This is a genomic window from Bacillus sp. WMMC1349, from assembly GCF_013155385.1.
Taxonomy (GTDB): domain Bacteria; phylum Bacillota; class Bacilli; order Bacillales; family Bacillaceae; genus Bacillus.
Genome location: NZ_JABJUQ010000007.1, coordinates 413357 through 528699 on the forward strand (window position 1 = coordinate 413357; position 115343 = coordinate 528699).

116 protein-coding genes, 7 tRNA genes, 4 pseudogenes and 1 riboswitch (1 of these 128 cut by a window edge) are annotated in these 115343 nt (G+C 37.5%); of the genes and pseudogenes, 95 read left to right on the forward strand and 32 right to left on the reverse strand.

Features of this window, described 5'->3' with window-relative positions; translation table 11 throughout:
- Positions 1–84 precede the first annotated feature (84 nt).
- A complete protein-coding gene (locus HOO54_RS04610) occupies positions 85–1704 on the forward strand; it encodes an SLC13 family permease (protein WP_172292992.1) in 1620 nt (539 codons plus the stop codon).
- A 35-nt stretch (positions 1705–1739) separates the two neighbouring features.
- On the opposite strand, the gene HOO54_RS04615 is transcribed toward HOO54_RS04610, so the two are convergent.
- Complete coding sequence (locus HOO54_RS04615; protein WP_253907616.1) at positions 1740–2117, reverse strand: MerR family transcriptional regulator; 378 nt, start codon at positions 2115–2117, stop codon at positions 1740–1742.
- A gap of 67 nt (positions 2118–2184) precedes the next feature.
- Here HOO54_RS04615 and HOO54_RS04620 point away from each other — a divergent pair, with 67 nt between their 5' ends.
- Positions 2185–2568 carry a carboxymuconolactone decarboxylase family protein gene (locus HOO54_RS04620; protein ID WP_172292994.1) on the forward strand — a complete coding sequence of 128 codons (384 nt, stop codon included), beginning with the start codon at positions 2185–2187 and terminating at the stop codon, positions 2566–2568.
- A 208-nt stretch (positions 2569–2776) separates the two neighbouring features.
- On the opposite strand, the gene HOO54_RS04625 is transcribed toward HOO54_RS04620, so the two are convergent.
- The gene (locus tag HOO54_RS04625; protein ID WP_172292996.1) at positions 2777–3937 is read right to left on the reverse strand and encodes an ankyrin repeat domain-containing protein; all 1161 of its coding nucleotides are present in this window, start codon (positions 3935–3937) and stop codon (positions 2777–2779) included.
- Positions 3938–4355: 418 nt separating this feature from the next.
- Between HOO54_RS04625 and HOO54_RS04630 the strand changes: the two genes are divergently transcribed.
- The 4 genes from HOO54_RS04630 (at position 4356) to HOO54_RS04645 (ending at position 6910) form a co-directional block, all read left to right on the forward strand.
- Positions 4356–4679: a YwqH-like family protein gene (locus HOO54_RS04630; protein WP_172292998.1), complete on the forward strand. Its 324-nt coding sequence runs from the start codon at positions 4356–4358 to the stop codon at positions 4677–4679.
- A 163-nt stretch (positions 4680–4842) separates the two neighbouring features.
- Complete coding sequence (locus HOO54_RS04635; RefSeq protein WP_172293000.1) at positions 4843–5439, forward strand: hypothetical protein; 597 nt, start codon at positions 4843–4845, stop codon at positions 5437–5439.
- Positions 5440–5460: 21 nt separating this feature from the next.
- The gene (locus HOO54_RS04640) at positions 5461–6066 is read left to right on the forward strand and encodes a hypothetical protein (protein WP_172293002.1); all 606 of its coding nucleotides are present in this window, start codon (positions 5461–5463) and stop codon (positions 6064–6066) included.
- Between the two features lie 430 nt (positions 6067–6496).
- Entirely contained in the window at positions 6497–6910 is a 414-nt protein-coding gene (locus HOO54_RS04645) for a hypothetical protein (protein WP_172293004.1), read from the forward strand.
- Between the two features lie 202 nt (positions 6911–7112).
- Here HOO54_RS04645 and HOO54_RS04650 read toward each other — a convergent pair whose 3' ends face one another.
- Positions 7113–7364, reverse strand: a complete 252-nt coding sequence (locus HOO54_RS04650; protein ID WP_172293006.1) for a hypothetical protein — start codon at positions 7362–7364, stop codon at positions 7113–7115.
- 194 nt (positions 7365–7558) lie between these two features.
- Between HOO54_RS04650 and HOO54_RS04655 the strand changes: the two genes are divergently transcribed.
- The 4 genes from HOO54_RS04655 (at position 7559) to HOO54_RS04670 (ending at position 12102) form a co-directional block, all read left to right on the forward strand.
- A complete protein-coding gene (locus HOO54_RS04655) occupies positions 7559–9601 on the forward strand; it encodes a BglG family transcription antiterminator (protein WP_172293008.1) in 2043 nt (680 codons plus the stop codon).
- A gap of 11 nt (positions 9602–9612) precedes the next feature.
- On the forward strand, positions 9613–9894 hold the full coding sequence (locus HOO54_RS04660; protein ID WP_172293010.1) for a PTS sugar transporter subunit IIB: 282 nt from the start codon (positions 9613–9615) through the stop codon (positions 9892–9894).
- A gap of 20 nt (positions 9895–9914) precedes the next feature.
- Positions 9915–11270 (forward strand): PTS ascorbate transporter subunit IIC, encoded by a 1356-nt coding sequence (locus tag HOO54_RS04665; RefSeq protein ID WP_172293012.1) that lies wholly within the window; start codon positions 9915–9917, stop codon positions 11268–11270.
- Between the two features lie 82 nt (positions 11271–11352).
- A complete protein-coding gene (locus HOO54_RS04670; RefSeq protein WP_375335822.1) occupies positions 11353–12102 on the forward strand; it encodes a Cof-type HAD-IIB family hydrolase in 750 nt (249 codons plus the stop codon).
- Positions 12103–12990: 888 nt separating this feature from the next.
- On the opposite strand, the gene HOO54_RS04675 is transcribed toward HOO54_RS04670, so the two are convergent.
- Together HOO54_RS04675 and HOO54_RS04680 are read right to left on the reverse strand one after the other, a co-directional pair.
- The gene (locus HOO54_RS04675; protein ID WP_172293014.1) at positions 12991–13314 is read right to left on the reverse strand and encodes a hypothetical protein; all 324 of its coding nucleotides are present in this window, start codon (positions 13312–13314) and stop codon (positions 12991–12993) included.
- A gap of 11 nt (positions 13315–13325) precedes the next feature.
- Positions 13326–14714 (reverse strand): pre-toxin TG domain-containing protein, encoded by a 1389-nt coding sequence (locus HOO54_RS04680; RefSeq protein WP_172293016.1) that lies wholly within the window; start codon positions 14712–14714, stop codon positions 13326–13328.
- Between the two features lie 875 nt (positions 14715–15589).
- On the opposite strand from HOO54_RS04680, the gene pxpA reads away from it, so the two are divergent.
- From pxpA to HOO54_RS04725, 9 genes are all read left to right on the forward strand, one after another.
- The gene (gene pxpA / locus HOO54_RS04685; protein ID WP_172293018.1) at positions 15590–16351 is read left to right on the forward strand and encodes a 5-oxoprolinase subunit PxpA; all 762 of its coding nucleotides are present in this window, start codon (positions 15590–15592) and stop codon (positions 16349–16351) included.
- A 75-nt stretch (positions 16352–16426) separates the two neighbouring features.
- The gene (locus HOO54_RS04690; RefSeq protein WP_375335823.1) at positions 16427–17569 is read left to right on the forward strand and encodes an NRAMP family divalent metal transporter; all 1143 of its coding nucleotides are present in this window, start codon (positions 16427–16429) and stop codon (positions 17567–17569) included.
- 64 nt (positions 17570–17633) lie between these two features.
- The gene (gene pxpB, locus HOO54_RS04695; protein ID WP_172293022.1) at positions 17634–18365 is read left to right on the forward strand and encodes a 5-oxoprolinase subunit PxpB; all 732 of its coding nucleotides are present in this window, start codon (positions 17634–17636) and stop codon (positions 18363–18365) included.
- Entirely contained in the window at positions 18362–19375 is a 1014-nt protein-coding gene (locus HOO54_RS04700) for a 5-oxoprolinase subunit C family protein (RefSeq protein WP_172293024.1), read from the forward strand. The genes pxpB and HOO54_RS04700 overlap by 4 nt, the downstream gene beginning before the upstream one ends.
- A 22-nt stretch (positions 19376–19397) precedes the next feature.
- The gene (locus HOO54_RS04705) at positions 19398–20147 is read left to right on the forward strand and encodes an IclR family transcriptional regulator (protein WP_172293026.1); all 750 of its coding nucleotides are present in this window, start codon (positions 19398–19400) and stop codon (positions 20145–20147) included.
- A 90-nt stretch (positions 20148–20237) separates the two neighbouring features.
- Positions 20238–20876, forward strand: coding sequence for a GDSL-type esterase/lipase family protein (locus tag HOO54_RS04710; protein WP_172293028.1), 639 nt, complete (start codon positions 20238–20240; stop codon positions 20874–20876).
- Between the two features lie 362 nt (positions 20877–21238).
- Complete coding sequence (locus tag HOO54_RS04715; RefSeq protein WP_172293030.1) at positions 21239–22942, forward strand: methyl-accepting chemotaxis protein; 1704 nt, start codon at positions 21239–21241, stop codon at positions 22940–22942.
- Between the two features lie 309 nt (positions 22943–23251).
- Positions 23252–23677 (forward strand): pyridoxamine 5'-phosphate oxidase family protein, encoded by a 426-nt coding sequence (locus HOO54_RS04720; protein ID WP_172293032.1) that lies wholly within the window; start codon positions 23252–23254, stop codon positions 23675–23677.
- Positions 23678–24075: 398 nt separating this feature from the next.
- Positions 24076–24885, forward strand: a complete 810-nt coding sequence (locus HOO54_RS04725) for a lipid II flippase Amj (RefSeq protein WP_172293034.1) — start codon at positions 24076–24078, stop codon at positions 24883–24885.
- 169 nt (positions 24886–25054) lie between these two features.
- Here HOO54_RS04725 and HOO54_RS04730 read toward each other — a convergent pair whose 3' ends face one another.
- Positions 25055–25348: a DUF3817 domain-containing protein gene (locus tag HOO54_RS04730; RefSeq protein ID WP_172293036.1), complete on the reverse strand. Its 294-nt coding sequence runs from the start codon at positions 25346–25348 to the stop codon at positions 25055–25057.
- Between the two features lie 47 nt (positions 25349–25395).
- On the reverse strand, positions 25396–25806 hold the full coding sequence (locus HOO54_RS04735; RefSeq protein WP_172293038.1) for a carboxymuconolactone decarboxylase family protein: 411 nt from the start codon (positions 25804–25806) through the stop codon (positions 25396–25398).
- 117 nt (positions 25807–25923) lie between these two features.
- Here HOO54_RS04735 and lrpC point away from each other — a divergent pair, with 117 nt between their 5' ends.
- The 8 genes from lrpC (at position 25924) to HOO54_RS24670 (ending at position 33509) form a co-directional block, all read left to right on the forward strand.
- A complete protein-coding gene (gene lrpC, locus HOO54_RS04740) occupies positions 25924–26340 on the forward strand; it encodes a transcriptional regulator LrpC (RefSeq protein WP_172293040.1) in 417 nt (138 codons plus the stop codon).
- 101 nt (positions 26341–26441) lie between these two features.
- Complete coding sequence (locus HOO54_RS04745; protein WP_172293042.1) at positions 26442–26903, forward strand: 6-pyruvoyl trahydropterin synthase family protein; 462 nt, start codon at positions 26442–26444, stop codon at positions 26901–26903.
- A gap of 86 nt (positions 26904–26989) precedes the next feature.
- On the forward strand, positions 26990–29170 hold the full coding sequence (locus HOO54_RS04750; RefSeq protein ID WP_172299354.1) for a DNA topoisomerase III: 2181 nt from the start codon (positions 26990–26992) through the stop codon (positions 29168–29170).
- Between the two features lie 111 nt (positions 29171–29281).
- Positions 29282–29902 (forward strand): TetR/AcrR family transcriptional regulator, encoded by a 621-nt coding sequence (locus tag HOO54_RS04755; protein ID WP_172293044.1) that lies wholly within the window; start codon positions 29282–29284, stop codon positions 29900–29902.
- Positions 29877–30545 carry an MBL fold metallo-hydrolase gene (locus HOO54_RS04760; RefSeq protein WP_172293046.1) on the forward strand — a complete coding sequence of 223 codons (669 nt, stop codon included), beginning with the start codon at positions 29877–29879 and terminating at the stop codon, positions 30543–30545. Before HOO54_RS04755 ends, HOO54_RS04760 begins: the two co-directional genes overlap by 26 nt.
- Positions 30546–30913: 368 nt before the next feature.
- The gene (locus HOO54_RS04765) at positions 30914–32167 is read left to right on the forward strand and encodes an MFS transporter (protein WP_172293048.1); all 1254 of its coding nucleotides are present in this window, start codon (positions 30914–30916) and stop codon (positions 32165–32167) included.
- A 116-nt stretch (positions 32168–32283) separates the two neighbouring features.
- Positions 32284–33387, forward strand: coding sequence for a RapH N-terminal domain-containing protein (locus tag HOO54_RS04770; RefSeq protein ID WP_172293050.1), 1104 nt, complete (start codon positions 32284–32286; stop codon positions 33385–33387).
- A complete protein-coding gene (locus tag HOO54_RS24670) occupies positions 33384–33509 on the forward strand; it encodes a hypothetical protein (protein WP_301539272.1) in 126 nt (41 codons plus the stop codon). Before HOO54_RS04770 ends, HOO54_RS24670 begins: the two co-directional genes overlap by 4 nt.
- Positions 33510–33563: 54 nt before the next feature.
- Here the strand turns inward: HOO54_RS24670 and HOO54_RS04775 are convergent, their stop codons facing one another.
- The 3 genes and pseudogenes from HOO54_RS04775 to HOO54_RS04780 all read right to left on the reverse strand — a co-directional run bounded on the left by HOO54_RS04775 (position 33564) and on the right by HOO54_RS04780 (position 35662).
- Positions 33564–33815 (reverse strand): hypothetical protein, encoded by a 252-nt coding sequence (locus HOO54_RS04775; RefSeq protein ID WP_172293052.1) that lies wholly within the window; start codon positions 33813–33815, stop codon positions 33564–33566.
- A gap of 65 nt (positions 33816–33880) precedes the next feature.
- A pseudogene (locus tag HOO54_RS24085) lies at positions 33881–33994 on the reverse strand (GNAT family N-acetyltransferase); the annotation flags it as partial.
- A gap of 468 nt (positions 33995–34462) precedes the next feature.
- Entirely contained in the window at positions 34463–35662 is a 1200-nt protein-coding gene (locus tag HOO54_RS04780; protein WP_172293054.1) for an MFS transporter, read from the reverse strand.
- Between the two features lie 103 nt (positions 35663–35765).
- Between HOO54_RS04780 and HOO54_RS04785 the strand changes: the two genes are divergently transcribed.
- Positions 35766–36458, forward strand: coding sequence for an ArsR/SmtB family transcription factor (locus tag HOO54_RS04785; RefSeq protein ID WP_172293056.1), 693 nt, complete (start codon positions 35766–35768; stop codon positions 36456–36458).
- Between the two features lie 297 nt (positions 36459–36755).
- Here the strand turns inward: HOO54_RS04785 and HOO54_RS04790 are convergent, their stop codons facing one another.
- From HOO54_RS04790 to HOO54_RS04810, 5 genes are all read right to left on the reverse strand, one after another.
- Entirely contained in the window at positions 36756–38036 is a 1281-nt protein-coding gene (locus HOO54_RS04790) for an Nramp family divalent metal transporter (protein ID WP_172293058.1), read from the reverse strand.
- A 152-nt stretch (positions 38037–38188) separates the two neighbouring features.
- Positions 38189–38944, reverse strand: a complete 756-nt coding sequence (locus HOO54_RS04795; protein WP_172293060.1) for an ABC transporter permease — start codon at positions 38942–38944, stop codon at positions 38189–38191.
- Positions 38941–39882, reverse strand: coding sequence for an ABC transporter ATP-binding protein (locus HOO54_RS04800; protein ID WP_172293062.1), 942 nt, complete (start codon positions 39880–39882; stop codon positions 38941–38943). Before HOO54_RS04800 ends, HOO54_RS04795 begins: the two co-directional genes overlap by 4 nt.
- On the reverse strand, positions 39869–40336 hold the full coding sequence (locus HOO54_RS04805) for a GyrI-like domain-containing protein (protein WP_216664710.1): 468 nt from the start codon (positions 40334–40336) through the stop codon (positions 39869–39871). Before HOO54_RS04805 ends, HOO54_RS04800 begins: the two co-directional genes overlap by 14 nt.
- A 16-nt stretch (positions 40337–40352) precedes the next feature.
- Positions 40353–41210 carry an AraC family transcriptional regulator gene (locus HOO54_RS04810; RefSeq protein ID WP_172293064.1) on the reverse strand — a complete coding sequence of 286 codons (858 nt, stop codon included), beginning with the start codon at positions 41208–41210 and terminating at the stop codon, positions 40353–40355.
- 315 nt (positions 41211–41525) lie between these two features.
- Here HOO54_RS04810 and HOO54_RS04815 point away from each other — a divergent pair, with 315 nt between their 5' ends.
- Entirely contained in the window at positions 41526–42719 is a 1194-nt protein-coding gene (locus tag HOO54_RS04815) for a macrolide family glycosyltransferase (RefSeq protein WP_172293066.1), read from the forward strand.
- A 70-nt stretch (positions 42720–42789) separates the two neighbouring features.
- Entirely contained in the window at positions 42790–43620 is an 831-nt protein-coding gene (locus tag HOO54_RS04820; RefSeq protein ID WP_172293068.1) for an EcsC family protein, read from the forward strand.
- Between the two features lie 31 nt (positions 43621–43651).
- Here the strand turns inward: HOO54_RS04820 and HOO54_RS04825 are convergent, their stop codons facing one another.
- The gene (locus tag HOO54_RS04825) at positions 43652–44941 is read right to left on the reverse strand and encodes a Na+/H+ antiporter NhaC family protein (protein ID WP_172293070.1); all 1290 of its coding nucleotides are present in this window, start codon (positions 44939–44941) and stop codon (positions 43652–43654) included.
- Positions 44942–45339: 398 nt separating this feature from the next.
- Here HOO54_RS04825 and HOO54_RS04830 point away from each other — a divergent pair, with 398 nt between their 5' ends.
- The 5 genes from HOO54_RS04830 to HOO54_RS04850 all read left to right on the forward strand — a co-directional run bounded on the left by HOO54_RS04830 (position 45340) and on the right by HOO54_RS04850 (position 50913).
- Entirely contained in the window at positions 45340–46380 is a 1041-nt protein-coding gene (locus HOO54_RS04830; protein ID WP_172293072.1) for an AI-2E family transporter, read from the forward strand.
- 71 nt (positions 46381–46451) lie between these two features.
- A riboswitch (cyclic di-AMP (ydaO/yuaA leader) is annotated at positions 46452–46592 on the forward strand.
- Positions 46593–46665: 73 nt separating this feature from the next.
- Positions 46666–47910 (forward strand): dicarboxylate/amino acid:cation symporter, encoded by a 1245-nt coding sequence (locus HOO54_RS04835; RefSeq protein ID WP_172293074.1) that lies wholly within the window; start codon positions 46666–46668, stop codon positions 47908–47910.
- 68 nt (positions 47911–47978) lie between these two features.
- Positions 47979–48917: an ABC transporter ATP-binding protein gene (locus HOO54_RS04840; RefSeq protein ID WP_172293076.1), complete on the forward strand. Its 939-nt coding sequence runs from the start codon at positions 47979–47981 to the stop codon at positions 48915–48917.
- Positions 48895–49662 (forward strand): ABC transporter permease, encoded by a 768-nt coding sequence (locus HOO54_RS04845; RefSeq protein ID WP_172293078.1) that lies wholly within the window; start codon positions 48895–48897, stop codon positions 49660–49662. The genes HOO54_RS04840 and HOO54_RS04845 overlap by 23 nt, the downstream gene beginning before the upstream one ends.
- A gap of 99 nt (positions 49663–49761) precedes the next feature.
- Entirely contained in the window at positions 49762–50913 is a 1152-nt protein-coding gene (locus HOO54_RS04850) for an acyl-CoA dehydrogenase family protein (RefSeq protein ID WP_172293080.1), read from the forward strand.
- A 49-nt stretch (positions 50914–50962) separates the two neighbouring features.
- Here HOO54_RS04850 and HOO54_RS04855 read toward each other — a convergent pair whose 3' ends face one another.
- Together HOO54_RS04855 and HOO54_RS04860 are read right to left on the reverse strand one after the other, a co-directional pair.
- The gene (locus HOO54_RS04855; RefSeq protein ID WP_172293082.1) at positions 50963–51136 is read right to left on the reverse strand and encodes a Fur-regulated basic protein FbpA; all 174 of its coding nucleotides are present in this window, start codon (positions 51134–51136) and stop codon (positions 50963–50965) included.
- Positions 51137–51318: 182 nt separating this feature from the next.
- Positions 51319–51639 (reverse strand): thioredoxin family protein, encoded by a 321-nt coding sequence (locus HOO54_RS04860; RefSeq protein ID WP_172293084.1) that lies wholly within the window; start codon positions 51637–51639, stop codon positions 51319–51321.
- A gap of 146 nt (positions 51640–51785) precedes the next feature.
- Between HOO54_RS04860 and HOO54_RS04865 the strand changes: the two genes are divergently transcribed.
- The 6 genes from HOO54_RS04865 (at position 51786) to HOO54_RS04890 (ending at position 58977) form a co-directional block, all read left to right on the forward strand.
- A complete protein-coding gene (locus HOO54_RS04865) occupies positions 51786–52865 on the forward strand; it encodes a D-alanine--D-alanine ligase (protein WP_172293086.1) in 1080 nt (359 codons plus the stop codon).
- An 88-nt stretch (positions 52866–52953) separates the two neighbouring features.
- Complete coding sequence (locus tag HOO54_RS04870; protein ID WP_172293088.1) at positions 52954–54324, forward strand: UDP-N-acetylmuramoyl-tripeptide--D-alanyl-D-alanine ligase; 1371 nt, start codon at positions 52954–52956, stop codon at positions 54322–54324.
- Positions 54325–54387: 63 nt separating this feature from the next.
- Positions 54388–55098 (forward strand): alpha/beta hydrolase, encoded by a 711-nt coding sequence (locus HOO54_RS04875; RefSeq protein WP_172293090.1) that lies wholly within the window; start codon positions 54388–54390, stop codon positions 55096–55098.
- 324 nt (positions 55099–55422) lie between these two features.
- Positions 55423–56883, forward strand: a complete 1461-nt coding sequence (cshA, locus tag HOO54_RS04880; RefSeq protein ID WP_172293092.1) for a degradosome RNA helicase CshA — start codon at positions 55423–55425, stop codon at positions 56881–56883.
- 143 nt (positions 56884–57026) lie between these two features.
- Positions 57027–57506 carry a PH domain-containing protein gene (locus tag HOO54_RS04885; RefSeq protein WP_172293093.1) on the forward strand — a complete coding sequence of 160 codons (480 nt, stop codon included), beginning with the start codon at positions 57027–57029 and terminating at the stop codon, positions 57504–57506.
- The gene (locus HOO54_RS04890; protein ID WP_172293095.1) at positions 57496–58977 is read left to right on the forward strand and encodes a PH domain-containing protein; all 1482 of its coding nucleotides are present in this window, start codon (positions 57496–57498) and stop codon (positions 58975–58977) included. The genes HOO54_RS04885 and HOO54_RS04890 overlap by 11 nt, the downstream gene beginning before the upstream one ends.
- On the opposite strand, the gene HOO54_RS04895 is transcribed toward HOO54_RS04890, so the two are convergent.
- Complete coding sequence (locus HOO54_RS04895) at positions 58974–59573, reverse strand: rhomboid family intramembrane serine protease (RefSeq protein ID WP_172293097.1); 600 nt, start codon at positions 59571–59573, stop codon at positions 58974–58976. The two genes, HOO54_RS04890 and HOO54_RS04895, sit on opposite strands and share 4 nt — an antisense overlap.
- A 261-nt stretch (positions 59574–59834) precedes the next feature.
- Here HOO54_RS04895 and HOO54_RS04900 point away from each other — a divergent pair, with 261 nt between their 5' ends.
- The 13 genes from HOO54_RS04900 to HOO54_RS04960 all read left to right on the forward strand — a co-directional run bounded on the left by HOO54_RS04900 (position 59835) and on the right by HOO54_RS04960 (position 70349).
- Positions 59835–60851: a LolA family protein gene (locus HOO54_RS04900; protein WP_172293099.1), complete on the forward strand. Its 1017-nt coding sequence runs from the start codon at positions 59835–59837 to the stop codon at positions 60849–60851.
- Between the two features lie 426 nt (positions 60852–61277).
- Positions 61278–62450: an alanine racemase gene (gene alr, locus HOO54_RS04905; RefSeq protein WP_172291972.1), complete on the forward strand. Its 1173-nt coding sequence runs from the start codon at positions 61278–61280 to the stop codon at positions 62448–62450.
- A 94-nt stretch (positions 62451–62544) separates the two neighbouring features.
- Positions 62545–62826: a CopG family ribbon-helix-helix protein gene (locus HOO54_RS04910; RefSeq protein WP_172291970.1), complete on the forward strand. Its 282-nt coding sequence runs from the start codon at positions 62545–62547 to the stop codon at positions 62824–62826.
- A gap of 4 nt (positions 62827–62830) precedes the next feature.
- Positions 62831–63181, forward strand: a complete 351-nt coding sequence (gene ndoA, locus HOO54_RS04915; protein ID WP_172291968.1) for a type II toxin-antitoxin system endoribonuclease NdoA — start codon at positions 62831–62833, stop codon at positions 63179–63181.
- A 120-nt stretch (positions 63182–63301) separates the two neighbouring features.
- Complete coding sequence (locus tag HOO54_RS04920) at positions 63302–64114, forward strand: STAS domain-containing protein (RefSeq protein WP_309244850.1); 813 nt, start codon at positions 63302–63304, stop codon at positions 64112–64114.
- Between the two features lie 2 nt (positions 64115–64116).
- Positions 64117–64482 (forward strand): STAS domain-containing protein, encoded by a 366-nt coding sequence (locus HOO54_RS04925; protein WP_172291966.1) that lies wholly within the window; start codon positions 64117–64119, stop codon positions 64480–64482.
- Between the two features lie 2 nt (positions 64483–64484).
- A complete protein-coding gene (locus HOO54_RS04930) occupies positions 64485–64883 on the forward strand; it encodes an anti-sigma regulatory factor (RefSeq protein ID WP_172291964.1) in 399 nt (132 codons plus the stop codon).
- A 13-nt stretch (positions 64884–64896) separates the two neighbouring features.
- Positions 64897–65904, forward strand: coding sequence for a PP2C family protein-serine/threonine phosphatase (locus HOO54_RS04935; protein ID WP_172291962.1), 1008 nt, complete (start codon positions 64897–64899; stop codon positions 65902–65904).
- A 58-nt stretch (positions 65905–65962) separates the two neighbouring features.
- On the forward strand, positions 65963–66292 hold the full coding sequence (locus HOO54_RS04940) for an anti-sigma factor antagonist (RefSeq protein WP_172291960.1): 330 nt from the start codon (positions 65963–65965) through the stop codon (positions 66290–66292).
- Positions 66289–66771, forward strand: coding sequence for an anti-sigma B factor RsbW (rsbW, locus tag HOO54_RS04945; RefSeq protein WP_172291958.1), 483 nt, complete (start codon positions 66289–66291; stop codon positions 66769–66771). Before HOO54_RS04940 ends, rsbW begins: the two co-directional genes overlap by 4 nt.
- A complete protein-coding gene (gene sigB / locus HOO54_RS04950; protein ID WP_172291986.1) occupies positions 66737–67528 on the forward strand; it encodes an RNA polymerase sigma factor SigB in 792 nt (263 codons plus the stop codon). The genes rsbW and sigB overlap by 35 nt, the downstream gene beginning before the upstream one ends.
- Positions 67525–68124 (forward strand): PP2C family serine/threonine-protein phosphatase, encoded by a 600-nt coding sequence (locus tag HOO54_RS04955; protein ID WP_172291956.1) that lies wholly within the window; start codon positions 67525–67527, stop codon positions 68122–68124. Before sigB ends, HOO54_RS04955 begins: the two co-directional genes overlap by 4 nt.
- Positions 68125–68186: 62 nt before the next feature.
- Entirely contained in the window at positions 68187–70349 is a 2163-nt protein-coding gene (locus HOO54_RS04960; RefSeq protein ID WP_172291954.1) for a Tex family protein, read from the forward strand.
- A gap of 6 nt (positions 70350–70355) precedes the next feature.
- Here HOO54_RS04960 and cmpA read toward each other — a convergent pair whose 3' ends face one another.
- The gene (cmpA, locus tag HOO54_RS04965) at positions 70356–70469 is read right to left on the reverse strand and encodes a cortex morphogenetic protein CmpA (protein WP_172291952.1); all 114 of its coding nucleotides are present in this window, start codon (positions 70467–70469) and stop codon (positions 70356–70358) included.
- 93 nt (positions 70470–70562) lie between these two features.
- Between cmpA and HOO54_RS04970 the strand changes: the two genes are divergently transcribed.
- The 8 genes from HOO54_RS04970 to HOO54_RS05005 all read left to right on the forward strand — a co-directional run bounded on the left by HOO54_RS04970 (position 70563) and on the right by HOO54_RS05005 (position 72201).
- Positions 70563–71024 (forward strand): SprT family protein, encoded by a 462-nt coding sequence (locus HOO54_RS04970; RefSeq protein WP_172291950.1) that lies wholly within the window; start codon positions 70563–70565, stop codon positions 71022–71024.
- Between the two features lie 113 nt (positions 71025–71137).
- Positions 71138–71212 (forward strand) — tRNA-Asn (locus HOO54_RS04975).
- Positions 71213–71214: 2 nt separating this feature from the next.
- Positions 71215–71305, forward strand: a tRNA-Ser gene (locus HOO54_RS04980).
- 17 nt (positions 71306–71322) lie between these two features.
- Positions 71323–71394: transfer RNA gene (locus HOO54_RS04985), tRNA-Glu, on the forward strand.
- Positions 71395–71408: 14 nt separating this feature from the next.
- Positions 71409–71483, forward strand: a tRNA-Gln gene (locus HOO54_RS04990).
- A gap of 452 nt (positions 71484–71935) precedes the next feature.
- Positions 71936–72011: transfer RNA gene (locus HOO54_RS04995), tRNA-Lys, on the forward strand.
- An 8-nt stretch (positions 72012–72019) separates the two neighbouring features.
- Positions 72020–72101 (forward strand) — tRNA-Leu (locus HOO54_RS05000).
- 16 nt (positions 72102–72117) lie between these two features.
- Positions 72118–72201: transfer RNA gene (locus tag HOO54_RS05005), tRNA-Leu, on the forward strand.
- 84 nt (positions 72202–72285) lie between these two features.
- Here the strand turns inward: HOO54_RS05005 and HOO54_RS05010 are convergent.
- A complete protein-coding gene (locus HOO54_RS05010; RefSeq protein WP_172291984.1) occupies positions 72286–72930 on the reverse strand; it encodes a site-specific integrase in 645 nt (214 codons plus the stop codon).
- Positions 72931–73103: 173 nt separating this feature from the next.
- Positions 73104–73205, reverse strand: a pseudogene (locus HOO54_RS24090) (hypothetical protein); the annotation flags it as partial.
- A 309-nt stretch (positions 73206–73514) separates the two neighbouring features.
- On the opposite strand from HOO54_RS24090, the gene HOO54_RS05015 reads away from it, so the two are divergent.
- The 7 genes and pseudogenes from HOO54_RS05015 (at position 73515) to HOO54_RS05040 (ending at position 78502) form a co-directional block, all read left to right on the forward strand.
- Complete coding sequence (locus HOO54_RS05015) at positions 73515–73994, forward strand: DUF4944 domain-containing protein (protein ID WP_172291948.1); 480 nt, start codon at positions 73515–73517, stop codon at positions 73992–73994.
- Between the two features lie 567 nt (positions 73995–74561).
- Positions 74562–75467, forward strand: coding sequence for a S8 family peptidase (locus tag HOO54_RS05020; protein WP_172291946.1), 906 nt, complete (start codon positions 74562–74564; stop codon positions 75465–75467).
- 21 nt (positions 75468–75488) lie between these two features.
- Positions 75489–76340 carry an SAR2788 family putative toxin gene (locus tag HOO54_RS05025; RefSeq protein ID WP_172291944.1) on the forward strand — a complete coding sequence of 284 codons (852 nt, stop codon included), beginning with the start codon at positions 75489–75491 and terminating at the stop codon, positions 76338–76340.
- An 18-nt stretch (positions 76341–76358) separates the two neighbouring features.
- Entirely contained in the window at positions 76359–76712 is a 354-nt protein-coding gene (locus tag HOO54_RS05030; RefSeq protein ID WP_172291942.1) for a hypothetical protein, read from the forward strand.
- 514 nt (positions 76713–77226) lie between these two features.
- A pseudogene (locus HOO54_RS23820) lies at positions 77227–77490 on the forward strand (SAR2788 family putative toxin); the annotation flags it as partial.
- A gap of 32 nt (positions 77491–77522) precedes the next feature.
- Positions 77523–77885, forward strand: coding sequence for a hypothetical protein (locus tag HOO54_RS05035; protein ID WP_172291940.1), 363 nt, complete (start codon positions 77523–77525; stop codon positions 77883–77885).
- Between the two features lie 233 nt (positions 77886–78118).
- Positions 78119–78502, forward strand: coding sequence for a hypothetical protein (locus HOO54_RS05040; RefSeq protein ID WP_172291938.1), 384 nt, complete (start codon positions 78119–78121; stop codon positions 78500–78502).
- Positions 78503–78540: 38 nt separating this feature from the next.
- Here the strand turns inward: HOO54_RS05040 and HOO54_RS05045 are convergent, their stop codons facing one another.
- Positions 78541–78891: a lipoprotein gene (locus HOO54_RS05045; RefSeq protein ID WP_172291936.1), complete on the reverse strand. Its 351-nt coding sequence runs from the start codon at positions 78889–78891 to the stop codon at positions 78541–78543.
- A gap of 155 nt (positions 78892–79046) precedes the next feature.
- Here HOO54_RS05045 and HOO54_RS25105 point away from each other — a divergent pair, with 155 nt between their 5' ends.
- The gene (locus HOO54_RS25105) at positions 79047–79238 is read left to right on the forward strand and encodes a DUF4944 domain-containing protein (RefSeq protein WP_172291934.1); all 192 of its coding nucleotides are present in this window, start codon (positions 79047–79049) and stop codon (positions 79236–79238) included.
- Between the two features lie 507 nt (positions 79239–79745).
- Here the strand turns inward: HOO54_RS25105 and HOO54_RS05055 are convergent.
- Positions 79746–80657, reverse strand: coding sequence for an arginase family protein (locus HOO54_RS05055; RefSeq protein WP_172291932.1), 912 nt, complete (start codon positions 80655–80657; stop codon positions 79746–79748).
- 105 nt (positions 80658–80762) lie between these two features.
- Between HOO54_RS05055 and HOO54_RS05060 the strand changes: the two genes are divergently transcribed.
- Together HOO54_RS05060 and HOO54_RS05065 are read left to right on the forward strand one after the other, a co-directional pair.
- On the forward strand, positions 80763–81104 hold the full coding sequence (locus HOO54_RS05060) for a winged helix-turn-helix transcriptional regulator (protein ID WP_172291930.1): 342 nt from the start codon (positions 80763–80765) through the stop codon (positions 81102–81104).
- A gap of 414 nt (positions 81105–81518) precedes the next feature.
- Positions 81519–81995, forward strand: coding sequence for a DUF4944 domain-containing protein (locus HOO54_RS05065; RefSeq protein ID WP_172291928.1), 477 nt, complete (start codon positions 81519–81521; stop codon positions 81993–81995).
- A gap of 215 nt (positions 81996–82210) precedes the next feature.
- Here HOO54_RS05065 and desA read toward each other — a convergent pair whose 3' ends face one another.
- Positions 82211–83239, reverse strand: coding sequence for a Delta(5) desaturase DesA (desA, locus tag HOO54_RS05070; RefSeq protein ID WP_172291926.1), 1029 nt, complete (start codon positions 83237–83239; stop codon positions 82211–82213).
- 598 nt (positions 83240–83837) lie between these two features.
- Here desA and cspC point away from each other — a divergent pair.
- Complete coding sequence (gene cspC / locus HOO54_RS05075) at positions 83838–84041, forward strand: cold shock protein CspC (RefSeq protein WP_172291924.1); 204 nt, start codon at positions 83838–83840, stop codon at positions 84039–84041.
- Positions 84042–84922: 881 nt separating this feature from the next.
- Here cspC and HOO54_RS05080 read toward each other — a convergent pair.
- A complete protein-coding gene (locus tag HOO54_RS05080; RefSeq protein WP_172291982.1) occupies positions 84923–85384 on the reverse strand; it encodes a CarD family transcriptional regulator in 462 nt (153 codons plus the stop codon).
- A gap of 333 nt (positions 85385–85717) precedes the next feature.
- On the opposite strand from HOO54_RS05080, the gene HOO54_RS05085 reads away from it, so the two are divergent.
- The gene (locus HOO54_RS05085; RefSeq protein ID WP_172291922.1) at positions 85718–85939 is read left to right on the forward strand and encodes a hypothetical protein; all 222 of its coding nucleotides are present in this window, start codon (positions 85718–85720) and stop codon (positions 85937–85939) included.
- A gap of 171 nt (positions 85940–86110) precedes the next feature.
- Here HOO54_RS05085 and HOO54_RS05090 read toward each other — a convergent pair whose 3' ends face one another.
- Positions 86111–86776: a YczE/YyaS/YitT family protein gene (locus tag HOO54_RS05090; RefSeq protein ID WP_172291920.1), complete on the reverse strand. Its 666-nt coding sequence runs from the start codon at positions 86774–86776 to the stop codon at positions 86111–86113.
- Positions 86773–87198 carry a GNAT family N-acetyltransferase gene (locus HOO54_RS05095; RefSeq protein ID WP_172291918.1) on the reverse strand — a complete coding sequence of 142 codons (426 nt, stop codon included), beginning with the start codon at positions 87196–87198 and terminating at the stop codon, positions 86773–86775. The genes HOO54_RS05090 and HOO54_RS05095 overlap by 4 nt, the downstream gene beginning before the upstream one ends.
- Before the next feature lie 193 nt (positions 87199–87391).
- Here HOO54_RS05095 and HOO54_RS05100 point away from each other — a divergent pair, with 193 nt between their 5' ends.
- From HOO54_RS05100 to HOO54_RS05115, 4 genes and pseudogenes are all read left to right on the forward strand, one after another.
- Positions 87392–88099, forward strand: coding sequence for a B3/B4 domain-containing protein (locus HOO54_RS05100; RefSeq protein ID WP_172291916.1), 708 nt, complete (start codon positions 87392–87394; stop codon positions 88097–88099).
- Between the two features lie 260 nt (positions 88100–88359).
- A complete protein-coding gene (locus HOO54_RS05105; RefSeq protein ID WP_172291980.1) occupies positions 88360–88812 on the forward strand; it encodes a MarR family winged helix-turn-helix transcriptional regulator in 453 nt (150 codons plus the stop codon).
- 19 nt (positions 88813–88831) lie between these two features.
- Entirely contained in the window at positions 88832–89350 is a 519-nt protein-coding gene (gene paiA, locus HOO54_RS05110; RefSeq protein WP_172291914.1) for a spermidine/spermine N(1)-acetyltransferase, read from the forward strand.
- A 15-nt stretch (positions 89351–89365) separates the two neighbouring features.
- A pseudogene (locus HOO54_RS05115) lies at positions 89366–90003 on the forward strand (FMN-binding negative transcriptional regulator).
- Positions 90004–90378: 375 nt separating this feature from the next.
- Here HOO54_RS05115 and HOO54_RS05120 read toward each other — a convergent pair.
- Positions 90379–91158 (reverse strand): DUF4931 domain-containing protein, encoded by a 780-nt coding sequence (locus tag HOO54_RS05120; RefSeq protein WP_172291978.1) that lies wholly within the window; start codon positions 91156–91158, stop codon positions 90379–90381.
- Between the two features lie 266 nt (positions 91159–91424).
- Between HOO54_RS05120 and HOO54_RS05125 the strand changes: the two genes are divergently transcribed.
- The 3 genes from HOO54_RS05125 (at position 91425) to HOO54_RS05135 (ending at position 92858) form a co-directional block, all read left to right on the forward strand.
- Positions 91425–92003, forward strand: coding sequence for a sigma-70 family RNA polymerase sigma factor (locus HOO54_RS05125; protein WP_172291912.1), 579 nt, complete (start codon positions 91425–91427; stop codon positions 92001–92003).
- The gene (locus HOO54_RS05130) at positions 91996–92202 is read left to right on the forward strand and encodes a hypothetical protein (RefSeq protein WP_375335792.1); all 207 of its coding nucleotides are present in this window, start codon (positions 91996–91998) and stop codon (positions 92200–92202) included. The genes HOO54_RS05125 and HOO54_RS05130 overlap by 8 nt, the downstream gene beginning before the upstream one ends.
- Before the next feature lie 386 nt (positions 92203–92588).
- Positions 92589–92858: a CDI toxin immunity protein gene (locus HOO54_RS05135; protein WP_172291910.1), complete on the forward strand. Its 270-nt coding sequence runs from the start codon at positions 92589–92591 to the stop codon at positions 92856–92858.
- Positions 92859–93090: 232 nt separating this feature from the next.
- Here the strand turns inward: HOO54_RS05135 and HOO54_RS24880 are convergent, their stop codons facing one another.
- Positions 93091–93876, reverse strand: a complete 786-nt coding sequence (locus tag HOO54_RS24880; protein ID WP_172291908.1) for a phospholipase A2 family protein — start codon at positions 93874–93876, stop codon at positions 93091–93093.
- A 194-nt stretch (positions 93877–94070) separates the two neighbouring features.
- Here HOO54_RS24880 and HOO54_RS05145 point away from each other — a divergent pair, with 194 nt between their 5' ends.
- The 6 genes from HOO54_RS05145 to HOO54_RS05170 all read left to right on the forward strand — a co-directional run bounded on the left by HOO54_RS05145 (position 94071) and on the right by HOO54_RS05170 (position 99243).
- Positions 94071–94301, forward strand: a complete 231-nt coding sequence (locus HOO54_RS05145) for a hypothetical protein (protein WP_172291906.1) — start codon at positions 94071–94073, stop codon at positions 94299–94301.
- Positions 94302–94553: 252 nt separating this feature from the next.
- Positions 94554–94715 (forward strand): YvrJ family protein, encoded by a 162-nt coding sequence (locus HOO54_RS05150; RefSeq protein WP_172291904.1) that lies wholly within the window; start codon positions 94554–94556, stop codon positions 94713–94715.
- A 159-nt stretch (positions 94716–94874) separates the two neighbouring features.
- On the forward strand, positions 94875–96158 hold the full coding sequence (locus HOO54_RS05155; protein WP_172291902.1) for an IS110 family RNA-guided transposase: 1284 nt from the start codon (positions 94875–94877) through the stop codon (positions 96156–96158).
- Between the two features lie 491 nt (positions 96159–96649).
- Entirely contained in the window at positions 96650–97879 is a 1230-nt protein-coding gene (locus tag HOO54_RS05160) for an MFS transporter (protein WP_172293102.1), read from the forward strand.
- A gap of 4 nt (positions 97880–97883) precedes the next feature.
- A complete protein-coding gene (locus HOO54_RS05165) occupies positions 97884–98330 on the forward strand; it encodes a MarR family winged helix-turn-helix transcriptional regulator (protein ID WP_172293104.1) in 447 nt (148 codons plus the stop codon).
- Between the two features lie 133 nt (positions 98331–98463).
- Positions 98464–99243, forward strand: a complete 780-nt coding sequence (locus HOO54_RS05170) for a Cof-type HAD-IIB family hydrolase (protein WP_172293106.1) — start codon at positions 98464–98466, stop codon at positions 99241–99243.
- Positions 99244–99471: 228 nt separating this feature from the next.
- Here the strand turns inward: HOO54_RS05170 and HOO54_RS05175 are convergent, their stop codons facing one another.
- On the reverse strand, positions 99472–99636 hold the full coding sequence (locus HOO54_RS05175; protein ID WP_172293108.1) for a hypothetical protein: 165 nt from the start codon (positions 99634–99636) through the stop codon (positions 99472–99474).
- On the reverse strand, positions 99626–100750 hold the full coding sequence (locus HOO54_RS05180; protein ID WP_172293110.1) for a Rap family tetratricopeptide repeat protein: 1125 nt from the start codon (positions 100748–100750) through the stop codon (positions 99626–99628). Before HOO54_RS05180 ends, HOO54_RS05175 begins: the two co-directional genes overlap by 11 nt.
- 445 nt (positions 100751–101195) lie before the next feature.
- On the opposite strand from HOO54_RS05180, the gene HOO54_RS05185 reads away from it, so the two are divergent.
- The 8 genes in view from HOO54_RS05185 to HOO54_RS05220 are tightly spaced (at most 24 nt apart) and all read left to right on the forward strand, a layout consistent with a single transcriptional unit that may run on beyond the window.
- Positions 101196–102374 carry an aldehyde dehydrogenase family protein gene (locus tag HOO54_RS05185; protein WP_172293111.1) on the forward strand — a complete coding sequence of 393 codons (1179 nt, stop codon included), beginning with the start codon at positions 101196–101198 and terminating at the stop codon, positions 102372–102374.
- A 16-nt stretch (positions 102375–102390) separates the two neighbouring features.
- Positions 102391–104088: a thiamine pyrophosphate-binding protein gene (locus tag HOO54_RS05190; RefSeq protein WP_172293113.1), complete on the forward strand. Its 1698-nt coding sequence runs from the start codon at positions 102391–102393 to the stop codon at positions 104086–104088.
- The gene (locus HOO54_RS05195; protein ID WP_172293115.1) at positions 104051–105421 is read left to right on the forward strand and encodes a class I adenylate-forming enzyme family protein; all 1371 of its coding nucleotides are present in this window, start codon (positions 104051–104053) and stop codon (positions 105419–105421) included. Before HOO54_RS05190 ends, HOO54_RS05195 begins: the two co-directional genes overlap by 38 nt.
- Positions 105418–106125 (forward strand): hypothetical protein, encoded by a 708-nt coding sequence (locus HOO54_RS05200; protein ID WP_216664712.1) that lies wholly within the window; start codon positions 105418–105420, stop codon positions 106123–106125. The genes HOO54_RS05195 and HOO54_RS05200 overlap by 4 nt, the downstream gene beginning before the upstream one ends.
- A 21-nt stretch (positions 106126–106146) precedes the next feature.
- Positions 106147–107304, forward strand: a complete 1158-nt coding sequence (locus HOO54_RS05205) for a beta-ketoacyl synthase N-terminal-like domain-containing protein (protein WP_172293117.1) — start codon at positions 106147–106149, stop codon at positions 107302–107304.
- Complete coding sequence (locus HOO54_RS05210; RefSeq protein WP_172293119.1) at positions 107301–107717, forward strand: 3-hydroxyacyl-ACP dehydratase FabZ family protein; 417 nt, start codon at positions 107301–107303, stop codon at positions 107715–107717. Before HOO54_RS05205 ends, HOO54_RS05210 begins: the two co-directional genes overlap by 4 nt.
- 24 nt (positions 107718–107741) lie before the next feature.
- Positions 107742–109664, forward strand: a complete 1923-nt coding sequence (locus HOO54_RS05215) for a cyclic peptide export ABC transporter (protein ID WP_172293121.1) — start codon at positions 107742–107744, stop codon at positions 109662–109664.
- Between the two features lie 17 nt (positions 109665–109681).
- A protein-coding gene (locus HOO54_RS05220) for a non-ribosomal peptide synthetase (RefSeq protein WP_172293123.1) crosses the window boundary here: on the forward strand, positions 109682–115343 show its 5' portion. It continues 1928 nt past the right edge of the window; only the first 5662 of its 7590 coding nucleotides appear in the window; the start codon lies at positions 109682–109684; its stop codon lies beyond the right edge, outside the window.

The window sequence follows — 115343 nt, forward strand, 5'->3', positions numbered from 1 at the left end:
TAAAATCCCTCCAGAAAAATGACCAAATTGTGACAAAAAATAGAATTTTTCGCTATAATGAATTAAATGGGGGGAGGGGTTTTGATGAAATTAATGGTTTCCTCGGCATGGGATATGCTTTGGACAACACATTGGAAAGCAAAGGGGTTGCTGTTGTTTTCTGTGCCTACAAATACAGGTAAAGAGCTTGACTCTCAGAAGACAACAATTGGTCAAAAAAAAGACAGACCTCCTAGCTATCAAACTGCACAGAAAATCGGTTTAGTGCTTGGTCCAGCCTTGTTTTTGGCTATTTTGTTATTGTTTTTTCCTGAGGGTTTAAGTGATGGCGGACGAATGGTATTGGCAACCACTATATGGGTGGCTGTTTGGTGGATGACGGAGGCTGTCCCCATTCCTGTAGCTTCACTACTGCCAATCGTGTTGCTGCCGGTGACAGGCGCACTTGAGGGATCTGTTGTTACGGCAAGTTATGGTGACCCGATCGTATTTTTGTTTTTAGGAGGATTTATGATTGCGCTTGCGATGGAGCGCTGGAATCTTCATAAACGGATTGCACTCAACATTATTTCTGCAGTTGGGACAAGTACTTCAACAATTGTTCTTGGGTTTATGGCCGCCACTGGTTTTTTATCAATGTGGGTTTCGAACACAGCTGCGGTGATGATGATGCTGCCGATTGGCACAGCGATCATCCATCAAGTGTCTACTGTGATGAAGTCGGAACCTGAAGAAGAAGCGAAATTTTCAAAGGCATTAATTTTCAGTATTGGTTATGCAGGGACAATTGGTGGACTAGGTACATTGATTGGTACACCACCAAACATGATCCTAGCGGCAAATATTAAAAAGATATATGGCGTTGAAATTTCTTTTGCAGGATGGATGGCCTTTGCTGTTCCAATTGTGGTCATTTTGCTTTTTATTGTATGGTTGTACTTGACAAAAGTCGCGTATCCTTTAAAGGGCAAGCAACTTCCTACTGGAAAACAATTAATAGGAACAGAAAAGAAAAAGCTTGGAAAGATCAGCTTTGAAGAATTAATGGTGCTTCTCGTGTTTTGTTTTGCTGCATTTATGTGGGTAACGAGAACATTTTTATGGGAAGGTGTAATCACTGGTATTAATGATACAATGATTGCTATTTTTGCCGCTTCACTGCTTTTTTTAATTCCAGCAAGAAATAAAAACGGGCGAATTTTGGATTGGAACGTCTCAAAAGAGTTGCCATGGGGTATTCTCCTCCTGTTTGGTGGCGGTCTTGCATTGGCAGAAGGTTTTGGTAAGACAGGTTTGACAAAATGGATCGGCAGTCAATTAACAATATTGGAAGGTTTTCATTTTGTGGTCATCATTTTCGTGTCTGCTGGTTTAGTGTTGTTTCTTACCGAAGTAACCTCTAATACGGCAACAGCAACCATGATTCTTCCGGTCCTTTCGTCACTTGCCATCGCGCTTCATGTTCATCCATATGCATTGATGATACCTGCTGCAATGGCAGCAAACTGTGCGTTTATGCTTCCTGTTGGAACACCTCCAAATGCCATTATTTTCGCATCAGGAAAAATAAAGATTAGAGAAATGGTAAGTACCGGATTTATGATAAACATCTTTACCTTAATGATCATTGTTGGAGCTGTGTTTTATATTTTACCTCAGCTTTGGGGAGTGGATCTTACGGTTTTTCCCAATCAGTTGAAATAAACAAAAAAGCAAAGACGGCTTAGACCGTCTTTTTTTCATTTAAGTGATGAATAAAACGCTATTTTATCATTGATTTTTTCTAAATTGGTTTGTAGTTTGTTTATATCCTCCATGATTTTTGTGCGGTGAATCTTCAGCATGTTTTTTCGTTCTTCAACTGTTTGACTCCCTTGACTACGAAGGTTGGCGAATGTCTTCATGTTCTCAATTGACATTCCTGTATCTCGCAGGCGAAGTAAAAAATAGATCCAAGAAATGTCTGTTTCTGTATATTCCCGATAACCGTTTGAATCACGTTGAATCTCGGGAAGAAGACCGATTTTCTCATAATACCGTAATGTATGTGCCGAAAGATTTGTCAGTTTTGCGGTTTCTTTAATCGTAAATGTTTTGTCCATATATTGATTATACAAAAAAAGCTTGCCTTAGAGCGAACTCTAAAGTGTATGATTCATTTATTCACTAAAGGAGGAATACAATATGGACCAACAAAGATATCAACAAGGACTTGAAAATCTCAATGAAATTGATGGTGAAGGCGGTAGAAAGGTGATTGATTCTTTAAAAGATATTGCACCTGATTTGGGTAGGTATATTATTGAATTTGCTTTTGGTGATATTTATGCACGAGAGGGTTTAAGCTTGAAAGAACGGGAGCTCATTACAATCTCATCTTTAACGACCCAGGGTGATTGTGAACCCCAGTTGAAAGTACACATCAATGCCGGACTGAATGTCGGATTAACACCGTTAGAAATTGTAGAGACACTCATCCAGTGCATCCCTTATACAGGGTTTCCCCGCGTCTTAAATGCAGTCAACATTGCCAAAACTATTTTTCAAGAACGGGAATGTTCTGCTTAAGCTGCCATGATTTTGGCAGTTTTTTCGTTTTATAGAATTGAAAAAATTTCATCATTGCGTCTTAACCATGAATAGTGATGGACGAAGGATGGGAAATTTGCTCGCTTTCCGCGGGCGGTCCGCGAGCCTCCTCGGAGCTCGTTTCTTGCTCCTGGAGTGTCTCGCCATTCTCCCTGATTCATGTTGTGTCAGTGAGAATTGGGAATTATCATGTCATGCCAATGTTTTTCCTTTTTAAATCTAGTACATCGGTCATTCCCAATGCATTGAATGTTTCTATTAAATGATCATGCCCTTTTTGTAAAGCGAGCTCTCTTTCTTCTGCATAAATAGGTATGAGAGTATAAAAATTAATGGTTCTATTAAATTTTGAATCTATCAACTTTGTTTTAGCATCACTTATTAACATACATGATAATTCGGTATTAGAACCAAATGGCATTGGAGGTTCTCCATTTGGAAGAATGACCCCTTCATCTAACCAGCCATCATACTGGTGGGGAATATGAGCAACCAATCTCAGCCATTTTAAAGGCCAATCATGATCAATCTGCTGTATTTCCTTTTTGGTTGTTGGCCAATTAGCAGGTAACTTTAACACTAACTCAGCATACCGATATCCTGCTGTTTCATCCGAAGCATCCATTGCAACATCACTCATTCCGGTAGTGACAAGCGTTATGAAATCACATTCTTTTGACGGTAGTATCATTTGAATATCAACCGCTACCCGACTTCCAGGTATGATTTCACTTATCGTATGATGAATCGGACCGAATTTTCTCGTGATATAATTTACAATCTCAGTCTTTGTATCCTGATGAATAGTTTCTGAAATATTTGTTTTTGCTTGTTTGTTTGTATCCTGCTCGCCTTTAATAGACGCCAATAGTTCAACAATTTCTGTTTGCCCTTGTTCATGTGCAAATGCTAGGGCATCCATTTGTTTCATAGACTCTCCTGTGTATTTAACATGAATATCAATTCCACTTTCAATCAGAAGTTCTACAATATTTAAATGTCCATTTAAAATAGCGCCAAATAAAGGATTTCTTGCTGGATCACTTACATCTAATTCGGCCCCGTAAGATAACAAATATCGAACAATATCAATATGTCCTTTCCAAGCTGCATTGTTAATTGCTCCACCATCAAATACACCACCTCGCTTATTCATGTCAGCACCCAAGTTGATAAGATGTTTAACAATTTCTAGTTTTCCATGTGATGCTGCAACATGGAGCCAAGTTCCGAACGGTGTCATCACATTCAATCGGTCAATATCTGAACGAATGAGTTCAACCACTCTTTCCACATGATTCTGTTTAATCGCTGTGCGAATTTCTTTTAAAACTTGTTTATTATCCATATTATCACTACCTTTTTGCCCATTACTTCAAACTATTGTCCAAGTGACATTGATTGTATCTATGTCATTTATATATTTTCACATAAAATGAAGTGTTTCATCAAATTCAAGGTTGAAGGGTGGTTTTTGCCTTATTTGTTATAAATGACGGATAGAAGAAATAGGTCTATTGACTGATGATGAATTCGGGTCAGGGTTTCACCTGATAGTAGAGCGAAACGATTTACAGCAGCTGCTAATAAGAAGGTCATACCATTAATGTCCAAAAAAAGCCTTTCTACCTATTTACGAGGTTTTTGAAGTGCTATATTATGGATATTGTGACCTGAATCATTTTATTCATTTTTTTCGAGAAGAAAGTAACAGAATGAATGACATAGACAAATTGAAATGCTTAAATGATGAAAGAGGTGATCATATGTCTAGTCACGCAGCGAAGATTTCTTCCATAAAAAAAGACATTTCTTCTTTGTCTCATAAAATAAGTGATGCACAAAGTAAGATTGCTAAACTTAAAAAAGCGAAAACAGCTATTTCAAGTGACCTTAAAACTTTTTCAAACAACTCTTCAAAGATCGATCAGCCGGAAATTACATCAAGTGAATGGAATGGTCTTCATACGAAAAACTTCATTAACATAAGGCTAGGGATTACGAATAGCTACCAGAAAATTAAAACTGACATAGATGGTTTAATTACAGCTATTGAGTTGGAGATTAAAAACCTTGAAACACGAGTTTGAGATGGGCGAAGAAGCCTTAAAAAAACTGGCGGAAGATCCAAATGTAGATCCATTAGGTCAACGTCTTACAGTTGACTTTATAAAAAAACCACGCTGAGATTGATAATATCTCGTTTATAGAACGTGACGATGTTTCGATTGATAGAAGAAAGGACACGAATTGATGTTTTCTTTTAAAAAAAGCCGAAACTATTGGTTGAGAAGCAATGCTGTTCTTTTATTATTGGTGGGTTTACTCTTCACCAATCTACCGTACTGGAATAAAGACGACAGTGGTATATCTATGTTTCTTTTTATCTTTTTTGCGGAGTGTTTTATAATCTTAATTTCATTTGTTTATGGATTTAAAACTAGAAAAGGATACTCAAGTCCAAGAAAAAGAGTGTTTAATAAGTCAAACTGGGTGAAAGGTTTTTTAGCATTTCTTTTATTAAGTGTCTTTTTTAGTTATGCCTTGCATGGATTTATTCCTGTTCCAAGTGCATTACTATATATATCATTATCTGTTAATTTAGTAATGGCATTCTATTCATTAATTGCATCTTCTTGGGTCATAAAAATATATGAATATAATATATATGAAGCTCCAAAAGGATGGATAAACGATTTAATGCGATATTTATTATTTTTTGTATGGGGATTAAATTACGAAATACAAATTGTGTTAGCTCGTCTTTCATTTTTTCTTCAGCGTTTAATGGGGATCATCTTTATCGTTATATTGATCTGTTCAATCTTTATGATATCATCCTTGTTTTAGTAGAAGAAAGGATACGAATTGATGTTTTCTTTTAAAAAAAGCCGAAACTATTGGTTGAGAAGCAATCTAGTTCTGTTGTTTTTAGCTACTTTATTACTGATAAATAAGCCATACTTCAGTGAAAAATATGGTAATCCTTTATTTTTTTTGTTTGTTGTTACCACAGAGCTGTTTCTAATCTTGCTTTCTTTTGTGTATGGTTTTCAAACGAAAAAGGTAAGGTATAGTCCAAGAAAACGAGTCTTTAATAAGTCAAATTATACAAAAGGTGTTGCAGTTTTTCTTTGTTTAAGTATCTTTTTTGGTCTAGCTTTGGGACGGGATATCCCATACCCAAGTTCTTTAATTACTATCTCTCTGGCTATTAATACTCTTGCAGCGATCATTTCACTAATAGCCCCTTCTGCGGTAATCAACCATTATGAGTCTAGTATATATGAAGAGCCAAAAGGGTTGATTAATGATTTGATGCGATATTTTTTAGTTTTTACTTGGGGAATAAATTATGAAGTTCAAATTGTTTTGGCTCGTCTTCCCTTCATTTTTCAACGTCTTATTGGAGTTATCTTGGCAGTGTTACTTTTTTTCGGAACTTTTGCGGTAGGTGTAATATTTGAAAACTCTTAATGCGAAGTGATTGTCCTAAAAAGAGCAAAATTGTTAAAACTTTAAGTTTCAAGAGTGGTATATCAGAACGTGAAAAGGTTGTCCAGTAGTAAAAAATTCACTCTACTGGATAGCCTTTTTTTCTCATTTTAACTAAATGACATTGGAAAAGTGGTCTGAACCGAATCTTTCTTACAATCAAAACGAAAGGTACACTATATTCACCGTAAAACGAACTGATTGTCCAACAAATCGACCATCAAAATTACCGTTTTTCCATTTTAAAAAGTAGAGAACCGTTTTTACATCTATTGAAAAGTTTTTATGAATCATATTGCGATAAGAACATAGACGAGGCAACAAATTGGCGAAGAAGGATAAAAAAACTGGCGGAAGATCCAAATATAGAACGTGACGATGTTTCGATTGATAGAAGAAAGGATACGAATTGATGTTTTCTTTTAAAAAAAGCCGATACTATTGGTTGAGAAGCAATGCTGTTCTTATATTGTTGGTGGGTTTACTCTTCACTAATTTACCATACTGGAATAAAGACGACAGTGGTGTATCTATGTTTCTTTTTATCTTTTTTGCGGAGTGTTTTATAATCTTAATTTCATTTGTTTATGGATTTAAAACTAGAAAAGGATACTCAAGTCCAAGAAAACGAGTCTTTAATAAGTCAAACTGGGTGCAAGGGTTTTTAACATTTCTTTTATTAATTGTCTTTTTTAGTTATGCCTTGCATGGATTTATTCCTGTTCCAAGTGCATTACTATATATATCATTATCTGTTAATTTAGTAATGGCATTTTATTCATTATTAGCCCCTTCTGCGGTAGGTGTAATATTTGAAAACTATTAATATCAGTCATCCTCTAGTGGGGTTGAAAAAGTCCTTTACAACATGGAGTAGAGGGAATTGCGAGACTTTTGCGGAAAGCGAGCAAATTCCTCAATTTTGATTGATGCACACTACTTTCAGGACACTCCGGGCTCGTCTTCACATTTTCTCTCTCCCATCTTTCCTCAACCTTGCTTTTTGTCCCTTTCTATCTCTACGACTATTAAGATTCAATCGTTGTTCTCTCAACGAAATTGTTGTTTTCGTTCATAATCATCCTAGCCAATCTTCTCCCGGCTCTTTTAAAAAAGAAATCATCTTTATAATGTTCGGAATCAATTGGAGACAGTTGATGGATAACACCATTTTTTTTGTCATATTCAATTTGTCCCATTATGTCTTCATTTGGTCCATAACAGTAGATGACTCTTTGCTCGTCTTCAAATTTCTTCAGCATGATGATGAAAACAGCCACTAAATCTCACTCCTTCCAATTCTGTATCTTCTCTAATACTGATTTCATATTGAATGATTGTATATTAAAATCTTCGTAATTCCAAGATGATCCACCAGCCCATTTTTGTAAATCTAAAGTCCCATTATTTGTGCTCAATTCACCAACAAAATGTAAATGCTTTATTATATGATGGCATCAAGGGGGGCAGAGGCATGATAAATGAGAAACGTCCTGCCCGGTTACTTCAATATTTGGTCCGGGCCAGGGAAGTGACAATGTATCAGCTGATCGACCATTTTCAATTATCTAGACGGCAAATTTGCTATGATTTGGAGAAAATCAATCAATATCTGACTGACCATAAGCTGCCTGTCATCAATTATAAGAGAAAAAAGCAGCTTAAGATGTCGGATGAGGTACTTGAGTTTGTTTCTCATCAAGCACAATTAGAGATGGTCCGTTCTTTCGTTTTAACAAAAGAAGAACGAATAAAATTAATCTATTTGTTCCTGTTTGTTCGCAGGGAACCTGTTTCAAGTGCTCATTTGACACAGTTATTGCAAGTGAGTAAAAACACGGTGATAAAGGATGTGAAAAAAGCAAATCAAAAGTTACAGTCCTTTTTAGTAGCTATTCATTATACAAGGGAGAGAGGCTATCACTTGAAAGGAAGTGAATTTGATAAAAGAGTTCCGGTTATGCATGTTCTTGCTGCTTTTTTACAGAAACCAAATGGAACAGCATTGCTTCAACATATGTTGAAAATATCAGGTATAAACCATCGTCCGCAGGAAATTAAAATAGTCATTGAAAAGGTTGCCGAAGTTTACAATCTTCAATTTGTTGAAGAAAGGCTGAACGAATTCATCTATTTTTTAATGTTGTATTCCGAAAGAGTGAAAAGGGGCAAGGTTGTCCGTTTTCACTGGCAAGAAATTGAGCACCTAAAACAAAATCCATTAAGATGTTCAGCTAAAAAACTATTAAACGGTTTGGGTATTCCAGAAAGTGACAGCGAGTTGTGCTACATGATGATTCAATTGTTAGGTCTGTCTTTGGGAAAAACATCAGCATGTGATCCGCTTTTTCAACTCTGTAAGAAACTTGTCTTTGAATTTGAATCAAGAGCCTGTATCACATTTGCCGAGAAAAGCGATGTGGCTGAATCTCTGTACCGTCATTTGAAACCAGCATTTTTCCGAATGAAATATCGTATTCCGATTCACAATCCTTTACTAAGCAAAATTAAAAAAGAGCATTGGGAACTTTATACGATTGTCCAAAAATTAATCCATCCGCTGGAGTCTTTGCTTAATGTCCCAGTACCAGAAGAAGAGATTGGTTTTCTGACAATTCACTTTGCCGCAATGCTTGAGAAACCTTCCCAAACCCGATTAGCCAAAAAGACAGCAGTCGTTATTTGTCCGAGTGGTGTCAGCGCTTCTTTACTGTTGAAGCAGCAGCTCGAATCGTTATTTTCAGAAATATGTGTCGTGAAAACATTATCTCTACATGAATTTAAATCAGAGTTATTTCTGAAATATGATGCGGTTTTTTCGGCGATTGAACTTGATACAAACGAGCACTACTACCTGGTAAGCCCATTAATGACACCAGCAGAAAAAAGCCGGCTGGTCCATGATGTGTATCAACATTTGTTTGGTATCAAAAGTAGAGAATTGCTGACAGATGACTTTTTTCATATTCTTAAAAAATATGCCAAGATTATCGATGAAAAAGGGCTGAGAGAATCATTGAAAGAGGTCACAATTTTACAAAAGATGAAGGAAATAAAGGGGGAGCAACCAGTGTTGAAAGACTTGTTAACAGAGGAAACAATCCAACTGGCTGAGCAAATGGATAGCTGGGAAGCAGCGATCAAAACAGCTGCCAAACCTTTACTCGAACAAGGAGCAATCAGTGAAAAATATATAGACGCGATCATTACCAATCTGAAAACAATGGGACCTTACATGATTATCGGACCAGAGATCGCTGTTCCTCATGCAAGACCTGAAATGGGTGTGAAAAAGGTAGGGATGAGTTTTCTAAAATTGAATGAACCTGTCTACTTTTTAAATGATAAGCAATACCCTGTTAAGTTGTTATTTTGTATTGCAGCGATTGACCAAACCACTCATTTAAAAGCGCTTTCTCAACTCACACGTCTTCTCAGTCATAAAGAGAACCAAGACATGCTAAAGAAAGCAGAATCCATTAAATCTATTCAACACTTAATAGAAGTGTATTCATAGGAGGTAGTCACATGAAAATATTAGCGGTTTGCGGATCTGGGCTTGGAAGCAGTTTTATGCTGGAAATGAATATTCAAGATACGTTAAAGGAGCTTGGTGTAAATGATGTTGAGGTCAATCATTCAGATTTGAGCTCGGCATCTGTAGATCAGGCAGACTTGTTTGTTGTTGCTAAAGATATTGCTGAGGGAGCTTCACACTTAGGAGATTTAGTCGTACTTGAGAGCGTTATTGATCTTGATGAGCTAAAAACAAAATTAACAGTCAAATTGCAGGCGAAAGGTATGCTTTAAAAAGAAAGGAGAGACTGCAAATGATTGAAAGAGTGATTAAGCTGCTCATGGATATTTTAGGTCAGCCCGCTGTTTTAATTGCCATCATTTCTCTCATTGGACTGGTGCTTCAGAAAAAGCCCACTAATGAAATTGTCAAAGGGACGACGAAATCCTTTTTAGGTTTTATCATTATTTCAGCCGGTGCCGGTATTCTTGTGAACTCACTTGAACCATTCGGAAAAATGTTTCAAGCAGCGTTTCATGTGAATGGTGTTGTTCCAAATAATGAAGCCATTGTTGCTGTAGCATTGAATGAGTATGGAACAGTAACAGCTTTGATCATGTTTTTTGGAATGCTTGCCAATATTTTAATTGCCCGTTTTACGAACTTAAAATATATTTTCCTAACAGGACACCATACATTGTATATGGCATGTTTAATTGCTGTTATTTTAGCTGTAGCAGGTTTGAGAGGACCGCTTTTGATCGGTGCTGGAGCAGTCTCGCTCGGTTTAGTAATGAGTGTATTTCCCGCAGTTGTTCAACCTTTTATGAGAAAAGTAACTGGAAATGATAAAGTGGCTTTTGGACATTTTTCTTCAATTGGCAATGTCTTGTCTGCCTTAATTGGTAAGATTTGCGGCAAGGGATCACGTTCAACAGAAGAGCTTCGTTTTCCAAAAGGGTTGGGCTTTTTAAGGGATAGTTCTGTCAGTATTGCACTAACGATGACCTTATTATATGTTTTGATTGCGGTTTGTGCAGGACCAGCTTTTGTGGAAGATAAACTAAGTCATGGCACACACTATCTCGTGTTTTCTGTTATTCAGGCTGTTACTTTTGCTGCCGGGGTTTTTATAATCCTTGCAGGTGTGAGGCTTGTGCTGGCTGAGATTGTTCCAGCTTTTAAAGGGATTTCTGACAAACTTGTTCCAGATTCAAAACCGGCGCTCGATTGTCCGATTGTCTTCCCGTATGCTCCAAATGCGGTACTGCTTGGCTTTTTTTGCAGCTTCATCGGAGGGATTGTCGGCATGGCTATTCTCGGAGCTTTAGGTCTTGTGATTATTCTCCCGGGTGTGGTGCCTCACTTCTTTACCGGAGCTTCAGCTGGCGTATTTGGAAATGCGACAGGAGGTTTGCGGGGGGCTATCTTAGGTTCATTTGTTAATGGGCTGGTAATTACCTTTCTGCCTGTATGTTTACTGCCGGTTATTGGTGATTTAGGTTTCCATAATACGACATTTTCAGATACCGATTTTGCGGCTATAGGTATCATTCTTGGACATACTGTCAAGTTCCTCGGTTCTGTTGGCGTAGCGATCGGCTTAGCAATGGCTGTATTGACAGCGATTCTGTTTGGAATGAAGCAGAAAAGACAGAAAACGACTTGAAAAATTGCTTCTTTGTTTCTGGATCATTTTTATATTAGAATATATAGGAGCCTAAAAAGTGGAGGTATCTTATATCGTGCCAATCAATCAAGAATATCGTGAACAAGTAAAACTCGTTGCATTAGATATGGATGGGACATTATTGAATGCAGAGCATGCCATTTCAGAAGAAAATAAACAAGCGATTAAAGAGGCAGAAGAAAAAGGGGTTCATGTTGTGCTCAGTACGGGACGGACGCTGAGGACCGCTCGTGAATTCGCTGAGTCTTTGGGACTGACTTCTTATTTAATAACAGTAAATGGCAGTGAAATATGGGATTCTTCTTTTAATCTAGTAGAGCGACAAGTGCTTCATCCCGATCATGTTCAAATGATGTGGGGCTTGCGCAATCAGTACGAGACGAACTTTTGGGCGTGTAGTGTTGATAAGGTGTGGCGAGCAGACTTTCCTGAAGATATTTATGCTCATGAATGGCTAAAATTCGGGTTTGATATTCCTGATCATCATGTGAGAAATCAGGTATTAGAAGAACTGAAAAAAAACAAAGAATTAGAGATTACAAACTCAAGTCCGACCAATATTGAGGTTAATACCATTGGCATTAATAAAGGGGCAGCTTTAACAAAAGTATCTGAACGTCTCGGTTTTTCAATGAAGAACGTGATGGCAGTTGGTGACAGTTTAAATGACATTGCGATGATAAAACAGGCTGGTTTAGGTGTGGCGATGGGGAACGCTCAGGAAATCGTCAAAAAAACGGCTGATTGGGTAACAGAAACAAATATCAAAAATGGTGTTGCGAAAGCGATTAGACATTGGGTGTTATCATAATTGCTCACAATCTGATTAAAGGCTTCGAGAAAATCACAGTATTAAGAATATATAGTCGGGATTCACATAAAGACAACCTATAAAAACTAAACATCCAGCTATCAAAGAAAAGGAAGCAAGAGGTTAGAACGACTAGTAGAGGCCGAAGCAACAGGAGAACCTTATGAAGGCAACGTAGCCGGTGCAACTTCTATATTCCCGAATACTGTTATGGTGTGATGAAGGCAAATAACGGGTCGAGACGCCAATTTTCTCCTTGGGATGATGAGGATTCATAAAGTGTCTCCATCAAGTAAAACCAAAAAACCGTTTCCGAAGTTTTTGATAGTGGAGTAAGAAATTTAGTTAAAGAAGTTACGTATTTTGCTGTGAAACCATTAGTTTTGGTGATTGGATGGGGCAAAACAAGAAAACATATAGCTACTCTTGGTCATCACGCTTTCTTCTCACAATATGCCAAGTAATTAGAAAAACCCTCCATATAGGGTTTTTTTTTGTAAGCAGCGGGTGGATACACGCTTTCTGGTACGTCTTTTGTGTCACTATCAGCGGAGAGCCGAATGTTATCTCCCTGAGCAAGACGAAAAAATCTTGCCCACTTTACTCTATTTAATAAGTCACACCGTTGCTTTGGAGGAACAACTGGAAAATCTCAACCACTCAATCTACTTTTTTAGCACCTCGTAAACTTTGCACAAGCCCCTCGACTTTCTTATATATTGTGCAACGTCTTCTGCGCTTACTTTTTTACTATGTCTCTTGAAGTGTTCAATAACAACTCCGTTTTTATACAACGGCGATTTATTCGGAACCAGGTAGCCAACAAAAAGAACCTTGAGAAAGTATAAATATACCACCATCAAGGTTAATAAAACTATTTCTCATTAATCAGAAATCATCTGGGTGAGCCCATTCAAAATCACTCTCAGAAAATACTTCTCGTTGGTTTAGAAGTTCCATAAAGTTTTTTAAGGTATCTTCTAATGCCTCTGTTATGCTTCTTCCAAATCCAACACCACTTTCAGGAGAACCATCATCCAAGTTTTTTATTCTAATATTAGTAAACCCTGCATAAGAACCATCAATTCTTTCAAAAACTTTCACTTTAAACTTCCCATAAGGAGTTTTTTGTAACTCCCACACTTGAAATTCTCCGACGCATTTTTCAATCTTAGCTATTCCATTAATATTAATATTTTTCCACTCGTCCATTTTTTCATCTCCTACTGTTTACCAAATGAAATTATTGTACCATCTGGTGCTATATCAATATATTTACCATTCTTTTTGTATCGAATAACTCCTTCAACTTTACCATCTACTCTGCTTTTTTTCGCACCTCGTAAATTTTGTGCAAACCCCTCAGCTTTTCTTATATATTGTGCAACGTCTTCTGCGCCTACTTCTTTACCGTGTCTCTTGAAGTGGTCAATAGCAGAGTCACCTGCTGAATTATAACTTCCCTTATTCCATTTAGATAGGTTTGCTTTGCTTAAATCATAAGCATTACCTACACCCTTAGAAACGTCTTCAGCTGCTTCGCCAACTTTCGCCATCTTAGAAGTTTCCTCTGTAATCCTCACTGCTTTTCCTGCTATCTTAACAGCACCTGACGTTACTGCACTGATTCCAGCAAGAGCTTGTTGAAATTCTGATAGCTCCTCTTGTGTAACCAGGTCTTTTCCGGTTGTGGCCTCTATTCCTCCTTTAAAATTTGAGACTATTGGAATGAAATCAAGTAAAGTGGATAAAGCACGAGCTCCCTCTTTTAATTCCTTTTCTTTTGCTTTTAATTTTTCAGCTTTTCTTTGAGCTGCTTTTAGCTTTTCTCTTTGCTCTTTGAGTTTTTTTAAGTCTCTCTGTTTACTTTTCGTTTTTTTTGGTTTTTTATTGTATTCATTTATGCGTTTGTAATTTTTATCAATTGCAGTGTTCAGCTTGGTAGTAGATTTATTTAATTGCTTCATGCCTTTATTTGCCTTATTAATGCCCCTAACCATTTGATTCATACCAGCATTGGCACCATTGATTGCTTTAATCGATTCATTTGTGGCTTTTATTGAGACATCCAGCGCTTTATTACAATCATCCATAGCCTTACTGACTTCATTCATAGAAGATACGACATTATCTAGTGCTTTATTTGCTTCAGCCACATCTTTATTTAATGCATCTAAATCCTTAATTACTTGATTCTGGGCTTCAATACATTGTTGCATGATTTGATTTACTTCAGATATCCAGTCCATTACTTCCTTATAAATCCATATTGCTGTTTTAATTGCTGGAATTATTACTGTTTCTATCTCGTGTACTATTTCTTTTGTTTTTTTCTTAATTTTTTCATGTAATGCTTTAAGCTTGATTTCTACTTTAGCAGCAGCCATTTTCATTTTTTTCTTTAATAGATTCTTTTTTGTTTGATCCAGTGAATCATAGCCTTTTTTCATTAATTTTAAAAATGCTATATCTTTTTTAATTTTATTAATTTGAGCTTCACTAAGTTCAATCTTTGGAGCCGCCGCATTTGCAACTCCTGACATTGATAAATTTGTTGACATAGTAAAAGTTATAAACATTGCTAAAACCAAAATGCTAAGTATCTTTTTCATATCTCTTTCTCCCTTTAAAATAAATTTTATTGCAAAAATATACATGAGAATGTCGAAAAAAGCTTTATTTTACTGAATGTTGAAATAATTTTGATTACTTTCTTTCTCATTCCTTGAACTTATTACCATAAAAGTTCAAACTTTTTATACCTGTAACATTAAGTCGCTTATCTAAAAAGACGGATAAGCTGCTATATATAATGGATCAACCCACTCACCCCCTATTAAATATTTCAGAATAGTCTACCACTAGCCTATTCAAAGAATAGCTATTGTCTCCAATTCTGGTTGCTAGGACTATGATATAAAAAAGAGGTAAACCTATTTAAATGTATTTCAATTAAATGTATTTCAGTATAATTAAAGAAAAACCCTTTTAAATTTTGAAAAATAGTAAAAAAGTACCTATTATGGTTAGTTTCTAGTTTGTTCTTCGGTTAACAGGTCTGGAATTTGCAATAAAACTACATGTTGACATCTTTTTAAAAAATTCGAACATGCTGTCTTCTTTCTTTAACGTTTTTTTTAGAACTATGATCATCTAAGTGTTGTGTTTATAGTCTTAATGAATTGACAAAGTGAAACATTTCACTTTAAAACCCCAAGTTCTCTTTACAATTAGGGTTTGATTAAGGCTCTTTTTTTGTATGCAAAAAATTTTTTCGTTCAGATTGGTTTTAAAAAAACGTGATGTATGACCAATTGATAGCGCTTCACTAGATGTTAGGTTTTCTAACAAATAGGTGCTAAGAACATAAAACCCTGTTATAATTTAATTCAAGTTTGATTATTCGGAATTGTTGTTCCGATAATCGGAACAAATCAGACTTTACTATTTCTTAAAAAAATGCACATGAATATAAAGGAGGGATTTGATGGTTTGTGTTGATTTAAACTGTGATCTTGGAGAGAGTTTTGGTGCATATCAAATTGGATTAGACAAAGATATTTTGCAGTTTGTCACATCAGCCAATATCGCTTGCGGATTCCATGCGGGAGATCCGAGTGTCATGCGGAAAACCGTCACACTGGCAGCTGACAAAGGTGTTGCCATTGGTGCACATCCTGGACTTCCTGATTTAGCTGGATTTGGCCGCCGCAATATGGCGATTACGCCTGAAGAAGCCTATGACCTTGTCATTTATCAAATTGGTGCCCTTTCAGGTTTTCTAAAAGCAGAAGGTGTTCAAATGCAGCATGTTAAGCCGCATGGGGCACTCTATAATATGGCTGCAAAAAATAGACGATTATCAGATGCAATTGCCCGTGCCATATTTAAGATAGATTCTAATCTCATATTGTTCGGTTTGGCAGGAAGTGAACTTGTACTTGCTGGAGAAAGAGCCGGATTGAAGACAGCTTATGAAGTGTTTGCTGACCGTACATATCAAGAAGACGGTACACTTACTTCACGGGTTCATGATGATGCGCTGATTCAAGATGATGAAGTGGCTGTCAATCAAGTGGTCCGAATGGTTAAGGAAGGAAAAGTCCGAAGTCGTGAAGGGAAAGATATTTGTCTGAAAGCTGATACAGTCTGTATTCACGGAGACAGTGCTCATGCCCTTCAATTTGCAAAAAAAATTCGTGCAGAATTTGAAAAATCAAATATAAAAGTTCAAGCCTTTTCAACATGATCAACAAAAATGGAGGAATGCGATTTGAAGCAAAACAAAAGTAATTTGACATTATTATTGGGTGCAGCCTTTTTGATGGCTACATCTTCAATTGGACCAGGATTTTTAACACAAACTACAGTTTTCACACAAAAGTTAGCAGCTAGCTTCGGTTTTGTTATTTTAATTTCCATCATTTTGGATATTTTTGCGCAAACAAATGTGTGGAGAATAATTGCCGTCTCTGAAAAAAGGGGGCAAGAAATTGCAAACCTTGTTTTTCCGGGTCTTGGCTATTTAATCGCCTTCCTCGTTGTTCTAGGAGGACTAGTTTTTAACATTGGCAATATTGGTGGAGCTGGTTTGGGATTGCAAGTTTTATTCGGGATCACGCCTCAGACAGGGGCGATCATAAGCGCTGTTATAGCCATTCTTATTTTTATGATTAAAGAAGCGGGAAAAGCGATGGATCGTTTTACGCTAGTTGCCGGTTTTGTTATGATTCTTCTAACCGTATATGTTGCAATCACGACAGGTCCGCCGGTTGGAGAAGCTGTTACAAAAACAGTAGTACCTGATAAAATTGATATTCTTGCCATTGTCACACTTGTCGGCGGAACAGTCGGCGGCTATATTACGTTTGCTGGCGGACATCGTTTGCTTGATGCAGGTGTGAAAGGAAAAGACTCGATTTCTGAAGTGACAAAGAGTTCTGTATCCGGTATCTTAATTACATCTGTGATGAGAATCGCGCTTTTCCTTGCCGTTCTTGGTGTTGTTTCAAAGGGTTTGGCCATTAATCCTGATAATCCGCCGGCTTCTGTGTTCAAACTTGCTGCCGGAAATATCGGTTATAAAATGTTTGGTCTTGTCATGTGGGGGGCGGCCGTCACCTCTGTCGTTGGAGCCGCTTATACTTCGGTATCATTTTTTAAAACATTTTCACCTAAAATTGAAAAAAATTCTCGCGGTATTATCATCGGTTTTATTATCATCTCGACACTCTCTTTTGTATCGATTGGAAATCCTGTTAATCTTCTTGTACTTGCAGGAGCTTTAAACGGACTCATCCTCCCAATCGCTTTAGGGGCACTTTTAATTGGTGCCCATAAAAAGAAGATTGTTGGGGATTATCGTCATCCGATTTGGCTGACGATCGCAGGTATTCTTGTCGTGATTGTGATGGCCATCATGGGGTGGCATACACTTACTCATGCGCTTCCTAAGCTATGGGGATGATTGATCATATGAAAATCAATACAGAGCAAGTTTGTCTGTATTGATTTTTGATTTTAGGGGGGAGATGAAACCGTTGACCAATTTACATGTTGAAATAGCGCCGCTTGGGGACTCAGCGCTGATCATTAAGTTTGGAACGGATATTAATGAACAGACTCACCGGATAACAAGTGCATTGACAAAGCAAATTGAAAGTGCTCCGTTCCCCGGTTTAATAGAATGTGTACCAGCATTTACAAGTGTGACGGTTTTTTATGATCCGCTTGAAGTGTTTCAACATTCGAGTAAAGGCATGTCTCCTTTTGAAAAAGTAAAAGGGCTGATCAAGTCCACACTTTACAAGTTGACGATAGAGAAAGAAATCGACAGGCGGACGGTAGAAATTCCTGTTTGTTATGGCGGTGAATTTGGTCCTGATTTAGAGGAAGTCGCCCAGATCAACAACTTAACAACAGAAGAAGTGATTCATATTCATACAGCTGGAGAATATCTCGTTTATATGCTCGGGTTTGCGCCGGGTTTTCCTTATTTGGGGGGAATGTCAGAAAAAATCGCGGCTCCGCGCCGGTCTTCGCCGAGAACATCAATTCCCGCCGGTTCTGTTGGGATCGCTGGTATGCAGACAGGCGTCTATCCGCTATCAACACCAGGCGGCTGGCAGCTGATTGGTAATACGCCGCTTGATTTATTTCGTCCTTATGAAGAGCCGCCAAGCCTTTTAAGAGCAGGAGATATTGTTAAATTTGTTCGCGTGACAGAAGCAGAGTACGACAAGTTAAAGGAGGGAACATGTTGAGTTTAGAAGTGTTAAAGCCAGGTCTGATGACAACTGTGCAAGACTTGGGCCGCACTGGATTTCAAAAATATGGTGTTCTCGTGAGTGGGGCAATGGATTGTGATTCTTTACGAATTGCCAATCTTCTTGCCGGCAATAAGCTAGATGAAGCAGCGCTTGAAGTGACATTGTTAGGACCAGACCTGTCTCTCCGTTTTTCAAACACGACACTAATCGCTGTTACAGGGGCGGATTTTTCATTATCAATTGATCATCAAGAGGTTCCTTTATGGAGACCGATTTTAGTTCAAAAAGGAAGTGTTCTAAACTTTGGGATGTGCAAGCGGGGCAGTCGCGCTTATTTGGCTGTTGCTGGCGGATTTGATGTACCATCTGTGATGAATAGTAAAAGTACGTATGTAAGAGCCGGAATTGGCGGTTATCAGGGAAGACCGCTGCAAAAAAGAGACCTTTTAACAACCGGTGAGATATCATCCTTATCAGAAAAAATGTTGTGGGAGCTGAAAGAGCAAATGGATGAACGGGGCTTTGCTGCTCCAAATTGGGCGGTGAATCGTCACTATTTTCTCCCATTAAAGAAAAACCCGGTTATTCGTGTGATGAAAGGGGAACAGTTCGATCATTTCACACCGGCCTCACAGGAACAGCTTTTGGCTGAAGCTTTTCGAGTATCGGCAAAATCAGATCGGATGGGTTACCGACTTGAGGGACATCCACTTGAAATGGGAATGCCCCTTGAAATGATTTCTGAATCTGTCTCTTTTGGAACCATTCAAGTTCCGCCTGACGGCAATCCTATTGTGCTTCTCGCTGATCGTCAGACAGCTGGCGGATATCCGCGAATTGCCCATGTTATTTCAGCTGATTTATCTACTGTAGCGCAAATGATGCCTGGAGAACAGATGCGGTTTCAACTGGTTCAACTTGAACAAGCAGAGCGCCTCTTCATCGACAGGGAGACGAAAATTTGTGAACTAGCTGCCAGATTACGATTTGAATACGTGGTATGATGTATTTCAGGAGGGGAAGGGATTGGAATGCAAGAATAAAACGGTTGTCAAATCAATGGCATTGCTCAATCTGTTTTTAACGAAAGAACGGCTCTCACTCAATGAGATGATTGAACTTACGGGAATGCCAAAAACATCTGTTTATCGGATGGTTTGCTCTCTTTGTGAGATGGGGTTTCTCAATCGTGATGAAAGTGGAATGTATGGTTTAGGTCTATTATTTTTACAATATGGTCAGCTTGTTTCTGAACGGCTAGATATTCGAAAAATGGCATTGCCGGTGATGGAAAAGTTGCGTGATGAAGTAGATGAAGCTGTCCACCTGATTGTTAAACAAGGAAATGAAGCGATATACATTGAAAAATTAGAAGGGACACAAATGGTTCGTCTCTATACGGCGATTGGGCGACGATCACCGTTATATGCCGGGGCATGTGCAAGAAGCATTTTGACGTTTCTTCCAGAGGACGAACGGAAAGCCTATCTTGAGGAAACAGAACTGGTTCCGATTGCTTCAGGAACGATTTGTGATAAAGCTGAACTGATTCGTGTGTTGGATATGTCATATAAAAACGGCTATACAGTCAGTCATTCAGAACTTGAAGATTACACCTCAGCTGTCGCTGCCCCAATTTTTAACCATCAGAAACAAGCTGTTGCCGGTCTCAGTATTGCCGGATTTGAAGCGAGGTTTCAGAAAGATCGCTTGCCTTATTTAGCGAAAAAAGTAAAGACAGCAGCACTTGATATTTCGAAAAAACTAGGTTGCTAAAGAAAGTGTATCCTTTTGCCCGGTTGTCGAGTACGATATGGTAGCTGTCACGATCATGATGGAGTGACAAAAACCAAAGGGGGAAAGGATATGGCTTTTCATTATACAGCTCTTGGCGATTCCTTAACCGTCGGTGTTGGTTCTGGTATGTTTGAACCTGGATTTGTTCAGCGCTACAAACGGAAACTTGAGGAAGACTTACATGAGCCCGTTATGTTAATGGTTTTCGCTAAATCAGGTCTTGAAACAGCAGAAATTCTACAGCTGTTTGATCGACCGTTTGTTAAAGAACAACTTAAAAAAGCAAATGTGATCACGATCACAGGTTGCGGAAATGATTTGCTTGAATCTCTGGAAATCTATGAAAAAGAGAAAGATGATGACGTCTTTTTGGAAGCCTCATTACACTGTCAAAAAAACTACGCTGAAATGCTCCGCAAAATAAAAGATATTAAGGGAAAAGATCATCAGAATTACATGATCAGGTTACTTAACTTATACAATCCATTTCCGAAGATTAAATTAGCGGATCGATGGGTATCTGACTTTAATCAGCACCTCCAACAATTAGCAAATCCTCCACAAGTCAAAGTGATTGATGTTTATTCCATTTTTAAAGGGCATGAAACAGAATATTTATCAATAGATAAGGTTCACCCCAATGGCAAAGGGTATGAGGCGATTGCTGAAAGCCTTAGGGCGTCCGGGTGTAAACTAGTAGAGCATTAAATATATTGATGGAGGAGCTGTCTAAAAAGTCCTTTTTCAACATAAATCAGGGGGGATTGCGAGACTCCCGCGGAAAGCGAGCAAAATCCCCAATTTTTATTCATCCACACGACTTTCAGGACAGCCCCTTTTTTAGTCTCAATCAAAATAATGTTAGACCAAGCGACTGACCATCTCGAAACCCGTTAAATTTCAGGGATAATCTCACCATTGGAAAGAACACTTGCTGTCTCTTTTTATTTAAAAAAAGTCAATCATGTAATTCTTTTTAAAAAAACCGATATATGTCCTAGAGGGAGGAGATTATCATCGTCAAACAGAGAGGCAGTAAACTGAAAAAAGAAAGTCTTTTTATTAAATTAATGGTCGTTATCGTATTTATTACAGTTCTGACTGGATCAATCGTTGGAATTAGCGCTTACCAAATGGCAAAAAAAGAGTTGGTCAATTCAGGTAAGCAGGATTTAAAACATTTGGCTGATACGTCGACTGCTGTTTTGAATGTGTTAAATGCTAAAGTAGAGAAAAAGGAAATCACTCTTGAAGAAGCAAAAGCAGAAGCGCGGGAGATTTTGAGCGGTCCAAAACTGTCAGGTGATCAAGGGTACGATTTCCAAAAGTCGAAGTTTTTATATAAAGACAAAGGATATATTGTGGCATACCAATCAGACTACTCTACACAGGTCCATCCAAAAAATCAGATCGGACAAGTTCCATCTTCTACTGAAAACCGGCAAAAAATGGTCACTGCTGCTAAGGCATCCACAGCAGAAGAACATTTTGTCTCATATCCTGATCAAGACGATGAAACCGGCGAAGCTAAGGATAAAATGGCATATATGACTCATTTTGAACCTTGGGACTGGAGTGTGGGGATTGCCGTTTTTGAAGACGAGTTTTATAAAGGTTTAGAGTATGTGAAAGTATTTATAACCGTTACTGTCTCCGTTATCACTGTGTTGAGTCTAGTGTTATTTTATTTCTTAATTAGAAAGAAAGTAAAATTGCTGAGTGATGTAACAGCAGCTGCTTTAAAGATTTCTGAAGGGCATCTTGAAGAAACAAACTTACCGGAATCAAAAGATGAAGTCGGGCTATTGGGTGCGGCATTTAATAAAATGTCTTTTCAATTGAGAGGACTGATGCAAGGCTTGCAAAGTACAAGCATCCGATTGCTTGATTCTGCATCAGATTTGTCTGCTATCTCAGAAGAAACTTCAGCAAGCAGTGAAGAAATCGGCAAAGCCATTTCAGAAATTTCTGCTGGAACGGTTACACAGGCAAGTGATTTAGAAGGAACAAATGAACGTCTCGTATCATTTACAAAGTCTGTTGATAAGATGAATACACAAAGCGATTTTATTGAACAAATGGCTGATGATACCGAAACAGCTGCACGAGAAGGACAAAACATTGTTCAGAAACTCAAATCTTCTAATGAAGAATCATTGAAGGCATCGGGGCAAATCCGTAAGGGAATTACGAGTTTGAATGATAAAGTGCAGGATATTTCACAAATTACAGAAACGATTGAAAATATATCAAATGAGACGAATCTGCTAGCATTGAACGCAAGTATTGAAGCGGCAAGAGCTGGAGCGCACGGCAGCGGTTTTGCAGTCGTTGCTAGTGAAGTACGCAAACTTGCTGAACAATCAAAAATAGCTGTGAGTCAAATTCAAAACATGATTAATGGGATCAAACAAGAAACAGAAAACACAGTTTCTTTAATGTCAGAAACAATGGAACATACAAGTGAGTTGGATGATGCCGTCAAATTGACAGAACAAGAATTTAAAAAAATTGCAGTATCAATTGAGAAAACGATGACAGAAATCAGAGCTCTTAATAAAGAACTTCAAAATGTCAAAGGGCAAAATGATCAAATTACTGAATCAGTTCAAAGTGCTGCCGGCGTTTCACAGGAGACAGCTGCAGCAGTAGAAGAAATTACAGCTTCAGTGGATGAACAGGTATTAGCAATTACAAATGTGGCTCAAGCTGCAGAAGCCTTGACTGAACTTAGCAATCACTTGAACCAAGAAATTGAGAAATACAAACTTTAATCCAAAAGCATCAGCATTTTGCTGGTGCTTTTTGAAATGGTCAGGAGAACGGCCTTGCTCAAATCAAATACCCGAAAAGGGACAGCTCTGCTTTCAAAATTGTACTAGTCAAAGGAATGAACGGGAATCTTGTCACTATGAACAACTGACCCCTGCTGAGAAATTTAAGTGTCATCAGCTTGTCAAAGATAACAGTTTAAAGAGGTACCTAACAGGAAATTCTAATTTGTTGTACAGCAACCTTTGAAGTTGTCGTGTTTAATATATCGCAAAATGTGGAAAAGTAACAACAAAAAGGAGGGACTCTAAATGGACCAGCAGCAATTGAAACAAAAAGTGTTTGATATTCTTGATCATCATAAAGTTGGCTCGCTTGCAACAGTTGAAGGAGGTAAGCCACATTCACGCTTCATGACATTTTTCCATGATGGACTGACACTTTATACACCGACAAGCGATGAAACACATAAAGCGGAAGAGATTGATCATAATCCAAATGTCCATGTCCTATTAGGCTATAATGGTGATGGTTTCGGTGATGCCTATCTTGAAATTGAAGGGACGGCAACATTAAATCATTCGGAAGCATTAAAGGATCGAATTTGGAATGATCAGCTTAATCGCTGGTTTGATGGAAAAGATGACCCAAACTTATCTGTACTTGAAATCCATCCTTCACAAATCAAGTTAATGAATGAAGGAGAAATTACACCGGTGACACTTGATTTGTCATAGCCGGAAAAATGTAGTATGATAATAAGATGTGAAGAGCAAATGTATAAGTAAACTTCTTTTTTCTTTCTTAGAAGATGCTTATCTCTTCCTCTGACCCGCCCCTATAGGGATAGAAGGGAAAAAGACTTTTTGTTTCACAATTCGCACTGGCGCGGCTTCGGAGCCGTAAGGACGATTGAGAGGTAGGGCTTTCGTTGTCTTGTTTTCAGAAATTCCATGGTGTTTACTTTTATTCGGAACAATGTTTAAAAAATCCGGATTTTTAGCGGATTTTACGATAATATAAACATATTTGCTCAACCAAAAAACCGTTTTGGCATCTGTCAAAGCGGTTTTTTTAAATCCAGAAACATTTTTCTTTGCCCATCAGTCTAATGTTTAGATTGGAGGGGCGAATCATGGAGATTATCACAGGAAAAGTGCTTTTGGTTTTTTGCTTTTTATTACTGATTCACTCGATTGAAACTTTAGCCTATGCGGCAAGGCTTTCCGGTGCTAAAGTCGGATTTATTGCATCAGCCCTATCTTTATTCAATGTGATGGTGATTGTCTCGAGAATGTCTAATATGGTTCAACAGCCAGTGACAGGAAAACTTGTCGATGTGGCAGGAGTGGAGGCACTTTCCCTTATTGGGAAACAGTTTCGCTTTTTAATCTTTGGGTCAACAGTTGGAACCATTTTTGGTATGTTGCTCTTGCCAACATTTGTGGCTGTTTTTTCACGGGCGATTGTTCATTTGGCGGGAGAAAACGGCTCGGTTTTTCAAATGTTTCGAAAAGGGTTGTCAAAGAACAGTTTAAAATATCTTAAGAGTTATGTGAAAAAGCCTAAATTTCAATATGTAAAAGGTTTTCAATTTCGTCTCATTCCAAAACGGCTGTTTGTTTTAAATATGATGATCACATCAATTTATACGATCGGTGTCCTTGCTGCTCTGTATGCAGGTGTGCTTATTCCAGAAAGGCAGACGACTGCAGTCATGGCATCAGGGCTTGTCAATGGGATAGCGACAATGCTTTTGGTGCTGTTTGTTGATCCGAAGGTTTCTGTGTTAGCTGATGATGTGGCAAAAGGGAAACGAAACTATATTGATTTGAAATGGGCTTCAATTACAATGGTTGCATCAAGGGTAGCCGGCACTGTTTTTGCACAAGTTTTGTTTATCCCCGCCGCTTACTATATTGCCTGGATGACAAAATGGATATAGCTATAATAAACGGAGCTGTCTAAAAAGTCCTTTTTCAACATAAATCAGGGGGAATAATTGCGAGACTCCTGCGGAAACAGCTCCGAGGAGGCTTGCGGATCGCCCGCGGAAAGCGAGCAAATTCCCCAATTTTTATTCATCCACACGACTTTCAGGACAGCCCCATGACTTAATAATGATAAGTTTTTAACCTTCTATCATAAAGAAAATTTCCAAATGGAACAAAAGCGACGATAAGCCCTGTAGCAGGCCATTTCAGCGACCACCTTAACACAAGTGTCACATAGAAAAGAACAAGCAAATAGATAATGAACAACCCGCCGTGAACTGCACCGACAATCGTAACAGCCAGCGGATAGTCCGCAAAATATTTAAGTGGCATGGCAACAAACAGCAGAACAAGAAGTGACATCCCTTCAATAAAGCCCATTAATCGAAGGCGGCCAATGGGTGTTTGCAGCAATAAAATACCTCCTGTCGTTTATATTCTATCTTTATACTATAAACGATTTACGCATCTGCCGGAAGCTTCATTAATGCACCAAAATATTGCTGGGCGGTTGTAAAGCAAATAAATGCTGTTAACTCAACAATTTCTTCTTCAGAAAATAACTCTTTTAAAACAGCAAACTGCCTGTCTGATATGTGATCTCTCTGCGCCAAAAAGACCTCTGCAAAGCCCATGGCCAGGCTTGTTTTTTCATGATTAGAAGCTTCAGGTTTCCCTTTTGCTTTGCAATATTCACAGCCGTTTCCTTGAGCCAGCACTCTGCGTACTTGTTCCTTCAATTCTTTTGCGAGAAACCCGTCATTTGACAGTTCCTCTGCCAAAGCAGTCCAACTTGATAGCAGGTTCTCAGAATATCCTAGTAATTGTTGGAATGGGGTATCTCCTTTATCTGTTAGATTGATTCTTGTCATTTGTGATCACCTCCCCATTATCATATCTAATCGAATTGATTATATAAATTTCAATTGTAAAGAATTCTGTTAAAATATTAAATAAATAATACGGAATTGAAGGGGTTTATATAACAAATGAAATTAGATGACCTTGATTTGAAAATCATAACGGAATTGAAAAAAGACAGCCGTTTGTCGATGAGAGAACTGGGCCGAAAAATTAATCTGTCTGCACCGTCTGTAACCGAACGAGTTAGACGGCTCGAATCGTTTGGTGTCATCAAACAATATACATTGAATATTGATTACTCGAAAGTGGGTCTTCCCATCTCATGTATCATTGAAGCAACAGTGAAAAATGGCGAATATGAAAGATTTAAAACTTATATTAAACGACTCTCCAATATCGAATTTTGCTACCGGATCGCAGGGGCGGCATGTTACATGCTGAAAATCAATGCGGAAAACCTGGCCCAGATTGAAGTGTTCATCAATGAAACGTCAGCTTATGCCCACACTGTAACACATGTGATTTTTTCTGAAATTGAATGATTTGTATCTGTTATAATAAAAGGATGCTTGAACTAGGTATAACAAAGGGGTAATCATCCCGTTTAAGGATAAAAAATATTGGTAGGTAAGGTGAATAAATAATGGCAATGAATGATGTTACGGTGTGTAAAATATTTACGTTTGATAGTTCGCATCAGCTACTTCACCATAAAGGAAAATGTGCGAATGTTCATGGACATACTTATAAACTTGAAGTGCGTTTAAAAGGACAAACGAATAAGGAACCATTATCATCTGATGAAGGGTTTGTCATTGATTTTGCAGATATGAAAAGCGTCATTAAAAAAGAGTTACTTGCTGATTTAGATCATGCTTTTTTAGCTCAAGGAAATGAGCCAATCGTTAAGCAACTACTTGACTCAGGTTCAAAAGTTTATGAATTGGGGTTTAGAACCACTGTTGAGAATTTAGCGATCTTTATTTGTTGGAAGTTAAAAGAATTGAAATTACCTGTTTATTCTGTAAGGCTATGGGAAACACCAACAGGTTGGGCTGAGGTCCTGGCACATGAAATACCTGAGGAAGGACCGGCTTTTTTCTAATTGATGCTTGGTGTGTACATTAGAGTTGCATCTTCTCCATCTGTTATAATAAAAGGATGCATGAACAAGAAAGTGATGTGAGAGACTTGGCAAAAACAGTTGTTTTAGCTGAAAAACCTTCAGTTGGCCGGGATTTAGCCCGTGTTCTGAAGTGTCATAAAAAAGGAAATGGCTATCTTGAAGGAGACCGCTACATTGTGACGTGGGCGCTCGGTCATTTAGTCACGTTGGCTGATCCTGAAGGCTACGGAAAAGAATTTCAATCATGGCGGCTAGAAGATTTGCCGATCATTCCTGAACCTTTAAAATTGGTTGTCATCAAAAAAACAGGAAAACAGTTTCAAGCTGTCAAATCACAGCTCATCAGAAAAGATGTCAAAGATATTGTGATTGCGACAGATGCCGGACGTGAAGGTGAGCTTGTCGCCCGCTGGATTATTGAAAAGGCGAAAGTCAACAAACCATTGAAACGGCTATGGATTTCATCTGTTACAGATAAGGCGATCAAAGACGGTTTTAAAAACTTAAAGAACGGTAAGGAGTTTGAAAACTTATATGATTCTGCTGTCGCAAGAGCTGAAGCGGATTGGATTGTCGGGATTAATGCAACAAGGGCACTGACAACAAAATTCAATGCCCAACTTTCCTGTGGACGCGTGCAAACACCGACTTTGGCGATGATCGCCAAAAGAGAGGAAGATATTAAAAACTTTAAACCGGTTCCTTACTTTGGTTTGCGCGCTGCTGTTGATGGTATGACCTTAACTTGGCAGGATAAAAAAACGCAGCAAACCCGGACATTTAATGAATCTGTTACCTCTCAGCTCGTTAAAGCGCTGCAAGGCAAACCGGCGACGATTGCCGATTTGAAAAAAACAGCAAAAAAAAGTTTTGCACCTGGTCTTTATGATTTAACCGAGCTGCAAAGAGATGCTCATAAACGCTTTGGCTTCTCGGCAAAAGAAACGCTGTCCGTTTTGCAAAAACTTTATGAGCAGCATAAGCTAGTCACTTATCCGCGGACAGACTCGCGCTTTCTCTCAAGCGATATTGTTCCGACATTAAAAGATCGTTTGGAAGGGATGCAAGTTAAACCGTTTGCCCAGCATGTTACGCGGATTTTAAAGCGCGGCATTAAAGCTAGTAAAAGCTTTGTCAATGATGCGAAAGTTTCTGATCACCATGCTATTATTCCAACTGAGGAACCGCTGGTGCTCGGTGCTTTAAGTGAGAAAGAAAGAAAGCTTTACGAATTGATTGCCAAGCGTTTTCTTGCTGTTCTGATGCCGCCATGTGAATATGAAGAAACAAAAGTGGTTGCCCAAATCGGTGGAGAAACATTTATGGCAAAAGGAAAAGTCGTTCAATCTCAAGGATGGAAAGCTGTATATGATCATACTGAAGAAGATGATGACGAAGAAGACAAAGATCAAACTCTTCCAAAGCTCACCAAAGGTGATACACTTGCCGTTCACTCATTAACAGAGACAAAGGGAGAAACAAAACCGCCCGCCCGTTTTAATGAAGGAACACTGTTGTCGGCAATGGAAAACCCATCTGCATTTATGCAAGGTGAAGAAAAAAATCTTGTCAAAACACTTGGTGAAACAGGCGGTCTGGGAACGGTTGCCACCCGTGCAGATATAATAGAGAAACTTTTCAACACGTTCTTGATCGAGAAAAAAGGAAAAGATATTTTTATGACGTCAAAAGGAAAACAACTGCTTGAACTCGTTCCCGTCGATCTAAAATCACCGGCACTGACCGCTGAATGGGAACAAAAACTGTCAGGTATTGCAAAAGGGAAACTGAAGTCGTCGTTTTTCATTAAAGAAATGAAAAACTATACAAAGGAAACGATTAAAGAAATCAAAAGTAGTCAGCAAAAATTCAAGCATGACAACCTCACAGGCACACACTGCCCTGATTGCGGAAAACTAATGCTAAAAGTCAACGGTAAACGCGGGACAATGCTCGTCTGCCAAGACAGAGAATGCGGCCACCGAAAAGCGATTGCCAAACAAACAAATGCCCGCTGTCCGAACTGTCACAAACGTATGGAGCTGCGCGGTCATGGAGAAGGTCAAACTTTCGCATGTGTCTGCGGGCATCGAGAAAAACTTTCGGTATTTGAAAAACGCAGAGCAAAAGACAAACATTCAAAAGCAACAAAACGTGATGTTTCCTCTTACATGAAAAAGCAAAACAAAGATGAGCCTATTAACAATGCGCTTGCTGAACAGTTGAAGAAGTTGAAGTTTGATTAAACAAAAATGACCTGTCGAAAACGACAGGTCATTTTTGTGGAGAGAACCAAGAAAAAACTGTTATAATGTAACCAAAGGTTAATAACCATTGGTTATAAGGAGAGATAACAAATGACAAATGGAATGCAAGCTAAAGAAAGAATTTTAAAAGCTGCCCAGGATTTGTTTTACAAGAAAGGTTATGAACAAGTTACTGTAAGAGAAATTGCTAGGAAAGCAAACTGTTCCCACACTAGTATTTATGTATATTTTTATGACAAACGAAAACTATTAGAAGAACTAGCAAAGGAGCCTCTAGAATTATTGATCAAAGAAATGAATTCAACTTTAAAAAACAGCTCCTATTCATCAAAAAAACAACTCCTGAGAATTTCCAAAATATTTGTTCACTTTGGACTAAGTTATCGTAATTTATATCAGGCTTTTATGAATTTTGAAGCTACTAGAGTTGACATTCCAACGACTAAATGGGAATTGAATGAGACGAGATTAGTGCTATTTGACATCTTGAAAACAGCTGTTTCTAAAAATTTTCTGAATTGGAGTGATGAGAAAGTAACTGAATTTAGTCGAACCATTTACTATATGCTTCATGGAATGATTTTGACCTATATAGATGTAGATGAACGTATGATTCAAATTGAAAAAAGAGTTTTTCCTATTATTGAACAATCTATAAATTATTTAATGATGGGGGCGATGGTTGATGAAAATTCTCAAGGTATCTCCTAACATTTTTAAAATAGAGACTTGGTTTTTTTTGAAGATAAGTGCATGGATTGTGAAAGCTTCTGATGGAGTATACATGATTGATACAGGAATGCCATTTATGGGAAGGAGGATCTTTGAAGAGGCTGAAAAATTAGGAAATTTAAAAGCAATTCTTTTAACACATGGGCACTCAGATCACGTAGGCGGGTTAAAGAAAATTCTCAAATTGAGAAATATTCCTGTTTATGCTCATCAATCTGATATTCAATATATGGAAGGTAAAGAACCATTTCCCGGGAGGAGAAAAGAGGAATATCTTGTTCAACCGGGGATTGTCCAGCCACTTGAAATGATGACTGATGGGTCATTAAAAGATATACATGAGCTTACCCCTATTCATACACCTGGACATTCTCCAGGACATGTCGTTTACTATCATAAAGAAGATCATGTTTTAATTAGTGGTGATTTGTTCACATCAAAAAATGGGCAACTGAAAAAACCAATTGCCAGATATACTGCAGATATGGCGAAGGCTATAAAAAGCGGAGGAATTGTAAAAGAATTGAAGCCTGCTATTGTGAGCATTTGTCATGGCGGTGATATCATTGATCCCCACAAACAAATAGACCAATATTTAGAACACTTAAATGATATTGTTTAGAAAATCATTTTAAGTAAAGGGAAAATGGAGCTGTCTAAAAAGTCCTTTATCAACATGATTCAGGGGGAATTGCGAGACTCCTGCGGGAACAGCGAGCCAGGCGAGACCCCGCCGGAGCAAGGAACGAGCTCCGAGAAGGCTCGCGGATCGCCCGCGGAAAGCGAGCAAATTCCCCAATTTTTATTCAGCCACACGACTTTCAGGACAGCCCCGTTTTTTGCTCAATGAAGGTAACAAACAGATGAGCCTTGGACAATCTTATTTCACTTATTTTGCAAAAAAAATATTTTTGTGAAGATATTGACAATTATAATAAAAATAGGATAATATTTTACGGTAATATATGGTGGAAAGAAGGTGGAACAAAATTGAATAACAGTGTGTGGCAAAGAAATTTTACCTTTCTTTTTTATTCTAAATTGGTGAAAATAATTGCAGATAACTTTGCCTTTCATTCTATCCTTTGGTTTTTAATTTTTGATGGTAAAGGGGCTATTGGTACAGCTTTATTAATAGCAGTCACTTTTCTTCCACAGGCAATTTTAGGCCCAATCATTACCCCGTTTATGAACTCGGATTCTCTAAAAATCTGGATGTTTTTTTCTGATTTAACGAGAGCGATTCTCTTGCTGATCATTCCAATCTGCTATTTTAGCGGCTTTTCTCCATTATGGTTTATCATCTTTATGATGTTAATGCATTCAGCGACAGGCGCTTCTTATAAACCTGCCTCTGTTTCTTTAATTCCGAAAATTGTGAAAAACGATCTTATTCAAAAAGCAAATGCTATTATACAATCGTCTGAACATATTGTTAGGCTTGCAGCAGTTACACTTAGCGGGATGGTGATTGTTGTAATCGGTGCAGCGCAAACCATGTTAATGACTCTTCCGTTGTATATCATTTCTGGCTGTCTAGTTCTTTTCATTAAATATAAAGAGAAAAATGGTAGTGGTGAAAAAGATAAATTACGCTCAAAAAATACATATATAAAAAGATTAAAAAAAGGCTTTGTTCTTGTACGGCATCATCATATTTTATCTCCATTAGCTGTTTATTGTGTTTTTTCAAATTTGGCGTCAGCTCCTTGGGAAGCACTTTCAGCCATTTACATAGCAGAAGTGGTGAATGGAGGACCAGTTATTCATTCATTATTAAGAGTGACTACAGCTGGAGGTGCCTTTTTGGTAGGATTTGTGTTAGCAAAAATAAGGGTAAACCGCTTTGGATTATTGTTTATCACTGCTGGGATAATAGAGGGGATTGCTTATTTTATTACCGGAATCAATTCTCTACTGCCATTAGTGTTTTTAGCTGCGTTCGCACTAGGAGCTACAATTAGTGCCATTAATGTACCTGAGCATACCATTATTCAAATGTCAGTAGAAGATGAAGATCAACCACAAGTATCGGCAATTATTAGTACGATTTCTTTTATTATGATTCCATTAGGTGCTATCTTAGCAGGGTATGCAGCAACGATTTTCGGTGTTGGAAAAGTAATTGCTGTAGGTGGGGGAATTGAAATCATTGCTGGTATTGGAATGCTCATATTTACGAAGCTTGGAAAAGCTCAGCGCTCAGATTTAATAAAAGAAAAAGTGGAAAGGTTAGAAGTGTGAGAGTGCAAATTATCATAACACAATTATTGTAAATTAATGATTTATTTTGTAGAATGAGACGTGGTGCAGTTAATGGTTAGAAAATTCAAATATTAACATGAGAGGATGATCATTAGTTGGAAAAAACAAAAATAGCAACTGGAAAAGTTGCGAAGATATTGAATCAATGGTATGGAATGATTAAACGACACCAAAAGGCAGAGGCTGCTGCCTTGAAAGAAGAGATTCCTAGTTTATTACAACATATGGATGAAGATCAAGACTTGTTGATCTATTACAATCTGTTGGATTTTCGCTATAAAGTTTTGAACGAAGAATTTGAAGAAACAGATAAAGTGTTTCAAGGTATTAAGAAAATTGGGGAAGAAAACACCAATAACATGATTGTCTATTACTCTCTGTTTTTCTCGGGCGTATATGAATTTTACAAAAAAAATTATGTTGAAGCGATCCATTTTTATCAGCTTGCAGAAGTTAAACTTCGTAATATCCCTGATCAAATCGAACATGCAGAATTTCATTATAAACTATCACAGGCATATTATCAGATTGATCAACACCTTATTTCGATGAGTCATGTTTTAAAAGCAAGAAGTATTTTTCAAGAAAGTAAAGCATATAAACTGAGAACGATTCAATGCGAAATGGTTCTTGGAGCCAATATGTATGATATGTACAGATTTAGTTTGGCAGAGGATCATTACCATAAAGCTTTAAATGAAGCCATGAGTGGAAATTTTAAAAAGCAGGTTGGAATGATATATCATAATCTGGGGTTGATATATGATAGACAAAAGATCAAAGGGTTGGCTGAAGAATACTTTAAAAAGGCAATTCATATTACCGAACACATAGAATCAACAGATGGGGTTAGAAGTCTATATATGATGGCAAGCATTTTATACAGGGAAAATCGAACAACCGAAGCGAAAATTTGGTATGACCGAGGCATCAAACATGCCAATTTATCTGGTGAAGAGGAGTACAAAGCAAAATTAAAAGTCATTCACGCTTTATATGTTGATCACAATGATTCTGCAATAAGAGAATCTTTGCAATATCTTGAACAAAAAAATCTATGGCCAGATACGTCAGAACTGAATGAACAAATTGCGGAATATTATTTTAAAAAAGGGAATTTATCCAAATCTGTGGAATATTTTAAAAGAGCATTAAAAGCCAAAAACCAAATCATGAAAGTAACGGAGGTGATAGTATGAGAAAACTAAGAATAATCGGAATCTTAAGTGTTTTCACCATCACACTTACTTTTGGGACTTTAGATAAAGCAATCATTGACAAACAACCGGAATTTCAAATAGCTGAAAAAGCCATTGTCTGAAACAATAAATAAGACTATCGTTGTTAGACGATAGTCTCTACCTGTTTTACACGATTACCCCTTTTTCTTCATCCCCGCAGCCATAAACGGAAGAACAGTCCCAAACAGTATCGTTCCGCCAAAGAAATTGCCGAGATACGGCTGTCCCATTATGTAGCAGACAGCGAACACACAGACAGCCAATCCGATCATAACATAGGCTGGATAAAATCTTTTTGGAAAGCTCGTCCTTTGTGTAATTCGGAAAAATACAAGCCCGATAACCAGCGGGACAATCCATAAGTAAAATAAGATCAATATTTTCATAGCAAAAACTCCATCTTTTTTCTCTTATCATAACAAATGGAGAACGAAAAAGCGTCTCCTAAATCTTAACTGGGATATTCCTCGCGTAGCAGACCATAAACAAAGTGGTCAACATAACCGTGATGGATTCGTTCATATTGTCTGAGACATCCTTCTTTTGTAAACCCTAACCTTTCAGGCCGGATATTTTATTTTTAGCTCGAAACACAGCCGGATTAGAAATGGCTGTTAACCATAAAAAATTGGTGTTGAAAAATACTTTTACTTATCAAACGATATGCAAAATTTTATAGATAATAATCGAGAACATATTGCTGAGTTCGGACGATTTTTCTCTATAAGTAAAGACGCAGCGAAAACGTTATTGTATGCAATAATATCGTATTGTCAAAGCATCATAATGATACTTTCCTTCTGGCTTGGACAAACTCCCGTATGTTCACCCATGGTTCAAAAAATGTAGGAGTCTCCTTCTGGAATATGAATGATAAAGATTGGGTAACACCACCTATAGGTAAGATCCACCCCAGTTACTGGTAGGTGTAATTCCTTTTTGGACCTATGTTAACAAAGAATTAGCTAAAAGTTATGGTAAAGTGCTTGACCTATAATAAAAGGAAACAGCTACAAAGAACTGTTTCCTTTTATTAATGATTTTGTATAGCTTTATGACAAGTCATTTTCCATACAGTTGCCATTAATATAAAAATGATTGCTGTAACGATAGCAACGAAAATGGTAAAAACAACAATGGCATTAAATAAAGAAGTTTCTTGTGCAAGATATCCTATACCGAGTACTGGCACCCCTACACCCGTGTAAATCATAACATACATGCTGGACATAACATCCCCTTTTATCTTATCGGGTGTTATATCATTAACAAGGGCTAGACTACCCATAAAAGCAAATCCTTGTCCTATACCTGTAATGATTGTAGATAGTGTTAAAATAAAGATAGAATCCATAGGAACAGCCGTAACTAGTCCGAATAACCCTAAGCATAATAACACTAGTCCTAACCTCATGGATAAAGTGAATGGTGTTTTATTAAATAAAATTTGTGCAATAACCGAAACGATTAGCATAAGAAAAACCACACCGCCTGTAAATGCCAAATTATTGATTCCTAGCAAGTTTGAAACATAAGAAGGAATCAAGGACATATACAAAGCTGTAACAGACCAGGCTAAAAATGCAGTTATTCCACCCATAAAAAATGGAACTTTGATGTTACTTGGCACTTTAGGCTTTTTGATTTGAAAGTTTTCGCCACGGCTTTGAATGGTTTCCGGTATAAACCATAGACTAAAAAACAATGGAAGAACCACTATTAAATGAAAAACATATGGGAAAGTTGTTGGATAATTAGTATATTCTGCTATAACACCAGAAATGGCAGGTCCTATGGCAGTACCAGCAGCAGTCGAGATTGAAGCAATTAAAGCTGCAATCTTCTTGTTTGAGAACGGGTTCAATTCAGAAAGGGCTGCTGTAGCTGCACCACTTATAATACCAACTGATAATCCTTGAAGAGCCCTAGCAAAAAAAAGCCATTCTATATTATTAGAAAATATAAAAAGAATTGATCCTAAGATCGAAGTAAATAAACCTAAGATGACGATCTTTTTACGACCAAATCGATCCGATAGTTGGCCAAATAACAACAGGGTAGGTATTAACACCAAAGCATATGTAGAAAAGATAAATGCTAATAAACCAGATGAAAAGTCCCAACGCTCTTTATATACTTCATAAAGAGGAGAAGGAAGGTTTGTTCCTACCATTACCATTAATAAAGTAAGGCCGACAATCCAAAACGCGTTTTTATGCTGCTTTTCTTTCATTTTTTTCCACTCCTTAGTCACTAATATTATTTCAAAAGCTATTTTTATTGTATATACTTGTTAATACCATGGTCATCGAAATATGCATGTAGGAGGTTCAACAATGGAATTTAATCCAACTGTTTCGAAATTAGCAGTACTTTTAAGTGACTTATCAAGGTCAAGAATTTTAATTTGTTTAATGGATGGTCGCTATCACTCAGCAGGAGAATTAGCACTCGCAGCCAAAATTAAACCACAAACGGCAAGTTTCCATCTTAAAAAAATTGCTGAAAGCGGGATTATAAAGGTTAAAAATGAGGGGAGACATCGATTTTATTCTTTAAAAGATGCTGAAAGTGCGGCAATACTGGAATCATTCTTAGCTATTTCCCCTACTCCAGCAGTAAATTCTTTCAATCAAACTTCCAGCAAAAAGACTATTAAGCTTGCTAGAACTTGCTATGACCATTTAGCTGGAGAATTAGGAGTTAAAATTACAAGATTTTTAATTCACAATAAATTCTTACTTGAGGCAGATGAAAAGAATTACCTTCTTTCTGAGGATGGCAAAGATTTTTTTAAAGACTTTGGAATTGAGGTAGATGAGCAAAAAAATAAACGTAGAGCTTTTGCAAGGAAATGCCTAGATTGGACTGAAAGAGAATACCATTTAGCAGGGGCTTTAGGAAATTCGATTATAACAAGAATGTTCGAACTTCAGTGGTTTCAAAGAAGAAAAGACACGAGGGCTTTACGTTTAACCGATAAAGGTAAGTGTGATATTCATAAAGTATTTAATATTAATATAGAATAAAATATCCTATTGCTCTTTTTCTCATCGACTAAAAAATATATTCCCACTAAGATGGCACCTTTGATATGGCGAAAATAAGAAGCTTAGACTCACTAAGTCCTCTCAACCAATAAAATGAAAGCCGAAAATTCCTTAGCATAGGAAAATCGGCTTTTTTCATGTCGAATTTTGCTTAGCCTATGTTTTCCGCTTTTTGTTGGTAGGAACACAAGTAGAGATCATCATGTATGTTTAGTGTTTACATACAAAATCCTCCTTTTTAGTATGATAAAAAAAGCCGACTCGAAGTCAGCCTTTTTAACCAGAAATTGTATCGAAGATCAGAAAAATATTAAGTGCAACAATCAGTGCAGCAATTAACCATGATACGATTGTTACCCATTTGCTATTTTTTAAACTTCCCATAATCCGTTTATTGCTTGTAAAGATAATCAGCGGGATCAGGGCAAACGCGATTCCGAAGGACAAGATAACTTGGCTTAGGACAAGTGCAGTTGTCGGATTGACACCTGATGCAATGATGGCAATCGGCGGAATCATGGTAATAAACCTTCTTAAATAAAGAGGAATTCTAAAATTGATAAATCCTTGCATGATAATATCTCCGGACATCGTTCCGACAGATGAGCTTGATAAGCCGGCTGTTAACAATCCGACTCCAAATAAAACAGCAGATAAAGGACTGACCATGCTGCTAAAGTGATTGAAGGCGACATCCAAGTCTTCAACGAATAAACCGTTCTTATAGAATAATGCGGCAGCAACGATGAGCATACTTGCATTAATTGCCCCGGCAACGAGCATCGCAATCAAAATGTCGATAAATTCAAAGCGAAAAATCTTTTTCTTTTCTGATTCCGTTTTCCCAACAACTCTGCGCTGAGTGAGAGCAGAATGTAAATAAATAGCATGCGGCATGACAGTTGCTCCCAAAATCCCAGCTGCTAAGAGGATGCTGTCAGTTCCATTAAAACGCGGAATGAGCATTCCTTTCATAACAGCAGTCAGATCAGGTTTTGCAAAAAAAGTCTGAAAAGCAAAGGCGATCACCACAATAAATAGCATTCCTGTTATCGCTGCTTCAAGGGGACGGACACCGCGTCTTTGCAGTTCCAAAATGGCAAATGATCCCACTGCAGCAATAATCGATGCTTCAAGAAGTGGAATGCCAAACAACAGATAAAGGCCGAGAGCTGCTCCAATAAATTCGGCGAGATCTGTTGCAATGACGACAAGTTCTCCTTGGATCCACAAGCCAATAGAGACCGGTTTAGGGAATTCCTGTCTAGCAATCTCGGGAAGGTTTTTTCCTGTCGCAATCCCAAGCTTAGCTGATAAAGACTGAATAAGCAGCGCCATCAAATTAGAAAATAAAATCACCCATAATAGCAAATATCCATATTTAGAGCCGGCAGCAATATTTGTCGCGAAGTTGCCGGGATCTATGTAGGCGATGGCTGCGATAAAAGCTGGGCCTAAGAAAGGAAGCAGTCTTTTAAATCCTCTGCTTTTTCCCTCCAGAGCATCTTGAGCGTCCTTAGAGATTTTTGTATGTTTGGACATATCGTGACTAACCATGTGATTCACCTTGATTCTATATTTTTTCCTTGTACACAAAAGTTTCCTCAATGCAAAATATACATTCATCATATGATTGGAATGATAAATTGTCAACTATTTTATGTTGAAATAAAAATCAGCATCACTTGGTAGTGATACTGATTGACGAGTTATGAAGCCGTTTCTTTATTCAGTCTCCAAAGTGCTAAACCAAGACTGCAAACACACATGAAAACCAACAAAGCAATGATTGGTAAAACGACTTGGAGAGAAATTGTTTCCCCTAATATGATACTTCGTAAAACATTGATAACATGTGTAAATGGATTAAGATTAATCACCGTTTTAAGGAGATTTGAGACATTTTCAACAGGAAATAATGCAGTGCTTAAAAAGAAAATGGGTAGCACAATGATGTTCATCATTGTTTCATATATTACTTCATTAGGTAACAACAGGCTGATCGTGTATGTAAGTCCTGACATAAAAAATGCTGTCAAAAAAATGAGTAGGATCATAACAAAGATATCGATGATACTAAAGGAAAATCTTACACCAAATAACAAGCTTATGCTACATAAAATAAGGACTTCCAAAAAAGTGCATAAAACGGCTTCTAGCATTTGTCCTAGTACAATTGCGCTTCTTTTCATTGGCGCAATAAGCAGTCTGTAAAAACTCCCGTTCGATTTCATGATAAAATTGATGATCCCGGCACTACTGCAGGCAGCCATCGTAACTAGGATGATAATGCCTGGCAGGATATAAGCAGGATAGTGATCAATTCCTGTATGTTGCATCGTTCCGTTTGCAACAGCACTATACAGTAAAAGCCATAGTATAGGCTGTGAAATTGTGATGAGAATGGATAGTGGGTTTTGAAACCGCCACTTCATATTTCGCCAGAGGATATAAAAAACAATCATCTAGACACCTCTTCTCCGTCTTTTGTCAAATGTATGAAGACCTCATCCAGACTTGGCTGACCAATTTCAATACCGGTAAAAGGGATGTTATGTTCAAGTAACCAACTATTCACAGTACGCAGTTCTTCTTGACTGTTATTTGCTCCAACGATAACAAAATGTTCCTCGGTTATGACAGGTTTAAATTTTCGCAGTTGAGCGGCACAGGCTTTTGCCTGCTCTATTTTAGCAAAGCCGATCCGAACGATATCTTGGTGCATATACTGTCGCAGTTCATGAGGAGAGGCTTGAACAATCTCACGTCCGTCCTTCATTAAACAAATTGTATTTGAAAGTTGGTCAGCTTCTTCTAAGTAGTGGGTTGTAAGAAAAATGGTGACTCCGAAATCATCGCGAATTTTCTTCATCATTTTCCACATGGCCATTCTTGACTGAATATCCATGCCTACAGTTGGTTCGTCCAAAAACAAAATTTTTGGGTGTGACATCATGTTCATCGCAATATCCAATCTCCGTTTAACACCTCCCGAAAAAGAGGCTACCGGGTGTTTGCGATAGTGCTCTAACTCAAAGCAGCTAATCAGATCGTTCATTCTCTTTTTAGCAGTATCACCATTTACTTTATAGAGCCTTGCTTGAAACATCATATTTTCTTCCATGGACAAGTGTGTATCAATAGAAGTTCGTTGTGCAACACAAGCAATTTGTTTCCGAATAGAGCAAGGATCTTGATCAATATCTTTTTCCATAATCGTGATTGTTCCTGAAGTTTTGGGGAGATAGGTTGTCAGGATATTGATGAGTGAAGATTTACCAGAACCATTTTGTCCAAGAAGTGAGAAAATCTCTCCTCTGTCTACTTTCAGGTTCAAACCATTCAAAGCTTTTACACCATTCTTATACTGCTTGGTCACATGTTGAACCTTAATGGCATTCATGTGATTCAACCTCTTTTATAGGATAGAGAATCTCAGTCATATACTGATGGGGATTACCTTTGAAAATCAATCCCGGTCCTTTAATATAGACTTCCCTAAAGGGCAGATGCAGCTTGAGATGGTGTTCTTGGGCATATTGTTCAATTTTTTGATGCGCACGAGATAACGTTTCATAAGGACCAACATGGATAATGGATATTGCTTTGACTCGTGGCATCTCTTTTACTTCAATACCGTATCCAACCGGAGTTTTTGCGGTAGGAACGCACAACTCGAGTTCACCGATTTTTGTTTCAGGGTTCATCATATAGTAGCAGAAAAAAGGTGCACCATTTGTCTTACCGCCAATAGACTTAAACACACTTGGGAATACCTTGTTCGCCTCTGTTACCATCCCTTTATAGCGCATAAAAGCTACACGAATAGGTTCAACATCTCTAATCTTGATAGTCATTTTTATGTCCTCCAGTTTACTGTTTTTTGATTGCAATCCATATTTCGGAATGTCCGCCTGTTGGTTTTTGATCACTGACAGGATAAACCTCGATATCCGGAAGTTCAGCATATTGATAACCTGAAAAAGGAAGCCATTCAGTTAAAAAGCGTTTATACATGTATTGAATGGATTGTGGATAGTGTCCATCACATTGTAAAACGACCCAAGTAGCAGAAGGAATCTCGAACTCTTCCATCCCTTTAGGTAATGGCTTATTTGTGGCCACAGCGACATAGTAAAAAATATAGTGTGGATGCGAATAAATATTGACACCCAAAAGCTTTTGATGTTCTTGTTCTGATAGATTGGTGATTTCTGAAATGCGATGGTCTCTCCACAACTTTTCCCAAAATATTGGAACTGTTTGCGAATTTTCCTCCATGTCTTCTGAAAGAGGAATTCTGACCCCAACAATTCGAAATGCTTCTTTTTCTTCAATTCGATACCTCATACTCTCATCTCCTGTAACTGAAACCTTAAAACGAATTGGCAGGTAAGCCTTAAGCGGCGCACCTTGAGTTCTTGCAGCTGTGGGAGAAATTCCGTGAACATTTTGGAATGCGCGATTAAAGGCAGTGGGTGAAGTATACCCATACTTAAAACCAATATCTGTTATTTTCGAGTTATGAGTTTGAATATCAAAAGCTGCCTGTGTCATTCTACGGTCACGTATATATTTGGAAAGTGGCACGCCTGCGACATATGAAAACATTCTTTGAAAGTAGTAGGTTGAGCAACAAGCTATTTTAGCTGCTTCATCGTAAGAGATTTGACCAGTTAAATTTTCTTCTATGTATTCGATTGATTTACTCAATTTTGTGAGCCATTCCATGTGATCACCTCCTCTTAGATAAAAGGTTAACATAATAAAAAAATGACCTTCTCTCTTTCTGTGCCCAATTTTGTAAACTTTTAAAAAAGTAAATTTGACGCTGTAATGGAAGTTGTCAAGAAGTAAATTACCTGTTTCTGACGGTTATATTTACTTAATTGTAAAAAAACAAGTAAAGAAGACGGCTATGTTAATAAATATAAGTAGTCAAATAGTTAGTTTTATATATTATTAATTTAATTAAATAACTTTACGATTCTACCATTTTGTAGTAATGTGCTATATAAATTGCGGAATGAGAAAGGAAGATTGAGGATGGGACATGTATTAATGGTTGGTTTTCCTGGTGAAGGTCATATTAATCCTTCTTTAGGATTAATAAAGGAGCTACAATACCGAGGAGAGAGGATTGTATACTATGCGATTGAAGAATATGCTGAAAATATTAAAATAACGGGGGCTGAAGTTCGTTTTTATCCAGATTTCAGAAACGAATTAGGACTTGCCAAAAACTTAACTGGTGATGAAAAACGCGATTTCTCTGAACTGATTTACAAAATGACGGCATATGTAAAAAAAATCGTTGAACACATTGATCAAGAAGTGAGAGATGAAACTTATGACTATGTACTGTTTGATCATCATTTCTTGCCAGGAAAAATGATCGCGAATATGCTGGGGTTGCCAGGGATTTCATTGTGCACAACATTTGCCATGAATGAAGAGGTAGTGAACTCATTTCATCAACAGCACCAAGCTGATCTGGAAAATTCACCTTACTTTGAAAAATGTATGCTCGCCTTAGAGGAATTAAGTGCTCAATATCCTATCCATCTTCAACATCCAAGTGATGTTTTCTCTTGTTCAGGAGACCTTACCATTGTTTTCACTTCTAAAGAATTTCAGCCTCATCCAGAAACTTTTCCAAATGACTATTTATTTGTAGGACCATCGATTACTAACCGGACAGTAACTGCTGAATTTCCATTTGCAGAGCTTGAACATGAAAAACTAATTGTCATCTCAATGGGTACAATTTTTAATCAACAAAAAGATATTTATAATATGTGTCTTGAAGCTTTAAAAGATTTTGATGGCAAAGTGGTCATGTCAATTGGGAAATATATGAATAGCGGCGAACTGAATGAGATTCCTGGACATTTTATTGTTAAATCTTATATACCGCAATTGGAACTTTTGAAAAGTGCCAATTTATTTATTACTCACGGAGGGATGAACAGTACAAATGAAGGGCTTTATTTTGATACACCACTGCTTGTCATTCCAATGGGAGCTGATCAATTTATGGTTGGCAAACAGGTTGAAAGGGCAGGGGCAGGAATAAAGCTTGATAAAAGCAAATTATCTTCAGTTGTGTTAAAAGAAAAAATAGACCAGATCTTGGGGAATAATCAATATGCGGATGCAGCGGCCAAAATTGGAGAGTCCCTTCGAAATGCCGGCGGCTACCATCGAGCGGCAAATGCCATATTGGATATGCGAAAATAAGTGAAAATGGTATCCATCGCGAAAATCATTGTATACTAATAACAACACAACAAGGAAGGATGGACTTTTCATGCAAAATGATCAGGCAGACTTAGAAGCTCAACTGAAATTGATTGAAGAATGGGAGAAAGAACAGCAGAAAGAATGGTTTTGGGAAAAAATCGGCCGTCTCCCGTTCAAAGTATTAGATAAGCTCACACCAGCATTTATTCAAGATAAAATTGGAGTCCTCCTTGATGAAGTCGGCGGGTTTATTCAAAATGGCGGTCAATATTTAACATCGGAAAAACGATTAATTGAGCACTTTCAAAACAAACTGCCAAACGAAACGATGGAGACGGTTGCTGATATTCAGAAAGCTCCTTTATCTGTAATGGATCAAATTTGTGAAGAACTTGGGAAAACAAGAGCAAATATGGCAACTGTTCAAGGAGCTACTACAGGAGTCGGTGGCCTATTTACCTTGGCTGTTGATATTCCCGCCATTCTTGGTCTTTCCTTGAAAACCTTGCAGGATATCGCGATATCGTATGGTTATAATCCAAAAGAAAAAACGGAGCGGATGTTTATCATTAAGTGTCTTCAACTTAGTGCGGCAGACATCGTCGGGAAAAAAGTGCTTATTCAAGAGTTAAGTCAGTATCATCAACAACCGGAAGCACGTCAAAATATGATTTCGCAAATTCAAGGGTGGCGTGAAGTCGTCTATAATTATCGTGATTCATTTGGTTGGAAAAAGCTTTTTCAAATGGTCCCTGTTGCCGGTATTCTCTTTGGCGCTATCTCAAATCGTTCGATGGTAAACGGTGTAGCTGAAACAGGTATGATGATGTATAAGAAGCGAAGGATTTTGGAGAAACTTGCGGAGATCGAGAAAATAGATTTGGAAAAAGATGCTTAAAGAAAAGGCTGCCGTATATTGAAACGGCAGCCTAAGATTTTTCTGTAAAGCGCGGCAGTCTGAAGACAATAGCGCAAATTCCACAAATCCCGATCAAAATTGGATAAAAAGAATAAGGGAGGACGCTAATTGGTGATATTTTTGCAATTTGGGCCGCTGACAACATCTGCGCTCCGTATGGAATCAGCCCTTGGATCACACATGAAAAAATATCGAGAATACTTGCTGATTTTCGCGGATCAATTTCATATTGATCAGATAAGTCTTTGGCCAGAGGTCCAGCCGTAATGATGGCTATCGTATTATTGGCAGTAGCCAAGTTGACGACACTAACAAGTCCGGCAATCCCTGCCTCTGCTCCCTTTTTCGAATGAACGCGTCTGGAAATGAACTGCAGAAGAAAAGCGATCCCGCCATTTCGTTTCATCATTTCTGCCATTCCACCGATCAGAAGAGACAAAATGATAAGCTCTGACATTCCGCTGATCCCCTCGGTTATGGCTTGTAAATAAGAATGAAGTGTTAGGCTGCCATCAAATATCCCGATAGCACCGGCTAAAACGATTCCACCAAAGATAACGGCCATTACATTAAAACCGGAGATTGCAAATATTAAAACGCCGAGATATGGTAAGACCTTTATCCAACTGAAATCACCTTCTTGAGCTTGAAGTTGACCTCCTGATGTGAAAATCATCAGAACAATAATGGTGATCATTGCAGCAGGTAAAACAATGATGAAATTTGTTTTAAACTTGTCCGACATTTTTGTTTTTTGCGTGCGAACTGCGGCAATTGTTGTATCAGAAATAAATGATAAGTTATCGCCAAACATGGCACCACCTACAACTGCAGCTACTGAAAACGCTGCTGAAACACCGATTTCAGCGCTAATGCCGGCAGCAATTGGAGCAAGTGCCGCAATCGTTCCTGTTGATGTTCCCATTGATACTGAGATAAAAGCAGCAATGATAAATAACCCGCTAACCATAAACTGCTCAGGAACAAAGGAAAGTGCTAGATGTACTGTCGAATCAACAGCTCCCATCGCTTTTGTAGCAGCAGAAAACGCTCCCGCTAAAATAAAGATCATGACCATAATCATAATATCAGGATGGCCTGCACCTTTTGCAAACCACTCGGTTTTCTGACTCAGTGATTCTTTTCGATTCATAGCGAGTGAAAAAACCGCCGCGACCAGTGCAGCAACAACGATTGGAAGACTATAAAAATCGCCAGTTATGACGCCTGATCCCACAAATAAACAAACAAATAATAACAGTGGCAAAAGTCCTGAAGCTTTTGCATTTAGCTTTTGCATGATGTACACCCTCTTCTATTGTTAAAACCGTTTATCACCAATATCCAACACTTTAAAAGGCGGAAGGTCAAAAGTCAAATGGTAAAATGAGTTTAAGAAAAAGTCAACTATAAAAATGTTAATAGAAAAGAATAAAGACAATGGGAACCATCATATTTTAAAAAAAGACAAGCCAATTCGAATACTGAATATTTAAAGGGATTGGAAGATAATAGAATACAAAAAAACGAATTTTTCTTTATTTGGGATAAGATTAAAATATTATAAATAATTGACCTTCAAAAGAGATTTCCGCTTTGTTTTGTTATATAATTTACAGATATGATACATTGAAATGTATTTCAAAATTTTTGAATAGATGAATAGGAATAAAGTACTGGTGGGAGAGTGTAACTTGAATGGCAGCTTTGTTTAAATTTTTTCAACATTCTGGGGTCAGGCGTTTTTTTGTTTTTGTTGTGTTGGCGGGAATTTTGTATTTATTTAGCAGTATGATCAATCTGATACTACTTACGTTTATTTTTACGTTTTTAATGAACCGTTTAGAGAACGTCATCAGAAATTTCTTGAATCGTTTTATGAATGTCAGTCAAAAACTGATTATATCTTTATTATACTTAGCATTGGCTATCGGACTTACGATTGGTGGAATCATGTTTTATCCAGTTATCGTTGAGCAGATTCAGCAGCTCATTAGAAAAGGAAAATATATTGCCGCACATCCTGATAGCATTCCATTTGTTGATATGATTACCGATATGTTTGGTGATATTAATCTGTCAGCCTATTTTGAAAAAGGATTTAATTTTATCTATGAATATATAACAGATATAAGCACATTTGGCATACAGGTTGTTATGTCGTTAATTCTCAGTATGTTCTTCCTAATTGAAAAAGATAAAGTCATCAACTTAATGGAGAAATTCAAGACGAGTAAGGTTGCTTCATTTTATGAGGAGTTTGCTTATTTTGGGAAAAAATTCACAAGTACATTTGGTAAAGTCATTGAAGCTCAGTTCATTATTGCGACTGTCAATTGTGCTTTAACAACGATAGCCCTTGCATTTATGGGATTTCCCCAGCTTTTTGGTCTGTCAGTCATGGTATTTTTCCTCGGCTTAATTCCCGTTGCCGGTGTTGTGATCTCTCTCATTCCGTTAAGTATTATTGCCTATAGTATTGGCGGTGTTGCTTATATCTTTTCAATGGTGTTGGTCATCATGATCGTTCACGCAATTGAAACGTATTTTCTCAATCCGAAATTGATGTCGGCGAAAACGGAATTACCTATCTTTTTCACATTTATTGTGTTAATTTTTTCTGAACATTTTATCGGAATTTGGGGATTGATTATCGGAATTCCAATTTTTGTGTTCGTTTTAGATATCCTAAATGTGACAAATAAAGAAGATAATGGGTATTCTGTCACCGATAAATAGCAAATAATTGTAAATATAAAAATTTTGTTTACATTTTTCGAATTTTCAGGTATAAATGTAATATAACATTATAGCGCCACACGTTTAATCCTTATTAAGGAGTGGGGGACCCGATCATTTGGGGTGAATTTCTCAGTTCACGGAGAACTGAGAGACGGACATCTCTTCGTCCGAACCCGTCAGCTAACCTCATCAACGTGAAGAGAGTCATGTGGAACCAAAATTAAAAATGGTAAAGTCCATGAGAGATCTCTCATGGGCTTTTTTTGGAAAGGGGATGCTTCAATGAAGTTAGCTACAAAGATTATCATTTCTTTAATATTAGGTGCAGTTGTCGGAATTATTTTAAATGTTACTTCACCGGATCTATTTGACAAGCTCAATACATTTTTGTTCGGACCGCTTGGCACGATCTTTTTAAATCTAATCAAAATGCTTGTCGTTCCAATCGTGTTCTTTTCTCTTACTCTAGGTGTTGCCGGCCTTGGAGATCCAAAAAAACTTGGAAGAATCGGTGCGAAAACGATCTCTTATTTTTTAGTGACAACAGCAGTCGCTATTACAATCGGACTTTCTTTAGCATTGATCATTAAACCTGGAACAATCGGAAGTTATGATAAAAGCGCCGCGGAATTTTCAGCTGAAAAAGCACCGAGTATTGCGGAAACACTGCTCAATATCATTCCGACGAACCCTGTTCAAGCAATGGCTGAAGGGAATATGCTTCAAATCATTGCGTTCTCGATATTAGTCGGTTTTGGCATTACAGTACTTGGAAAAAAAGCAGATACTTTGCTGAGAGTGGTCGAACAAGGGAATGACTTGATGATGTATCTCGTCAATCTCGTTATGAAATTCGCACCATTCGGAACTTTCGGATTAATCGCAACAGCGATTGGCAGTCAGGGATGGGATGCTATTAAAGCGATGGGTCTTTATATGATTGTTGTTGTCTTGGCGCTTTTCATCCATGCGATCGTCACTTATGGTTCAACAATCGCATTACTTGCTAAACGAAATCCTTTGACATTCTTTAAAGACTTTTCAGAGGTAATGCTTGTTGGCTTCAGTACATCGAGCAGTAATGCAACATTGCCGATATCAATGGATGTTGCACAAAGAAAACTAAAAGTTCCTGAACCGATCAGCAGTTTTGTACAGCCGCTTGGAGCGACGATCAATATGGATGGAACAGCGATTATGCAAGGGGTCGCGACCGTGTTTATCGCTCAAGTTTATGGCGTTGACTTAACATTTACACAATTGATCATGGTCGTACTGACAGCCGTACTGGCTAGCATTGGAACTGCAGGGGTCCCGGGAGTCGGTTTAATCCTGTTAGCGATGGTTCTTCAATCAGTTGATCTTCCTGTAGCTGGAATTGGGCTAATATTAGGAATTGACCGTCTATTAGATATGATCCGAACAGCTGTCAATATAACTGGAGATGCAGCATGTGCTGTCATTGTCTCTGAAACAGAGAAAAAGCATGGCAAGATTGAAGCGCCGCATTCAGATGTGAGCGCATAGAAAAATGATATAATCAAACAGTGCCTTTTTGGGCACTGTTTATTTTTTTGAAAAAAAGGGGGATTGCGATGACACAGCATCCTGTTTTACAAATAAAAAGTATTGATAAAGTGATTGATGGGCGACAGATATTGAAAGACATTGATTTCACAGTCAACAAGGGGGAAATCGTTGGTCTGCTTGGTCCCAATGGTTCAGGAAAAACAACGCTTATCAAACTGTTAACCGGTTTAATCAAAAAGAGCAGTGGAGACATTTTGATCAATGGTTTTTCGATTGACCGTCAGTTTGAAAAAGCGATCCAAGCTGTGGGTGCCATTGTAGAGAATCCAGAATTTTATTTGTATCTTACAGGCTATGAAAACCTTAATCTATATGCGAAAATGTATGCGAAAATCAGCCAAGATAGGTTAAATGAGGTGATCGGACGGGTCGGTCTTGAACAAGTGATTCATCATAAAGTGAAAACCTATTCACTGGGGATGAGACAACGTCTAGGCATAGCTCAGGCGATTCTTCAGCGTCCAAAACTGTTGATTTTGGATGAACCAACAAATGGTTTGGATCCTGCCGGAATGAAAGATTTTCGTGAACATTTGCGGGAACTAGCTGAACAAGAAGAAACGGCGATTGTTTTCGCGACACATTTATTAAAGGAAGTCGAAGACTTATGCGATAGGGTGATCATCATCCAGCATGGCAAGGTAAAATCAGCCGTCAGCTTGACAGAAAATCAGCACCAAGAAAAAACGCTTCTTGAAGTGGAACCTTGTGATCAAGCACTTAAGTGGCTAAAAGAAAATGGCTATAACGTTAAGGTTGAAAGAAATCTGTTAGCTGTTCAAGTAACCAGAGCGGACATCCCTCGTTTGAATAAACAACTTGTCACGGCGGGTCTTGATGTTTTTTCAATTGCGCAATGTAAACTGTCTCTTGAAGATGAATATATGGCTTTAACAAATGTTAGGGAAGGGAGGGGTTCTGATGTACAAATTAATTCAAAATGAACATTATAAACTACTGAAGCGGAAAGTCACTTTAGTGTCGCTCGCATCTCTTGTCATTTTACAATTTTCGCTCGCTTTGGTTATAAAACAAATCATAGTCGGAGCAGGTGTGGAAGATCATTTTATCGGTTATTTTTCATTTACAACTCACTTACATATTCTCTTACAGGGATTTTCGATTGTAGTCGCGGCTTCAATTATTTCCTTTGAATATGATAAAAAGACGATCAAGTTTTTGCTGATCCGCCCTGTCAGAAGGGAAAGGATTTTATTTGCCAAATTGATGACAAGTATAATGGTAAGTATGTGGCTATTTTTGCTTTATTACGGACTTGCTTTATTATTTGGTTTATTCTTTTTTGGAACAAAGCTTGATTCAAAAGCCGAGTCCTTATTTTCTAACACGTTAAAGTTAATCGGTACACAATGGCTTGAAGTCTTTCTTATGATCACCTTTGCCTTTTTATGTTCAGCTTTGTTTAGGAGCAGTACACTTAGTATGATGGTATCGATTATTGTGCTGTATAGTGCAAAAGTTCTTGTTTCAATCACAGCCTATCTAGAAGAGCCTTGGGGAAGATGGCTGTTGTTTGCCAACACCGATTTTAGACAATATGCTGAACATACAAAACCGCTTTTTCCAGGAATGACCCCTTTATTTTCTCTTTTTATCATTTTGATTCATTTTGCTTGCTTTATTGGTCTCGCTTGGTGGAGTTTCTGTAAAAGAGATATTAAACTTTAAGGCGTATTTCAGTTCATATTGAATCCAATATGTTGCAGATCCACTTTTTGAAAACTATAATACTTATTAAATCAATCGGAATTGTATGGGGGATGCCTAGTGAACTCTATATTTGTAAAAACCGTGAAACAACAGGAGTGGCTTGAGAAAATTGGAGAATTAGCCGATGAATTCGAAAAGTCGGCAGCTTATTATGACGAACACGCTTTATTTCCGAAAGAGCATATTCAAAGGTTGCGTCATTCAGGTTATACCGCATTAACTGTTGCCAAGGAACAGGGCGGTGAAGGTATCAAGCTTTATGACATGCTGTTATTACAAGAAAGACTTGCAAAAGGAGATGGGCCGACCGCACTGAGCATCGGCTGGCACTTGAGTGTGATGGGCGAATTGGCTGAAGGAAACAGCTGGGATTCCAATGTGTTCAACCTCGTTTCTGAAAAAGTATTAAAGGGAGCGCTTATCAACCGGGCCGCTAGTGAAGCACAGACAGGCAGTCCGACAAGAGGCGGCCGTCCTGGAACATCTGCTGTCAAGACAGAAGACGGTTGGGTTGTAAATGGCAGAAAAACATTTACAACGATGTCACCGGTTCTTGATTACTTTCTCGTAACGGCTTGGATTGATGAAAAACAATCAATCGGCGTTTTTTTGATCCACAAAGATACCGATGGAGTCATGATTGAGGAAACATGGGATATGATGGCAATGAGAGGGACAGGGAGTCATGATCTTATCATGACAAACGTCCGCCTTGATTTCTCTATGCTAGTTGAGCTTCAAACGAAAAAAAGAACAGATAAAATAAACGGTTGGCTTTTGCATATCCCGGCTGTCTACCTTGGGATCGCCCAAGCAGCCAGAGATTATGCTGTTCAATTTGCAAAAGAATATCAACCTAATAGTCTGAAAGTGCCAATTAAAGATGTACAAGCTGTTCAACGTCAAATTGGGGAAATTGACCTAGAGCTTATGAAAGCTCGTCACTTTTTGTATCATGTCGCAGAACTTTATGATGATTCGAAGCGACGCAAGCAAATAAAGGGAGAGTTGGGTGCTGTTAAACATACAGTGACAAATTCAGCTATATATGTTGTCGATAAAGCGATGAGGGTCGTTGGAGCGAAAAGTCTGGCAAGAACGAATCCTTTGCAACGGTATTATCGCGATGTTCGGGCTGGCCTCCATAACCCGCCAATGGATGATGCAACGATTTCAAAGTTAGCGGGAATGGCATTTAATCAAACATAATGTGCTGCCGGAAAGAAGCCGGGTTTTCTGCCGGTTTCTTTCATTATCATTATGATGATGAATCGGTTTTTTTAAGAAATTTGTATTCTCTTTCAAGCTCGCTCAAAGGTAGTTCATAAAGGTGGCGTTCTGACTTTTTATATAAACCGAGTTGAATTAATTGCTTGATCAAGTGATTTTTTCTCGCTTCGACCGCTTTTCGTAATTGAGGGGCCAAATACATTCACCTCGCAAATATTGTTATTCTAATTGAGAATCGTTATTATACAAAAGAACTTGAGGGAATGTAAAGGAAGAAGCATTACTAAAAAAACCGGCAAGGTCTTCCTTTGTGACCTTTACCGGAATTTGAAACGATTTTAACGTTGATCTCGTCTATCATATATTGGATGAATAAGGGGAGCATTAGTCAATATGTTCAGATAAAAACTCGCTGACCTCTTCTGGTGTTTTCGCATTTGCACTATGAAGATGTCCGATTTTTTTACCTTCTTTGAAAATTAAAAGGCTGGGAATACCCATCACTTGGTATTTTTCAGCAAGCTCTGGCAGGTCATCTTTATTTAGTTCATACCACTCATATGCTTGATAAGTCTGAAGGATATCGCCGATGAACATATTCATCCGGGTGCAGTCAGGGCACCAGTCGGCGTAAAATTTTATGATCGTTTCTTGATCACCTTTTATGATGTCATCGAATTGTGCTTTTGTTGTGATTTTTTTCAATTAGCATCCTCTCCTTTTTCATGCCATTTTAATATAAAATGAAAAGGAATGACATTTAAATGCTTATTCCTTTTCCTAAAATATTAGATCATTTTCCATGGAAAATGATAAGATAGTAAAGATGAATCCAGTAGGGGGAGTACGAAGTGAAGACAAGATTAGGATTGGTGTACGGCGGAAAATCAGCAGAGCATAATGTTTCCCTGCAAACCGCATTAGCCGTCATTAAAGCATTAGATACCGAAAAATTTGATATACACCCGATTTACATTACAGAAAAAGGTGAATGGCTGAAAGGACCGCAGCTATCAGAACCTGTATCAAATGTCAAAATGCTTCAATTTGAACAGACAGGAAAGACTTTTTCTCCGGCTATTTTAAACCGTGATATGTTTCCAGGATTGTCTAATGAAGAGCCAATTGATGTTGTATTTCCGTTATTACACGGACCAAATGGTGAAGATGGTACAATTCAAGGCATGCTTGAACTGTTAAATATTCCTTATGTGGGAAATGGTGTTTTAGCTTCTTCAGCAGGAATGGATAAAGTCATCATGAAACAACTGTTTGCCCAAGTAGGACTTGATCAGGTAAAATATTTATTCTTTGTGAAAAAAAATTGGAAAGCTTCAAAAGAAGCAAGCTTTCTCCAAGTAGAAGCAGAACTCGGTTACCCTTGTTTTGTTAAGCCGGCAAACCTTGGTTCAAGTGTTGGGATCAGCAAATGTCGGAACCGTGAAGAGCTTGATCAAGCTTTTGAATTGGCTTTCCAATATGACCGGAAGATTGTTGTTGAAGAAGGTGTCATCGGTCGAGAAATAGAGATCGGCGTCTTGGGAAATGATGAACCAATGTGTTCTGTCGTTGGGGAAATTGCTCCGAAAAAAGATTTTTATGATTACAAAGCAAAATATGAAGATGGTGACACAGACTTGCTTATTCCAGCTTCGATATCAGAAGATGAATACGAAACAATTCGTGATATGGCCATAAAGGCTTTTCAAGCAATTGACGGTTCTGGTCTTGTTAGAGCAGACTTTTTCTTAACAAGTGAAGGGAAAGTATTCATTAACGAAGTTAACACAATGCCCGGATTTACCCCGTTCAGTATGTTTCCTCTTTTGTGGAAGCAGTCCGGAATTGAATACTCCGATCTAATCGAAAGACTTGTCACTTTAGCGATAGAGCGACATGAGGAAAAACAGCAGATTAAACATACATTTTAATCCCAGTTAGGTCTAGAGACCGTGAAAGACACTATCTCTTTTTTGGGATAGTGTCTTTTTTCATTGCTGGAGAAAGAGAGGATCAAATATGATCAAGAGAACGGTTGAAGAAATTGCCAGTATGGCGGAAGGAATCCTTCTGGATGACACATTTAGCGGCTGTATGGTAAAAGGTGTTTCAACGGATTCAAGAAGATTGGCGAAAGAGCAGTTGTTTATTCCACTAACTGGTGAGCGTTTCAATGGACATGCTTTTGTAAAACAAGCTTTTCAAGAAGGTGTAGCAGCAGTATTGTGGAACCGAGATGAACCGAATCCTCCTCAAGGGCATGCGGTGATTGTTGTTGATGATACACTTAAAGCTCTGCAAAGACTTGCGAAAGCCTATCGTGAGCAACTGCAAATCAAAGTAATTGGTGTGACGGGTTCGAATGGAAAAACAACCACAAAAGACATGATTCATGCTGTTCTGCAAACCGTTTATCGGGTTCATAAGACCGAGGGGAACTATAATAATCATATCGGTTTGCCCCTTACTCTTCTTGCCATGCCTGAAGACACAGACATTGCTGTTTTGGAAATGGGAATGAGTGCGAAAGGTGAGATTGAATTTCTCAGTCGCCTTGCCCGTCCGGATGCTGCAGTGATCACTAATATTGGAGAATCACATCTTCAGGATCTAGGTTCAAGAGAAGGGATTGCAGAAGCAAAGTTGGAAATTGTAAGCGGCCTTTCGAAAGATGGTACACTCATTTATATTGGGGATGAACCGCTTCTGTCAAAAAATCTTGTCAATCCCCCATACAAAACGAAAACATTTGGAGAAGATCCAGCTTTTGATTATCAATTGGAAAAGATGAAGCAGACAGACCAAGGCACTGCTTTTGATGTCAAGGGGATAGACAACCATTTCTATATTCCTGTATTAGGAAAACATAATGTGAAAAATGCTTTGGCGGCAATTGCTGTTGGTGATCTTTTTGGGATTACCGATGATAAACTTGAAGAAGGTCTTAAAAACATAAAAGTAACGGGGATGAGACTGGAACTTATGAAAACTTCAAGCGGTCTGGCGATCATTAATGATGCTTATAACGCGAGCCCAACATCAATGAAAGCGGCTATTGAGCTTGTCGAGCAGCTGACTGGATACGGTAAGAAAATCGTTGTCCTTGGTGATATGCTCGAACTAGGAGAACAGGAACGAACCTTTCATGAAGGTATTGGAAAGGCGATAAATCAAGATGCGATCGATCTTGTTTTCACATATGGAGAGCTGAGTGAATACATTGCAAAGGGAGCTCTGCAAACATTCCCCGAAAACCGCGTATTCCACTTCCGCCGTGAACAGAAAGAGAACCTGAAACAGCTGTTAAGCGAAAAAGCGGAAGCCGGGGATTTAATCCTTGTTAAAGCATCAAGAGGAATGAAACTTGAGGATGTTATAAAAGAAATATAAAAAAATGAATCATTCAGTCGGTTTTTTATATGATAAAAAGTAAAAGAAAACGGGTGAAAGGTCATGATAGGATGTTTGTGCATTCATGGTTTTACCGGAGCACCGTATGAATTAGAACCGCTAGCTTGTCATTTAAAACAAATAGAGGATTGGCGAGTTGAGATGATCACACTGCCGGGACACGGAGATATACCGATACTTAAAGGCGTTTTATTTCAAGAGTGGGTTGCTTGTGCTGAAGTTGAACTTGTCCGTCTTCTGAAAACATGTAATACTGTATTTTTAATCGGATTTTCTATGGGAGGAATGATTGCTGCCTATTTGGCGGGGAAATACCCGGTTAAGCGGCTTGTGCTATTAAGTGCAGCCGCCCAATATATTAGCCCTGGGCAGCTCCTTAATGATCTGAAGCAAGTGCTAAGAGATTCTTTCCGTGGAAAAATCAAGAGTAACCAGCTTTATCAAAGATATAAACGAAAGTTGACAAGCACACCGATTTCTTCTACGGTTGAATTTTTAAGACTGGTCAAAGCCACTAAACCTTCTTTAAGACATCTGCACATTCCAGTACTCATCGTTCAAGGTGAGTGTGATTCAATTGTCCCGTTATCAAGTGCTTATTATTTGTATGAAACCATTCCTTCACATGAAAAACAGCTTTGTCTTTTACCGGGTTCAAAACATCATGTCTGTCTTGAGGAAAAGCCCGACTATCTTTTTCAAACTGTGGAAACATTTCTGAAGAAAGAGATGGGACAAAAAAATAATAATTAAGTTGTATTTGGAAAAAATAAAAGTATAAGATACACCAGCTACTGGAAAAAATAAAAGAGTACTGTCGAAGAATATAAAGCGTGTGTTACAATATCAAAAAGGTTCGGGCTCTTTAAAGGGTGACTTGTTTCTCTTTACATAAGTCCATCATGCCCTTTGGCCCACGAAGCTCGTCTTATTGAAAAACATATAACAGAATGGTAATATAACATGTAAAGTAATTCGGGCTTTGTATAACTATGAACCTGTCCTTTATATAAAGGGCAGTTTTTATTGATGAAACACGACATTACTGAAACAGTAAGCAGAAGGAGTTTGAATACATTGACTATAACGTTTCAAGATTTTCAATTAAGTTCTGATCTCACAAAAGCGATTAAGCGTATGGGATTCGAAGAGGCAACACCAATTCAAGCGCAAACAATTCCGCTCGGTCTAGCAAATAAAGATGTGATCGGACAAGCGCAAACGGGAACAGGAAAAACGGCTGCGTTCGGTATTCCCCTTGTTGAGAAAATCAACCCCGAATCTCCTAACATTCAAGCCATTGTTATTGCACCTACTCGTGAATTAGCCATTCAAGTTTCTGAAGAGCTATATAAAATTGGACAGGATAAACGTGCCAAGGTGCTTCCGATTTATGGTGGGCAGGATATTGGACGCCAAATTCGTGCTTTAAAGAAAAATCCGCACATTATTGTTGGTACACCAGGTCGTTTGATTGACCATATTAACCGCCGTACAATGCGTCTCCAAACGGTCAATACCGTTGTCCTGGATGAGGCGGATGAAATGCTGAACATGGGCTTCATCGAAGATATTGAATCCATTCTTTCAAATGTACCGGCTGAGCATCAAACTTTACTATTTTCGGCGACGATGCCTGCTCCAATTAAACGAATTGCAGAAAGATTTATGAGCAATCCAGAGCACGTCAAAGTAAAAGCAAAAGAAATGACGGTTTCTAATATTCAACAATTTTACTTAGAAGTCCAAGAACGGAAAAAATTTGATACATTAACACGTCTGCTTGACATCCAATCACCTGAGCTTGCGATCGTATTTGGACGTACGAAACGCCGTGTTGATGAGCTGACTGAAGCACTCAACTTACGCGGGTATACAGCAGAAGGAATTCATGGAGATTTAACACAGGCAAAACGGATGGTAGCTCTTCGTAAATTCAAACAAGGTGCCATTGAAGTATTGGTAGCGACAGATGTTGCTGCTCGCGGTCTGGATATTTCTGGTGTTACTCATGTCTATAATTTTGATGTACCACAGGATCCTGAAAGCTATGTTCACCGAATCGGCCGAACAGGACGTGCTGGTAAAACAGGAATGGCTATGACATTTATCACCCCGCGTGAAAAAGATATGCTTCGTGCAATTGAGCAAACAACAAAACGCAAAATGGATCGAATGAAAGAGCCTACACTTGATGAAGCAATCGAAGGACAACAGCAAGTAACAATTGACCGGATTCGGACCATTATTTCTGAAAATAACTTGAATTTCTACATGACTGCTGCAGCTGAACTTTTAGAGGAGCATGACTCTGTCACTGTTGTGGCGGCTGCGATTAAAATGATGACGAAAGAGCCTGATGATACACCTGTTCGCTTAACAGAAGAAGCGCCGCTCAGATCAAAACGCAACAAAAATCATCCTCGTTCATCCAAGCGCAGAGATGGTAGGGATGGCGGTGGATATAGAGGTAAAGGGAAGAAACCGTACGATAAAAAGCGTTCTTCAAATGATAGACGCCAGAAAAAATCTTATTAATGACAAAGGGATTAATCTCCCCTAAAATGAAGCCAGTGGAGCTAGGTAAGTTGTGTCTCTTCACTGGCTTTCCTATTGTTTCGTTTTTTCAGAAACTTTTTAGGAATACATTCGTAAATAGTGGTAGATTGGGGGAAGTAATATTGAGAAATGAACCAAAATATCAGATCAGCCATGATGGACTCAAAGTATGGAAAATCAGTGCTGCCATCACATCGTTTGTTTTACTATTAGTAGCTTCCGGTTTGTTGACATTGGTCTTAATCTTTAAATGGCCTTTGTGGATTGGGATATTAGCGATTGTGATTTGGTTGTTACTTTCGTTCTTTATTATTTTTATTATTCCTAATATTCGCCATAAAATTTGGCGGTATGAAGTACATGAACATGAGATAGACATCCAACATGGGATTTTTTGGGTGACGCGTGTCATTATACCGATGGTCAGAGTTCAGCATGTTGATACAGCACAGGGACCGCTGCTCAGAAGGTACCAACTCGCATCTGTGCAAATTTCAACAGCTGCCACAACCCACTCCATTCCCGCGCTTAATGTGGAAGAAGCAGATCGGCTTAGAGACTTTATATCTCGGTTGGCAAGGGTGACTGAAAATGATGTCTGAACCGAAGCGGTTACACCCGGCAGCCATGATTCTCAATTTCTTTAAAGGGTTAATTGAAACGGTAAAGAATTTTATTGTTCCATTTGGTGTTGCCTTTTTTTTGAATCAAAACAAACTGGTAACGATCATAGCTATTATAGTAGTCGCAGTCGTTTTCATTTCCTTGATCATCATCAGTATTTTAAGATGGAGAAAGTTTACCTATCGAATTGAAGAGGATGAATTGCGGATCGAAGAAGGTCTGATCACGAGGAAAAAAAAGTATATACCAATTGAACGGATTCAAACCATCAATACAAGTGCAGGAATTATTCAGCAGCTGTTTAAGCTTGTTAAACTTCAGGTTGAAACAGCTGGCGGCGGAAAAGAAGCGGAAGTCTCTTTGGCTGCCATCACACAAATTGAAGCTGATCAGCTTCAAAAGATGCTTTTGGAAAAAAAGAAAGAAATCGCCGAAACTGATTTAAATAACGAAATTGTGGTTCAAAAAGAAGTTGTGGAAAAAACAGAAGAACCTCCACAAAACATGGTCTATAAGATGAACGGATCTGAGCTTTTAATTGCAGCATCAACTTCAAGTGGAATTGGAATGGTGATTTCTGGTGTTTTCGCTATTTATACGCAAGTAGACGAATATGTCAAACTTGACTGGCTGTTTGATCAGTTTTCCTTTTTGGACAGCGCTGGAGTCGCTGTCATTGCCTTGCTTATTTTTCTAGTCCTTTTTGTTGCTTGGCTATTTAGTATTGTAGGAATGTTGTTGAAATATGCCAACTTCTCGGTCGTACGGAAAAAGAATGAACTGGTCATTTCCAGAGGATTGATTGAAAAACATCAAACCACTTTACCTTTAAAAAGAATCCAAGCGATTAAAATAAAAGAGGGTTTGATCAGACAGCCGTTCGGTTATGCATCTATTACGATTGTTAGTGCTGGCGGAAGTGCAATGGAGCAAGACAAATCAACGGTTTTGTTTCCGATCATTAAGAAGAAAGAAGTCCAAAAGCGGCTTCATGAAATGCTGCCTGATTATGCACCTGAAGAAGGGCTCAACCATCTGCCAAAACGTGCCTTACGCCGTTATTTGTTGCGCGCATCATGGCCTGTTGCGGCTGTCATCCCTTTGTCTATATTCTTTCCGCCATGGGGATATTTTTCAGTTTTACTGCTCCCGTTTTTTTGGCTTCTTGGCTATTTAGCATTTAAAGATGCAGGATGGAAAATCAGTCATAAAAAATTTCTCATTTGCTCCCGTTTTCTTGGTAAGACAACGGTTGTCATGCAGAAGCGACGAATGCAAGTCTATAAGATAAGCCGTTCTTATTTTCAACGTCGCAAAAAACTTGTTTCAATTCATACGACCATTAAATCTTCGATGCTAATGGAAAGTTTTTCTGTGAAAGATGCAGAAGAGAAAGATTCAGAAACGATTTTTCAATGGTATTCATATCAAAAAAAAGCGAACGGTTAAAAGCCGTCGCTTTTTTTGTTTAACAATAGAGGGGCGAATGCAAGTCCACCGAAAAGACCAAAAATATGTGCAATTATATTAACCTGCTGATTGATCAATGTCATCAATAATGAAATAGCAAGAATGGTTAAAAGAATTTGCGAGTTGGTCCTGTCGATCAGATCTTTTCGAAAAAGAACCATGTATACATATACACCGAATAAGCCAAAGATCGCTCCAGATGATCCGACATGCATATATTCCAAAGGCATAGTCAAATACGTACCGATATTCCCCACCAATCCTGAGCCGATATAAATCAACAAAAAACGTACTTTGCCCAGCATTCGCTCCAGCGCTGGGGCAAATAAAAAAAGTGAAAATGAGTTGAAAAGCAGGTGCGAAAAACTTGCATGAATGAAAATGGGTGTGAGGAATCGCCACCATTCTCCTTTGGTGATTCCTAAATTAAATCCGGTCATTAAATTAGACCACATCTGTACAGAAGGAAACGGTAGCAAAAAAAGAGTCCATATGGCAATCTGGAGGGCCAATATGGCGGCTGTCACCGGATAGAATTTAATAAATGTCTGTGGATTTTCGGTTCTAATAAACATACTTTAGCCCCTTTGCAATGATCTTGTACATATTATCATACATTTATGTGAAACCATTGATAAATAGTACAAACATGAATGTTGGCAGCATGTCTGCATATTGTTTTACCCACCCACATATATTGGGTAGTGCAATAAGGGAGACAAGTCGTTGCAGGCTTTTATGGTACGCGTGCCGATATCGTCGGCCCCTTTCTAATAGCGTACCGTTAAAGTCGAACAAGCGGTTTCTTCCTTTTTACATCAATGATTAAAAAGGGGTTGAAAAAGGTGAGAAAAAGCTTTGTTTTGCTTTTAACGGGGCTGCTTGTTGTCTTTATGCTTTCTGCCTGCGGCCAAAAATCGCAAGAAGATATTGTCACGGGGCTCGACAAGAAGGCAAAAGAATACACGTCCTATAAGGCAAAAGCAAAAATGACGATTGAAACTGGAACTGAACCGCAGGTGTATAATGTGGAAATATGGCATAAAAAACCGTCTTTCTACCGAGTCTATTTAGAAAACCCGAAAAAGGATCAAAGTCAGGTGATTTTGCGGAATGAAAATGGTGTGTTTGTTCTGACACCGTCTTTAAATAAAAGTTTCCGTTTTCATAGTGATTGGCCTAACAACAGCAGCCAAGTATACTTATTTGAATCACTTGTAAAGGATATTAAAAATGATGGTGAAGCTAACTTTTCAACAAAGGATTCAAAGTATTTGTTTGAAACGAAAACGAACTATCAGCATAATCAAATGTTACCGACACAAGAAATTGTATTTAACAAGAAAAACCTGACCCCTTCATCAGTGAAAGTGATGGATACGGATCGAAAAGCGATGGTCACAGTAGAATTCAAAAGTTTTGAATTTGATAAACCTTTAGATAAAAGCTCGTTTGATGAAAAGAAAAATATGACACTATCGCAAATCGATGTGACGACAAGTGCTGAACCGTCAGAATCCTTTGCGGTGAAAACGCCTCTTGACCTTCCGCAAGGTGTGAAGAAGCTAGAAGAGAAGGAAATGACAACAGATGACGGCAAAAGGATTGTCATCACATATGGCGGCGAAAAAACATTTACATTAATTCAGGAAAAAGCTCGAGTCGCCAAAACATCAGCTTCTGTTTCCATGAGTGGTGAGCCGGTTAACCTCGGATTCACAGTCGGTGTTCTTCAAGAAAAATCACTGTCTTGGACATACGATGGAGTTGACTATCTCCTCTCTTCAGAAGATCTTTCACAAAATGAACTTCTAATGGTTGCCAAAAGTATGCAAGGTCAGTCATCCAAGTAAATATGGCCATTCAGGTGGGGCTGTCCAATCGTCGAAAAATCGACTGATTGGACGCCCTTTTTCACGTTAAGTCATTCGTGGAAATTTCACTGCGATTTGCATTTTTACTAGTTCCCTCTTGATCACTTCGTTTATTGAGGAGTTTACTAGAAAATGATGTTATTAGATTTCGGAATTCGTAAACTGATTGATTTGTTTTGGAATTCCCTATATATATTTTGGCAAAATCAAAAAAATATTCTTCAATCCGACCGCTACTAGACTTTCGCTTCAAAAACCATTTTTACTTTTTTATAATCCGGTGTATGTTTTGAACCATTTCTTCGTAAAATGTGTTTTAAATCGATCTGTACAAAATTTCTTTTTAACAACATTTTTAGTATGATAAAAAGGATGATTTGAAACAATTGAATAGGAAGTGTCAGCATGAGATTAAAACCATTTTACAGAAAAACTTGGGCAGAAATCGATTTGACAGCTTTAAAAGACAATGTGCGTCATATGAAACAGCATATTGGCGAGGATGTTCACCTGATGGCAGTTGTGAAAGCAAATGCTTATGGACATGGAGATGCTCAAGTCGCTAAGGCGGCATTGGCAGAAGGAGCGTCCATTCTTGCTGTAGCTTTCTTAGATGAAGCAATCTCATTAAGAGGACAAGGGATTAAAGCACCGATCCTTGTGCTTGGTGCAGTCCCACCTGAATACGCCCATATTGCAGCCGAATATCGGATTACGGTTACGGCTTATTCAGTGGGCTGGGTAAAAGAATCACTTGGTTTCCTTAGTGATGACGAGACCGCTCTTGATGTCCATCTCAAAATCGATACCGGCATGGGACGGATCGGATGTCGAACAGAAGAAGAAATAAAAGAGATTATGGAGTTGGCCAAAGCGAGTGGTAAAATAAACTGCAGAGGCGTGTTCACCCATTTTGCGACAGCAGATGAAAAGGAGACGGACTATTTCCGTATGCAACTTGAACGGTTTAAAAAACTGATTAAACCTCTCCCGCTTGACCGTTTGATGGTCCATTCATCAAATAGTGCTGCAGGATTGCGGTTCAAGGAACAGCTTTTTAATGCGGTCCGTTTCGGGATCGGTATGTACGGTTTGTCTCCTTCACCAGAAATAAAAGACGAGCTCCCATTTCCATTACAGGAAGTGTTTTCACTGCAAACTGAACTTGCTCATGTCAAAAAAATTGAAAAAGGTGAAAGTGTCAGTTATGGAGCTACATATACGGCAGAGCATGATCAATGGATTGGAACTGTACCTGTCGGGTATGCGGATGGATGGATGCGCAAGCTTGCCGGTAGTGAAGTGCTGATTGACGGCAAACGGCAAAAAATGGCCGGGCGAATTTGCATGGATCAGTTTATGATTGCTCTTGATCAAGAGTATCCTGTTGGCACAAAAGTCACTTTGATTGGAAAACAAAAAGACGAATCGATCTCAGTCGACGAAATAGCAGAAAGACTGCAAACGATTAATTACGAAATTACGTGTATGATAAGTTCTCGTGTCCCCCGTATGTTTTTAGAAAATGAGCGTATAATTGGAGTAAGGAATCCGATTTTACCAAATGATAAAGAATGAGTAGAAAAACAGCTTTGCTTACGAAAAGAATAATGATATGATTAACATGGAATGAATAAAGTAGTATTCGTAAGTTTGGTGGAGGTGTATGTTTTTGTCTGAATCCAGCGCTACAACTGAAATAATGATTCGGTTGCCAGAAGCATTAATATCTGAACTTGATGGTGTTGTCATGCAAGATAACGGAAGTAGGAATGAGCTGATTTATCAAGCTACAAAAATGTACTTGCGCGAACGCAAAAATCGACAAATACGGGAATCGATGAGACGCGGCTATATGGAGATGGCCAAAATCAATTTAAACATCTCTTCTGAGGCGCAATTTGCAGAATTTGAGGCTGAAAACACCGTAGAGCGCTTAGTAAGCGGAGGATAATCATTTGATTGTGAAACGCGGCGATGTTTATTTTGCTGATCTATCTCCTGTTGTTGGCTCAGAACAAGGCGGGGTGCGCCCGGTTTTAGTGATTCAAAACAACATCGGCAATCGCTTCAGCCCAACTGCTATTGTTGCAGCCATAACAGCCCAAATACAGAAAGCAAAATTACCTACCCACGTCGAAATTGATGCGAAACGCTATGGTTTTGAAAGAGATTCCGTTATATTGCTGGAACAGATTCGAACGATCGATAAGCAAAGACTAACGGACAAAATCACTCATCTTGATGATGAGATGATGGAAAAGGTTGATGAAGCCTTACAAATTAGTTTGGCACTTATTGATTTTTAATAAGGGAAAAGAAGTTGCTCACAGAGGAAAGAGCAACTTTTTTTGTGTTCCAAAAAACCCCACGATATAATGGTGATATTGAAGAAAAATTTTATTGTTTTCGTCATAGGGGGGATCAATGTGTCGAATGATGTGATTTTAAACTATATCATGGAACACCAAGATGAACTAGCTGAACATTGGGCAGACATTTTAAAAAACCTGGATAATAGGGAATCTTTAAACGATCAGATATATCAAATGATGAGCCGGGATTATCTTGAGCTTTTAATGAATGATTCAAAAATTGAAACTGAAAAAGCGGCCGCTATTGGCAAATTTTCTTCAAAATCGGTCCAAATCGGTGTTTCCTTTAAACTTTTGTCATCTAGTTTATCGGCATTTTGGAAACATCTTTATCATGAAATAGACAACCATACTGAAGATGATCGGTGCAGCGATTTGATTTGGCAAATTGATCAGTTTATTGATCCGATTAACAGCGAGATCCTTCATCAATATGCTGTTTCTTGGGAAAAAACCGTTGCATTGCAAAAAGTTGCTTTACAAGAGCTTTCAGCACCACTCATTCCGGTTTTTGAAAACATATCGGTCATGCCACTTGTCGGGACAATTGATACTGAACGTGCCAAAAAAATGATGGAGAACCTCCTCAACGGAGTAGTGAAACATCGTTCTGAAGTGGTCTTAATCGATATCACAGGTGTACCTGTTGTCGATACAATGGTTGCTCATCACATTATTCAAGCTTCTGAAGCTGTTAGACTTGTTGGCGCAAAATGTCTGCTTGTCGGCATTCGGCCCGAAATTGCACAAACCATTGTCAATCTAGGCATTGATTTAACACAAGTGGTGACAAAAAATACGTTGCAAAGAGGAATTGAAACCGCATTAGAAATGACAAATAGAAAAATTGTTTCGTTGGGGGAATAGTGGTGAGGACACCTAAAGTTCCAATTTTGAAACTTGGTCATTACCTGCTCGTATCTATCCAAGTAGAACTTGATGACCAAACAGCGCTCCAATTTCAAGAAGATTTGCTCAATAAGATCTATGAAACAGGTTCGAGCGGAGTGGTCATCGATCTGACATCAGTAGATATCATCGATTCTTTTATTGCTAAAGTGTTAAGCGATGTGATGACAATGTCAAAACTGCTCGGGGCTAAAATGGTCCTGACAGGTATACAACCATCTGTTGCGGTGACATTAATTGAACTCGGTGTTTCATTAGCAGACATGTCAACAGCAATTGATCTTGAAAAAGGGCTTGAGACATTGCAGCGTGAATTGGGGGAATAGTCATGAAAGACCGGTCCTGTGTAAAGATTTTGACAGAATGGGATATTGTAGCTGCCAGACAACTTGGGCGAAACATTGCCAAAGAACTTGGATTTGGTACAGTAGATCAAGCAAGAATTACGACAGCTATTTCTGAACTGGCCCGAAATATTTACCTATATGCTGGAGAAGGTCAAATATGCATTGAAGAGGTCCAAGAAAAAGCGAAAAAGGGGCTGAATATCATTGCAGAGGATCATGGCCCGGGTATAGCCGACATCCGCAAAGTGATGGAAGATGGCTTTTCAACATCGGGTGGATTAGGGGCCGGTCTTCCAGGAGTAAAGCGTTTAATGGACCAATTTGAATTACATTCAGATGCAGAAAATGGAACGAAGATCAAGGCCGTAAAGTGGCTTTAGTAGGAGGGAACGAATGGAGTTCAAGGAAATGATCACGCAACGTTATCAACAACTACTTAGCCGTTATTTATCTGAATTAACTGAGACATCTTTATATCAAGGACAAAAATTCAGCAGAAAAACAATTGAGCAGCAAGTGCCGCCAGAAGAGATCATCAGTATCCATCGAAAGGTTTTGTCTGAGTTGTATCCAGATTTGCCAATTCAAGTGTTCCACTCGCTTGATTTTTTAATTGAAGTGATGATTGGGTATGGTCTTGCTTATCAAGAACATCAAACATTAAGAGGCATTCAGCAGGAAATCAAATCAGAAATTGAGATTGCTGCAAATGTCCAGCAAACACTGCTTGAGACAACAATACCGAAGGATAAAACGCTCGACATTGGGGCTATAAGTGTCCCGGCAAAGCAAATGAGCGGTGACTACTATCATTTTGTTCGTGATCAGGACTCGATCAATATTGCTATTGCTGATGTGATTGGAAAAGGGATTCCAGCGGCTTTATGTATGTCAATGATCAAATATGCGATGGATTCTTTACCGGACTCTGGCGCACATCCTTCAAAGGTACTGAGAAGCCTAAATCGAGTAGTGGAACAAAATGTTGATGCAAATATGTTTATTACGATGTTTTATGGAAATTATCATCTGCAACATCACCTATTCAAGTTTGCCTCTGCCGGTCATGAACCAGGCTTTTATTACTGCTCTAGCGAACGTAAATTCTACGATTTACTGGCGAAAGGTCTCGTTCTCGGGATTTCATCTGATTATGACTATAAACAATACGAACAAAAGCTACATGTTGGTGATATGATTATTCTTTTTTCTGATGGTGTGACCGAAAGTAGAAAAGATAGCGGGTTTTTGGAACGGTCAGACTTAAAAAAATTAATTGCCTTACATATGTCAGAACCAGCACAACAAATGGTTGAAAACATCTATGAAAGTTTGCTCAAACTGCAAGACTTTAAGCTCCATGATGATTTTACCCTTATTATTTTGAAAAGAAAGGTTTAGAGCTTTTTTTTGAGGGGTATTGAAACAATAGCTAGAATGGAAACCTGAGGTGATACTGTTGAACTTGAAAATCGGTACAAAAGAATATGATCATGTAGTAAAAATGAAAGTAGCAGGAGAAATAGATGTGCAATCCGCTCCGTTATTGCGCGATTCTTTAATGGAATTTGCGGAGGAGGGAAAGTGTCTAGAGGTTTGTCTTGAGGACGTTTCATATATGGACAGTACAGGATTAGGTGTGTTTGTAGGGATTTATAAAACGGTAAACAAAACAGGAGGGTCTTTAGTGCTTAGGAATCTGTCTGACCGTTTACTCCGATTATTTGATATCACAGGTTTAAAAAATATCATCGATATTTTTGGAAAGTCTGAGGGTGAATTATCATGAAGCGAATAGCTGATCACATTGAAATGAAGTCACCTGCTAAACCCGAATATGTAGGAATTATTCGTTTGACACTATCTGGAATAGCAAGTAAAATGGGGTATTCTTACGATGATATTGAAGACTTGAAAATTTCTGTCAGTGAGGCCTGTACAAATGCTGTGCAGCATGCTTATCGAGCAGACAAAAATGGCGAATTTTCCGTGAAATTTGGTATGTTTGAAGATCGTCTAGAAATCACTGTCACTGATCAGGGTCAAAGTTTTGATATTGAAAAAGAACAGAAGAACATCGGTCCATACTCCTCAAAGTATACGGCAGATCAATTAACAGAAGGAGGGCTCGGGTTATATTTAATTGAAACGCTTATGGATGAAGTCAACGTACAAATTGACCCAGGTGTAACTGTATCAATGATTAAGTTCTTAAACAGGGAGCGAGTTGATGATGACACAACCGTCCAAAAATATAAAGCTTACTAAAGATGACGTAGCCCGGCTCATTAAAGAATACCAGAACGACCAGAATGAAAACGCCCAACTGACTCTCGTCCAGCATTATACGAATTTAGTGGAAAAGTTAGCAAATAAATATTCTAAAGGAAAGAACTTCCATGAAGATTTACAACAGGTCGGAATGCTTGGTTTACTCGGTGCGTTGAAACGCTATGATCCTGAGATGGGGAAATCATTCGAAGCCTTTGCCATTCCAACGATTATTGGGGAAATCAAGCGGTTTCTCCGCGACAAAACATGGAGTGTACATGTCCCGAGAAGAATTAAGGAATTAGGACCGAAGATCAAATCGGCGGTTGATCATTTAACCGCAAAAACACAACGATCCCCACGGGTCGATGAAATTGCTGAATTCTTAAATGTAACTGAAGAAGATGTACTAGAAACAATGGAAATGGTAAAAAGCTATCATGCTTTATCTGTCGATCACAGCATTGAAGCAGACACAGATGGGAGTACAGTCACGATCCTTGATATGGTTGGCACCCAAGAACAAGGTTATGAAAAAGTAAATCAAAAGCTGATGCTTGACAGTGTGTTAGATGTCCTGTCAGACCGTGAAAGACAAATACTCGATCTGACTTATATTCAAAACAAAAGTCAAAAAGAAGCCGGCGAACTACTAGGAATATCACAAATGCATGTATCAAGACTTCAGCGCAAAGCTGTAAAACGATTGAGGGAAGCATTAGCGGAAGATCCTTTTATGGAGTTGAAATCATGATCTGGACCGAAGCAAACCGGTATATCCGTGCTCTCGTTTATCAAATACCTAAAGAAGGGAAAAGGATATGCGGAGACAGTTTTTATTTTCATACAACTAATAATGGTATGATATGTAGTGTAGCTGATGGACTTGGGAGCGGTGATCTGGCTCACGAATCTTCTTCAACAATAAGCCAAATGATCGAAAAGTACCGTGATGATGATATCCAAAACTTAATGGAACGCTGTAACCAAGCTATGAAACATAAACGGGGTGCGACCGTAGCTATTTTAAAAGCGGATTTTAAAACAAAGACATTAACCTACACTTCTGTTGGAAATATTCGCTTTATTTTATATCATCCTTCAGATCAATTCTTTTCTCCAATTCCGACCAAAGGATATTTATCAGGAAAACCGCATACTACTAAAAAAACATTCACCTATTCTTATCAACAGGGATCAAAGTTCATGATCTATTCAGATGGACTGTCGGTTCCTGCTCTTCGACATGAACTGAAACATCATTCTCCAGAGACGATTTCACAGAAACTAGAAATGTACACTACACATGGTAATGACGATTTAACCTATATCATTGGGCAGTTTTGTTAAACTGTTCAGTTTGGTATAGGTTTTTGGTACACTTAAGAAAGAACATCTATATGGAGGCTATCATGGATAATTTGGCATTGATCGTCAAGCAAATTGCTAAGGAAACCGGACTGACATCCAAACATGTCGAAAATGTAATTCAGTTGTTAGAAGGCGGAAATACCGTACCGTTTATTGCGAGATATCGTAAAGAACAAACAGGTTCGATGGATGAAGTGCAAATTCAAACAATTTCTGAAAGATGGGGATACATTCAGCATTTGAATCAGCGAAAAGACGAAGTGATTCGCTTAATTGCGGAGCAAGATAAGCTGACAGACGACTTAAAGCTGAAAATTGAAAAAGCGGAAAAACTGCAAGAAATTGAAGACTTATACCGTCCATATAAGCAAAAAAGAAAAACGAAAGCAACAATTGCTAAAAGCAAAGGGCTTGAGCCATTGGCTGACTATATCATCACACTTCCGCAAAACAGGGAAATCTTTGCTGAAGCCCAACAATACATAAATGAAGAAAAAGAAGTTTTCAGTGCTGAAGAAGCACTTGAAGGTGCAAAACATATTCTTGCTGAACGAATCTCTGATGAACCGGAATTTAGAAGATGGATTCGACAGGAAACGTTTAAAAAAGGAACGTTAAAATCGGTAGTCAAAAATATTGAAGCGGATGACAAGAAATTATATGAGATGTATTACGAATATGAAGAACCCATTCTAAAAATTGTCCCTCACCGTGTACTTGCTGTCAATCGTGGTGAAAAAGACGAGATTTTAAAAGTGTCTGTTGAACCGCCTGTGGAACATATTCTCGGTTATTTAGAGAAGCAGATATTAAAACATAAACAAACAACAGCAAAAGACGTTTTGATCAGCGTGATCGAAGATAGCTTTAAACGTCTGATCCAGCCATCGATTGAACGGGAGATTAGAAAAGAGCTGACAGAAAAAGCGGAAGATCAGGCCATTCACATTTTTGCCGAAAATTTACGCAAGCTGTTGCTTCAGCCGCCGATGAAAGGAAAGCTTGTTCTAGGTGTGGATCCAGCATTTCGAACGGGCTGTAAACTGGCAGTTGTTGATGAAACTGGAAAAGTGCTGAAAATTGATGTGATTTATCCACACCCGCCAGTCAATAAGAAACATGCGGCAAGTGAAAAAGTGCAAAATATCATTGAAAAATTCGGTATTGAAGTGATTGCGATCGGAAACGGAACCGCTTCGAGAGAAACGGAACAATTTATTGCCGAATTATTAAAAAAAATTGATCGGCAAGTCTACTATTTAATTGTTAATGAGGCTGGGGCAAGTGTCTATTCTGCTTCAGAGCTGGCAAGGGAAGAGTTTCCCGAGTTACAGGTTGAAGAACGAAGTGCAGTGTCGATTGCGCGGCGCCTTCAAGATCCGTTAGCCGAACTTGTCAAAATCGATCCTAAATCAGTTGGTGTCGGTCAATATCAGCACGATGTCAGCCAAAAAAAATTAAACGACTCTCTGCGATTTGTAGTTGAAATGGTCGTCAACCAAGTCGGTGTCAATGTAAATACAGCCTCAGCTGCACTATTACAATATGTAGCAGGACTATCCAAAGCAGTCGCTACTAACATCGTGAACAAGCGCGAAGAAATTGGGAAATTCACAACTAGGAAAGAACTAAAAAATATCCCGCGGTTAGGTGCAAAAACATATGAACAATGCATCGGGTTTTTACGAGTGCCAGATGGTGACGAAGCGCTTGATAGAACAGGAATCCATCCGGAAAGCTATAAAGAAACAAGAGAGCTCTTAAAGAATCTTGGTCTTTCAACAGATCAAATTGGTTCGTCCGAACTAAAAACAAAAATTAAAGAACTGAATCATACTGAAACCGCTGAACAACTCGGAATAGGCGAAATCACACTAAAGGACATTTGCGGACAGCTAACAAGACCTGAACGTGATCCAAGGGATGAAGTGCCAAAACCCCTCTTGAAAACCGATGTGCTTCAATTGGAAGATTTAAAAGAAGGCATGGAGCTGCAGGGCACTGTACGAAATGTAGTTGATTTTGGTGCATTTGTGGATATTGGAGTCAAGCAAGATGGGCTGGTTCATATTTCTAAACTCAGTCATACCTTTGTCAAACATCCACTTGATGTTGTATCAGTCGGCGATATTGTAACAGTTTGGGTGGAGCATGTAGATACGGCTAAAGGAAGGGTTGCTTTATCAATGATGAAAGAAAAATAGCACTGCTCATAAGCAGTGTTTTTTTCTGTAAAAATACCAACATTGGTTCAACAGTTTAATTTGGTCATGATTTTTTTCATAAAAAGCTTTTTGCATTTGGTTTTTGAGCCAATTTGGCATTGTTTATCCCTCCTGAGGCTCTGATATATTTAAGTTTATGCGGACTAGAAATTGTCCCGTTCGGTTTTTTTCAAAAGAGAGGTGAATTCACTAATGGACGATCAACAACTACAAAAACTGACACAGCAGCTGTCCTTGCAATATTTTCATAAGCCTTTTCAACATAAGGCATACTTTAATCAACGACTTAAAACAACAGGAGGAAGATATTTACTTCATTCCCATCATATCGAGCTCAATAAGAAATATTTAACAGAATATGGTCAAAAAGAACTTGAAGGTATTATTAAACATGAACTTTGTCATTACCATCTTCATTTAGAAGGTAAAGGTTATCAACATCGGGATCAGGATTTTAGAGCCCTCTTAAAGAAAGTCGGAGCGCCGAGATTTTGTACACCATTGCCGACTATGAAAAAAACGACACGAAAAACGAGAACATATGAATGTAAAGAATGTGGCCAATCATTTTTAAGAAAGCGTGCTATGGATATAAATCGCTATGTTTGTGGGAAATGCGGCGGAAAAATAAAAGAAATTGTAAAAAAGGGTTGACGGATACAGCTTGTCTATGATAAATTATAAAAGCCGTCGCAATAATATCATTCAAACAAATTGTCCTTGACACATTTTGTCGCTGAATTTATAATAAAGAAAGTCTGATTTATTCCACAGTAGCTCAGTGGTAGAGCTATCGGCTGTTAACCGATCGGTCGCAGGTTCGAATCCTGCCTGTGGAGCCAATGGAGAAGTACTCAAGTGGCTGAAGAGGCGCCCCTGCTAAGGGTGTAGGTCGTGTAAGCGGCGCGAGGGTTCAAATCCCTCCTTCTCCGCCATAAGAAATGAAACATAAGGCCCGTTGGTCAAGCGGTTAAGACACCGCCCTTTCACGGCGGTAACACGGGTTCGAATCCCGTACGGGTCATTTCATAGATTTGTTGGGCTATAGCCAAGCGGTAAGGCAACGGACTTTGACTCCGTCATGCGTTGGTTCGAATCCAGCTAGCCCAGCCATTTTATTTTTTATTTTGAGCCATTAGCTCAGTTGGTAGAGCACGACCGAATATGCTTCGGAGAATTTGCTTCAGCGTACACATCGAGAGACATCTTGAAAAAGCTTTCTGAGATGTGGACGTCGTTACGTTTAGATTAAATCTAAAGGTGTCATTTAATCTTGAGCCATTAGCTCAGTTGGTAGAGCACGACCGAATACGCTTCGGAGAATTTGCTTCAGTGTACACATCGAGAGACATCTTGAAAAAGCTTTCTGAGATGTGGACGTCGTTACGTTAGGTTAAATCTAAAGGTGTCATTTAATCTTGAGCCATTAGCTCAGTTGGTAGAGCACGACCGAATACGCTTCGGAGAATTTGCTTCAGCGTACACATCGAGAGACATCTTGAAAAAGCTTTCTGAGATGTGGACGTCGTTACGTTAGGTTAAATCTAAAGGTGTCATTTAATCTTGAGCCATTAGCTCAGTTGGTAGAGCATCTGACTTTTAATCAGAGGGTCGAAGGTTCGAGTCCTTCATGGCTCACCATGTTATATGCGGGTGTGGCGGAATTGGCAGACGCGCTAGACTTAGGATCTAGTGTCTTACGACGTGGGGGTTCGAGTCCCTTCACCCGCATTTTAAAATCTTATACGCGGTCGTGGCGGAATGGCAGACGCGCTAGGTTGAGGGCCTAGTGGGTGAATAACCCGTGGAGGTTCAAGTCCTCTCGGCCGCATACTAGTAATCCCAAGGGTTGCCCTTGGGATTTTGTTATTTGTTCGATTATTTTATTTTTTTACTCCACTTTTACTCCAGTTACTTAAAGTAAGTCGTCTAAACGGTCAGCCATTACCCTTTGTTTGTTTGGGAAAAGGTGTCCGTAAACATCAATTGTGGTTTTTATAGAAGCGTGCCCTAAACGTTCTTTTATGGTTGCATAATCTTCCTTCTGATGTATCAGTAAAGCGACATGAGAGTGCCTTAAATCGTGTAATCTGATTGGTTTAATGGAACCTCTCTCACAAATTTTTTTAATACGTCTACTAAATACATCTTTTGAAGGAGGCAGGTCTTTATATTGAAATATATAAATGTTTTCTGAATACTGAATATTAAGTTGTTCGAACAACTTCCTTTGTTTTTCTTTCCATTGATCTAATAGGCTAATTAACTTTGGATTAACACTAATCCTGCGAATAGAGTTTTTTGTTTTTGGTGTCGTAATCTTATATTCACCTTTGTTAAAAGACAATGATTTATAAACATTGATTTCTCTTCTGAATTTATCCAAGTCTGTCCAGTTTAAAGCAAGCATTTCACCGCAACGCATACCTGTTAAGTAACTTGTTGTGTAAAAGGCTTTAAATAAAAATTCTTCTTCGATATCTAATAAATGCTTGAAATGACGGGATTTTGTAATAGATAATAACCTTTTACTGTATTGAGGATCGGTCCAATAGTGAATATCCCCTTAGCTCCTTTGGCAGTGTACCAGAGATACCAAGGGTTCAAGTCCCTCGGTGTATTGTCAGTTATTTTGTTTTTTGTGCCCACATAGTGCCCATTTTTCTAACCCCATTGGGATTTAGTTATTTAATCGATTATTTTATGTTTATACTCCACTTTTACTCGAGTTACTTAAAGTAAGTCGTCTAAACGGTCGGCAGTTTCCCTTTGTTTGTTTGAGAAAAGGTGTCCGTAAACATCAATTGTGGTTTTTATAGAAGCTTGTCCTAATCGTAATTGTTATGTAATTTTAAACCATGTTTTAAAGTTTACTAAATAGGTATTATTGCGGAATGGATTTTTCACGAATAGACATTTTGATTGGAAAGATCCACATGAGTTGACAATCTGCAGATAAATTAGAAAAAATTAAATGATATGTTTATAATAAAAATTATCTGGACATGTTTACACAATCCATAGCTCAAATATTCTTTTAATCGACCTCCTTTAAACTTGTGGAGAGAAAATCTTATTGAAGATGGGATTCATATTGGGGAATCAGAATATTATATTTTTGGAAAAAATATAGGGGTGAAGTTTGTGAAAAAAAGAAAGTGGACCATAATATTGATTCCGATAGTCATTTTAGCTCTCATTTTTGTTGTTTTTTATGCAATCTACGACCAAAAAGATCTTTATAAAGGTACAAGTAAAGATGATAATTGGAGAGTATCAATTGAAAAATCAGAAAAAACATCTATTGGACCGAACTATTTTCTTAATTTATATTGGCAAGGCAGTGAAAATAATAAGAAAAAAATTACGGTTAAAAACATTAAATTGATAGTTGATGGGGAAGTATATGAAGAGAATGGTCCATACAATCTTTCAGAATATACAGGAGAACATTTTAAAGATGGTGGGGAAGAACCTGATCATATTTCAACTTTTAGCTATATGCTAGAAGAAGATATTAAAGATCATCAATTAGAGGTAAAAATAGAGTGGAACGATAAATCAAAAGACAAAACAACTGTCTTTAAATTAGAGCAGAAGAGTTTATTTGACATAACGTTTTAAAGCCAAGAAGTCTATTAATATTTGGTTAAACACAGTGCCCATTTTGTGCCCAAAACAAATACAAAATGGTGAAAAAACATGTAATCAGTAATTTCAAATGCTTGAAATAACGGGGTTTTGTAATAGATAATAAGCTTTTACTGTATTGAGGGCCTAGTGGGTGAATAACCCGTGGAGGTTCAAGTCCTCTCGGCCGCATATTAGTAATCCCAAGGGTTTGAGTGCCCTTGGGATTTTGTGTATACTCAAATTTTCGTTTTGGTCAGTGCCCAAAAATGCCCACTAACTTAAAGTAAGTCGTCTAACTAATCTTTCAGTTCTTTCTGTTTACTGTAATATTCATATTCTATAGACTTGTCATAAAATAGAATTTATATCTGTGTATCTCTTATAAAGTCAAATAAATCGTTCTCTATCTTATACCTTACGTTATCAATCTTCTTATTATTTATCTAAGAAAACGTTTTAAAAAAATAAAAATTTAATATTTACTTTTGAATAAGAATAAAGTAATATTTCCTTGTGCATATAATAACAGGTTGAAGCGGTAAAAAAAGAGGTTGTTAGATGAAAAATGTTATTTTTAATTTGATATTAGTTTTGTTTTTATTACTAGTAGGATGTTCAAATAACTACAAGGAAATTACTCTTTCAAAAAGTGATTGCCAAAAAAATTGGGCACTTTGCTCTATTTCTCCGAATGGAAAAACCAAACTTTATTCTTCTCATGACCCTATAAAGGTAGCATTATTGGATAGCGGGGTTAGCCACTCTCTGCCGATTTTTAAGAAGAGTTCAATAACTACATATGATGCTATAACCAATAAACCTACCACCACGGATTCTTTAGGTCATGGTACAGCCGTAGCTAGTATTATTATGGCTCCCCCAAATAAGCATACAGTTCAAGGAGTAGCCCCCAAAGTAAAATTGTTCGATGTTAAGGTACTTAACGATAAAGGGGGTGGTGATGTTAATGATGTAGTTGATGGAATTAATTGGAGCATTAAGCAGGACGTTGACATAATTAATCTCAGCTTTGGATTTCAAAAAGATGATCATAGATTAAAAAATGCTATTAACAAAGCAATTGAGAACGACATTTTAGTAATTGCTTCTGCTGGCAATACATTGGGTCTTTCAACTGATTATCCAGCAAGATATCAAAATGTTATATCTATTTCTTCTATTGATAAAAAATTAAAGAGAGATCCATTAGCTGCAAAAGGTAAGATAGACTTTGTCGCACCGGGGGTTCAAATTCCTGTTTTTACGCCTAAAGGTGAATTAAAAACCGTTAATGGAACATCTTTTGCAACAGCTTATGTAACTGGTGTGGTATCAAATATCCTATCTGAAAATCCAGAATTTGAAAGGGAAGATGTCTTAAAGGCTTTAAAGAACACAGCAAAAGATTTGGGGAAGAAAGGCCCTGATAAAGAATATGGTTATGGGTTAATTCAATATAACTAGTACATAGGAGGAAAGATTAATTTGAAATATTTCGTTAGCTTTTTGGTAGCCATTTTTGTATTCTATAGCTTAGGGACTGATGTTACTTCAGCTTCAACAACGCAGCTTGAATCCACAAATGAAGAAGTAATTGATAATGAGGAAATAAACTCTGAAACAGAAGAGATATTTGGTGAAACTGTTGATGGAAATAATGTTGAGATAAATTCCGAAATCGATGGTGATAAAGCAACTGTTGAAACTGATATTGCAACAGATGACTTATCTGTTGACGGGGAATTAGAATTAGATTTAGAAACTGGTGACATGGTAGTTACTGCAGAAGCAGAGAATGAATCAGGAGAATTACCACAAAAAGAATTTGAAGTTCAACTACATGAAGTTGATGGGGATGATTTCACTGCTACATTGAAAGATGTCGAAACAGGAGAAGAGTTTGAAGTAAATACTACCCAATTACAAGCATCATGGTATCCAGTGATTATTATTGCTATACATGTAGCTAGATATGGTATAAAATATGCAATGAAAAAATTCGGTAAAACTGCCGTGAAAAAAGCTACTAAAAAATATGGAAAGAAAGCTACTGCGAAAGATTTAAAGAAATTAAAATTTAGAAATGCCGATTTATTTGATGAACATTACAAAAAACACAAGCGTGAATATGGAAATATATCTAAAAGTAAATATTTAAAAAAGGCTCAAGCTCTAGCAGGAACTACAGGAAAACATATACTTACTAAAAAACGCAAAAATGGAGATATTTTAAAGTACAATACAAAAACAAATGATTTTCTTTCAATGACTAAAAATGATGTCATAAAGACATTTTTTAAACCTAAAAGAGGTAAGGCGTATTTTAAAGAACAATAAAAATCAAGAGGTGCTTAAATGAGAAGTTATACTTGTCCTGTTTGTGGTTTTAATGGGTTAGATGAACCACCATATGATGAATACAATATAGGATCATATGATATTTGTCCATGTTGTAATTTTGAGTTTGGTTATAGTGAAGATCATGATGTGAGGTTAGGCTATATTGTCACTCCAGATCATTTAATTGAGGCTGCATTTCAATTGTATCGCAAACAATGGATTGAGGCTGGAATGAAAATTCAAACCCCTGAAAATATTCCAGAGGAATTAAGAAATGGTGATAGCTTAAAACCTGAAGTGTTGTTGAAACAACTGAAAAGCTTGAACCTTAATTTAAATAATTTTGATATCGATGGTTTTAATGAATAATAAAGCAAACCCTAATTTTCACATTAGATAACCCTGTAGGAAGTTTTTCTATGTAGGGGCTCGTTTTAGCTTTCATTGATTTAAAAAAGGTTGGCGATTTGGATTTAGAAAGGTTCTTATTGTCAGCCTTCTCAACAGAACAATAAAGTGAAATTTCAACGGTCTGAAAAGCCTATACTTGCTTCTTGCAACTACTTATCCAATAAAAAACTTACTCCATTTTTACTCCATAAATAATGAAAAACAAACAAATTGTGAGTAATGTAAAGAAAAGAGTGCAATGAAAACAAGCTTTTGTAACAGATAATAAGTTTTCAATTTATTGAGGGCCTAGTGGGTGAATAACCCGTGGAGGTTCAAGTCCTCTCGGCCGCATACTAGTAATCCCAAGGGTTTGAGTGCCCTTGGGATTTTGTGTATACTCAAATTTTCGTTTTGGTCAGTGCCCAAAAATGCCCACTAACTTAAAGTAAGTCGTCTAACTAATCTTTCAGTTCTTTCTTTTTACTGTGATACTCACAAAAAAGAACTTGGTAATATTTCTAAATCTCAATATTTGAAAGCACGAACTTTTTTAGGAAAAGCCACTAGCAAAACAGTGCTTACAAAAAGAAGTAAGAAAAAATTTAATGGTAAATACCGATACTATAAATATAATAAAAAGACCAATGAATTCTTATCAGTCGAACGACAAGAAGGTAGGGATGTAATTATGACTTATTTCAAGCCAAAACACCCAAATAAACAAAAGGGTTATGATTATTATAAGAACCAATAAATAAAAAAAGTGAGAGAAAAGAGGGATTAATTGTGGGGAATAAACTTTATAGATGTATAGTGTGCGGGTATAAAGGGTTAACAGAAAATCTTTTGTATAAGGGTGAGTACCAACAAACTTTTGATGTTTGTCCATGTTGTGATTTTGAGTTTGGCTACAGTGAAGATCATGATGTGAGATTAGGCTATATTGTCACTCCAGATCATTTAATCGAGGCTGCATTTCAATTGTATCGCAAACAATGGATTGAGGATGGAATGAAAATTCCAACCCCTGAAGATATTCCAGAGGAATTAAGAAATGGTGATAGCTTAAAACCTGAAGTGTTGTTGAAACAACTGAAAAGCTTGAACCTTGATTTAAATAATTTTGATATCGATGGTTTTAATGAATAATAAAGCAAACTTTGTCACACTAGATATCTTGTAGGAAGTATTCCATGTAGAGCTTATTTTAGCTTCTATTAATTAAAAAAAGGTTGACGATTTGGACTGATTTAGAAAGGTTCTTATTGTCAGCCTTCTCGGGTTAGGGTACTGAGAACCTAGCCGAAAGAACTCCACAAAAACACCAAAGTTCCAATGTTTTAAATGATAAGAAGGCATTAAATAGGCAACCTCAAAACTTATTGAAGACAGATCAACAAAACAATTTATCCAAAAAACAAGGAAATAATGATGAAAAGATAACAGATGAGAATCCGAGTTCTAATATTGATACGACTAAAGAGAATAATAATTCGAGATATTCGCCTGTATTACAGGATATAAAAAGTGAAACTGACCAACCTGACCTAAAAGAATTTGGTGAAAGAATTCAGTTGAATGATTCACAGAATAGGGTTGAAGATCAGAGCAATACTGCTGTTGCTGTACAAAAGAAACAAGATGGTGATCAAGTAAGAAAAGCACCAAATGTAGAAGGTAACATAATGGAAACTGAAAGTACAAACCGATTTTTCACAGGAGATCATAAGGGATTAAAAAGTAAAGCAGGCAAACGCCTGCTTTAAATTTGATAAAAAAACTGAGTTTTTCCCCGACTTTTCATTTATTCTTTACTTGGTGATAACGTCAAGTCTCCATATTCATCTTTAATAGCTTTAGTAGTCGCTTTGAAGTTATACTCATCGCCATCTTGTTCAATTTCAAATACAAGGGGCTTTTCCCCATCTTCCTCTAAACTAATTTCATCTTTGTTGATTTTATAGGTAAACCCTTTAGAAAGACTCCCCAACTTGATAGTAAATTTATTTTTACTGAATTCAGCTGTAAATGATTCGCCATTTGTAGAAACCACATTCCACTTTTTAGATTGCAAGTCATCTGCTGTGTTTTTACCGCAAGCACTTAATCCCAAAACTGCTGTGACTATTAATAAAACATAAATGATTTTTCGCATCTTCTTCTCCTTTTTTCATGAACTGGCCGTTTTAAAAGTAAACTCTTTTTTCTTAAAATGAAATTATTTATCAAAAAAACATTTTAAAAACAACAAACAAAAAAACTTTAAATCGACCATGTGAACAACAGTAATTATTGTAACTAATTCTTTGAATGTCATCAAGATCTATTTCTTTTAAAGATGGTGGGGAAAAACCTGATCATATTTCAACTTTTAGCTATATGCCAGAAGAAGATATTAAAGATCATCAATTAGAGGTAAAAATAGAGTGGAACGATAAATCAAAAGACAAAACAACTGTCTTTAAATTAGAGCAGAAGAGTTTATTTGACATAACGTTTTAAAGCCAAGAAGTCTATTAATATTTGGTTAATTACAGTGCCCATTTTGTGCCCTAATACAAAATGGTGAAAAAACACGCAATACATAATATAAATAACGGTTGAGGGTCCAATAAGTGAATATCCCCTCAAGGTTCAGCCCCTTTGGCAATGTACCAGAGATGAGGCTGTCCTGAAAGTCGTGTGGATGAATAAAAATTGGGGAATTTGCTCGCTTTCCGCGGGCGATCCGCGAGTCTCCTCGGAGCTCGTTCCTTGCTCCTATGGGTCTCGCCTGGCTCGCTGTTTCCGCAGGAGTCTCACAATTCCCCTTAATTTATTAAAGGACTTTTTAGACAGCTCCATTTTTTGTTAGGCTATAAATTATTCGTAGACTTTAATCGTCATTCTCCACGGAAGCTAGTGTCTAGACGTTCCATGCAATTTACATCGTCTTATGAAAACGGCAATATGTGAATTCGGAAACCATGTAAAGGTCGGGACTCAACTCTATTATAATGTTTAAGAGTTTTATTTATTTAAAATAGGTATCTTATCAAGCAAATTTTTTAAATAAATAGAATCCCATGGTAAGTGCTCGGTTATTCCTAAGCCAACTATATCTGTTTCTTCAGATAGTTCTTCAATCAGATGAATCAGTTGAGGTATTTGCATTGTTCCCTCAGGAGAATAATTTACAGGTACTTCAGGGTTGGCAAATAATATAGAACGAAATGTCTGTGGGTCAAGTACGTCTAAATCAAGGTGAATAGCTAGGTGCTTAATGTTGCTTTCGTTAAGCCACTCTTTTATAGATCCAGTACTGTTTATTAATTCTTTAGTTCCAGCGGTTTTAATACCTAGTCTTTGAATCACTTCGGTGTCTTGTTCTACCGGAGCGATACCTAGTCTTTGAAACTCTTCTGACATCACTTTCGTTTCTTGTTCTGTAGGAACTACTAATCCCGCGATAAAGACATTTTCAGGTTTAAGTGGGATTTTCACATGTTTTGTGAACTCCTCATCTCCTTCACCTAAAAGATTTCCGAGAGGTAATGTATGTCCATTATCATACCCGACATATCTGACTAAATCACTGTGAGCATCGATCCAAATTAAACCTAACTCTCCATCGTATCGTTCGTTTAAATAGGCAAAAGGGGCTTGTTCGACTAAGCAGTCACCGCCAAACACGACAATGCGATCTGGCTTATGAGCATCAATTATATGATGAGCAGATTTTAATTGTTCAAGCAATTGTTTTCTCCCATTCATACCGTTCTCGTTTTCAAGTGGGGTTCCATCATAAGTTTGAACTGGAACCTTAATAAGGGGATGGTCATTGTCTGGAGCTAGCCAAGCAAGCAGTTCGGCTCCAAATGAGTAGTTAGGATTGTTTCCACCTTGCCATTGTGGCATTAAAAGCCGTATTGTTTTAGTCATGTTTTTCTCTCCTTTACTTTAAAGTATGGTTAGTATAAACTGAACGCAACTAAAATAGTAGTACGCACTTTTTTGATAGGTGCTACCTGAAAGGATAGTGTAATTATGGGTATGGCTGAATATAAAGGGAAAATTAAAAATATTCAAGATACGCCTTTTGGTTATACAATGTCAGTTATAGGAGGAAAATGGAAGATGGTTATTATTTACCTTCTAGCAGAAAACCAACCAATTCGCTTTAATGAACTAAAAAGACAGATAGGAGATATTACATATAAAACATTGAGTTCACATCTAAAAGAATTGGAAGCGGATGGTCTCGTGAAACGTAAGGAATATCCTCAAATTCCCCCTAAAGTTGAGTACAGTCTCACAGATAAAGGTGAAACTTTATTACCGGTTTTGGAAGGATTATGTGAGTGGGGCGTAAAAAACCAAAATACCTGATTGTTTGTATATGACAAAAAAGATAAATAGGTTAATAGATCATTAATCTGTCAGTTGTCCTCTGTTGTTAATAAGGAAAAGAGAGTTTATGAAAAAAAGAAAATTAATCATTATTCCAATATTTTGTTGTTTAAATTGATGTATGCCATAAACGTTGTGCAATTGTTATGTCATTTTCTAATGCGATTGTGGTTGGGGCGTGAGATCTATGCCCGCTTTTCGTCTTCTATATCTGTTATTGCTAACCGGATTTTTCTCATGGTGGAGATGAATTGTCGTGAAAAAACACGAGTCATTCAAAACTAAAACCTCAGTTTCATTAATTTTTTGAAGTCACAGCAAACAAAAAATGTGATATTATTAAACGATATTTCCTATTAAAGAAAAAATCAACATTTTTTGGAGGCTGCTTCAATGGAAGAACACTACAAATACCCGATCATTTTTATAGGAAGTATTTTACTAGTCACTTTAGTGATATTCGGAGCCTTTAAATTATTTGATTATAGTCGTTCGGAGGATATCCCTGAATGGGAAGGGAAGAGTAAGGGTCAGAATTGGGAAGTAATTTTTAAAAAACATGATGATCATTCAAAATATAGCGGAGATTTATATTGGATTGGAAGTAAGAAAAATATTGAAAAAACTTACTTAAAACAATTGGTTATCAAAATTGATGATGAAATCGAACTTGATTCTAAAATTGAAATACCTATGAAAGATTATTCCGGAGGCACTACTAAAAATGGTGACCTGAATGAAGAATCAGTTTCATTTTTATCATTTACAGAGTTATCACAATTAGAAGGGCATACAATAACAGTTTATCTAGAGTGGAGACAAGGGAATAAGAGCTGTGATACTCAGTTTACTCTTGAGAAAAAACCGTAAAGATTTTTCAGTGCCAGTGCTCAAACTAAATAAACATGTAATCTATAATTTCAAAAGGGGTTTTCTAACAAAGCATTAGTGCTACATCATCTTTGATATTGTGGAGTCTGCAAATGGCAATAAAAAAGTGCTGACCTCTGCACAAAACCGTTGCGCGAGTCTGCACTTTTATTCTGCAAGATACACGGCCCCTTATCACATTATAGAGAGTATATTTAATCCGTTCTTAGCCGTGCTGATACTTGGCTTTTAGAAACCTTTTTTAAGTGGCTAAAACCAACAAATTGTTTGCCTTCTTCATCCCATAGGCGGAACTTTAACGACTTAAGGCTTGTTGCCAGTGTAATGGTCGGAACATTTTGCAATGGTTCAGTGTTGTTATGCACTTTTTCAAGCTTATAGTTTGGAATTCTCGGACTTAAATGATGAACATGATGGAAACCGATATTGCCTGTTAGCCATTGCAAGACTTTTGGAAGCTTATAAAAAGAACTTCCTTCAACTGCTGCTTTTACATATTCCCAATGCTCATCTTCTTCAAAATAAGAATCCTCAAACGTATGCTGAATATAAAACATCCAAATTCCAAGGGATCCTGATATCATAAAAATTGGAACCTGCACTAGCAAGAAGTTTTGCCAGCCAATAGTCCAACATAAAAGTGCTGCCAAAGCGACGATCCCCAGGTTCGTTACATACGTATTCATCCGTTCTTTGCGTTTTGCCCCTTTACGATTAAAACGATTGGTAACCCCGAAGACGTAAATCGGTCCAATAATAAACATAACAACCGGATTTCTGTACAAACGGTACATTATTTTTGTCTTAGTTGAGGCTTCCTTATATTCTTCAACGGTCAGTACCCAAATATCGCCTGTACCGCGTTTGTCCAGGTTGCTGCTTGTTGCATGGTGGACAGAATGGTCGTGTGCCCAATGATCAAGAGAATGCAGAGTTAAAATTCCTGTTATTGTTCCAAGGATTCGATTCGCCTTTCTGTTCTTAAAAAAGGAGTAGTGACAGCAATCATGAAAGATGATGAAGGTTCTCACTAAAAAACCCGCCGCAACGACAGAAATCGCTAATGTAAGGAAATAAGAAATCGACAAGTACTTATATGCCAAACACCATAACAGAAAAAATGGTACCAATGTGTTAATGATTTGACAAATACTTTTTTGTAAATCGGACTTTTCATAAGGAGTAACCAGTTTTCTCAAAGTCCTTAGGTTTTGTTCTTGCATTTTTTAAAGTTCCCCCTTCCCTAATGATCTTAATCTAAGTATAGAAAACGTTTTTTGCCTTTGATGTCCCAACTGCTGTATATATAATAAGTATCTTTCCCATTCCTCTGTGAAATTATTGGAAATGTAAGAATGATTTCAAAAGTGGTAATGAAGGAAAAGGATTTTATGAGCTTCTTATATGATGAGTGACCATTTAGAAACATCTGCAGAAATAAAGACTTACCAGTGAACAGCCTGTATTTAAAAGAATATCTTGCACTGAAACAAGAAACAGCTGAGCTGTTTATAGAAGTTTTTAACAATCAATCATGAATTACTGTTCATCAAAGAATTTCACTGTGTTTTCAAATCATAGTGATTGATAGGTCTTCTTAGACATGTTATAAAATCTATACTTACCGCTTCTGCACTGGTATCCGCACGTTTTGAATAAAATAATAATATAAAATTGCAATTATTTCCGTTTCGTGATATGATGAAGAGGAATTATTTTTGTTCGGTGTAAAGGATAGTATGAATATTGACTTTTCGTCTTGATGATACTTTGGGCAAGGATAGTAATACAATGTGTGTAACGCACTAGGAGGCAACAAAAATGGAACAAGGTACAGTTAAATGGTTTAATGCAGAAAAAGGTTTTGGCTTTATCGAACGTGAAAATGGAGACGATGTATTCGTACACTTCTCTGCAATCCAAACTGATGGATTCAAATCTTTAGACGAAGGTCAAAAAGTAACGTTTGACGTTGAGCAAGGTCCTCGTGGAGCTCAAGCTGCTAACGTTCAAAAAGGTGCTTAATCTTAAATCGTTTAAAAAAACAGGCTCATATAGGGCCTGTTTTTTTATGTTCTCTGAATAATTCCAATAAAAAACCCTACTCAACGTTCGAGCAGGGTGATGGCAGAAGGTAATAGAAAAAGATTTAAAGCTTCAAAGGTTTGTTTACAGTATAACATACTGGATTGACAATATGCGGAATATATATAAATAATTTATTTTTCTTTTCTTTTCTTTTTGAATACACAACTACATTATCAGCCCGTTAATTTAAGTACAAGTCTTCACGATCTAAACTCCTACAAACCATTATCAATCAGCTAAGATCTTTTCTTGTTCCAAATGCTTGGTAGCGTTATTTGGAACCTATTCAAAAAACATTTGCGAAATCAAAAAAATAGCCAACAAATGTGTCGTGTACCATCCGCCCAAAGGGTCACGCTAGACGAAGCACCATAAAATAAATTCTGATACTCTCTTTCCTTTTGAATCCACCACATCAGATGAAATTCATGAATATCCAATTAATACCATGAGTAAACAAAAAGGATCATCCTTTTTATCGTTGACCATATATTTAGATGGATAAACAATTACTATTCACTGTTGCAGCGGATATAAGAAATGATTAAACTCAGATGAGATTGATTGTTTTTTTTGTAATTAATCACTTCTTCAATCCTTACGGCTCCTTGTGCCAGTGTGAATCAGGATTAAATAAAATTTCAAATGTTCGTAGAAGAAAGTGAAATAATAAAAATGAATTAGTTTGTAGGAATAACAAAAGAGGTTAATGTTCTAAAAGCAGTTGAAGAAGTTAAACACCTTTGAAATGATTTACTTTTAATTATAATATTCCTGAAGAATATTTTTTAGACTGCAATACATGATCTATCATTAACTTAACAGAAACTTTTTATTTGATTTTCAGTGATTCCTTTAATGACTTCCAGTTCACTAATCAAAAATTTATATGCATGATCCAACATTTTTTTTTCACTTGCATTAAGTGCTTTTTCTTTCTTCATACGCATTAAATCACGTACAACTTCAGCGCTTTCTTGTATTTCACCCGTTTTTATTTTGTTCGTGTTTACTTTAAACCTTTGTTTCCACGGCAGTAATTTATCTGATTCTCCATGCTGAAAAATGTGTATAATATGTTTTAATGCAAGTATATCAGTAACTGGTCGTATACGTAAACTCGATATTTTACACGTTGGAATCATAACTTGCATATTACTGATTGACATTTTTATGACATAATACTGTTGTTTTTCCCCTAAGAATTCTTTTTCTTCTATGGCTTCAATTATACCTGCTCCGTGCATTGGATAAAAAACGTTATCGCCAATTTGAAACATATAATCCACCTCCATAAATGGTAACCTTCTTAAGGTTACCACATATCGATTTTTTTATCAAATATTTAATAATAACATGGTCATATTTTCAGTGTCAATACTTTTTTAAAAAAATAAATCAAGCAAAAATAACATCAAATAATAGGGAACGTGTCGTAATTCTAATAAACGAAAGGTCTGTGTATATCCTGAAACCTCGACTAATTTTTTCGGCGTTCTTTTCTAACCTCATTTGGAAGTTGTATCATCAGAATAAAATTGAAAGTATAGCAATTACTCTTTGAAAAGGATAAACTATAACTATATAAAATTTAACAAAGGTGGTAATTTAAAGTGGTTATATTTGCTTCTAAAGCCTTTCAAATGTTGGGGATTATCGGTTTTATGATAGCTTTTATGTGGCAAATGTCAGTAGGCTGGTTCATAGGATTTTTCTTTACCGGTCTTTTCTACATGATGTTAGTAAAAGAAGATAAACAAAAAAAATATACTTTTTTCGTGGGAGCGATATCCTTCTTGTATTCATTTTATTGTTTATTTACTCAGGTTTTATAATTCTTTCATGTCATTTCAATTTAAAACAGGCATAGACTGTTAAACCTCTTTAGGAACATCCATGACATTGCATGTAGCTACCCGCATAAGCTATACCTAAGCAGATCGTTTCCGCCTTTTTTGATTTTGTGAATAATAACTAAATATCAAAAAGGAAGAGGTCTTTTAAAGTTAACCTCTTCTGTTTTTCCTTTTAGTTAGTGAATGATAATTCCTGTTTATAAGAGACAGATGACAATTTACATGGCCTGATGATAGAATTCGCCATTCAATAAAAGGCATAAAAAAGTGAAGGATTATTCCTCCAAAACAAACAGTTAAAAGGGTTCCAATACCGATAGGACCTTTAAATAAAAAGGCTAATAATAAGAAAAGAGCATATACCGATGTTCTTGAAAATAGGATCGTTTTTTTAAAAATATCTCGGATAATGAGTGTTAAATGATCAATTGGAGTGGATGCAAATTTCGTCTGAAGATACATTGCTGTTCCAAGACCAATGAACACCAAACCGATTCCGAAACAAGTGAGCTTGCTTAACCACATGTTTGGCTCCATGACATGATGAAAGGAAAACATCCATAGATCAATGCTTATCCCAGTAATGAAGGCTGTAATCAAGCCCAACAAAATAGGTTTTTTTCTCGTTAATATAGAATTAAAGATTAACAGGATAACAGAAATAAGGACCTCCCAACTACCTACGGTAAGACCGACTTCTTCGGAAAGACCAACCAAAAGGGCATCAAAGGGAGATGTACCTAGTCCTGATTTTATTGTTAAGGAAATGCCTAAACTTAATATGAGTATACCTAATCCGTAATAAACATACTTCATTTTATCATCAAGATATGTGGGATGCCGTCTTCCATAAATTCTTGTGAAGAAGTCTGATAGCCTAGTTTTTTATAAAAGCCTGCTGCTTGTGTTTGCCCATGCAGCTTAAAGTTAGTCATTCCTTTTTCTATCATAATTTTTTCTAACTCTCCTATGATGACTTTTCCCAATCCGTACTTACGGTAAGGTTTGAGGACGCAAATTCTTTCCAGTTTTCCTGTGTTGTCAACGATACGTACACGACCAGTGCCAACAGGCTGATTTTCATGATATACCAAGATATGCTGGCATTGTTCATTAAGCGTATCAAATTGATCAAACTCATCAGACTCAGGTACATTTTGTTCCTCAATGAAGACTGTTTTTCTAATACTGAGAGCTTCATGTAAATCAGATTCAGTTGTCATTCTTTTTATATTCATGATTGATCAATCCTTTCCTTTTTTTAAAAAAATATTGCAAATGCAACAAAATTAAGGTATGTTAAATGTACGTCATTTTTGTTGTATTTGCAACAAAAAGTTGTATTGTACCTTGTCAGAGAAAAATACAGCGCTGTGTATACGAGAATAAAACCTGGGAGATCCTTTTTTAATGTTGAGGAGGCATATTTAAATGAAAAAGTTTGTTATTGCAGATGATTTTTGGGGTTTATTTCCTAATGCAAGAATTGGTATTGTTGTTTGTAAGGGGATAGATAACTCTATAAAAGATACAAATAAATATAAAGATATTATAGAGCATTCAAAAAAGGAAGCCTTACAATATTTACAGAATGAAGAATTTAGCAGTAACGAAGTAATCAAAGTATGGAGAGAGGCATTTCAAAAGTTTAAAACCAAAAAAGGTGCAAGGTCATCTATTGAGGCATTACTAAAACGGGTGGATAAAGGAAACCATATAGGGACCATTAATCCATTGGTTGATATTTACAATTCTATTTCTTTAAAATATGCATTGCCTTGTGGCGGTGAAGATATAGACACTTTCAATGGTGATATTCGATTGACTAAAGCAATTGGAAATGAAGATTTTGTTACATTAGGGACGGATAAAAATGAACCCCCATATGAAGGTGAAATCGTATATAAAGATGCTAGTGGTGCAATCTGCAGGTGCTGGAATTGGCGTGAATCAGTAAGAACAATGCTTACTGAAAATACAAAAAATGCTTTTTTGTGTATTGAATTAGTTGATGAGAAACGAGTAAATGAGTTTGAGAATGCTTTAAAAGACTTAGCATCATCAGTACAAGATCACTTAGGGGGAACATGTAACATTTCAATTCTTGATATGAACAATAAAGAAATATCAATCAGGTAATCGTCTGATTGCATACAAGTCTCTAAACTGGATCATAATAGATTCAGTTTGGAGACTTTTTTGTTTAGTTGGTGGTCTATTTTACGACATGATCAATGATAAGATCCACTGGAATCGGTGTGAATTTGCTTAGCCTAATCACATTTAAAGTAAACCACGCATTTATGGACAGTTATTGCAAACTCAACAAAATTAGGGTAAGTTTTATATATGAATTTTATTGCATTTACAACAAATATATGTACATGGGGATGTTAATGATGAAGGAAATTCTTCGTGAAATTGGTATGATCGCAAGGGCATTAGATTCTATCAGCAATATTGAATTTAAAGAACATGATCTTACAAAAGGGCAGTATTTGTACCTTGTCCGAATATGTGAACACCCTGGCATCATTCAAGAAAAGTTAGCTGAGATGATTAAAGTAGACCGAACAACTGCAGCTCGTGCGATCAAAAAACTCGAAATGAAGGGCTTTATCGAAAGAAAAGATGATGAACAAAACAAAAAAATAAAAAAACTGTTTTCAACCCAAAAAGGAAAAAAGGTATTTCCTTTTATAAAAAGAGAAAATGATCATTCGAACAGTGTCGCATTAAAGGGATTTTCCGAAAGAGAAGCGGAAACCATGTTTAATCTTCTTCAAAGAGTAAGGGAAAATATAGAAAAAGACTGGGAATCTGTAAAAAAGGGAAACAAAAGAAAATATTGATGTTATAAAGGAGCGACATATGACAATAAAATTAAAAAAGTGTACGCTTGAAGATTTGCGCAAACTTCAAGACATTAGTTATGAAACATTTAAAGAGACATTTAAGCATCAAAATTCACCCGAAAGTATAAATGCCTATTTAGAAAAGGCATTTAACTTAAAACAATTAGAAAGAGAATTATCAGATGCTTTTTCACAATTCTTTTTTGTTTATTTTGATCATGAAGTCGTTGGCTATTTAAAGGTCAACACTAATGATGCTCAGTCTGAAAAAATGGGTGATGAATTACTTGAAATCGAGAGGATTTACATAAAAAATAAATTTCAAAAACATGGGCTTGGTAAGTCTCTCCTAAATAAAGCTGTGGAAATTGCGCAGGAGCATAATAAAAAGAAAATTTGGCTAGGTGTATGGGAAAAAAACGAGAATGCGATTGCTTTTTATAAGAAAACGGGTTTTATCCAAACTGGAGCCCACTCTTTTTATCTGGGTGATGAAGAACAAATCGATTACATCATGACAAAAACTCTGATCTAGAAAAGGAGGATGACGATGTCTATTCCAAAATATTTTAAGGTCGCAAATGTTGGATTTTGTTCAAAAAAACTCTCTTGGCACGATCGTTACAACAGAAAAAGGGAAACCAATTGCCATTGGGATTAAATAAACAAGGTGATGATTACTATATTAGCGGGCATATCGGTATGGAAATTCTCAGTGGAGAACATTTGAAACGTGTGAAGATGTACTTGTTATGTTTCAGGGACCGCACGCTTACATTTCTTCATGGTATGGGCATGAAGAAGTTCCAACACGGAATTATCAAGCGGTCCTGTAGATGGGAAAGTAAGTATTTTAGAGAAAGAAGAATTAATAGAAGAGTTAAAAAGTATGATGGAAAAATACGAAGAACATCGAGAAAATCCAATTTCATGCGAGAAACTTTCTCTCTCTCCTCATCTCTTACAAAGTGAACTAAAAGGTATAGTTGGATTTAAGATTAAGGTGGGAGAAATTCAGCCTGCATATAAATTAATCAGAATCGAAATGAAACGGATTATCTTAACATCATTGATCAATTAGAAAATGAAGGAAATCCAAATGCAAAACAAATGGCATTACTGATGGAAAACAGACTAAAAAAATATAAGCTGATCATCACTGAAGAGCCACGCCAGAAGCCCCACTAAAAACGTCTAGTGTTCCTAAAACTGTCATACGAGTGAAAGAATCCACTTGTCAATAACAAGTATAGGACGTGTAAAGGATATTGATTAATAGATTAGAATCTGTTCAGTGGATGCTTGAAACAACGGGGCTTGTGTTTTCATAAAAACTGCAAAAATTCTAAGTTTATCGGACGCATACTAGACAAGGAGCTGTCTAAAAAGTCCTTTTTCACATAAATCAGGGGGAATTGCGAGACTCCTGCGGAAACAGCGAGGCAGGTGAGACCCAAGAGGAGCAAGGAACGAGCTCCGGGGAGGCTCGTGGATCGCCCGCGGAAAGCGAGCAAATTCCCCAATTTTTATTCATCCACACGACTTTCAGGACAGCCCCTTTTGTTATTTCGTTTCATTTATTTTTTTAACCAGCTGTGTTCTAATTTCATTTAATCGTTGATCTACAGATACTTGCGGAATTTTATAGCCAATGAAAAAAGGAGAAGCGATAAATCTGGGCACGATTTTGCAAATGATTTTTAAGTTAGTGTGATAAAAAAACATATTATAGCTAGAACATTTTTGGTTAAAATCATGTAAAACATATTGTACTGTTTTTTGAATATAGTCGGCGAGTTTATCGGTGTGCTCTAAAGTATCGCTGATGATAATATTAAACTCTGTAAAGCCTATAATTGGGTTGGTTGACAAGTTAAGTTCTATTTCAGACGGCTTCTCTATTACCTTTATTCCTTGAAAATGTTCGGGTAAGAGTTCTTTCATATAATCAACTTGCTTTAGCCCGACAATTTGCATGTGCGCATGTTTAATGCTTCCTCCGGAAAACGGACCATAATTTTTATACAAAATCACACTTTTATAGCAATCTTGGGCCTCCATGTTTAGCCATTTTTCTAAACTGAAGCGGATGAGTTTTCTCATTTTCGCTTTACGATATACAGCGATGTCTTCATTACAATGATCCGTCTCAATAATGAGCGTTTGATACGTGTTTTGTATCGTTGGGTATTTATTCTCCAGCCAAATCATTTCCTCATCCGTTTCCAAAATGCCTGTTAATTGATCACGCTCACAAAAAGGGCAGGCACTTTGCCTATTGATGATCGTCTCTGGTTTTTTTTCACCGATATCACTTGAAAAATACAGTTTGTGCATATTCAGCTAACGCTCCTTTGAATAACCATTACTCAATATCTTTGAATATTCTAAACGAATGAAAAATAGTATGCAATATTTTTTATATGCTGTTTACCTCTTTACGCAATCAAGGGTTTTAGTATCTTTGGGATGTTGTTTTGATAAAAAATATCAAATTGTCGATGCTTCTGGTTCGAATAAATTCACACAAACAGAACATTTGTTCTCGTTTTTGTTTTATAATTGATGAAGAGATATCTCTTTATGAAGTGAGGAGGGATATTTTTCAAATGGATGAAAAACGTATATTAAGGTCTTTTTTTGAAGAAAATCGAGACAAACTAGAAGAACCTATCATTGCGCTTTTTTTAAAGAAAAAAGAGAATTTTTCTTTACTAAAAAACGTAATAAATAACCCTACTTATGAAAATAAAGAAGAGTTGGATCAAGCTTTTAGAAATCATTATTACAATGTAAAAGTCATCAATTATGTGAGCAAGTTAATTCATTTTTACTCAATTGATTATGATAAAAGAATTTCGGCAGACAAAAAAAGGACTCCAATATATTTTGAAGCAACTGAAAATCCGGAAAAACTTTATTATAATCTTCAATCAGATCATAAAACTGAAAAGATTTTTGAAGAGACACAAACAGCACTTGAAGAGATGATAACGAATCAGAGCTTATATCATGCTCTTCAGACACTCAATAAAACTCAAAAAAAAGTAATTGAATTAATATATTTAAACGAATTAAGGAACAAAGAAATAGCTAATATTTTAAACTTATCAGAACAGATGGTTTCTTATTATCATCGTACCGCCTTGAGAAAGTTAAAATCGAAAATAAATTTGGGGTGTGATTAAAGTGAATAAATGTAATGAACTAACATATGATGAGGTTATTGACAAATTTTTACCAAAAATAAAAAAGAGTCTAAAAAACACATCTATTCAGGAAAGGGAGGACTTAGAGCAGGAGATTAAAATAAAGATTTTCGAAAAATTAAAAGTGTTAACAGAAATTAAAGCACCAGGTTTCTTTGAATTTTTAGATAAGAAATAAAGGAACTGTCAAAAAATCCTTTAGGGGGAATTGTGAGAACTTGCAATCACCGCGGAAAGCGAGCAAATTCCCCGATTTTTATTCATGTATACTACTTTCAAGATATCTCTAACCTTAACAACCTTTCATTTTCCTTTAAGGGTTTAAACAATCGAACAAGCTAGAAAAAACGGACTAGATCTAGGTGGGAATTTTCGGAGTAAACGCTTAACCATATACAGGTACGCTTGATATGGTAATGTTGTTTGAAAGATTGTCAATGATGGAAAAGTAAGAATGAGATTAGATTATGACCAGAAAAGGTTAATTTTCGTAAACCGCTATCCCGTTTAAGGGTTACGAATGTACAGTTCAATCTTTTTAAACGATTGATAAGGGGAATCTTGATGAGTTTATTTGATGAATGTATTAAAGCTATTGGTGAGGATGTAAATGTTTTATCAGATATTAATAAAAAACAAGTATTAAATGATTTTGAAAGGTTTTTTCCATTTACTGATTGGGGGTGTATAGAATGGGAGAAAATATCTAATCATGCTAAAGTATATACAGTTGATGAAATAATTATTTTTTTAAAGCGACACAGTAATCAATACAGTCATGTTGTTTATATGATTTGGGACGAAAGGACATTAGGCTTAAATATAGAACCGTAGGAATCTACGGGGATAGCTTGGTCAATAAGAGAAACCTCTGTTGGCAAAGAAATACGTCAACAAGTACGCTCTGTTCCCAAGAATCTCCCACTTCAATCAGATCGCAAGGTCGATAAGTGGGGGTAGTTCAATTTTATGGCGTTTTCAAGTTTCAATCATCCTTAAGTAAAGAAGCTGCCCGAAAAGAGGAAAGGTGTCCAATAGTCAACAGATTGACTATTGGACAGTTTTTTTAACAACCCATCGCGATCATTTTTGCTGCAAAAGCTGCGATGACTCTATCTGTGCCAGCATCATCTGTTGTGCTGGCACAGTTTCTTAGATTTTGGTCACAGGAACAACGAGCAGGATAATCCTCATGCTCCCCGTAACACTCATCATGAGCTTTACAGCATCTATCTAGAGCATTTACTGGTGTTCCACTTCCGCAATTCTCTCCGCACCATTTGTATTTAATCAATGGGTTCCAAGGAAGACCATTATATCTAAATTGACAACAAGTACCCGAACCGTCTAATCGAAAACATAAAACGGTAGCCTGTGTTTTGAACAGTTTGTTCTCCTCTGATTTTTGAATCGCGTCTGTTGGAATTTGATCAATTTCTTCAGGAAGAGTGAGTTCTCGCTCTGAAATAAGTGCATTGTATTCACCAATAAACTCTCCCCCATCATATGTTACTACTCTCATCGTATTCTGTGCTTCATTTGCTTGCTTTGTTAAAGATATGACTCTTATTAAAGTACTTTCATTATTTTTTTCAACGGACTTACTTTTTAGGATATGGAAATACAACTGCGGGTGAAACTTAATATACATACTAAGTTGGGTGACAATTAGTTGTTCAGCTTCATCACCTGCGTAATAATTAATTTCAAATGCTCGAGTGTCCTTGAAAGCTGCTTCATCAAATGAAAAATAGTCTTTAGTCTCCTCTAGAACAGGCAGCAGTACAGGTGATTTTAATCTCTTTTGAAATTCAGCTTTCTCCAACATGATTTCTTTGGATATGATATTCACTTCACATCTTCCTCTCAGTCGTTTTGAGATCCTACATGATTAAAAAGAGAAAATGGTTTTAAAAAATCAAACCAATTTGTTGAAAAAATACTTTTGTTTTTGGCCACTTTACATTCTCTTTAAAAAACATAAGGTTAAGGGAATCCCTTTCACAGGCTTTAATAAAAATAAATAAGAAATTAGGGGGATTAGTCATGAGCTGTTTAGAAAAATCGATTAACGAATACCACCAATTGAAAATTGATTTACTCAAAGTGGTGAAGCGGTTAGACACATGTCCTTATGACGGGCAGAAGGGAATGTATCAAGACATCGCTAGATGCTATAGCAATGAAGTGAAAGAACTGCAAAAAGTGCTTTGTAGAAAATATCATCTGAAGTTTTGTTACGACAGAAATGAAGATGAGGGCAAGTCACAGCAGTGAGTAGATACTTAGGTGGGATGATTTTAAATCTTGTTGATTATGAATCGCGACCGGGTGTTCTTTTCGATTTACCTTTTGTTAATTGGTTGTTGTTGCACTTGTATAGGAGTAGTGGAACAAAGGGTGTCGGTGGAATCAAGTTTCCCGCTAAGATACTCATTTTAGAATTGCAGCAAGAATCAGCCAAAACATGTTTTAACATCCAGAAGACAAGCTCACTTTCTATAGATAAGAAAGGAGAGTAAATGTAAAATGAGTATGCTAGAGTTAGAACAAATACTATCACAAATTGGAAATTTTGGGTTTCCTTTAATATTAGCCATCTATCTGTTATTTAGATTTGAGAAAAAGATAGAGAAGTTAACTGAAGTGATTTCAAAGTTGGAAAGCAATATAAAAGATCTCAAAAAATAATTGTCTTTTTTAACGTTCCTCCTGTGGAAATAGGAGCATTCCTGTAATGAAGAAATTTGAGAGTTGAACAAAAAAAGAGCCCCTTGGTATCATACGAGGTGTCCAAAGCTTCGAAGCAAAAATGGACCCTTAATTTAAGTAACCAAGGAGGACTCAATAATGAATTATACACAAAATCATAAAATCTCTCAAATTACACCTTTAACTCTTATTGTTGGCATTGATATTGCCAAGGATAAACATGTAGCACGTGCACAAGATGACCGAGGTATCGAGTTCGGAAAACGCTTGATTTTTGAAAATCGAAAACATGGCTTTCAAAAATTAGTGACTTGGGCGGAAAGTCTTCGAAAAGAAAATGGCAAGAATCACGTCATTCTTGGCGTAGAGCCGACTGGTCATTACTGGTTTAGCCTCGCTTATTTTTTGGTAGAAAAAGGGTACGATTTTGTCATGGTAAATCCAATGCATGTAAAGAAAAGTAAAGAACTAGATGACAATTCCCCTACCAAGAATGATACAAAGGATGCTCGAGTAATAGGGCAGTTGATTAAGGATGGGCGATACTCCGTACCAAACCTCTTAGATGGCGTTTATGCCGAATTAAGAGAAGGCGTCAAATTACGAGATCAGCTCACAAAGCAACTGATGACCACAGAAGGTCGCATCCAAAATCATATACAACGCTACTTCCCTGAATTCTTTGATGTGTTTAGAGATTGGGAAGGAAAAGCAGCTTTTTGTACGTTGCGTATGTTTCCATTTCCGTCTCAAATTAAAGAAATGTCAGCGGAAGAGGTGCTTAAGAAATGGAAACCATTTGTTCAACGAGGAGTGGGAATAAAACGAGCGAGGAAGCTAGTAGAAGCTGCGAAGAAGAGTATTGGTATTCAAATTGGTATTCAGTTTGCCCAGCGTGAACTAGATTATTTACTCGACCAATATGAGCTTTATAAGCAACAGTTAGCACAGTTAGACAAAGAGCTAGAAGCTCTAGTAGAAACACTTCCAGGAGCCAAACAAATGATGGAGATACCAGGATTAGGATCTACGACAATCGCTCTGTTTTTTTCAGAGGTAGGTGACATGACAAAATATAGTCATCCCCAACAGCTAGTAAATTTAGCAGGTCTCTCTTTACGAGAACATAGCTCTGGTAAATTCAAGGGTCAAACACGAATTACGAAAAGAGGACGAAGTCGTTTGCGACGAGCTTTATATTTGGCTATTCGCCCATTAGTCGCTCATAATCCGACGTTTAAAGCATTGCATCAATACTATACAATGCGATCTGAAAAGCCATTGAAAAAGCAACAATCACTCATTGCCTTGTGTTGTAAGTTACTACGTGTATTATTTGTCATTGGGCAAAAACAATGTCAGTTTGATGGTTCTAAACTATTAAGAGGATTGCCTCGAACCCAAGAATTACAGGTTGTTTAAAGTCTTTAGAAATACACTCTAAAGACCAACAATTTCTCATACAAACACCAATAGTGCAGAGTTGGAGCTTATTTTCACCATTCGGGCTTTAGACCCAGCATAGGAGCATTTCCAACCTCCACCTCATGGATACGCAGGACGAAGGAAAGTATGGATACGATCCGGAGAGATATGGGAGGGTTAGCGACCGTGATTTGTGTGGAGAATTCCTAGCACGGTTATACACTTGTTTTCCAAACTAATCCAGTTTGGTAGATAGGATGGCTTATTCCTTGTAAATATTTTATATATATTAAAAAGATATCCAGTAATATTGGTGTGTCAACTATATGGTGGTTATGAAATAGTGAGAATGCATGAGTATTTGGAAGAAAAACGAACTTTATTGAGGGAGGTTTTTTTGTCGTGGATAAAGGATTGACATAATATAAAGACTCCATTATAGTTTAGTTAAGTAAACTAAACTATAAAACAATAATGAGGGAGTCATCATGAAGTCAATTTTAAAAAATAAGCGTTTTTTATTTATTTTAGGGTCAGAATGCTTTGCTGTTTTAAGCTTTTCCATATTTGTGTTAGCCATATCCTGGTATATGGTTGATGGTTTAAATCATCCGCAATATATGGGGCTTGTCATGGCTGCTGCAGCACTTCCAAGAATGTTCACAATGATAATCGGAGGTATTCTAGCAGATCGCATTCAAAAATCTAAAATCCTGTTTGGTACGAGTTTAGGGAAAGTTATTTTACTGGGGATTCTTCTTTGGGTATATATGAATGGAGAGTTAACATTTTCAGTTATTCTGATTCTTTCTTTTTTTATCGGAAGTTTAGATGGTCTCTTTTTTCCTGCTCTTTCATCGCTTATACCATCTTTGGTGAACAAAAAGGATCTGCAACTGGCTAATACATTGATCCATAGTTCTCAAGAGTTGCTTTTTTTAATTGGACCTGTTTTAGCAGGGGTTCTGATTAATTATTATTCTTTTGCTGCCACATTTGCGGTATGTGTGATTACGATGTCGGTTAATATGTGTTTAGTGTTTCCTGCATTTGTTCGAGATGAAAAACCATCGCCTTCAGAAAAAAAACTAACCTTTTTAAAGGAATTTGTTGAAGGCTACCATTATATACGGAAGTCATCCATTTACACAGTAGGTATAGCGATTATTATTGTCTTGAATTTCTTTGTTTTGGGACCGATTTTTTTGAGTCTGCCGATATTGGCTAAGGAAACGGGAGGAAGTGCACTTGACTTAAGTTTCTTAGAAGCAGGCTTTTCTATTGGTTCGCTTTCAGCTACAATGATATTGTTAATATTTAGTGTCAATAAACATCGTGGAAGATTGATTTTGCTATTTTTACTCTCTACAGTTATTTTTCTTGGCATCTTTAGTCAAATGCCTTCCATGTGGGGTTTAGTACTAATTGTCATGCTGATAGGCTTTTTTAGTTTTATGACTTTTATCCCGGCAGATGTTATGATTCAAGAACATACAGAACCTCAGTTGATGGGTAGAGTCATGGCGATCGTTTTCATAGCACAAACAGCTTTTGACCCAATTTCTCAGACGCTTTTCTCCTCCCTGATGACAATAGGTTTTTCTGTTCGAACATTACTTTTTATTTTTGCAGCAGTGGGATTGGGATTGACCATTCTAATTGTTGCGAAGGCTAAGCAATGGACGAACAAACAATCTGTATTAAATAGGGGGGGTTAAACAATTGAAATCCGATTATTTACGAGTAGTAAAACAATTAAATGAAGCGATTGATGAATTTGCTGTGTTAACTTCGAAAGAATCCGTTAAAGTGGATGAATTTAATTTAACTTGGCAACAAGAACTGATTTTATCGCATATTGCAAAACACGAGAATATCACAGCTCATGAAATTGCAAAGTCATTTGATATTAGTAAAAGTGCTGTGAGTCAAGTTCTCACAAAGCTTCAGCAAAAAAAAATGATTACAAAACTGGTGAATCCATCAAATAAAAGAGAGTCCTTTATTAAACTGGATGAGAACGGTCAGAAATTTATTACATTAATTGAAGAACTGGATGTAAAGCTTATTGAAAACTATTATTCTAAAATTGACATATCTGAATTCATTCAAATGACAGACACAATGAAAAAAATAAATAAACTGATAAAAAGTGAAAAAACAGAATAAGCCATGATTAGCCGATAGCCAAAATGATGAATATCACACCAATTGAAACTCCTCTTATAGAAATGGGAAAGCTTTAAACGGCGAATGTTAAATAAAGAAGAGGAACAGCTTAAAATCGAAAGTAGGAGCAAACATGACAAAACAAAGTATTATTTTTTTTGATATAGATGGAACATTACTTAACCATGATAAAAAATTACCTTCCTTGACAAAGCAGTCAATTTTTAAACTGAAGGAGCTTGGACATAAAGTAGCGATTGCAACTGGACGTGCTCCTTTTATGTTTGAAGATTTACGAAAAGAATTAGAAATAGATACCTATGTCAGTTATAACGGACAATATGTCGTTTTGGATGGCAAAGTCCTTTTGACTTATCCATTAAATATGATGTCTCTGGAAAAACTGACGGCGGATGCCTTAATTAAAGATCATCCTATCGTTTATATGGATCATGAAGATATGAAAGCGAATGTATTAAAACATCAATTTATTGAAGAGAGCATTCGTTCATTGAAAATTGACCGCTTCCCTACACATGATCCGCATTATTATAAAGGACGGGAACTGTATCAGGCTCTTTTATTTTGTCGCGAAGGGGAAGAAACAGCTTACCGACAGTCTTTTCAAGATTTTGATTTTGTAAGGTGGCATCCTGTCTCAGTTGATGTCATTCCAACAGGCGGGTCAAAAGCTAAGGGGATCAATAAAATCGTTGAGAAACTGAGTTTTCCTCGCGAACGTGTTTATGCATTTGGTGATGGACTGAATGATAAAGAAATGCTCTTAACGGTAGAGAATAGCGTGGCAATGGGGAATGGAGAAGAAGAAATAAAAAAAGTTGCAAAATATGTAACGAAATCAGTTGAAGACGATGGGATTTACCATGGTTTACAGATGGTTGGTCTTTTATAATAATTCATTTCTAGAAGTTGATCCAAAATATTGATTTTGAAAAATAGATTAGCGTTGTTTGTCGATTCCCAACGTTTCCAGTTCGAAATCCGCCAACTGAGTTATGATTCTCACTGATAAGTAGGATGCAGAGGTTTGAGAACACAGGGTTGAAGTATGATGAAGGTGAAAATTTAAAAGCTGGCGGCAATCGCCAGCTCTGTTCACGAAAAGAAGTTTTCAATTTTGTTAAGCTAATAATCTTTCAGGGGTATGAAAATCGTTTACTGATGATGTAATCATTCTACCAGCAATGTTATGAGTGTCAGATGGGGCAGTGAAATGAATCGAGATCGCTAAAAATGCAGCTAGAGAAACGAAAGCGCCCATTCCTAATAAAATTTTATTTTTCATTGAAGACAACTCCCCTTTTGATTTGATTTCTTGCCTGAATGGCTTTGCGGTAAAATTGGATTGATTGCTCAAGGTTACCAATTTCATTATAATACTCAGCTGCGTCTAAAGCCAACTCTTCAATATCAACATATAACTCTTTATTTTTAAGATATTTGAATTCCTCATCTATAGAATCATGATCAAAATATATTTTTTTCAAAATGTGAAGCAATGTTTCATAGATTTTATCATGTAGTTTTAGACTGCTCTTTATCCCTTGTGTATAAAGGTTGAGTGCTTCATCGCGTTTTTCCTGTTTTATGCAAACATACATCAGTTGGAATTGAGCTTTAGGGACATATGAGGAATTTTCTTTTTTAAATATAGATAAAGATTTTTGTATATGTTCATATGATTTGGAAAACTCTTTTAAATAAAAATAACAGTTTCCTAAATTGAAATAAGCGGATGCTAACAAATGGTTCTTTTTTGTTTGTTGAGCTTTATTTAATGATGTTTTCAAGGTTTTTAATGCATCATCATATTTGTAAGTATCAACATGGTTTCCGGCTATGACAAAGTAGCAATATATTTCTTTCTCTAGTAAAGTTTCGTGGGCTTTGAATGTATCGAGTGCCATCGTTGCGTAATTGATCGATATATAATTCTGTCTGAGGTGATAATAAATTTCAGCTAGTTTATAATAAAATTCAGCTTTTTCTTCTTCGCTATCAACGAATGTTAATTTCTTTTCAGCAATTTTGTAACAGGTTATGGCTGTGTTGAAATGATGTTGTTTAAATTCATACATACCTTTAAAAAACCAATAATAGTATTGAATCATTTCGTCAACCTGGGTATTTTCCATGTCATCTTTTTTTGCTTCAATTTTCGATAATGAATCAGACATGTCTATTGCTTTGTTAGGTTTCAAATCTTTCAACATCAGATTGTGACGGAAATCAATTAAAGAGTAATACAACAATACGGTTTGATCTTCTTCCATATCCGTAAGCTGTTGTTTTATTTCAGCCTTAATGAATTCCGCGTCTGTTACTTTGTTTGTGCGTATTAAAGAATACCATTCATTCAGCTTGATTGCTACATCCTCCGCTGGGATTTTTTGCTTCATGATGAATACCCCTTCCATCATTAACTCTCTATTCCATATATGTTATCTTACCACACTACTTTAATTTGGAAAATTAAAAATTTTAAGCTTTCGGTATCCCGCAATAAATATTAAGTTTGCCATTTAGTGATTCGTAATCTTTTAAAAGATCAAGTAGATTTTAATGTGAAATAGAAGTAATTTGACCCAATGTCATGTAGAGTAATTTTCAGCCAATTTTAGACAAGGGGGGAAATTTGTTTAAAATATTGGTTGTTATATCTATATATCGACTTTCTATGAAAAGATATACTGTGGGAAAAGGTGTGTTGTTCGTTATGGTCTGGTAAAAAAAATAAGGCTTGTAGTTTATTTACAAGTAATATAAATCTAATTATAATGAACTCGTAATTTTATATCGTTTTCATATTCTTGTAAAATTTCAAGAAGGGAAGGTATAACACTTATGGATCCATTTTTAGAAAAGTTGAACCTTATTAGCCATAAGATGAAGCAGCATAAAAATGAATTAAGAACCATTCTCATGGAAATAAGTACGAGTGAAAGTGCGGATTATGAAATTTGTTCTAGTATTGACGTTCTGGAACAAGCAGCAAGGGAACTACAATATATGAAAAGAGACACAGTTCAAAAAGCAGCCATTTTTCACCCAACAAACTCGATTCTTTATTCTTATGTCTTATATGCCATTATTCCAAGGTTTTACTGTAAGTCTATTTCCTTAAGACCTTCCACCTCATCACAGTCTCCCACCATGAAAATTCACAATTTTTTCAAAAAATATACAAATTTTAATATTGAAATCGAACCTATAGGTTATGCAGATTTTAAAAAGAAAACGTCTGATGTAGAGGTTGTTGTGTTTACAGGTAATTACTATAATGGTCTATCTGTTCAAAAAGATTACCCTAACGCGCTCTTTATCTTTTTTGGCTCTGGATTAAACCCTTTTGTTATAGGAGCTGAAGCTGATATGGAATATACTGCTGCAAAAGCAGTAGAAGCGAGATTATTTAATTCTGGTCAGGACTGCATGTGTCCAGATTTACTTTTTGTTCATAGAAGTCAGAAAAAAAGATTCATTAAATGCCTTCTGCAACGGTTAAAAGAAATACAGGCAAGCGGTCGAATGAGCGACAAAATCAGAAACAGCAATTATCAAGAGCTGGTGCTGCAAACTGAAATATATCTTAACGATTATGAAGATAGAATTGTTTATGGCGGCCAAGTAGATGTAACAAAGAACTGGATTGAACCATCTGTTTTAGTTTCCGACATCAAAGATATGCCGCGTTGTGAAGAACATTTTGCACCAATATTTAATATCGTCTCCTATGAAAATGCCTTTGAAGTGCTTGATTGGCTCACAGATACAAACCAATTAGAATCATCATTTGGTGTATCCATTTTTGGACAGGCCGATTTAGCTGAAAAATTAAAAAAACATTATACAGTTTCTCTTAATCAAACCCTGTTTGATATTGAAAATGGTCATCAGCCTTTTGGAGGCTACGGTCCCAAAGCGAGTTATGTGAAATATAAAGACCGCTTGGAGAGCAGACCAATTTTAATTTCTAAAGAAGTCAACCGTGTTTTTCATCAATATCCAATCAGGGTTTATTAAAAAGGGGGAGCTGTTTTTGTTTGCATCAATATGGGATCTTTACTCTTATTTATTAAAAAAATCAAATGTACAAAAGGTTTTTGCAATGGTCGGTGAAGGTGAAGGTCTACTAGAAGCCGCACACTTGGCCAAATTGGATGTGTATACAGCAAAAGATCAAAGAATTGCAGCTAGTATGGCGATGGGGTATGCCCAAGTTTCAGGTGAACCCGTTATCTATGTTGCAAGCCCTGGTCCAGGACTTGTTAATGGATTAACGGCTGTCTTAGAGTCATTTTCTGCTTGTGTTCCTATTATCATCATTTCTTCAGGGACAGCGAGAACGGCTGTTGGTACAGGTGCTTTTCAAGAACTCAATAGTGTCGAGCTGATGAAATCGATCACAAAATGGCAGTATCGAGTAGAGCATGAAGATCAAGCTGAGTGGGCACTAAAAAGAGCGATGTATTTGGCTGTCAATGGCAAGCCTGGACCTGTTTATTTAGAAATACCAAATGATTTGGAACAACAGCATTATAAAAAGCCCTCTTCTTTACTTCAGAAAGAGGCGGTTACGATATGCCCGCATCGTGAGCAAATCCGCTTAACAGCGGATGCTCTTGCCAAGTCAAAGCGGCCTGTTTTCATCGCTGGAGGTGGTTGTCAACATTCTCCTTCATTTGGTCCATCACTTTTATCATTGGCTGAAAAATTTCAGGCAGCTGTGTTTACAACAGCTTCTGGTAGAGGAATTGTGAATGAACATCATCCACATGTATTTGGTAATATAGGTCTTTATGGATTGCCTGAAGCTAAGGAGCTGTTAAGGGAAGGCGATCTGTTTATCGCTTTTGGAACACAGCTTGAAGAAACAGCTTTAATGGGTTGGAAAGATATTGCTGATCAACATGTATTGATACACATTGATCGTGATTACACAAGTTTGAGAAAGTCCGTTGAAGAAGATGTGAGCATCTTAGGTGACGTTTCAATCGTTGTGCAGGACTTGTTGTTGTATGAAGCCAAGGGGGAGTGGAAGCGACATGAATGGCTAGAAAAACAGAAATCGGTTAAAGATCAACTGATTAACAAGTGGACAAACGCTGATTTTTCAGAACAACCTGTTAGAGCAACTTTTCAAATGATCTCAGAAACTGTTGAAGAACACGACATTTTGGTTCAAGATAACGGTCTTCATGATATGTGGGGCTATTCCTATCCTATTTTTATTAATCAATCGGGAAGGACGCTTGTTCCAGGGGAGCAAACAGCATTAGGAGTGCCAATGGGTGCAGGCATTGGAGCAAAATTGGCTCAACCTGACTCAACGATTATGACGTTTATCGGTGATGGATCATTTGAAATGGGGAAAGGTGCATTAGATACTGCGTATGAGCTCGGGATTGGGATGATTTATCTCATTATTAATAATGGCGGTTATGCATGGCCGCGATTGAATCAACAAAAAATGAAAGTTTCCATTGGTTGTGATTTTAGAGAAGATCATCAATGGCGTCACGAGATTCAATCTCTCCAAGGTGCTTTTTTCTCTCCAACAAATAAGACAGACTTAAAAAACGCCATTTGTGCAGCGAGAGCACTAAGTAAACAAGGCAAATTGTCTTTAATTGAAATCTGCACGGATTGGAAAAAAGATATTCCATATACGGTCCAGCAGGAATATGGGGTGGTAGTAGATGATGAAACACCAAAACAAAGTCAGTGTTGGTCATAAAGATGTGACAGAGACCCTTGTCAATCTATTGGACAAATTTGTTCACTTAATGGAAGTTAACCATGTAAAGCGAGAAGATGCTGTTGCTCTTTCAGTCAGAAATCCATTGCTTTTTTATGCAGCCTATAAAGGGTGCAAACAATTAGGTATTATTCCCATTGTGATGGGTGAGATGAAAGATCCGCAAAAAGAGCTTGCAAGAATCCGAGTACCGTTGTTTTGTTATGAGTTAGATTTGGACTTTTGCCTTGAACGTTATGAAGATATTGAACAGGCACCTATTCCAGAAGATGCTGGAGCGATTGTTAGAACAACAGGATCAGTTACAGGGATGCCTAAATTTGTTGTCTGGTCTAATAAAGGGATCGAGTATCAAAGTGAACAAACTGTTAAAACGCTTGGCTTTACAGAGAAGGATGTTTTGTTTGCAGCTGTTCCCTTGTGGGGGGCGTATGGCATCAGTCTCGTGAATATCATTGAAAAATGCGGAATGGATCTCGTGATTCCAGAGCATTTACGACCGCGATATGTTTTGCGATTAATCAAAGAAAGCGGAGCTACTTTGTTTGAGGGAACGCCTTCATTTTACAAAATCATGCTTGAGCATTTCAGTAAAAATGCAGGTGAGCGAAACACAGTCTCCAATATGCGTAGCTGGGGTTGCGGTGGGGAAATTCTACCTGAGACGGTGGCGAGAAAATGGTTTGAGATAGTCAAACAACCAATTCTCGATGGCTATGGATTATCAGAGGCCGGACCAAATGTTGCGTTGAATACATGTGATGAATATTGTATAGGGACGGTGGGCAAGCCGTTAAAAGGGATCGAATTGAGGCTGAATGATAAGAGAGAACTGCTTGTTAGGAGTCCCAGCAATATGATAGGTTACTATTCATCAAATTCAGCAGAAAACCCTATTGATGCTCAGGGTTGGCTGAATACTGGAGATTTAGCAGAGATCAATGAGGATGGCTACGTAAAAATTATTGGTCGGACTAAAAATATTATCGTGATTAAAGAAAAAAATATTAGTCCTGAATACATTGAACAAAAACTGCGTCACTATCAAGACATTCAAGATGTTGCTGTTGTGGGTGTTCGCAATGAAAACAATGGGATGCGGCTTGCTGCCGTATTCATAAGCGAGAATCATCAGAATATCAATCTGAAACACGTCAAACGTTACGCACAGGAACATTTAGAAAAAGACCAAGTTCCTTTTTATTATAAACAAGTCGATGAGTTTCCGATGCTGGCTAATGGGAAAATTGACCGAGTTGCTTTGGGGAAATTGTGTTTTACACAAAAAGCAAAGGTTGTGAATAGATCATGAAAGAATCGTCTGTTGTTTTACTTGGTATTGAAATGACCGTGAAAAAGGGGATTTCTAGCTATCGATGGCTCACAAAAAATGAAGTACCTATGAAGAGAGAACCTTTTCCATATCAAAAAAGCAAATTTAATGATGAGACTGTTGAACCGTTATGTGAAGGACTGTACCAAATCATCACAGAGCTATCCCAGCAAGGTATTGTCCAGCAAAACGATGATATCGGTTTATTTGTCAATGTTTCAAATGCCATTTGGCCTGATATTGAGAGATACGCACATGCTTTGGAAAAAGGGAAAAAAGCTGTCAGACCCCATATGACGATTTCTTTTGAGAACAGCCTTCCAACTGCCCAAGCATCCATACAGCTCGGTCTTAATGGACCTTCGACAACATTTGCAGACCACTGTGGCAAGATGTATAGCATTGGTTTAGCTCATAATGTTTTAGTTGATCGGCTAGCCGATTTTATGCTTGTGGCAGAAATGTATCGAGAGCCGGTCACTAATGGTGATGACAATGGATTTACGGGGCGGATTACAATTGCTGCCTTAGCAGCTCCGCTCCAAAGCCAAGCCTATCAACCTCTGTTTGAAATAAAGAACTGGGAATGGATAAACGAACAAACTGAACAGATGAATTTTAGTGAATGGATTCAGCAATACGCTGACAGTAATCAAGGTCAAGAAGTGATTCGTTTAACATAAAAGCAGTGGGAGGCTATCAATATGAATAGGGTTGGTATTAGTGGAATAGGACTTGTTTCCCCATTCGGTCTTGGAATGGATGTGTTTGAAACGGGTTTATACTCAGGCGAATGTGCGATGTCACCTATTACCCGGTTTGATGCGAGTCCATATAGGTGCCAAATAGGCGGTGAAGTGAAAGGTAATGTAACAAATTCGAAAGACAGCATGGCAAAACAATTTTTAGCTTTTGCCATGGAAGAAGCTGCAGAGGGTGCTGGTTTGAGCAAAGAAAAGTTAGAAAATCACAGGATGGGTCTCATTTTACCAGTTGTAACAGGACCAGGGAATAACACGCTTGAACATGATGCGGCAGAATGGATCATCGACCCTGAACTCAATCTCCCATCTTCATTGTTTCATAGAAGTCACATCATCAGACCGACGTCCGCCTGCGCTTCAATCGGTACAGCTCTGTCCATTGGCTACAGTATGATCCGCCATGGTCAGTTAGACATTGTTGTTATCGCGCGTGCAGAGGTGTTTAATCAATATGACTTTGCTTCACTTGACATTGTGAGAGCCATTACAAAAACTGAAGCAAAGCCCTTTGATGTCAAGAGGAACGGCATCACAATTGGTGAAGGGGCAGGCGTGCTGATCTTAGAGTCAGCGGCTAGTTTTGCAAAACGGCAACAACAGCCGCTTGCATGGCTTGATGGGGCTAGCTGTGCAACAGGGGGCGAAAAGCAAAACATGATTGAGCTTGATAAAGGAAAGGTTGTCCATTCAATTCAAACAGCGCTACAAATGGCTGGCATTGAAAAACCTGATTATATACACGCGCATGCAACAGGTACGCCTCAAGGTGATGCAATCGAATCAGAAGCTTTGGTGGAAACCATTCAAGCTGGAAGCAGTATACCTGTCAGCTCTCATAAAGGAGCGTGTGGTCATTTATTGCGCTGTTCAGGTTTTTTAGGCACAGCTGCTGCATTATTGGCATTGAGACTGCAATGCATTCCGCCCACAACCGGCTTGGATGAACTTGATCCAAAAATTACAGCAAATATTGTGAAAGAGAAGGAATGGACAAATGTCTCAAGTGTTCTTGTCAATAATTTTGGTTTTTGCGGCAATTATGCATCCTTTATCATACAGCAGCCTACATCACAATGGAAAGGAGGCTCCTCTATTTGACTGATAACATTGAGGCGGTTTTGCCTCACAGACACCCGTTTTTGTTCATCACTGAGGTAAAGAAGACAGTTGACAGTATAAAAGTGGAAGGAGCGTATCAAATAAGTCATGACAATATGTATGTAGTCAATATGAATGGAGAAAAGCATTTTCCTAGTCTACTTGTTGTCGAAAGTCTTGCTCAATTAAGTGCTTTTGCAGAGGAAGGCCAAGACAATGCTGACTTACAAGAATTGGTTTTTTTAACCGGTTTGCAAGACATGCAATTTCTTAAACCGATTTACGCAGGAGATCTTGTGAAGCTAAAAGTAGAAATCATCAGAAGGCGGAGAGGTCTAACACTAATAGAAGGGACTGCTAGTGTAAATGGAGATATTGTTGTAAGAGGGAAGATCAAAACAAAACGTAGCTAGTGTTATTGAAAGGTGGAGTATCGAGTGAATTTCAGCAGCGAGCAATCACTAGCAGATATTGGCCGCGCTTTGACAGGAGTTTCCTTTGTCATCAGTGTGTTTATCTGCATCATGATATTGATGTTAGGCAGGGTCATCATCAAGGCTCTAAAAAAAGAACGGTTATTCGTCATGTCAGCAAAAAGCAGTTTGCTTTTTGGTATAGCGGCTGTTATGTGTGGATTATTGCTTTACTTTCTGCACACTTTTTATCAATGGTTGAGAACAGAGATAGTCGATTTGCAGTCCCTCGGTTTTCAAATATCTTTTGTGTATTGGTTATTGAATGGACTTGTGGGATTATGGTTGCTCTATTTTTCTTTTACTTTATTTTATCAACAAGAAAAACAGATTCAGCTTTTGCCATTAGTGATCAATGGGGCAATTAGCGGGTTGAGTAACACATTTGTCATTTATATCATTAACCAATCGTTAAATGTACAAGGCAGTTTTACAAATGGATTATTTTATGCATTTTTAGTAGGCTTGGTCGTTCATATCATGGCAGAACGATATATTCGTACGAAAATTGCTGTCCTTACAAATCAAGTCATTTATGAAAAAAGGGTCGCACTGATTGATAAAACACTTCATATCCCTTTTGAAAGAATGGAACGCTTTGAGAAAGGAAAGATTAGTGCTTGTTTAAATAATGATACAGAAAAAATCAGTGAAGGCATGCATTTGGCTGTTACAGGTGCGACAAATTTAATCACCTTGTTCTTCTGTTTAATTTATTTGGGTATTTTGAGCTTCTGGGGTCTCATTTTATCGTTGGCTGTTGTCGTGATCACGATTGTGATCAACCTGATTGTTGCAGGAGAAGCAAATCGACTGTTTGAACAAACGAGAGACATTCAAAACAAGTTTTTTGGCTTCATTAATGATATGTTGGCGGGTTTTAAAGAACTGGCATTAAACAGAGCGAGAAGAAAAGCGTTTCAAGAAAACTTTGAGGGAGCATGTGAAGACTATCGAAGAAAGGGAACAAAGGCAGATTTAAAATTTGCTAATGCCTTCATCATGGAAGACATCATCCTCTTGTCAGTTGTTGGGTTTGTCGCATTTCTATTCCCAGTGATTTTTCATATGCAGGGTGATTTACTGTACAATTACGTGTTTATTTTCTTATATATGATTGGACCAGTCACATATCTCTTGCACTCTTTTCCGCAAATTATGCAGATTCATGTCAGTTGGAAGCGCATGACTAGCTTAATGTCAGAGGTTTCTGAATTAGAGAAAGACGATGAAACGAATGTAGAAGTGTCTGGAAAGGAAGTGACTTTAACTTTAAAGGGAGTTCAGTTCCAATATAAAGGTCTAACCGAAAACTTTTCAGTTGGGCCAATTGATTATGAATTTAAACCTGGAGAACTGACTTTCATCACTGGGGGAAATGGTAGTGGAAAATCGACATTTGCCAAGCTCATTACTGGGCTTTACCCAGCGGATCGAGGTGAAATGTTGATTAACGGTATTCCTAAAACACCTGAACAAATAAAAGAATACTATTCTGCAATTTTTAGTGATTTTTATCTTTTTGATCGGCTGTATGGTATTGAGATAGGCGGAAGGGAAAAAGAAATTAACAACTTACTTGAGCTTCTGAGAATTCAAGATAAAGTCTCGATCAAAGATGGTGAATTTAGCACGACCAAGCTGTCAACAGGTCAAAAGAAGCGGTTGGCTTTGCTTGTCGCCTATTTAGAAGATCGGCCAATTTGTTTATTTGATGAATGGGCAGCAGATCAAGATCCGGGTTATCGTAAATTTTTTTACCATCATTTGCTACCGCAATTAAGAGACAAAGGGAAGTGTGTGATTGCGATTACACATGACGATCATTACTTCCATACTGCTGACCATCTTGTCAAAATGGACCAAGGACAGTTTGTAGAGAATTAAATGAGGAGGTACAAGGTATGGATCACTATTTTCCATTAACTGATGGACAGCTGGGAATCTGGTATGTTGAAAAGATGTATCCAAACACAAGCATTTCTAACAATGGTGCTCTTATACAATTGGAAACTGTGCAACCCGTTCGTTATGATCTGATCTCAAATGCCATCAACGAATTTATCAAGAAAACGGACAACATCCGTTTGCGGATATTGTCTACAAAAGAAGGTAAACCCGTTCAGTATGTCGCTGATTTTGTTGAAAAAGAGATCGATATTGTTGATTTAAACGGTGCAGATGCTGAAAGTAGCAAGAAAATCGCTCTTGCTCACTTTCAGCGGCCTCTGCCGTTAGAAGATGCAGATCTATTTGATTTTAAAGTGTTTAAAGTAAGCCAGTATCAATGTTTCATTTATGTCAATATTCATCATATCATTTCAGATGCTGTATCTGTTATGAGCTGTATAAATGAAATGATCTCGATTTATTCTCATTTCCTAAAAGGTACACCTTTTCATTCGACAAAAACGCAATCGTTTATTCAACAAATTGAAGCGGAGCAAGAATACAAGAACAGTCGCCGGTTTGAAAAAGATCGTCACTATTGGGAAAAGCTTTTTCAAAGCAGGCCAGAAATGACATCTTTAAAGCCTAGTCGTGCATATCGCAGCAGTGCGAAATCAAGACGGTTATCAGAAATTGTAGCAAAACCGCTCGCAACAAGGCTGAAAGAGTATTCAGCGGAACAGCACATCAGTTTATTTAATTTGTTCTTGGCAGGCGTTTTCTTATATATATCAAAAATGACGCAAAAAAAAGATATTGTCATCGGCACTATGTTCTCCAACCGAACAACCCTTCGTGAAAAAGAGTTGTTTGGCATGCTTGTTAGTACTGTTCCATTTCGTGTGCAAGTTGATCCGACTCTCACCTTTTCGACATTCGCAAGAAATGTAAGTCAGCAACAGCTCAGAACAATGAGACATCAAAAATATCCTTATGAGCTTCTTTTAAATCATTGGCGTAATCAGCATCATACACATGATTATTTGTACACCACGTCTTTGCAATATTTGGAGATTGATTTCCCGAAAACAGATGGCATCACATATGATGTTGACTTTCTATATAACGGATATGAAATTAATGATCTTGCTTTTCATATCGTCAACAATGGAGAAGACATCGCATTTGAAATTGACTATCGACTTGATCTATTTGAAGAGCAAGAAATCCGAGATATGTTTGCGAGAATTTTGCTGTTGCTTTCTAAAGCATTATTGGCGCCACAGCAGCAGATTGGACAACTGAATTTATTAACAGAGGCTGATCAATCCCTCTATTTTAGAGAGGAATCAAAAAATAGGTTAGATGAAATAGAGGAATCATTTCAGGAAATTTTTCAAAGAATGGCAAAAGAATCACCGGAAAAAACAGCGGTTATTTGTGGGGATCGTACCCTTTCATATCAAGAATTAGATGAGCGGTCAAATCAGCTTGCTCGGCTCCTTCGGCAAAAAGGTGTTGCACCAGAAAAAAGAGTCGCGATTCTAACAAACCGGACAGAAGACATGATCATTGGGGCCATTGCAGTGATGAAAGCAGGCGGAGCTTATGTCCCAATTGATGCTGAATTTCCAGAACAAAGAATCCAATTCATCTTAAAAGACAGTCATTCTGTTATGTTGTTGACAGATCAAATGGACCGAGAAGCTCCTGTTGAATGCCTCTATTTTCAAGATGAAGTCATTCACCAGCAGTCAACAGCAGCGCTTGACAATGTGACGAAGCCGGACAATTTGTGTTATATCATCTATACTTCTGGAACGACTGGCAATCCTAAAGGCGTCATGATTGAACATCGGAACTATACAAATATGTGGAAAGCCTATAATGAGGCATACGGATTTCAAGACATGAAACCATGTATTTTGCAACTGGCTAGCTTTTCGTTTGATGTATTTGCCGGTGATATGGCGAGAACTTTATTGAACCAAGGAACCCTTGTGATTTGTCCGTCAGAAGCAAAGCGTGATTTAGGACAGTTACAACAACTGATTGAAACTCATCAAATCACGATGTTGGAGTCGACTCCTGCTCTGATTGTTCCGCTTTTAGATGATATGTATGAAAAAGGAATTGAACAGACTTCGCTTCAATTGGTTGTGCTCGGTGCTGATTCATGTTTGAAAGAAGACTTCGAACGAATCATTGAACACTATGGAGAGAAGCTCCAAATTTATAACACTTATGGAGTAACGGAAGCAACGATCGAAACGAGTCTTTATCGTTTTGAGCAGGCGTTTGCTGATTATCAGGGTATTACCCCAATTGGTAAACCGTTATTACATATGTCCATGTACATTTTTAGTGAATCGCTGGAACTTCTACCGCCTCACTCAATTGGTGAGTTGTATATAGGTGGAAAAGGTGTAGCCAGAGGCTATTTGAACAATCCGGCACTGACCAAGGAAAGATTTATCGCAAATCCTTTTGATCCTTCTGAAAGGCTATATAAAACAGGAGATCAAGCGAAGATGTTGCCTGATGGGAATATTCAATTTCTTGGGCGTCATGATTTCCAAGTCAAAGTTAGGGGACATCGAATTGAAATGGGGGAGGTTGAGGCAAAAATCATTCAGCATCCTGCCGTAAGGAGAGCTGTTGTCAAGACTGTTGAACCTAAACCACATCAGACCGTATTAGCTGCATACCTTGAAGCAGATGAAGCAGACATTTCTGATCAAGTAAAAGCCTTTTTGTTTAGAGAGTTGCCAGATTATATGGTTCCAACATATTTTATTCAATTAGACCAATTGCCTTTGACCACAAACCAAAAAGTCAATCGGCAAGAGCTTCCAGAGCCTGAAAGCTACTTTAAAGAACATCAACAAACAGCTTTACTTCATACAGCTCTCGAAGCCAAATTGGCGGAGGTTTGGAAGAAAACATTAAAGGTGGACCATTTAACTTCAAACTCAGATTTTATCCAACTCGGGTTTCATTCATTACAAGCGTTGACCCTTGTGAATGAAATTGAGAAACAGTTTGGGATTCGATTGACACTGGGGGATATTTTTTCTAATACACTTTTATTTGCAATGGCGAAGGTCATTGAGGAAAAAATGAAGGCCGGTCACCTTGAGGAACTATTACCTGCGGAGGAGAGCGATGCTTATCCTGTGACAGCTGCACAAGAGGGAGTTTATACAAGATCATTAATTACAGATGCCAATCTATTTCATATGCCTTGCGCATTTCAAATAGATGGACCTCTTGATGTGAACAGGCTTTCACTTGCCTTGCAAACATTAGTCAATCGGCATGAATCACTCAGAACGTCTTTTATAAAAAAAGACGATACGCTCAAACAGAGAATTCATTCGAATGTTACCTTGGATGTTAAATATGGTGTACACAACCAGTCTGAAATAGAGGAGCTTGTTTCTGCTGCACCTCAGCCGTTTTCATTAGACAAGCCTCCTCTCATGCGCGCAAAGTTGATAAAGATACAATCTGTTGACAAGCATGTGTTATTACTAGATTTCCATCACATTATTTTTGATGGTATGTCACTTCAAGTATTTATGGAAGAATTGACCGGTATCTATAAAGGGAGAAGTTTGCCAGAGCTCAAGCTCGGCTACAAAGATTATGCTGTCTGGGAGAAGTGTAAATTAGAAGATCAGCAGCTTGCTGAACATCGGGACTTTTGGTCAACAATTCTAGTTGATCAACCGGGAGAACTTCATTTACCTATTGATTTTCCAAGGCCAGTCTTGCAGTCCTTTGCAGGGAACATCTTTGAATTTGAACTAAATAAAGACTTGCTCAATCAGTTAAAAGAGTTTTCTTTGCAGCATGGTCTGACTTTGTATATGACTCTTTTATCTGTTTACTTTGTATTGTTAACTAAATATACAGGACAAGCTGATTTGGTTGTTGGGACACCTACATCAGGACGCTTCCATCCCAATATGGAAAAAACCACAGGACTATTTGTCAATACGCTGCCCGTTAGAAAAGAAGTAAGCAAAACAATCAATTTCAGTCAATTTTGTCAAGAAGTTAAACAAGACATACTTCAAATACTGAATTATCAGCAATACCCTATTGATGAATTAGTCAAACAACTAAAGTTAAATCGTGATCCAAGCCGAAACCCACTTTATCAAACCGTATTTGCACTACAAGATATTAAAGAAAGCTATCAACTGTCTGAAGATGTCAACATGTCTATTTTCGACACGGAGTATAACACATCTAAGGTTGATCTAACATTGGAGGCAGCGGTACTTGATCACTGTCTTGGCTGCCGCTTTGAGTACAGTACAAGTTTATTTAAAAAAGAAACGATCGAACGGATGGCAAAGCATTTTGAACACCTGATTGAGGCGGTGTTGGCTGATCCTGAGCAATCTCTCGGTGAACTCGAACTTATGTCTAAGGATGAACAGACACTTTTGGCCAAGATGAATGATACGGATGTGCCGCTGCCATCATGTCGATCCATTTCGGCACAATTTGAAACACAGGCAAAAATACGTCCTGAGGAAACAGCCGCCGTTTTTAGAGGCGATCGCCTCTCCTATCGGGAATTAAACAGCCGAGCGAATCAGCTGGCACATCTATTGCTGAAAAAAGGTGTTGGACCTGATGTGTTAGTCGGGATCATGGTCCGTCCATCATTCGATCTATTGGTCGGAATGCTTGGAGTGTTAAAAGCGGGAGGTGCCTATGTGCCGATCGACCCTGAATACCCGGAAAGCCGTATTCAATATATGTTAAAAGATAGTCAAGTCTCTCTTTTATTGACACAGTCAATGCTAACAGAAAAAACCGGATCATTCTCTGGACAAGTGATTGATGTGGATAAAGGGTTTAAAGGAGAAAGCGACTTAAATCCACCATCTATAGCAGAGGGGCATCATCTTGCTTATATGATTTACACGTCTGGATCAACTGGAGAGCCAAAAGGTGTATTAATTGAACAGCACAGTGTCTTGAATTTATGGCAATGGTTTGAGCGAACATACGATGTGTCCTCAGGAGATGCGATTCTTCATATGACAAACCCATCTTTTGATGTGAGTGTTGAGGAAACCTTGATTCCGCTCATGTCCGGAGCTGTCGTTGTAATTGCGGAAAAACAGGTGATGTTCCAACCAGAAAAGCTGATCAATTTCTTAAATGAATATCATGTGCGAATTGCCCAATTTGTACCGGCGACCTTGCGTGCGCTTTTAGCAGGACAAACGAAAAAAGCAGCCAGTTTAGATGTGGTCATCTGCGGTGGTGAAAAGCTTGAACTCCAGTTGGCACGGCAAATAACAGCACAAGGTTACAAGCTATACAACAATTATGGTCCGACAGAAACGACGGTTGATGCCCTTGTCTGGCCTTGTCCGCCAAACAGTGAGGTGATCAAATTGGGGGCGCCGATTGATCGTACACGAGTCTATGTCCTTGACCAAGATGGAAAGCAAGTGCCGCCAGGCATTCCTGGGGAATTGTATATTGGTGGCGCAGGTGTTGCCAGAGGTTACTACAACCGTCCAGATCAGACGAAGCGTGCCTTTGTGTCACATCCAAATGGTCGGCTTTATCGAACAGGTGACCTTGTCAAGTGGCACAGCGATCAGACGATCACATATCTTGGCAGATTGGATAAGCAAGTGAAAA

Excerpts from the sequence above, each read along its gene's own strand:
- sigB (WP_172291986.1), top strand. The coding sequence starts at position 66,737 with ATGACACAACCGTCCAAAAATATAAAGCTTACTAAAGATGACGTAGCC.
- HOO54_RS05080 (WP_172291982.1), bottom strand. The coding sequence starts at position 85,384 with ATGTTTCAAATTGGCGATAACGTTTTTTATCCAATGCACGGAGCAGGT.
- HOO54_RS04810 (WP_172293064.1), bottom strand. The coding sequence starts at position 41,210 with ATGGAATGGCTCACAAAATTGAGTAAATCAATCGAATACATAGAAGAA.
- HOO54_RS05100 (WP_172291916.1), top strand. The coding sequence starts at position 87,392 with ATGAAAAAGTTTGTTATTGCAGATGATTTTTGGGGTTTATTTCCTAAT.
- HOO54_RS05200 (WP_216664712.1), top strand. The coding sequence starts at position 105,418 with ATGAAAGAATCGTCTGTTGTTTTACTTGGTATTGAAATGACCGTGAAA.
- HOO54_RS05160 (WP_172293102.1), top strand. The coding sequence starts at position 96,650 with ATGAAGTCAATTTTAAAAAATAAGCGTTTTTTATTTATTTTAGGGTCA.
- HOO54_RS04645 (WP_172293004.1), top strand. The coding sequence starts at position 6,497 with ATGTTTTCTTTTAAAAAAAGCCGATACTATTGGTTGAGAAGCAATGCT.
- pxpA (WP_172293018.1), top strand. The coding sequence starts at position 15,590 with ATGGTTTGTGTTGATTTAAACTGTGATCTTGGAGAGAGTTTTGGTGCA.
- HOO54_RS04895 (WP_172293097.1), bottom strand. The coding sequence starts at position 59,573 with ATGTTTATTAGAACCGAAAATCCACAGACATTTATTAAATTCTATCCG.
- HOO54_RS05060 (WP_172291930.1), top strand. The coding sequence starts at position 80,763 with ATGGGTATGGCTGAATATAAAGGGAAAATTAAAAATATTCAAGATACG.
- HOO54_RS04960 (WP_172291954.1), top strand. The coding sequence starts at position 68,187 with ATGGATAATTTGGCATTGATCGTCAAGCAAATTGCTAAGGAAACCGGA.
- HOO54_RS04690 (WP_375335823.1), top strand. The coding sequence starts at position 16,427 with ATGGCTACATCTTCAATTGGACCAGGATTTTTAACACAAACTACAGTT.
- HOO54_RS04755 (WP_172293044.1), top strand. The coding sequence starts at position 29,282 with ATGACAAATGGAATGCAAGCTAAAGAAAGAATTTTAAAAGCTGCCCAG.
- HOO54_RS05095 (WP_172291918.1), bottom strand. The coding sequence starts at position 87,198 with ATGAATATAAAAAGAATGACAACTGAATCTGATTTACATGAAGCTCTC.
- HOO54_RS04970 (WP_172291950.1), top strand. The coding sequence starts at position 70,563 with ATGGACGATCAACAACTACAAAAACTGACACAGCAGCTGTCCTTGCAA.
- HOO54_RS05135 (WP_172291910.1), top strand. The coding sequence starts at position 92,589 with ATGAGTTTATTTGATGAATGTATTAAAGCTATTGGTGAGGATGTAAAT.
- HOO54_RS05055 (WP_172291932.1), bottom strand. The coding sequence starts at position 80,657 with ATGACTAAAACAATACGGCTTTTAATGCCACAATGGCAAGGTGGAAAC.
- HOO54_RS04795 (WP_172293060.1), bottom strand. The coding sequence starts at position 38,944 with ATGATTGTTTTTTATATCCTCTGGCGAAATATGAAGTGGCGGTTTCAA.
- HOO54_RS04825 (WP_172293070.1), bottom strand. The coding sequence starts at position 44,941 with ATGCAAAAGCTAAATGCAAAAGCTTCAGGACTTTTGCCACTGTTATTA.
- HOO54_RS04655 (WP_172293008.1), top strand. The coding sequence starts at position 7,559 with ATGATAAATGAGAAACGTCCTGCCCGGTTACTTCAATATTTGGTCCGG.
- HOO54_RS05175 (WP_172293108.1), bottom strand. The coding sequence starts at position 99,636 with ATGAAAAATAAAATTTTATTAGGAATGGGCGCTTTCGTTTCTCTAGCT.
- HOO54_RS05125 (WP_172291912.1), top strand. The coding sequence starts at position 91,425 with ATGGATGAAAAACGTATATTAAGGTCTTTTTTTGAAGAAAATCGAGAC.
- HOO54_RS05170 (WP_172293106.1), top strand. The coding sequence starts at position 98,464 with ATGACAAAACAAAGTATTATTTTTTTTGATATAGATGGAACATTACTT.
- HOO54_RS05090 (WP_172291920.1), bottom strand. The coding sequence starts at position 86,776 with ATGAAGTATGTTTATTACGGATTAGGTATACTCATATTAAGTTTAGGC.
- HOO54_RS04800 (WP_172293062.1), bottom strand. The coding sequence starts at position 39,882 with ATGAATGCCATTAAGGTTCAACATGTGACCAAGCAGTATAAGAATGGT.
- HOO54_RS04625 (WP_172292996.1), bottom strand. The coding sequence starts at position 3,937 with ATGGATAATAAACAAGTTTTAAAAGAAATTCGCACAGCGATTAAACAG.
- HOO54_RS04930 (WP_172291964.1), top strand. The coding sequence starts at position 64,485 with ATGAAAGACCGGTCCTGTGTAAAGATTTTGACAGAATGGGATATTGTA.
- HOO54_RS04955 (WP_172291956.1), top strand. The coding sequence starts at position 67,525 with ATGATCTGGACCGAAGCAAACCGGTATATCCGTGCTCTCGTTTATCAA.
- HOO54_RS05155 (WP_172291902.1), top strand. The coding sequence starts at position 94,875 with ATGAATTATACACAAAATCATAAAATCTCTCAAATTACACCTTTAACT.
- HOO54_RS04735 (WP_172293038.1), bottom strand. The coding sequence starts at position 25,806 with ATGACAAGAATCAATCTAACAGATAAAGGAGATACCCCATTCCAACAA.
- HOO54_RS05105 (WP_172291980.1), top strand. The coding sequence starts at position 88,360 with ATGAAGGAAATTCTTCGTGAAATTGGTATGATCGCAAGGGCATTAGAT.
- HOO54_RS04815 (WP_172293066.1), top strand. The coding sequence starts at position 41,526 with ATGGGACATGTATTAATGGTTGGTTTTCCTGGTGAAGGTCATATTAAT.
- HOO54_RS25105 (WP_172291934.1), top strand. The coding sequence starts at position 79,047 with ATGTCATCAAGATCTATTTCTTTTAAAGATGGTGGGGAAAAACCTGAT.
- HOO54_RS04870 (WP_172293088.1), top strand. The coding sequence starts at position 52,954 with ATGATCAAGAGAACGGTTGAAGAAATTGCCAGTATGGCGGAAGGAATC.
- HOO54_RS04785 (WP_172293056.1), top strand. The coding sequence starts at position 35,766 with ATGGAATTTAATCCAACTGTTTCGAAATTAGCAGTACTTTTAAGTGAC.
- HOO54_RS04640 (WP_172293002.1), top strand. The coding sequence starts at position 5,461 with ATGTTTTCTTTTAAAAAAAGCCGAAACTATTGGTTGAGAAGCAATCTA.
- HOO54_RS04675 (WP_172293014.1), bottom strand. The coding sequence starts at position 13,314 with ATGGACGAGTGGAAAAATATTAATATTAATGGAATAGCTAAGATTGAA.
- HOO54_RS04780 (WP_172293054.1), bottom strand. The coding sequence starts at position 35,662 with ATGAAAGAAAAGCAGCATAAAAACGCGTTTTGGATTGTCGGCCTTACT.
- HOO54_RS04935 (WP_172291962.1), top strand. The coding sequence starts at position 64,897 with ATGGAGTTCAAGGAAATGATCACGCAACGTTATCAACAACTACTTAGC.
- HOO54_RS05180 (WP_172293110.1), bottom strand. The coding sequence starts at position 100,750 with ATGAAGCAAAAAATCCCAGCGGAGGATGTAGCAATCAAGCTGAATGAA.
- HOO54_RS04840 (WP_172293076.1), top strand. The coding sequence starts at position 47,979 with ATGACACAGCATCCTGTTTTACAAATAAAAAGTATTGATAAAGTGATT.
- HOO54_RS04830 (WP_172293072.1), top strand. The coding sequence starts at position 45,340 with ATGGCAGCTTTGTTTAAATTTTTTCAACATTCTGGGGTCAGGCGTTTT.
- desA (WP_172291926.1), bottom strand. The coding sequence starts at position 83,239 with ATGCAAGAACAAAACCTAAGGACTTTGAGAAAACTGGTTACTCCTTAT.
- lrpC (WP_172293040.1), top strand. The coding sequence starts at position 25,924 with ATGAAATTAGATGACCTTGATTTGAAAATCATAACGGAATTGAAAAAA.
- HOO54_RS04790 (WP_172293058.1), bottom strand. The coding sequence starts at position 38,036 with ATGGTTAGTCACGATATGTCCAAACATACAAAAATCTCTAAGGACGCT.
- HOO54_RS04775 (WP_172293052.1), bottom strand. The coding sequence starts at position 33,815 with ATGAAAATATTGATCTTATTTTACTTATGGATTGTCCCGCTGGTTATC.
- cspC (WP_172291924.1), top strand. The coding sequence starts at position 83,838 with ATGGAACAAGGTACAGTTAAATGGTTTAATGCAGAAAAAGGTTTTGGC.
- HOO54_RS04610 (WP_172292992.1), top strand. The coding sequence starts at position 85 with ATGAAATTAATGGTTTCCTCGGCATGGGATATGCTTTGGACAACACAT.
- HOO54_RS05195 (WP_172293115.1), top strand. The coding sequence starts at position 104,051 with ATGATGAAACACCAAAACAAAGTCAGTGTTGGTCATAAAGATGTGACA.
- HOO54_RS04805 (WP_216664710.1), bottom strand. The coding sequence starts at position 40,336 with ATGACTATCAAGATTAGAGATGTTGAACCTATTCGTGTAGCTTTTATG.
- HOO54_RS04855 (WP_172293082.1), bottom strand. The coding sequence starts at position 51,136 with ATGTATTTGGCCCCTCAATTACGAAAAGCGGTCGAAGCGAGAAAAAAT.
- HOO54_RS04680 (WP_172293016.1), bottom strand. The coding sequence starts at position 14,714 with ATGAAAAAGATACTTAGCATTTTGGTTTTAGCAATGTTTATAACTTTT.
- HOO54_RS05045 (WP_172291936.1), bottom strand. The coding sequence starts at position 78,891 with ATGCGAAAAATCATTTATGTTTTATTAATAGTCACAGCAGTTTTGGGA.
- HOO54_RS04875 (WP_172293090.1), top strand. The coding sequence starts at position 54,388 with ATGATAGGATGTTTGTGCATTCATGGTTTTACCGGAGCACCGTATGAA.
- HOO54_RS05065 (WP_172291928.1), top strand. The coding sequence starts at position 81,519 with ATGGAAGAACACTACAAATACCCGATCATTTTTATAGGAAGTATTTTA.
- HOO54_RS04845 (WP_172293078.1), top strand. The coding sequence starts at position 48,895 with ATGTACAAATTAATTCAAAATGAACATTATAAACTACTGAAGCGGAAA.
- HOO54_RS04835 (WP_172293074.1), top strand. The coding sequence starts at position 46,666 with ATGAAGTTAGCTACAAAGATTATCATTTCTTTAATATTAGGTGCAGTT.
- rsbW (WP_172291958.1), top strand. The coding sequence starts at position 66,289 with ATGAAGCGAATAGCTGATCACATTGAAATGAAGTCACCTGCTAAACCC.
- HOO54_RS04890 (WP_172293095.1), top strand. The coding sequence starts at position 57,496 with ATGATGTCTGAACCGAAGCGGTTACACCCGGCAGCCATGATTCTCAAT.
- HOO54_RS04820 (WP_172293068.1), top strand. The coding sequence starts at position 42,790 with ATGCAAAATGATCAGGCAGACTTAGAAGCTCAACTGAAATTGATTGAA.
- HOO54_RS05205 (WP_172293117.1), top strand. The coding sequence starts at position 106,147 with ATGAATAGGGTTGGTATTAGTGGAATAGGACTTGTTTCCCCATTCGGT.
- HOO54_RS04725 (WP_172293034.1), top strand. The coding sequence starts at position 24,076 with ATGGAGATTATCACAGGAAAAGTGCTTTTGGTTTTTTGCTTTTTATTA.
- paiA (WP_172291914.1), top strand. The coding sequence starts at position 88,832 with ATGACAATAAAATTAAAAAAGTGTACGCTTGAAGATTTGCGCAAACTT.
- cmpA (WP_172291952.1), bottom strand. The coding sequence starts at position 70,469 with ATGCCAAATTGGCTCAAAAACCAAATGCAAAAAGCTTTTTATGAAAAA.
- HOO54_RS04665 (WP_172293012.1), top strand. The coding sequence starts at position 9,915 with ATGATTGAAAGAGTGATTAAGCTGCTCATGGATATTTTAGGTCAGCCC.
- pxpB (WP_172293022.1), top strand. The coding sequence starts at position 17,634 with ATGAAACCGTTGACCAATTTACATGTTGAAATAGCGCCGCTTGGGGAC.
- HOO54_RS04710 (WP_172293028.1), top strand. The coding sequence starts at position 20,238 with ATGGCTTTTCATTATACAGCTCTTGGCGATTCCTTAACCGTCGGTGTT.
- HOO54_RS04715 (WP_172293030.1), top strand. The coding sequence starts at position 21,239 with ATGGTCGTTATCGTATTTATTACAGTTCTGACTGGATCAATCGTTGGA.
- HOO54_RS05145 (WP_172291906.1), top strand. The coding sequence starts at position 94,071 with ATGAGCTGTTTAGAAAAATCGATTAACGAATACCACCAATTGAAAATT.
- HOO54_RS05150 (WP_172291904.1), top strand. The coding sequence starts at position 94,554 with ATGAGTATGCTAGAGTTAGAACAAATACTATCACAAATTGGAAATTTT.
- HOO54_RS05020 (WP_172291946.1), top strand. The coding sequence starts at position 74,562 with ATGAAAAATGTTATTTTTAATTTGATATTAGTTTTGTTTTTATTACTA.
- HOO54_RS04620 (WP_172292994.1), top strand. The coding sequence starts at position 2,185 with ATGGACCAACAAAGATATCAACAAGGACTTGAAAATCTCAATGAAATT.
- HOO54_RS04760 (WP_172293046.1), top strand. The coding sequence starts at position 29,877 with ATGAAAATTCTCAAGGTATCTCCTAACATTTTTAAAATAGAGACTTGG.
- HOO54_RS04660 (WP_172293010.1), top strand. The coding sequence starts at position 9,613 with ATGAAAATATTAGCGGTTTGCGGATCTGGGCTTGGAAGCAGTTTTATG.
- HOO54_RS04745 (WP_172293042.1), top strand. The coding sequence starts at position 26,442 with ATGGCAATGAATGATGTTACGGTGTGTAAAATATTTACGTTTGATAGT.
- HOO54_RS04635 (WP_172293000.1), top strand. The coding sequence starts at position 4,843 with ATGTTTTCTTTTAAAAAAAGCCGAAACTATTGGTTGAGAAGCAATGCT.
- HOO54_RS04630 (WP_172292998.1), top strand. The coding sequence starts at position 4,356 with ATGTCTAGTCACGCAGCGAAGATTTCTTCCATAAAAAAAGACATTTCT.
- HOO54_RS04720 (WP_172293032.1), top strand. The coding sequence starts at position 23,252 with ATGGACCAGCAGCAATTGAAACAAAAAGTGTTTGATATTCTTGATCAT.
- HOO54_RS05185 (WP_172293111.1), top strand. The coding sequence starts at position 101,196 with ATGGATCCATTTTTAGAAAAGTTGAACCTTATTAGCCATAAGATGAAG.
- HOO54_RS05030 (WP_172291942.1), top strand. The coding sequence starts at position 76,359 with ATGAGAAGTTATACTTGTCCTGTTTGTGGTTTTAATGGGTTAGATGAA.
- HOO54_RS24670 (WP_301539272.1), top strand. The coding sequence starts at position 33,384 with ATGAGAAAACTAAGAATAATCGGAATCTTAAGTGTTTTCACCATCACA.
- alr (WP_172291972.1), top strand. The coding sequence starts at position 61,278 with ATGAGATTAAAACCATTTTACAGAAAAACTTGGGCAGAAATCGATTTG.